At 68.0% G+C, this 92244-nt stretch carries 87 protein-coding genes, 2 tRNA genes and 1 pseudogene (1 of these 90 only partly in view); 50 read left to right on the forward strand and 40 right to left on the reverse strand.

All coding sequences use genetic code 11. The features are described 5' to 3' along the window. The 4 genes from ASF18_RS17300 to ASF18_RS17315 all read left to right on the forward strand — a co-directional run. Window positions 1–744 carry the final stretch of a magnesium chelatase subunit D gene (locus ASF18_RS17300; RefSeq protein ID WP_056353370.1) on the forward strand. 954 nt of this gene lie to the left of the window's left edge, so only the last 744 of its 1698 coding nucleotides appear in the window; its start codon lies beyond the left edge, outside the window; it ends in the stop codon at window positions 742–744. A 10-nt stretch (window positions 745–754) separates the two neighbouring features. After that, window positions 755–1663, forward strand: a complete 909-nt coding sequence (gene bchO / locus ASF18_RS17305) for an alpha/beta fold hydrolase BchO (RefSeq protein ID WP_056353373.1) — start codon at window positions 755–757, stop codon at window positions 1661–1663. Window positions 1664–1777: 114 nt separating this feature from the next. Further along, window positions 1778–2368, forward strand: a complete 591-nt coding sequence (locus tag ASF18_RS17310; RefSeq protein WP_056353376.1) for a GNAT family protein — start codon at window positions 1778–1780, stop codon at window positions 2366–2368. 303 nt (window positions 2369–2671) lie between these two features. Continuing rightward, window positions 2672–3304: a LysE family translocator gene (locus tag ASF18_RS17315; protein ID WP_056353379.1), complete on the forward strand. Its 633-nt coding sequence runs from the start codon at window positions 2672–2674 to the stop codon at window positions 3302–3304. 67 nt (window positions 3305–3371) lie between these two features. Here the strand turns inward: ASF18_RS17315 and ASF18_RS17320 are convergent, their stop codons facing one another. Next, window positions 3372–3860 carry a hypothetical protein gene (locus tag ASF18_RS17320; RefSeq protein WP_156649913.1) on the reverse strand — a complete coding sequence of 163 codons (489 nt, stop codon included), beginning with the start codon at window positions 3858–3860 and terminating at the stop codon, window positions 3372–3374. A 286-nt stretch (window positions 3861–4146) separates the two neighbouring features. Between ASF18_RS17320 and ASF18_RS17325 the strand changes: the two genes are divergently transcribed. Genes ASF18_RS17325 through ASF18_RS23815 form a run of 3 tightly spaced genes read left to right on the forward strand, consistent with a single transcriptional unit; the run spans window position 4147 to window position 6948 of the window. Further along, window positions 4147–5673 (forward strand): phytoene desaturase, encoded by a 1527-nt coding sequence (locus ASF18_RS17325; protein ID WP_056353385.1) that lies wholly within the window; start codon window positions 4147–4149, stop codon window positions 5671–5673. Beyond that, window positions 5654–6790, forward strand: a complete 1137-nt coding sequence (locus tag ASF18_RS17330) for a phytoene/squalene synthase family protein (RefSeq protein WP_056353390.1) — start codon at window positions 5654–5656, stop codon at window positions 6788–6790. Before ASF18_RS17325 ends, ASF18_RS17330 begins: the two co-directional genes overlap by 20 nt. Further along, complete coding sequence (locus tag ASF18_RS23815; protein ID WP_156394230.1) at window positions 6787–6948, forward strand: hypothetical protein; 162 nt, start codon at window positions 6787–6789, stop codon at window positions 6946–6948. Before ASF18_RS17330 ends, ASF18_RS23815 begins: the two co-directional genes overlap by 4 nt. Before the next feature lie 6 nt (window positions 6949–6954). Here the strand turns inward: ASF18_RS23815 and ASF18_RS17335 are convergent, their stop codons facing one another. Together ASF18_RS17335 and crtD are read right to left on the reverse strand one after the other, a co-directional pair. Beyond that, on the reverse strand, window positions 6955–7854 hold the full coding sequence (locus ASF18_RS17335) for a carotenoid 1,2-hydratase (RefSeq protein WP_200917628.1): 900 nt from the start codon (window positions 7852–7854) through the stop codon (window positions 6955–6957). Continuing rightward, the gene (gene crtD, locus ASF18_RS17340) at window positions 7812–9335 is read right to left on the reverse strand and encodes a 1-hydroxycarotenoid 3,4-desaturase CrtD (RefSeq protein ID WP_244472740.1); all 1524 of its coding nucleotides are present in this window, start codon (window positions 9333–9335) and stop codon (window positions 7812–7814) included. Before crtD ends, ASF18_RS17335 begins: the two co-directional genes overlap by 43 nt. A 96-nt stretch (window positions 9336–9431) precedes the next feature. Here crtD and ASF18_RS17345 point away from each other — a divergent pair, with 96 nt between their 5' ends. From ASF18_RS17345 to pufC, 12 genes are all read left to right on the forward strand, one after another. Next, complete coding sequence (locus ASF18_RS17345) at window positions 9432–10301, forward strand: polyprenyl synthetase family protein (RefSeq protein WP_056353397.1); 870 nt, start codon at window positions 9432–9434, stop codon at window positions 10299–10301. 1 nt (window position 10302) lies between these two features. After that, the gene (locus ASF18_RS17350; RefSeq protein WP_056353401.1) at window positions 10303–11454 is read left to right on the forward strand and encodes a methyltransferase; all 1152 of its coding nucleotides are present in this window, start codon (window positions 10303–10305) and stop codon (window positions 11452–11454) included. 109 nt (window positions 11455–11563) lie between these two features. Further along, window positions 11564–12499 (forward strand): chlorophyll synthesis pathway protein BchC, encoded by a 936-nt coding sequence (gene bchC, locus ASF18_RS17355; protein ID WP_056353403.1) that lies wholly within the window; start codon window positions 11564–11566, stop codon window positions 12497–12499. Then, complete coding sequence (locus tag ASF18_RS17360; RefSeq protein WP_056353406.1) at window positions 12496–13512, forward strand: chlorophyllide a reductase iron protein subunit X; 1017 nt, start codon at window positions 12496–12498, stop codon at window positions 13510–13512. The genes bchC and ASF18_RS17360 overlap by 4 nt, the downstream gene beginning before the upstream one ends. Before the next feature lie 6 nt (window positions 13513–13518). After that, on the forward strand, window positions 13519–15129 hold the full coding sequence (bchY, locus tag ASF18_RS17365; RefSeq protein WP_056353408.1) for a chlorophyllide a reductase subunit Y: 1611 nt from the start codon (window positions 13519–13521) through the stop codon (window positions 15127–15129). Continuing rightward, window positions 15129–16595, forward strand: a complete 1467-nt coding sequence (gene bchZ, locus ASF18_RS17370) for a chlorophyllide a reductase subunit Z (RefSeq protein ID WP_056353411.1) — start codon at window positions 15129–15131, stop codon at window positions 16593–16595. The genes bchY and bchZ overlap by 1 nt, the downstream gene beginning before the upstream one ends. A gap of 134 nt (window positions 16596–16729) precedes the next feature. Further along, entirely contained in the window at window positions 16730–16945 is a 216-nt protein-coding gene (locus ASF18_RS17375; RefSeq protein WP_055956535.1) for a hypothetical protein, read from the forward strand. Between the two features lie 152 nt (window positions 16946–17097). Beyond that, entirely contained in the window at window positions 17098–17319 is a 222-nt protein-coding gene (gene pufB, locus ASF18_RS17380; protein WP_056273133.1) for a light-harvesting antenna LH1, beta subunit, read from the forward strand. A gap of 14 nt (window positions 17320–17333) precedes the next feature. After that, entirely contained in the window at window positions 17334–17522 is a 189-nt protein-coding gene (gene pufA, locus ASF18_RS17385; RefSeq protein WP_018043293.1) for a light-harvesting antenna LH1, alpha subunit, read from the forward strand. A 108-nt stretch (window positions 17523–17630) separates the two neighbouring features. Continuing rightward, complete coding sequence (pufL, locus tag ASF18_RS17390; protein WP_055956014.1) at window positions 17631–18455, forward strand: photosynthetic reaction center subunit L; 825 nt, start codon at window positions 17631–17633, stop codon at window positions 18453–18455. 27 nt (window positions 18456–18482) lie between these two features. Then, the gene (gene pufM, locus ASF18_RS17395) at window positions 18483–19475 is read left to right on the forward strand and encodes a photosynthetic reaction center subunit M (protein WP_056353415.1); all 993 of its coding nucleotides are present in this window, start codon (window positions 18483–18485) and stop codon (window positions 19473–19475) included. Continuing rightward, window positions 19472–20593, forward strand: a complete 1122-nt coding sequence (gene pufC, locus ASF18_RS17400) for a photosynthetic reaction center cytochrome PufC (protein WP_056353418.1) — start codon at window positions 19472–19474, stop codon at window positions 20591–20593. Before pufM ends, pufC begins: the two co-directional genes overlap by 4 nt. A 106-nt stretch (window positions 20594–20699) precedes the next feature. Here pufC and ASF18_RS17405 read toward each other — a convergent pair whose 3' ends face one another. Next, the gene (locus ASF18_RS17405; protein ID WP_056219179.1) at window positions 20700–21059 is read right to left on the reverse strand and encodes a cytochrome c family protein; all 360 of its coding nucleotides are present in this window, start codon (window positions 21057–21059) and stop codon (window positions 20700–20702) included. A 192-nt stretch (window positions 21060–21251) separates the two neighbouring features. On the opposite strand from ASF18_RS17405, the gene ASF18_RS17410 reads away from it, so the two are divergent. After that, window positions 21252–21488 (forward strand): helix-turn-helix transcriptional regulator, encoded by a 237-nt coding sequence (locus ASF18_RS17410; RefSeq protein ID WP_056353421.1) that lies wholly within the window; start codon window positions 21252–21254, stop codon window positions 21486–21488. Between the two features lie 297 nt (window positions 21489–21785). On the opposite strand, the gene ASF18_RS17415 is transcribed toward ASF18_RS17410, so the two are convergent. From ASF18_RS17415 to ASF18_RS17475, 13 genes are all read right to left on the reverse strand, one after another. After that, on the reverse strand, window positions 21786–22640 hold the full coding sequence (locus tag ASF18_RS17415) for a shikimate 5-dehydrogenase (protein ID WP_280138945.1): 855 nt from the start codon (window positions 22638–22640) through the stop codon (window positions 21786–21788). A gap of 2 nt (window positions 22641–22642) precedes the next feature. After that, entirely contained in the window at window positions 22643–23230 is a 588-nt protein-coding gene (locus tag ASF18_RS17420; RefSeq protein ID WP_056353424.1) for a hypothetical protein, read from the reverse strand. A gap of 54 nt (window positions 23231–23284) precedes the next feature. After that, on the reverse strand, window positions 23285–23524 hold the full coding sequence (locus ASF18_RS17425; protein ID WP_056219187.1) for a hypothetical protein: 240 nt from the start codon (window positions 23522–23524) through the stop codon (window positions 23285–23287). A 39-nt stretch (window positions 23525–23563) separates the two neighbouring features. Beyond that, entirely contained in the window at window positions 23564–24604 is a 1041-nt protein-coding gene (locus ASF18_RS17430) for a formate dehydrogenase subunit gamma (RefSeq protein ID WP_056273121.1), read from the reverse strand. 71 nt (window positions 24605–24675) lie between these two features. Next, window positions 24676–25272 (reverse strand): formate dehydrogenase FDH3 subunit beta, encoded by a 597-nt coding sequence (fdh3B, locus tag ASF18_RS17435; RefSeq protein ID WP_055955987.1) that lies wholly within the window; start codon window positions 25270–25272, stop codon window positions 24676–24678. A 16-nt stretch (window positions 25273–25288) separates the two neighbouring features. Then, the gene (locus ASF18_RS17440; RefSeq protein ID WP_056353427.1) at window positions 25289–28231 is read right to left on the reverse strand and encodes a formate dehydrogenase subunit alpha; all 2943 of its coding nucleotides are present in this window, start codon (window positions 28229–28231) and stop codon (window positions 25289–25291) included. 7 nt (window positions 28232–28238) lie between these two features. Next, on the reverse strand, window positions 28239–28478 hold the full coding sequence (locus ASF18_RS17445; protein ID WP_056219196.1) for a formate dehydrogenase: 240 nt from the start codon (window positions 28476–28478) through the stop codon (window positions 28239–28241). Between the two features lie 68 nt (window positions 28479–28546). After that, entirely contained in the window at window positions 28547–29149 is a 603-nt protein-coding gene (locus ASF18_RS17450) for a molecular chaperone TorD family protein (protein WP_244472741.1), read from the reverse strand. Window positions 29150–29317: 168 nt separating this feature from the next. Then, on the reverse strand, window positions 29318–29992 hold the full coding sequence (locus tag ASF18_RS17455) for a DUF3306 domain-containing protein (RefSeq protein WP_056353433.1): 675 nt from the start codon (window positions 29990–29992) through the stop codon (window positions 29318–29320). Next, window positions 29989–30564 carry a DUF3305 domain-containing protein gene (locus ASF18_RS17460; protein ID WP_082487784.1) on the reverse strand — a complete coding sequence of 192 codons (576 nt, stop codon included), beginning with the start codon at window positions 30562–30564 and terminating at the stop codon, window positions 29989–29991. Before ASF18_RS17460 ends, ASF18_RS17455 begins: the two co-directional genes overlap by 4 nt. Then, the gene (locus tag ASF18_RS17465) at window positions 30564–31574 is read right to left on the reverse strand and encodes a DUF6352 family protein (RefSeq protein ID WP_056353437.1); all 1011 of its coding nucleotides are present in this window, start codon (window positions 31572–31574) and stop codon (window positions 30564–30566) included. Before ASF18_RS17465 ends, ASF18_RS17460 begins: the two co-directional genes overlap by 1 nt. Window positions 31575–31609: 35 nt before the next feature. Further along, a complete protein-coding gene (locus ASF18_RS17470) occupies window positions 31610–32185 on the reverse strand; it encodes a DUF6505 family protein (RefSeq protein ID WP_056353441.1) in 576 nt (191 codons plus the stop codon). Beyond that, window positions 32182–32928, reverse strand: a complete 747-nt coding sequence (locus ASF18_RS17475; RefSeq protein ID WP_056353445.1) for a biotin/lipoate--protein ligase family protein — start codon at window positions 32926–32928, stop codon at window positions 32182–32184. The genes ASF18_RS17470 and ASF18_RS17475 overlap by 4 nt, the downstream gene beginning before the upstream one ends. A gap of 282 nt (window positions 32929–33210) precedes the next feature. Here ASF18_RS17475 and ASF18_RS17480 point away from each other — a divergent pair, with 282 nt between their 5' ends. Beyond that, window positions 33211–35208 carry a 4Fe-4S binding protein gene (locus tag ASF18_RS17480; RefSeq protein ID WP_056353447.1) on the forward strand — a complete coding sequence of 666 codons (1998 nt, stop codon included), beginning with the start codon at window positions 33211–33213 and terminating at the stop codon, window positions 35206–35208. Between the two features lie 17 nt (window positions 35209–35225). Then, on the forward strand, window positions 35226–35729 hold the full coding sequence (locus ASF18_RS17485) for a GNAT family N-acetyltransferase (RefSeq protein ID WP_082487678.1): 504 nt from the start codon (window positions 35226–35228) through the stop codon (window positions 35727–35729). 7 nt (window positions 35730–35736) lie between these two features. Here ASF18_RS17485 and ASF18_RS17490 read toward each other — a convergent pair whose 3' ends face one another. Next, entirely contained in the window at window positions 35737–37044 is a 1308-nt protein-coding gene (locus tag ASF18_RS17490; RefSeq protein WP_056354518.1) for a c-type cytochrome, read from the reverse strand. A gap of 175 nt (window positions 37045–37219) precedes the next feature. On the opposite strand from ASF18_RS17490, the gene ASF18_RS17495 reads away from it, so the two are divergent. The 4 genes from ASF18_RS17495 to glp are packed head-to-tail and all read left to right on the forward strand — an operon-like array spanning window position 37220 to window position 42148. Continuing rightward, a complete protein-coding gene (locus tag ASF18_RS17495) occupies window positions 37220–38377 on the forward strand; it encodes a molybdopterin-binding protein (protein ID WP_082487682.1) in 1158 nt (385 codons plus the stop codon). 8 nt (window positions 38378–38385) lie between these two features. Continuing rightward, entirely contained in the window at window positions 38386–40365 is a 1980-nt protein-coding gene (locus ASF18_RS17500) for a molybdopterin biosynthesis protein (RefSeq protein WP_056354524.1), read from the forward strand. Next, complete coding sequence (gene mobB / locus ASF18_RS17505; RefSeq protein WP_056353450.1) at window positions 40362–40907, forward strand: molybdopterin-guanine dinucleotide biosynthesis protein B; 546 nt, start codon at window positions 40362–40364, stop codon at window positions 40905–40907. Before ASF18_RS17500 ends, mobB begins: the two co-directional genes overlap by 4 nt. Next, complete coding sequence (gene glp, locus ASF18_RS17510; RefSeq protein ID WP_056353455.1) at window positions 40895–42148, forward strand: gephyrin-like molybdotransferase Glp; 1254 nt, start codon at window positions 40895–40897, stop codon at window positions 42146–42148. The genes mobB and glp overlap by 13 nt, the downstream gene beginning before the upstream one ends. Here glp and ASF18_RS17515 read toward each other — a convergent pair. After that, the gene (locus tag ASF18_RS17515) at window positions 42124–43116 is read right to left on the reverse strand and encodes a substrate-binding domain-containing protein (protein ID WP_056353458.1); all 993 of its coding nucleotides are present in this window, start codon (window positions 43114–43116) and stop codon (window positions 42124–42126) included. The genes glp and ASF18_RS17515 overlap by 25 nt on opposite strands. A 73-nt stretch (window positions 43117–43189) precedes the next feature. Here ASF18_RS17515 and ASF18_RS17520 point away from each other — a divergent pair, with 73 nt between their 5' ends. From ASF18_RS17520 to ASF18_RS17540, 5 genes are all read left to right on the forward strand, one after another. Further along, window positions 43190–43885 carry an ABC transporter permease gene (locus ASF18_RS17520; RefSeq protein WP_056353461.1) on the forward strand — a complete coding sequence of 232 codons (696 nt, stop codon included), beginning with the start codon at window positions 43190–43192 and terminating at the stop codon, window positions 43883–43885. Between the two features lie 4 nt (window positions 43886–43889). Then, the gene (locus ASF18_RS17525) at window positions 43890–44606 is read left to right on the forward strand and encodes a phosphate ABC transporter ATP-binding protein (protein ID WP_056273084.1); all 717 of its coding nucleotides are present in this window, start codon (window positions 43890–43892) and stop codon (window positions 44604–44606) included. After that, on the forward strand, window positions 44579–45403 hold the full coding sequence (locus ASF18_RS17530) for an extracellular solute-binding protein (RefSeq protein WP_056353467.1): 825 nt from the start codon (window positions 44579–44581) through the stop codon (window positions 45401–45403). The genes ASF18_RS17525 and ASF18_RS17530 overlap by 28 nt, the downstream gene beginning before the upstream one ends. A gap of 264 nt (window positions 45404–45667) precedes the next feature. Beyond that, complete coding sequence (locus tag ASF18_RS17535; RefSeq protein ID WP_056353470.1) at window positions 45668–46438, forward strand: heparin lyase I family protein; 771 nt, start codon at window positions 45668–45670, stop codon at window positions 46436–46438. Between the two features lie 142 nt (window positions 46439–46580). Continuing rightward, on the forward strand, window positions 46581–46928 hold the full coding sequence (locus ASF18_RS17540; RefSeq protein WP_056353473.1) for a hypothetical protein: 348 nt from the start codon (window positions 46581–46583) through the stop codon (window positions 46926–46928). Between the two features lie 201 nt (window positions 46929–47129). Here the strand turns inward: ASF18_RS17540 and ASF18_RS17545 are convergent, their stop codons facing one another. Both ASF18_RS17545 and ASF18_RS17550 read right to left on the reverse strand, forming a co-directional pair. Next, window positions 47130–47375 (reverse strand): hypothetical protein, encoded by a 246-nt coding sequence (locus ASF18_RS17545; RefSeq protein ID WP_244472742.1) that lies wholly within the window; start codon window positions 47373–47375, stop codon window positions 47130–47132. Between the two features lie 14 nt (window positions 47376–47389). After that, window positions 47390–48037 carry a PRC-barrel domain-containing protein gene (locus ASF18_RS17550; protein WP_056353476.1) on the reverse strand — a complete coding sequence of 216 codons (648 nt, stop codon included), beginning with the start codon at window positions 48035–48037 and terminating at the stop codon, window positions 47390–47392. A 152-nt stretch (window positions 48038–48189) separates the two neighbouring features. On the opposite strand from ASF18_RS17550, the gene ASF18_RS17555 reads away from it, so the two are divergent. The 3 genes from ASF18_RS17555 to ASF18_RS17565 all read left to right on the forward strand — a co-directional run bounded on the left by ASF18_RS17555 (window position 48190) and on the right by ASF18_RS17565 (window position 50815). Next, the gene (locus ASF18_RS17555) at window positions 48190–49578 is read left to right on the forward strand and encodes a Wadjet anti-phage system protein JetA family protein (protein ID WP_056353479.1); all 1389 of its coding nucleotides are present in this window, start codon (window positions 48190–48192) and stop codon (window positions 49576–49578) included. Between the two features lie 204 nt (window positions 49579–49782). Beyond that, complete coding sequence (locus ASF18_RS17560) at window positions 49783–50052, forward strand: hypothetical protein (protein ID WP_056219253.1); 270 nt, start codon at window positions 49783–49785, stop codon at window positions 50050–50052. A gap of 127 nt (window positions 50053–50179) precedes the next feature. Continuing rightward, window positions 50180–50815 (forward strand): DUF4194 domain-containing protein, encoded by a 636-nt coding sequence (locus ASF18_RS17565; protein WP_056219257.1) that lies wholly within the window; start codon window positions 50180–50182, stop codon window positions 50813–50815. Between the two features lie 4 nt (window positions 50816–50819). Here ASF18_RS17565 and ASF18_RS25095 read toward each other — a convergent pair whose 3' ends face one another. Continuing rightward, window positions 50820–50948 carry a hypothetical protein gene (locus ASF18_RS25095; RefSeq protein ID WP_280138946.1) on the reverse strand — a complete coding sequence of 43 codons (129 nt, stop codon included), beginning with the start codon at window positions 50946–50948 and terminating at the stop codon, window positions 50820–50822. Window positions 50949–51327: 379 nt separating this feature from the next. Between ASF18_RS25095 and ASF18_RS17570 the strand changes: the two genes are divergently transcribed. Next, a complete protein-coding gene (locus ASF18_RS17570) occupies window positions 51328–54783 on the forward strand; it encodes an SbcC/MukB-like Walker B domain-containing protein (protein WP_056353482.1) in 3456 nt (1151 codons plus the stop codon). A gap of 14 nt (window positions 54784–54797) precedes the next feature. Here ASF18_RS17570 and ASF18_RS17575 read toward each other — a convergent pair whose 3' ends face one another. Continuing rightward, complete coding sequence (locus ASF18_RS17575) at window positions 54798–55271, reverse strand: cupin domain-containing protein (protein WP_056353484.1); 474 nt, start codon at window positions 55269–55271, stop codon at window positions 54798–54800. A 480-nt stretch (window positions 55272–55751) separates the two neighbouring features. Here ASF18_RS17575 and ASF18_RS17580 point away from each other — a divergent pair, with 480 nt between their 5' ends. Together ASF18_RS17580 and ASF18_RS17585 are read left to right on the forward strand one after the other, a co-directional pair. Then, window positions 55752–56123: a hypothetical protein gene (locus ASF18_RS17580; protein ID WP_056353488.1), complete on the forward strand. Its 372-nt coding sequence runs from the start codon at window positions 55752–55754 to the stop codon at window positions 56121–56123. A gap of 1 nt (window position 56124) precedes the next feature. After that, on the forward strand, window positions 56125–56913 hold the full coding sequence (locus ASF18_RS17585) for a Crp/Fnr family transcriptional regulator (protein ID WP_244472743.1): 789 nt from the start codon (window positions 56125–56127) through the stop codon (window positions 56911–56913). A gap of 84 nt (window positions 56914–56997) precedes the next feature. On the opposite strand, the gene ASF18_RS17590 is transcribed toward ASF18_RS17585, so the two are convergent. Then, window positions 56998–57201: a ribosome modulation factor gene (locus tag ASF18_RS17590; RefSeq protein ID WP_056219272.1), complete on the reverse strand. Its 204-nt coding sequence runs from the start codon at window positions 57199–57201 to the stop codon at window positions 56998–57000. Window positions 57202–57696: 495 nt separating this feature from the next. On the opposite strand from ASF18_RS17590, the gene ASF18_RS17595 reads away from it, so the two are divergent. The 6 genes from ASF18_RS17595 (at window position 57697) to ASF18_RS17620 (ending at window position 63310) form a co-directional block, all read left to right on the forward strand. Next, window positions 57697–58788, forward strand: coding sequence for an HWE histidine kinase domain-containing protein (locus ASF18_RS17595; RefSeq protein ID WP_056353490.1), 1092 nt, complete (start codon window positions 57697–57699; stop codon window positions 58786–58788). Further along, window positions 58785–59237, forward strand: coding sequence for a response regulator (locus ASF18_RS17600; RefSeq protein WP_056353494.1), 453 nt, complete (start codon window positions 58785–58787; stop codon window positions 59235–59237). The genes ASF18_RS17595 and ASF18_RS17600 overlap by 4 nt, the downstream gene beginning before the upstream one ends. A gap of 109 nt (window positions 59238–59346) precedes the next feature. After that, a complete protein-coding gene (locus tag ASF18_RS17605) occupies window positions 59347–60630 on the forward strand; it encodes a LarC family nickel insertion protein (protein ID WP_056353497.1) in 1284 nt (427 codons plus the stop codon). Beyond that, window positions 60627–61454 (forward strand): hypothetical protein, encoded by an 828-nt coding sequence (locus ASF18_RS17610; RefSeq protein WP_056353500.1) that lies wholly within the window; start codon window positions 60627–60629, stop codon window positions 61452–61454. The genes ASF18_RS17605 and ASF18_RS17610 overlap by 4 nt, the downstream gene beginning before the upstream one ends. Continuing rightward, window positions 61451–62152, forward strand: coding sequence for a nickel pincer cofactor biosynthesis protein LarB (gene larB, locus ASF18_RS17615; protein ID WP_056353501.1), 702 nt, complete (start codon window positions 61451–61453; stop codon window positions 62150–62152). Before ASF18_RS17610 ends, larB begins: the two co-directional genes overlap by 4 nt. A 48-nt stretch (window positions 62153–62200) precedes the next feature. Continuing rightward, the gene (locus tag ASF18_RS17620; RefSeq protein WP_056353504.1) at window positions 62201–63310 is read left to right on the forward strand and encodes an aldo/keto reductase; all 1110 of its coding nucleotides are present in this window, start codon (window positions 62201–62203) and stop codon (window positions 63308–63310) included. Between the two features lie 357 nt (window positions 63311–63667). Here the strand turns inward: ASF18_RS17620 and cynS are convergent, their stop codons facing one another. The 4 genes from cynS to ASF18_RS17640 are packed head-to-tail and all read right to left on the reverse strand — an operon-like array spanning window position 63668 to window position 67382. Next, a complete protein-coding gene (cynS, locus tag ASF18_RS17625) occupies window positions 63668–64156 on the reverse strand; it encodes a cyanase (RefSeq protein ID WP_056219292.1) in 489 nt (162 codons plus the stop codon). 35 nt (window positions 64157–64191) lie between these two features. Continuing rightward, window positions 64192–65172, reverse strand: a complete 981-nt coding sequence (locus ASF18_RS17630) for an ABC transporter ATP-binding protein (protein ID WP_056353508.1) — start codon at window positions 65170–65172, stop codon at window positions 64192–64194. A 5-nt stretch (window positions 65173–65177) separates the two neighbouring features. Continuing rightward, window positions 65178–66017, reverse strand: coding sequence for a nitrate ABC transporter permease (gene ntrB, locus ASF18_RS17635; protein ID WP_056353512.1), 840 nt, complete (start codon window positions 66015–66017; stop codon window positions 65178–65180). Window positions 66018–66020: 3 nt separating this feature from the next. Continuing rightward, window positions 66021–67382, reverse strand: coding sequence for a CmpA/NrtA family ABC transporter substrate-binding protein (locus ASF18_RS17640; protein ID WP_056353515.1), 1362 nt, complete (start codon window positions 67380–67382; stop codon window positions 66021–66023). A gap of 174 nt (window positions 67383–67556) precedes the next feature. Between ASF18_RS17640 and ASF18_RS17645 the strand changes: the two genes are divergently transcribed. From ASF18_RS17645 to ASF18_RS17665, 5 genes and pseudogenes are all read left to right on the forward strand, one after another. Then, window positions 67557–69467: a sigma 54-interacting transcriptional regulator gene (locus ASF18_RS17645; protein ID WP_056353518.1), complete on the forward strand. Its 1911-nt coding sequence runs from the start codon at window positions 67557–67559 to the stop codon at window positions 69465–69467. A 157-nt stretch (window positions 69468–69624) separates the two neighbouring features. Then, window positions 69625–70554 (forward strand): annotated as a pseudogene (locus ASF18_RS17650) (aldo/keto reductase). Further along, on the forward strand, window positions 70544–71278 hold the full coding sequence (locus ASF18_RS17655) for an NAD(P)-binding domain-containing protein (protein ID WP_056353521.1): 735 nt from the start codon (window positions 70544–70546) through the stop codon (window positions 71276–71278). The pseudogene ASF18_RS17650 and the gene ASF18_RS17655 overlap by 11 nt, the downstream one beginning before the upstream one ends. Window positions 71279–71358: 80 nt before the next feature. After that, window positions 71359–72642, forward strand: a complete 1284-nt coding sequence (locus tag ASF18_RS17660; protein ID WP_244472773.1) for an MFS transporter — start codon at window positions 71359–71361, stop codon at window positions 72640–72642. A gap of 322 nt (window positions 72643–72964) precedes the next feature. Continuing rightward, entirely contained in the window at window positions 72965–73438 is a 474-nt protein-coding gene (locus ASF18_RS17665) for a MucR family transcriptional regulator (RefSeq protein WP_056219319.1), read from the forward strand. Between the two features lie 98 nt (window positions 73439–73536). On the opposite strand, the gene ASF18_RS17670 is transcribed toward ASF18_RS17665, so the two are convergent. The 12 genes from ASF18_RS17670 to ASF18_RS17725 form a co-directional block, all read right to left on the reverse strand. Next, entirely contained in the window at window positions 73537–73770 is a 234-nt protein-coding gene (locus ASF18_RS17670; RefSeq protein ID WP_056353526.1) for a hypothetical protein, read from the reverse strand. Window positions 73771–73839: 69 nt separating this feature from the next. Then, a complete protein-coding gene (locus tag ASF18_RS17675) occupies window positions 73840–75009 on the reverse strand; it encodes a YncE family protein (protein WP_244472744.1) in 1170 nt (389 codons plus the stop codon). Window positions 75010–75972: 963 nt separating this feature from the next. Further along, window positions 75973–77391, reverse strand: a complete 1419-nt coding sequence (locus ASF18_RS17680) for a DUF882 domain-containing protein (protein ID WP_244472774.1) — start codon at window positions 77389–77391, stop codon at window positions 75973–75975. 627 nt (window positions 77392–78018) lie between these two features. Next, window positions 78019–78092, reverse strand: a tRNA-Gly gene (locus ASF18_RS17685). Window positions 78093–78163: 71 nt separating this feature from the next. Then, window positions 78164–78247, reverse strand: a tRNA-Tyr gene (locus ASF18_RS17690). 68 nt (window positions 78248–78315) lie between these two features. After that, window positions 78316–80124, reverse strand: a complete 1809-nt coding sequence (gene recJ / locus ASF18_RS17695) for a single-stranded-DNA-specific exonuclease RecJ (protein ID WP_056353531.1) — start codon at window positions 80122–80124, stop codon at window positions 78316–78318. A gap of 114 nt (window positions 80125–80238) precedes the next feature. Beyond that, window positions 80239–81639, reverse strand: coding sequence for an NAD(P)(+) transhydrogenase (Re/Si-specific) subunit beta (locus tag ASF18_RS17700; protein WP_056219333.1), 1401 nt, complete (start codon window positions 81637–81639; stop codon window positions 80239–80241). A 3-nt stretch (window positions 81640–81642) separates the two neighbouring features. Continuing rightward, a complete protein-coding gene (locus tag ASF18_RS17705; protein WP_056219337.1) occupies window positions 81643–82092 on the reverse strand; it encodes a proton-translocating transhydrogenase family protein in 450 nt (149 codons plus the stop codon). Window positions 82093–82109: 17 nt separating this feature from the next. After that, entirely contained in the window at window positions 82110–83249 is a 1140-nt protein-coding gene (locus ASF18_RS17710) for a Re/Si-specific NAD(P)(+) transhydrogenase subunit alpha (RefSeq protein ID WP_056219340.1), read from the reverse strand. Window positions 83250–83318: 69 nt separating this feature from the next. Continuing rightward, window positions 83319–83612: an aa3-type cytochrome c oxidase subunit IV gene (locus tag ASF18_RS17715; protein WP_056219345.1), complete on the reverse strand. Its 294-nt coding sequence runs from the start codon at window positions 83610–83612 to the stop codon at window positions 83319–83321. Between the two features lie 124 nt (window positions 83613–83736). Then, complete coding sequence (locus ASF18_RS17720; RefSeq protein ID WP_056353534.1) at window positions 83737–85101, reverse strand: AarF/ABC1/UbiB kinase family protein; 1365 nt, start codon at window positions 85099–85101, stop codon at window positions 83737–83739. A gap of 343 nt (window positions 85102–85444) precedes the next feature. Beyond that, a complete protein-coding gene (locus ASF18_RS17725; RefSeq protein ID WP_056353537.1) occupies window positions 85445–87322 on the reverse strand; it encodes a M3 family oligoendopeptidase in 1878 nt (625 codons plus the stop codon). A 296-nt stretch (window positions 87323–87618) separates the two neighbouring features. Between ASF18_RS17725 and ASF18_RS17730 the strand changes: the two genes are divergently transcribed. Both ASF18_RS17730 and ASF18_RS17735 read left to right on the forward strand, forming a co-directional pair. Next, a complete protein-coding gene (locus ASF18_RS17730; RefSeq protein ID WP_056353540.1) occupies window positions 87619–89112 on the forward strand; it encodes a sigma-54 dependent transcriptional regulator in 1494 nt (497 codons plus the stop codon). Between the two features lie 98 nt (window positions 89113–89210). Continuing rightward, window positions 89211–91313 (forward strand): L,D-transpeptidase family protein, encoded by a 2103-nt coding sequence (locus ASF18_RS17735; protein WP_056353542.1) that lies wholly within the window; start codon window positions 89211–89213, stop codon window positions 91311–91313. The last annotated feature ends 931 nt before the right edge of the window (window positions 91314–92244 follow it).

The following is a 92244-nucleotide window of genomic DNA, read 5'->3' on the forward strand; positions in this document are numbered from 1 at the left end:
ATGCAGGCCCCGCGCAGCGGCCGTCCGGCCGGCACCCGGCCCGGCTCGCCGCGCACGGCCCGGCTCGCCCTCCTGCCGACCCTGCGGGCCGCCGCGCCCTGGCAGCGCCTGCGCTCCGGGGCGGAGGGCGCCCCGCGCCTGATCCAGGTGCGCAGCGAGGATTTCCGCATCATGCGGTTCCGCCAGCGCAGCGAAACCACCACCATCTTCGCCGTGGATGCCTCCGGTTCGGCCGCCCTGGAGCGCCTGGCCGAGGCGAAGGGCGCCGTCGAGCTGCTCCTGGCCGAGGCCTATGTCCGGCGCGACAAGGTCGCCCTCGTCGCGTTCCGGGGCGCCGGGGCCGAGATCGTCCTGGCCCCGACCCGCGCCCTGGCGCGGGCCCGGCGCGGCCTCTCGGCCCTGCCCGGGGGCGGGGGCACGCCGCTGGCCTCGGGCCTCGACGCCGCCGGCACCCTCGCCCGCGCCGTCCGGCGCGGCGGCGGCACCCCCGTGGTGGTGGTGCTCACCGACGGGCGCGCCAACGTCGCCCGCTCCGGGGCGCCCGGCCGGGTCGCGGCCGGCGCCGAAGCCCTGAACGCCGCCGGCCTTCTGCGGGCCGACGCCATCCGGACGATCCTCATCGACACCGCGGCGCGGTCGCAGGAGACCGCGCGGCGCCTCGCCGAAGCGATGGGCGCGCGCTATGTCCCGCTTCCCTATGCCGATGCCGCGGCCATGAGCACCGCGATCCGCTCGGCCCGCTGAAGGATCTGCGATGCCTGCGCCGAGCGACCGGCCCCAGTGGGAGCGCGACGGCGCGGATTGGCCCAACCGCGCCGCGAGCCGGTTCGTCCGCGCCGGCGACCTGACCTGGCACGTGCAGGAGTTCGGGGCGCCGGAGGCCCCCGTCGTCCTGCTCCTGCACGGCACCGGCGCGGCCACCCATTCCTGGGCCGGCCTCGCGCCGCTGCTCGCCGAACACTTCCGGGTCGTGGCCCCGGACCTGCCGGGCCACGGCTTCACGGATCCGTTGCCCGCCGGGCGCCTGTCCCTGCCCGGCATGGCCGGAGCGATCCGCGACCTCTTGAGGACCCTCGACCTGTCGCCGGACCTCGTGGTCGGGCATTCCGCCGGCGCGGCGATCCTGGTGCGGCTCTGCCTGGACGGGCTGGCACCCCGGCTGCTGGTGGCCCTGAACGGCGCCCTGACGCCGTTTCCCGGCCTCGCCTCGGTGCTGTTCCCGGGGCTCGCCCGGATGCTGTTCCTGAACCCCGTCACCCCGAGGATCTTCGCCTGGACCGCCGACCGTCCGGCGGTGGAGCGCCTGATCCGCGGCACCGGCTCGCGCCTCGACGCCCGCGGCCTCGAACTCTACCGGCGCCTCTTCCGCTGCCCGGGCCACGTGGCCGGCGCCCTCGGCATGATGGCGAACTGGAACCTCGCCGCTCTCGACCGGGAGATCGGCCGGCTCGCGGTGCCGACGCTGCTGCTCGTCGGCGGCGACGACAAGGCGATCGCCCCCGAGACCGCCTTCGCCCTGAAGGACCGGCTGCCCGACGCCCGGGTCCGCCTCATCCGCAACCTCGGGCACCTCGCCCACGAGGAGGCGCCGGCGCGCGTCGCCGACGAGATCGTCGCGGCCTACCGGGAGCAGGTCGCCGTCCAACCGTCCGCCGGGACTTGACGCGGACGCAGCCCGGCCGCACCGACGGGCGAGAGGACGCCCGACTGGGGATGGTCCGATCTTGGATGTCCGACGACGGTGCCGGCTCGGCCCCCGTCCGGGAGGTTTCTGCCCATGGCGCTGACGCCCGTCACCCTCACCGGCCGGCACGTCGAACTCGTGCCGCTGGCGCACGACCACGCCGCGGCCCTGGCCGAGGCGGTGCAGGACGGCGAGCTCTGGCGCCTCTGGTACACGGCGATCCCCGCCCCGGAGACGATGGCGGCCGAGATCGAGCGCCGGCTCGGCCTGCGGGACCTCGGCACGATGCTGCCCTTCACCGTCCTCGACGGGCCCGGCGGGCGCCCCGTCGGGATGACCACCTACATGAACATCGACGCCGCCGGGCCGCGGGTGGAGATCGGCTCGACCTGGTACGCCGCGCGGGTCCAGCGCACCCATCTCAACACCGAGGCGAAGCGCCTGCTTCTGGGCCACGCCTTCGAGGCCCTCGGCTGCCTCGCCGTCGAGTTCCGCACCCATGTCCTGAACCAGGCGAGCCGGCGCGCCATCGAGCGCCTCGGGGCGCGCCTCGACGGCATCCTGCGCCACCACCAGCGCCTCGCGGACGGCTCCCTGCGGGACACCTGCGTCTACAGCATCGTCGCGCCGGACTGGCCCACCGTGCGGACCCACCTGACCTGGCAACTCGCGAAGCCGCGCTAGCGTGGCCGCCACGAGCAGCGTGACCGCGACGACGAGTTCCTCGAACATGCGGGCTTGACGGAGCCCCGGTTCGGACGAGCGCCGAGATCGAGGTGGCTTCGCGCGCCGATGGTCCGCAAGACGGGTCCGCGCCGAAATCGTCTCCGCCCGGTCCGAGGGAAATGGCTGGGGTTGGTCGGCTGTGTCCCGTAGCCATCGCGCGCCCGATGTCCGATGACGGGGGACCGGCGCGGATCGTGCGCCGGCCGCTCCAGCCGTCCGGGCTCGCCCGCCCGCAGGCTTCTCACGGAAGGGGACCCGACGATGTCCGGAACCACGAGCCTCCTCGCGTTCGCGGCGGTCGCCCTCGGCATGGCGCTGACGCCCGGGCCGAACATGGTCTACCTGATCTCGCGCTCGATCTGTCAGGGCCCGCGGGCGGGCCTGATTTCGCTCGGCGGCGTCGCCCTCGGGTTCGTGGTCTACATGCTGTGCGCCGCCTTCGGTCTCACCGCCCTGGTCCTGGCGGTGCCGTTTGCCTACGACGCGATCCGCATCGTCGGCGGCCTCTACCTGCTCTGGCTCGCCTGGCAGGCCGTGCGGCCCGGGGGACGCTCCCCCTTCGAAGTGAAGGCCCTGCCGCAGGACGGTCCCCGGAAGCTGTTCCTGATGGGCTTCCTGACGAACCTGCTCAACCCGAAGATCGCGGTGATGTACCTGTCGCTGCTGCCGCAGTTCATCGATCCGGCCCGGGGCAGCGTCTTTGCCCAGGCCCTCGGCCTCGGGGCGATCCAGATCGTCCTCAGCGTCTTGGTCAACGCTGCGATCGCGGTCTCGGCCGGGTCGATCGCCCTGTTCCTGACGCGCCGGCCCTCGTTCGCCATGGTCCAGCGCTGGATCATGGGAACGGTCCTGGCCGGCCTCGCCGTCCGGATGATGACCGAGGCGCGGCGCTGAAGCGGTTTTCCATCGCTGACCGACGACGGGGAAGGGGGTGTTTCGGCACCGTCTCCTGCGGGGCGACTCAGGAGCTTTTGTCGAGCCGCGCAGAAGGCATGCACAGTTCGATGATGATCGAGCAGAGTAGCGAGACGAAAGCTCCAAACAGAACCGAATAAAGCATCGAGCCACCGAAATAACCGATGAAGTATCTTGAGCTGCCATCAATCCAAGTAAACATCGCGACTGCGCCGATCGGCATCGAGATGATAATTCTCATGGCTTTCTTTTCGATCAGAAAGATTGGATACTGGTATAGTAGGCCGCTGATCACTGCCGGAATGATGCCAATACCATAGGCAAAAGTCATGACGACCAACATATCAAGGTTGAAGATTTTTAAATCCGACACAACGATTGACCGAATACAAAGCAACGTCAGCAGGCCAATGATCGGCCCTGCGATGACATAGATCACTAGCGATTTAAAGAACTTGTCCATTGTCAGTGTCCTGGGGCCGCGCACGGAAAGGATCGCAAGGTTCTCTGTCACCGGTCCTGGCGTGACAGTCATTCGAGGCGTCCCCATCCGAGAGCCGATTGTCCGCCCGTCGCATCTAATGGCGTGATAACTCAGGGTTGTATCGTCGGGTGCGGCGCGACCAGGCACATCTCTGCGAAGCGCCACGAACCGCTCTCCGGCGAAGGATGCGTCATCCTTGCCCGCTACAGCGGTCCTGCAAGAGGCGGCACCGGCTCCCTGCGAAGCCGGATCGCGATGCGCGGAATCGAAGGCCGATGGTCGACGGCCGATGAATCCGCCCTTGCGCCCGACGCCTGACCACGAATAGTGTCAGGTTATGTTGACACTCGCCGACTCGCCGAGCCTCGCGACGACCCGGTCTCCCCGCCCGCACGCGGTGGTGATCGGCAGCGGATTCGGGGGACTGGCGGCGGCGGTGCGTCTCGGCGCGCGCGGCTACCGGGTGACGGTGTTGGAGCGCCTGGACCAGCCCGGCGGGCGGGCCCGCGTCCACCGCCAGGACGGCTTCACCTTCGATGCTGGGCCGACCATCGTCACGGCGCCGTTCCTGTTCGAGGAACTCTGGACCCTGTGCGGGCGGCGCATGGCCGACGACGTCACCCTGGCGCCGATACTGCCCTTCTACCGTATCCGCTTCCCGGACGGCGCCACCTTCGACTACAGCGGCGACCCGGAGGCGATGCGGGCGGAGGTGGCGCGGTTCTCGCCCGAGGACGTTCCCGGTTACGAGCGCTTCATGGAGCGCAGCGCCGCGATCTGCCGGATCGGGTTCGAGGAGCTCGGGCACGTCGCCTTCTCCTCGGTCCGCGACATGCTGCGGATCACGCCGTCGCTGCTGCGGCTGGGCGGTCACCGCTCGGTCTACGACCTCGTGGCGCGCTACATCCGCGACGAGCGCCTGCGCACGATCTTCAGCTTCCATCCCCTGCTGATCGGCGGCTCGCCCTTCCGGGCCAGCGCCATCTACTGCCTGATCGCCCATCTGGAGCGCCGCTGGGGCGTGCATTTCGCCATGGGCGGCACCGGCCGTCTGGTCGACGGTCTCGTCAAGCTGATCGAGGGGCAGGGCGGCACCCTGCGCTGCCGGGCCGACGTGGCCCGCATCGACGTCACCGCCGGGGCGGCCACCGGCGTCACCCTCGCCGACGGCACCCGCATCGCCGCCGACATCGTCGTGTCGAACGCCGATTCCGCCGAGACCTACCTGTCGCTGCTCGGCGGGGAGGGCCGGTCCTGGCACCGGGCGAAGCTGAAGGCCTCGTCCTCCTCCATGGGCCTCTTCGTCTGGTACTTCGGCACCAACCGGCAGTTCCCCGACCTCGCCCACCACACCATCCTGATGGGGCCGCGCTATCGCGAACTGATCGAGGACATCTTCGTCCGGAAGGTGCTGGCGCCGGATTTCAGCCTGTACCTGCACCGCCCCACCGCCACCGATCCGCTCCTGGCGCCGCCGGGCTGCGACGCGTTCTACGTGCTGGCGCCGGTGCCGAACCTCGCCGGTGGGCAGGACTGGTCGGTGCTCGCGGAGCCCTACCGCAAGGCCATCGCCGACAGCCTGGAGCGTTCGGTGATGCCGGGCCTCGCGGGTTCGATAGTGACCTCCCGCGTCACCACCCCGGCGGATTTCGCCGGCGACTTCCTCAGCTTTCGCGGCTCCGGCTTCGGCCTGGAACCCGTGCTGACGCAGTCGGCCTGGTTCCGGCCGCACAACGCCTCGTCGGCGTTCCGCAATCTCTACCTCGTCGGCGCGGGCACCCATCCGGGTGCCGGGCTTCCCGGCGTCCTGTCCTCGGCCAAGGTTCTCGACACGGTGGTGCCGGATGCGCGTCTCTTCGCCTGAAATCGTTCGGCCCGCCCGCCCGTTCTTCGACGCCGTCCGGCGCGAACCGGAGCGGCCGCCGCTCTGGGCGATTCCCCATGCGGATGCCGCAGACCATGCCGCCTGCCGGGCCGCGATCCGGGACGGCTCGCGCAGCTTCTTTGCCGCCTCCGCCCTGCTGCCGGCCCGGGTTCGGCGGCCGGCCTACGGGCTCTACGCCTTCTGCCGCCTGTCCGACGACGCGGTGGACCATGCCCCGGCCCGCGACCGTCCGGCGGCCCTGGCGCGCCTCGCCACCCGCCTTGCCCGCATCTACGACGAAGCCCCTTCCGATTCCCCCGCCGACCGGGCCATGGCCGACCTCGTGGCCGGCCACACGCTGCCCCAGGCCCTGCCCGCCGCCCTCATCGAGGGGCTGGCCTGGGACGCGCAGGGGCGGCGCTACGAGACCCTGTCCGACCTCACCGCCTATGCGGCCCGGGTCGCCGGCAGCGTCGGCGCGATGATGACGGTGCTGATGGGCGTGCGCGACGCCGCCGTGCTCGCCCGGGCCTGCGACCTCGGCGTCGCCATGCAGTTCACCAACATCGCCCGCGACGTCGGCGAGGATGCCCGGGCCGGGCGCCTCTACCTGCCGCTCGCCTGGATGCGGGAGGCCGGCCTCGACCCGGACGCCTTCGTCGCCGATCCGGTTGCCGGCCCGGAACTGCGGGCGATCGTCGGTCGTCTGCTCGCTGTCGCCGATTCGCTCTACGCCCGGGCCGAGGCGGGCATCCCCGGGCTGCCCCTCGATTGCCGGCCCGCCATCCGTGCCGCCCGCCTGATCTACGCCGAGATCGGCCGCGACCTCGAGCGTGGCGGCCTCGACCCGGTCGCCACCCGCGCCCGCGTTCCCGGCCGGCGAAAGGCCGCCCTGATGGCCCGGGCCCTCCTGCCCCTGGCCGCCGCGCCGGGCCTGATCGGGCGAGACCTTGCCGAGCCGGCCCTGGCCGAGACCGCCTTCCTGGTGGAGGCCGTGGCCGCCCAGCCCATGCCGGTGCCGACGGCCTGGTGGAACGTCCCCGCCCAGGCGGCCCGGGTCCTCGACCTCGTCGAGACCCTTCGCGCGCGCGAGGCCGCGCTGCCGGCCGGCCCATGACGGACCCGCTCTTCGCCGCCTTCGACATCGGTCTCGTCTTCGCGCTCGCCCTCGGGCTGGCGACCTGGCAGCTCGTCGTCCTGAAGCGCGGCATCCGGCGCGACCGGGCGGCGGCCCAGCGCGCGGTGGCCGAGCGGGCGAAGGACCCGCCGGCCTGATCCGTTTCAGCGCGTCCGGCGCGGCATCCGGAACGGAAGCATCAGCCGGACCAGCGGGTGACGGAAACGCGCGAGCGACAGGCTCTCGTGAACCGGGCGCACCGCCTCGCCGCGCAGGGTCGAGCGTAACCACGAGCGCGCATAGAACGGCGTGTCCTCGAAGGTCCGCGCGACCTCGACACGCGCATCGTCGCTGCGCGTCTCGCGCGGCATGCGCCAGAACCGCGTCGGCGGCAGCGCGACACGCCGCGGCGGATCGATGTCCCGGGGCGTTCCGTCGGCGGCAAAGCACAGGGTGAGTTCCTGCCGGGTGCCGTCCGTCCGGTTCACGTCGTACAGGATCGCGGCCCCGTCGCGCAGGTCGGCACGGCACCAGGTCCAATCGCGAAATGCGGCCTCCAGCGACGTGTCGCCGTGGTTGGTGTCGAAGTAGGCGGTTCCGCGCCAGGCGATCCCGGGCTCCTCCAGCGCCACCTCCACCGGCGAGGAGGGCGCCATCGGCCACCAGCGGTGCTGGCCCCGCGCGTCGAGGGTGCAGGGGCCCGGCGTGAAGCCGCCCGGGCGCAGGCGCACCGTCCCCCGGACCCGCGAGGGGATCGGCGCCGTCACCTCGTCGAGGCGGATCGTCAGGGTTGTGCCGTCCCAGGACAGGCCGCTCGGGCCGATCCGGATGTGGTCCGCATCCCGGTAGAGGCTCGCACGGCCCCGCTCGGTCATGCAGAAGCGGTTGGCCCGCTCCCCGTAGAGCACGACGTTGACGGCGCAGTGATCGAAGGGGTCGCGGGCGGGGTCCCAGGCATAATAGGGCGAGAACACGCTGCCGATGAAGGCGATGATGGTCAGGCCCTGGCGGCCGTCCTCGCTCAGGGCATCGACGTACCACCAGACGTAGCCGTCGCGATCCACCCGCGTATCGAAGCGCGGGCGCCGCTCCGGTCCCGCAGCAGGCTGTCCGCCGCGATCCGCCCGGACTGCGCCGCCATCGGCACCCCCGGTCCCGGATGGACGCTCCCCCCCGCGAGGTAGAGGCCCGGAATCCGCGTGCGGGCGCCCGGGCGCTTGAACGAGGCCATCCAGCCGTGGGACGCCCGTCCGTAGAGGGCGCCCGCCGATCCCGGGAACAAGCGCGCGAACTCCGCCGGGCCCGTCGTCACCGAATCCGCCGTCTCCGAGAGGGTCAATCCGCTCGCGCTCAGGCGCCGCCGCATCGTGGTCACGCATGTCTTGATCTCCGAGGGGCTGAAGGTCCGGGCCGGGGCATTGACGAGGCAGAGCAGGCGCTCGAGCCGTCCTGACGGCACGTTCGCGTCGGTGCGATCCTGCGCGCAGACGTAGACGGTGGGATCGTCCGGCAGATGCCCGGCACGGATGCGCGCGAACTCCGCGGCGTAGTCGCCCGAGAAGAACACTGTGTGCCGCGAGAGCGGAAAGCCTTCGGCGCGGGCCTGCGCGCAGAGCGTGACCGCCGAGAGCGACCGCTCGAAGGCCGGGACGGTCTCGGCCGCCCAGGCGGCGTCGCGTCCGAGCAGGCCGTCGGCCAGGGCCGCCACATCGGCATTGCTGATGACGGCATCCGCGGTCAGCCGCTCGCCGTCGTCGAGATCGACGCCGACGACGCGGCCGCCCTGCACGGCGATGCCCCGCGCAGCCGTCCCGTAGCGGAATCCGGCGCCGCGCTCCGCCGCCAGATCGGCGACCGCGGCGGCAAGGCGGCTGAGGCCACCGGCCACGTGCCAGACGCCCTGGCTCTCCACATGGGCCACCAGCATCAGGGTCGCGGGGGCCGCGAAGGGCGACGAGCCGCAATAGGTCGCGTAGCGGCCGAAGAGCTGGCGCAGGCGCGGGTCTTCGAAGTAGTCGCCCAGCGCGCGCCACAGGGTCGTGAAGGGCTGGATTCGCCAGAGGTCGCCCAGTCCCGAGAGGCCGGCCCGGCGGGTCAGATCGATCGGGCTCGGGCGCTCGCCACGAATGAAGGGCCCCTCCAGGGTGGCGTAGACCTCGGCCGCCCGGGCGCGGAACCGGCGGTATCCGTCGCGCTCGCGTGCCCCGGCGAAGTCCGCGATGGCCGTCTCGGAGGCGTCCGGATCGGCGTGGAGGTCGAGCTGTTCGCCCGGTCCCCAGGCGTGGCGGGCCAGGATCGCGGCCGGCTCCAGCCCGACATGGGCGGCGAGATCCGCACCGCATTCGGCAAAGATCTCCTCGAAGACCCAGCGCATCGTGAACACGGTCGGACCGGCATCGACCGCCGCCTCGCCCACCGGCACGCGTCGCATCTTGCCGCCCGGCCGCTGCGCCCGCTCCAGCACCGTCACGTCGAGGCCCGCATGGGCGAGTCGCAGGGCCGCCACCAGACCTCCGATCCCCGCGCCGATGATGACGATCTTCACGTGGTTCCCTCCCGTCAAGTAAATCTGACTTGACGACTGTCAACAAATACTGACACTTTCGATGTCCAAGAACAAGCGGCATGGGAGTTACGGCCAATGGACGCCAACCGTCGCATCGAGCAGGCGCTCGACGCCGCCGTTTCCCACCTGGAAGCACCCGGAGCGCCGCCACGACTCGCGGAGTCGATCCGCTACGCCGTCTTCCCCGGCGGACACCGGATCCGCCCCCGCCTGTGCCTGTCGGTGGCGCGCGCCTGCGGTGACGACGATCCGGCAGCCTCGGACGCGGCTGCCGCCGCCATCGAACTTCTGCACTGTGCCTCCCTGGTCCACGACGATCTGCCGTGCTTCGACGACGCGCCCCTTCGGCGCGGCCAGCCGTCCGTCCATGCGGCCTTCGGCGAGCCCCTGGCGGTGCTGACGGGCGACGCCCTCATCGTGTCCGCCTTCGAGACGCTGGCGCGCGGCGCCGCCCGGAATCCGAAGCGGCTCGCCGCCCTGGTCGGCCTCGTTGCCCGGGCGGCCGGTTCGCCCTCCGGGATCGCCGCCGGCCAGGCCTGGGAGTCCGAGCCGACCGTGGCGTTGACCGAGTATCAACAGGCCAAGACCGGGGCCCTGTTCGCCGCCGCGACGGTCACGGGGGCCGCCGCGGCGGGCGTACCGTCGCTCCCGTGGCGTCTCCTCGGCGAATGCCTGGGCGAGGCCTACCAAGTGGCCGATGATCTGCGCGACGTCGCCTGCCGTCAGGAGGAGGTCGGCAAGCCCGTCGGCCGCGACTCGACCCTCGGTCGCCCGAACGCCGCCGCCCTCCTCGGGATGAGCGGGGCGCTCACGCGCCTGAAGCGCCTGGTGCGCGAGGCCGTCGACGTCATTCCGGATTGTCCGGGAGCCGAGACGCTCCGCGCCGAGATCGAGGCGCAGACGCGGCTCTTCCTGCCGGCGAGCCTGGCACGGGAGTTGGCGTAAGGTGGCGCGCGGCGCCACCCTCGATCCACCGGCCCGGGCCGGCGCCGGTGGCCTTCGGGCGCGCTGGTTCGCGTTACGGGCCCGCCTCGTCGCCGATCCGCGATTCCAGCGCTGGGCGGCCGGCTTTCCCCTGACGCGGCGGATCGCCCAGGCGCGGACGCGCGCCCTGTTCGATCTCTGCGCGGGCTTCACCTATTCGCAGACCCTGTTCGCCTGCGTTCGGCTCGATCTCTTCGGCATGCTGTCGGAGGGTCCGGTGCCGGAAGCGGCGCTCGCCCACCGGATGGGGCTCGCGCCCGAGGCCGGGACGCGTCTGCTCAAGGCCGCGGCCTCCCTCGGGTTGATCCGCCGGCTGCCGGACGGCCACTGCCTCCTGGCCGATCTCGGCGCCGCCCTGGTGGGGAACCCCGCGATCGGCCGGATGATCGAGCACCACGCGCTGCTCTATGAGGACCTGCGCGACCCCGTGGCCCTCCTGCGGGGCGAGGCGGGACCGACCCGTCTCGCCGGGTACTGGCCCTATGCGTCCGGAGACGGGCCCGATCTGCAGGGCGACGCGGTTGCGTCCTACAGCGGGCTGATGTCGGCCTCCCAGGCGCTGATCGCGGAGGATCTCCTCGAGGCCTACCCGATGCGGCGCCACCGCTGCCTCATGGATGTCGGCGGCGGCGAGGGCGCCTTCCTGGCGGCGGCCGGCCGCGTCGCGCCGGACCTTCAGCTCAGGCTCTTCGACCTGCCGGCGGTGGCCGATCGCGCCGAGGAGCGCATGATGCGCGACGGGCTCGCGGGCCGCTTCGAGGCCTTCGGCGGCAGCTTCCGGACGGACCCGCTACCGCCCGGCGCCGACGCGATCACCCTGGTGCGGGTGGTGCACGATCACGACGACGCAACCGTCCGCATCCTGCTCGCGGCGGTACGCGAAGCGCTTCCCCCCGGCGGGCGTCTCATCCTCGCCGAGCCCATGAGTGGCACGCCCGGCGGCGAGCCCATCACGGACGCCTATTTCGGCCTCTACCTTCTCGCGATGGGCAGCGGGCAGTGCCGCTCCGCGCAGGAACTCAGGGCGCTTCTCTCCGAAGCAGGCTTCCGGCGCACCGTCGAGGTCGCAACGCGCCGTCCCCTGCTGACGCGCCTGTTGGTGTCAACGCGATAAGCCACGTCTGGTGTAAGTTTGTCTTGACGTTTAAAAGTGTCTATCTAGGATGACATAAGGGTTCGGGGTTGAACGGACCGAGTCGTTGGATGGGGGGAGGGCAGGCGCGATGCAGACAGATGCCGTCGTCCTCCGCGATCCCGGTCGGATCAGCCTGGAATGCCTGGCTCTCGATGCTCCCACGGCGGCCGATGCCGTCGTGGCGATCCGCTGGAGCGGCATCAGCACAGGAACCGAGCGCCTGCTCTGGTCGGGCCGGATGCCGTCGTTTCCCGGCATGGGCTACCCGCTGGTGCCCGGCTACGAGTCCGTGGGCGAGGTCGTCGAGGCCGGGGTCGCGAGTGGCGTCCGGGTCGGGCAGACGGTGTTCGTCCCCGGCGCGCGATGCTTCGGTCCGGTCCGCGGATTGTTCGGCGGGGCCGCGTCCCACCTCGTCAGCGCCGGCGAGCGCCTCGTGCCCATCGACGGCGCGTGGGGCGAGCGCGGAACCCTGATCGCCCTGGCCGCTACCGCGCGGCACGCCCTGGCGGGGATCGACCTGCGCCAGCCGCTCCTCGTCATCGGCCACGGTGTCCTCGGCCGCCTCGTCGCGCGGATCGCCCAGGCCCTCGGGGGGACGCCGCAGGTTTGGGAGACCAACCCGGTGCGGCGCGCGAGCGAGGGTCCCTATCCCGTCCTCGCTCCGGACGACGATGCGCGGCGCGACTACGCCACGATCCTCGATGTCAGCGGCGATTCCACGATCCTCGATACGGGGATCGCGCGCCTCGCGCCCGGTGGCGAGGTCGTTCTCGCCGGGTTCTACGAAGACCGCCTCGGCTTCGCCTTCGCGCCGGCCTTTCTCCGGGAAGCCCGGATCCGCGTCGCCGCCCAGTGGCGGCCGGAGGATCTCGCCGCGACCCTCGCGCTCATCGCCGAGGAGCGCCTCTGCCTCGACGACCTCGTCACCCATCGGCGCCCGGCCGCGGACGCACCGGACGCCTATCGCACGGCCTTCGGCGACGCCGGATGCCTGAAGATGATCCTGGATTGGAGAGCCGCATGAACATCCAGCTGAAGGCCACGCAGCTGAACGGCGGCGCCCTGACGGCTTCCGAGACCCTTCGCGCCGAGGCCGGCATCGAGCCGGATCCCGTGCCGGTGGCCGCCTCCAAGGAGACGCAGATCATCGCGATCTACGGCAAGGGCGGCATCGGCAAGTCGTTCACCCTCGCCAATCTCAGCTACATGATGGCCCAGCAGGGCAAGAAGGTCCTGCTGATCGGCTGCGACCCGAAGAGCGACACGACCTCGCTGCTGTTCGGCGGACGCGCCTGCCCGACGATCATCGAGACGTCGACCAAGAAGAAGCTCGCCGGTGAGCAGGTCGCGATCGGCGACGTCTGCTTCAAGCGCGACGGCGTCTACGCCATGGAGCTCGGCGGCCCCGAGGTCGGGCGAGGCTGCGGCGGGCGCGGCATCATCCACGGCTTCGAATTGCTGGAGAAGCTCGGCTTCCACGAATGGGGCTTCGACTACGTCCTTCTCGACTTTCTCGGAGACGTGGTCTGCGGCGGCTTCGGCCTGCCGATCGCCCGCGACATGTGCCAGAAGGTCATCGTCGTCGGCTCGAACGATCTCCAGTCGCTCTACGTCGCCAACAACGTCTGCTCGGCAGTGGAATACTTCCGCAAGCTCGGCGGCAACGTCGGTGTCGGAGGCCTCGTCATCAACAAGGACGACGGCACCGGCGAGGCGCAGGCCTTCGCGGCCGCCGTCGGCATCCCGGTCCTGGCCTCGATCCCGGCCGACGACGACATCCGCAAGAAGAGCGCGAACTACGAGATCATCGGGCGGCCCGAGAGCCCCTGGGGCTCCCTGTTCGCCGATCTCGCCCAGAACGTCCACGACGCGGCGCCGAACCACCCGACGCCCCTCAGCCAGGACGGTCTCCTCGGCCTGTTCAAGGGCGAGGCCGTCGGCCGGGGCGTCACCCTGGTGCCCGCCACCTTCGCGGACATGTGCGGCACGACGCGGGTCGTGAAGCCGTCCCTCGAAGTCGTCTACGACGAGGTCTGACGCATCATGGCCGTCACCCTCGACATCGCCGACCTCCGCGCCCGCCAGACCCTTCGCGCCGGCCATGAGCGCCCGGCTTCGACCCTGGCCCCCGTCGCGGCCCCGGCCGAGGTGGTGAACCTCGCCGCCGCGAAGGCGGACGGCCTGGGCTGCCACTCGGGCAGAGCGACGATGCGGGCGGCGGCCGAGGCCGCCGGCATGTCCGAGACGCTCGAGCAGCTTCGGACGGATTACCCCGCCGGCCCGCACGACCAGCCCCAGAGCATGTGCCCGGCCTTCGGTTCGCTCCGGGTCGGCCTGCGGATGCGCCGCACGGCGACGATCCTCTCGGGCTCGGCCTGCTGCGTCTACGGCCTGACCTTCACGTCGCATTTCTACGGCGCCAGGCGGAGCGTGGGCTACGTGCCCTTCAACTCCGAGACCCTGGTCACCGGCAAGCTGTTCGAGGACATCCGCGAGGCGGTGTTCCAGGTGGCCAAGCCTGCCGACTACGACGCCGTCGTCGTCATCAATCTCTGCGTTCCCACCGCCTCGGGCGTGCCCCTGCGCCTCCTGCCGAAGGCGATCGACGGGGTCCGCATCATCGGCATCGACGTGCCGGGCTTCGGGGTGCCGACCCATGCCGAGGCCAAGGACGTGCTCGCCGGGGCGATGCTGAAGTTCGCCCGCTCGGAGGCCGAGCAGGGGCCCGTCCAGGCGCCCCGCACGGGGCGGGCCGAGCGCCCGACCGTGGCCCTCCTCGGCGAGATGTTTCCGGCCGACCCGGTCGTCATCGGCGGCCTGCTGGAGCCCCTCGGACTCAGCGCCGGACCGGTGGTGCCGACGCGGGAATGGCGCGAACTCTACGCGGCCCTCGACTGCACGGCGGTCGCGGCGATCCACCCGTTCTACACCGCTTCCATCCGGGAATTCGCCGCCGCCGGCCGCCCCGTCGTGGGTTCGGCCCCGGTCGGCCATGACGGCACCGCCGACTGGCTCGACCGGATCGGCGAAGCCTGCGCGGTGCCCCGTGCCACCGTCGAGGCCGCCAAGAACCGGCTCCTGCCGATGATCCGGGGCGCGCTCGCCGCCAACCCGATCCGGGGCCGGATTACGCTGTCGGGGTACGAGGGGTCCGAACTGCTGGTCGGGCGCCTCCTCGTCGAGAGCGGCGCGGACCTGGCCTATGTGGGCACCGCCTGTCCGCGCACGCCCTATTCGGAGGCCGACCAGGCCTGGCTCGAGGCGCGCGGCGTCACCGTGCGCTACCGCGCCTCCCTGGAGGACGACCTCGGCGCCATGCGGGACGCGCGGCCGGACCTCGCCATCGGCACCACGCCGGTGGTGCAGAAGGCCAAGGCCCTCGGCATCCCGGCCCTCTACTTCACCAACCTGATCTCGGCCCGCCCGCTGATGGGCGTCGCCGGCGCCGGGTCGCTGGCCAAGGTCATCAACGCGGCGCTCGGCAACCGCGGCCGCTTCGATGCCATGCGGGCGTTCTTCGACGGGGTCGGCGAGGGTCATGCCGCGGGCATCTGGGAGGATGTGCCCAAGCTCCGCCGGAACGTCGCCTCGGCCGTGCGGGCCAAGCCCGCGCCGGGACAGTTCGAACACGCGCCGATCGGGGAGATGGCCTGATGCTCGTCCTCGATCACGACCGGGCGGGCGGCTACTGGGGCGCCGTCTACGTCTTCACCGCCATCAAGGGTCTGCAGGTCGTCATCGACGGCCCGGTGGGCTGCGAGAACCTGCCGGTGACCTCGGTGCTGCACTACACCGACGCGCTGCCGCCGCACGAACTGCCCATCGTGGTGACGGGCCTGGCCGAGGAGGAACTCGGCCGGCACGGCACAGAGGCCGCGATGAAGCGGGCCCACGCCACCCTCGATCCCGCCCAGCCCAGCGTGGTCGTCACCGGCTCCATCGCCGAGATGATCGGCGGCGGCGTCACGCCGGAGGGCACCAACCTCCAGCGCTTCCTGCCGCGCACCATCGACGAGGATCAGTGGCAGGCCGCCGACCGGGCCATGGCCTGGCTCTGGAACGAGTACGGCGCCAAGCGCTTCGCCAAGAAGGGCATTCCGGCCCGGCCCGCCCGCAGCGAGGGCGTGAAACCGCGGGTGAACCTGATCGGGCCGGCCTACGGCACCTTCAACATGCCCTCGGACCTCGCCGAGATCCGGCGCCTCGTCGAGGGCATCGGCGCCGAGGTGAACCTCGTGTTTCCCCTCGGCTCGCACCTCGCCGACGTGCCCGCCCTGGTGAACGCGGATGCCAACATCTGCCTCTACCGCGAGTTCGGCCGCCTGCTCTGCGAGGCCCTGGAGCGCCCCTACTTCCAGGCGCCCATCGGCATCCATTCGACCACGCGGTTCCTGCGCGCGCTCGGCGAGGCCCTCGGCCTGGACCCCGAGCCGTTCATCGCCCGCGAGAAGCACACCACGATCAAGCCGGTCTGGGACCTGTGGCGCTCGGTGACGCAGGATTTCTTCGGCACGGCGAGCTTCGGGATCGTGGCCTCCGAGACCTACGCGCGCGGCGTCCGGCACTTCCTCGAGGACGAGATGGGGCTGCCCTGCCACTTCGCCGTGGCTCGCAAGGCGGGTGCGAAGACCGACAACGCCGAGATCCGCGACCTCATCGCGAAGACCCCGCCTCTGGTGCTGTTCGGCTCCTTCAACGAGCGGATGTATGCGGCCGAGTCCGGTGCCCGGGCGGTGTTCGTGCCGGCCTCGTTCCCCGGCGCGATCATCCGGCGCCACACCGGCACGCCCTTCATGGGATTCGCCGGCGCGACCTACCTCGTCCAGGAGGTCTGCAACGCCCTGTTCGACATGCTCTTCCACATCCTGCCGCTGGCCCGCGACATGGACAGGGTCGAGGCGACCCCAGCGCGGCTCCACCGGGAGCTGCCCTGGGACGAGGCGGCCCGGGCCCGTCTCGACGAACTCGTCGAGGCCCATCCCGTGCTGGTGCGGATCTCGGCGGCCAAGCGCCTGCGTGATGCCGCCGAGCGCGTCGCGCGCGGCGAGGGCGGAGGCCGGGTGATCGCCGATCACGTCGAGCGCGCCCGCGCCGAGGCCAGCCTGGGAGCCGCCGCATGAGCGCGCGTCCCGGCCTCGGCGCCCATTCCTTTTCCGATTGGAACGGCGCGGCGCCGTCCAAGCGGTCGATGCCGACCCCGCGCGTCCCGACCCGGACGCGTCCCGCCGCGGAACGCCGAGAGGAGACCCATCCCATGCAACGTTCGCTCAATCCGGTGTCGCGCCTGCATCAGGACGAGGTCCAGTTCCGGATCATCCTGGCCAGCACCTATCCGTTCTTCCTCATCGCGGCGCTGGTGCAGCGCGTGATCCCGCAGGCCCGGACGGCGCTGCCGCAGCGGCGGCGCTCGGTCTTCGCCGAGGCCCGGGCGATGGCCGTCTCGGCCATTCCCTTCGTGTTCATGGGCTGACTTCGCCCTCGGGTCGAGGCGTTCCGCCCGCCCCCGATCGACCTCCCGTCCGAACAGGCGGGAAGGACCGCCGAGGCCGCTCCGCGCGGTCCGGTGACACCCACCGTACCCGGACGTGCGGGCGCGGCTAGCCAAAGCGGAGGTTTGACCCAATGGCCAATGGCATTGTCGAGAAACCGAGCAGCCTGTCCGGGCTGACGGAACCGGAAGCCAAGGAGTTCCACGCGATCTTCTTGACCAGCTTCATCATCTTCACGGCGATCGCCGTGGTCGCCCACATCCTCGTGTGGCTGTGGCGCCCCTGGCTGCCCGGACCGAAGGGCTACGCCGCCCTCGAGACGGCCGCCCAGGGCGTCGCTTCCCTGCTCTCCTGAGAAGGACCCTCATCATGCACAAGGTCTGGCTTCTCTTCGATCCGCGCCGCACCCTGGTGGCGCTCTTCACCTTCCTCTTCATTCTGGCGCTGCTGATCCACTTCATCTTGCTCAGCACCGACCGGTTCAATTGGCTGGAAGGTCCCAAGGCGCCGCGCGCCGCCAACGCGCAGACGCTGGTTCTGCCCACGATGCCCGCCTGACCGGCGCGCACCGCAAGCACGGATGATCGGCGGGCGGGCCCCAAAAGCCCCCCGTCGGCCATCGCCGACAGACGTGGTCGAGAGACGTGGTGGAGCGGGGAGGTCGCGATGGCGATGCTGAGTTTCGAGCGAAAATACCGCATCCGCGGCGGCACCCTGGTCGGCGGCGACCTGTTCGATTTCTGGGTCGGGCCGTTCTACGTCGGCTTCTTCGGCGTCACGACGCTGTTCTTCTCGGTGCTTGGAACGGCGCTGATCATCTACGGTGCGGCGCTCGGACCGACCTGGAACATCTGGCAGATCAACATCGCGCCGCCCGATCTGAAGTACGGGCTCGCCCTGGCGCCGCTCCAGGAGGGCGGCCTCTGGCAGATCATCACCTTCTGCGCTGTCGGCGCCTTCTCGTCCTGGGCCCTGCGCGAGGTCGAGATCTGCCGCAAGCTCGGCATCGGCTACCACGTGCCCTTCGCCTTCGCGGTGGCGATCTTCGCCTACGTGACCCTGGTCGTGATCAGGCCGCTCCTGATGGGCGCCTGGGGGCACGGGTTCCCCTACGGCATCCTCAGCCACCTCGATTGGGTCTCGAACACCGGCTACCAGTACCTGCATTTCCACTACAATCCCGCGCACATGTTGGCGGTGACGTTCTTCTTCACCACGACGCTCGCGCTCTCGCTGCACGGTTCGCTGATCCTGTCCTCGACCAATCCGGGTAAGGGCGAGGTGGTGAAGACCCCCGAGCACGAGGACACCTTCTTCCGCGACACCATCGGCTACTCGATCGGCACGCTCGGCATCCACCGGCTCGGCCTGTTCCTGGCGCTGTCGGCCGGCTTCTGGAGCGCCGTCTGCATCGTCATCAGCGGCCCGTTCTGGACCCGCGGCTGGCCCGAATGGTGGGGCTGGTGGCTCAATCTCCCCGTCTGGCGCTGATCTCGGAATAGGGAGGCTCGCGACACCATGGCCTACTACCAGAACATCTTCTCCGAAGTGCAGGTCCGCCCGGTCCAGCCGGACCTCGGCATCCCGGTCGACTCCAACAAGCGCTGGGGCACGCCGTTCAACTCCTACCTGTTCGGCCTCATCGGCAATGCGCAGGTCGGCCCGATCTACATCGGCTATCTCGGGGCGCTCTCCTTCGCCTGTGGCCTGATCGCCTTCGAGATCATCGGCCTCAACATGTTGGCGAGCGTGAACTGGGATCCGATCCAGTTCGTGCGGCAGTTGCCCTGGCTCGCCCTCGAGCCGCCCCGTCCGCAATACGGCCTGAAAGTCCTGCCGCCGCTGGCCGAGGGCGGCTGGTGGCTGATCGCCGGCTTCTTCCTGACTGCCTCGATCCTGCTCTGGTGGCTGCGGCTGTTCCGTCGCGCCAAGGCGCTGGGCCTGGGCTACCACGTGCCCTGGGCCTTCGCCTCCGCGATCTGGCTGTTCCTCGTGCTCGGCTTCATCCGGCCGGTGCTGATGGGATCCTGGAGCGAGGCCGTCCCGTTCGGCATCTTCCCCCACCTCGACTGGACCGCCGCCTTCTCGCTGCGCTACGGCAACCTGTTCTACAACCCCTTCCACATGCTCTCGATCGTCTTCCTCTACGGGTCGACGCTGCTCTTCGCGATGCATGGCGGCACCATCCTGGCCGTGAGCCGCTTCGGCGGCGAGCGCGAGATCGACCAGATCGTCGACCGCGGCACCGCCACCGAGCGCGCCGCCCTGTTCTGGCGCTGGACTATGGGCTTCAACGCCACCATGGAATCGGTCCACCGCTGGGCCTGGTGGTTCGCGGTCCTGACGACGCTCACCGGCGGCATCGGAATCCTGCTCACCGGAACGGTCGTCGACAACTGGTACCTCTGGGCCGTCAAGCACGGCGTCGCCCCGTCCTACCCGCAGGTCTATCCGCCGGTCGTCGATCCGCTGAGTGTGTCGCCCACAACCCTGCCAGGGGGAGCTCCATGAAGACCTTCTTCGCCGTCCTCGGAGCTTCCATCGCCTTCTTCCTCACCGTGGCGATGGTCGGTCTGACCGACTGGGACCGACCGCCGCTGGCGGTTCAACAGAATGGCTTTCGCGGGACCGCGATGGCGCAGGTCCACACCCGCGAAGCCGTCGAGGACACCCGGGACGCCAACCTGGCGCCGGCGCCCGCCGATCCCGCCGAGCCCGGCGAGGAGCTCGCCGGTACGACCTACGAGAACGTCCAAGTCCTCAAGAACGTCAGCGTCAACGAGTTCAATCGCCTGATGGCGTCGATGACCGAGTGGGTCAGCCCCGAACAAGGCTGCACCTACTGCCACAATACCGAGAACATGGCCGACGACAGCCTCTATCAGAAGAAGGTCGCCCGGCGGATGCTGCAGATGACGCAGCACATCAACAGTTCCTGGAAGGAGAACCACGTCGGCGGTGCGGGCGTCACCTGCTACACCTGCCACCGGGGACAGCCGGTGCCGGCCAATATCTGGTTCACCCAGCCGGGTCCCAATCGCCCGGGCGGCTTCATCGCCCGCAACAACGGGCAGAACATGGCCGCGCCGTCGGTCGGCCTGGCCTCGCTCCCCTACGACACCCTCACCGAATACCTCGCCGACAAGACCATCGACAACAACGCGATCCGGGTGAACGCGACGACGGCGCTGCCGACGACCAAGGGCAAACCGATCCAGGATGCGGAGAAGACCTACGGGTTGATGATCCACATGTCGGAGGGACTGGGGGTCAACTGTACCTTCTGTCACAACACCCGGGCGATCTCGAACTGGTCGCAGAGCACGCCGCAACGGACCACCGCCTGGCACGGCATCCGGATGGTGCGGGACATCAACGGCAATTACCTCGAGCCGCTGCTCTCGACGTTCCCCCCGAACCGCCTCGGGGCTCTGGGTGACGTGCCGAAGGTCAATTGCACCACCTGCCACAACGGGGTCAGCAAGCCCCTGAACGGTGCGAACGTCATCGACGCCTATCCCGAGCTCGCCAAGTTGACCGAGACAGCGAGCGCCGCCGATCCCAATCCGCCGGTCACCCCATCGCCCGTTCCGGATCAGCCCGCGATGCCCGTTCCGACGCCGCAATAGGCCGGCCGTCTCCCGATCGGACACGAAACGCCGCTGGACAGGCCTCCGGCGGCGTTTCGACGATCGGAGACGGTCCGCGACGAGTGACGCGTCTCGTCGCGCGGGACTACTTCTTGGAGGCCAGGTAGGCGATCACATCGTCGATCTTCTTGTCGTCGGGATAGCCGGCGAACACCATCTTGGTTCCCGGGACCTTCGCCTTCGGGTTCTTCAGCCACTCGTGCAGGTTGGCCTCGTCCCAGGTGATCCCGGAGCCCTTGAGCGCGGCGGAATAGGTGTAGCCTTCCTCCGAGGCGGCCTTGCGGCCGACGACGCCGGTCAGGTTCGGTCCAACCCCATTCTTGCCGAAGGCGTGACAGGCCTTGCAGGGTGCGAACGCCTTCTCCCCCGCCGCGGCATCCCCCTCGGCATGCGCGGCCATCGGGAGCAGGGCGGCAAACAGAGCACCGTAGATCGTGTGTCGCATGGGGTTTCCTCGCAGATCGTTCTGGTGGTGAAACCTAGCTAAAGCGCCGCTTTCAAAAGTAATGCGAACCGCAACGATTATCACGGCAACGTGATTGTCCTGGAGGGATTAAGGGCGGCGATCGTCTGGTTTGGCCAGTCGGGGGGCCTACCCTTAGGCCCCTGCGCGAAATCCATCGCCCCAGGTGGAGCCATGCCGGTCCAACCCGCCGACGTCTGCCAGTTCTTCCATCGCACCGGCTGGAGCCAGGCGCGCCTCGCCTGGGAACTCGGGATCAACCAGCCGCGGATCTCGCGTTTCATCAACGGCATGAAGAAACCGAACCCGGACCTCGTGCGTGTCCTGGATGCCTTCTTCGCGGCGGAGGCGCCGGCCCGCGTCGCGGCGCGGACAGGCGGCGGGCATCGGCACGGCCCTCCGCGCGGGTAGACTGCCGCTCTCCCGACACCGGCGCTGCCGGCATCGGATCAAACCGTCTTCGCGTCGGACGCTCGCCCGAAGCGCGCCGTCGCCTTCACCCGGCGAACGGTCGCCGAAGGTCCCGTGAGGCTCGTTCGCGAATGACCGGTGTCCCCCGCGGCGAAGGCCGGATGGTCCGCGCCGAGGACGAAACGCCAAGGGTGCCGGTCCGGTCACGACCGCGGCGCCTCCTCGGCACGATGGCGTCGATCGCCGCCGTCATCGCCCGGGTGACCGCGGGCTGAACGCCCGCGCGCCCTCGTCCCGTCAGGTCCGGGCGTAGGCGGCTGCATCCGCCACCTGCGCGGAGGACGGCGTCACGCCGGTGTAGCGGATGAACTGTTCGAGGCCCTGCAGGACCAGGACCTCGTGCCCGGTGATGCACGGCTTCCCGAGGCGTTCCGCCGCCGCGAGGAACGGCGTCCGGGAGGGCAGGGCGACCACGTCGAAGGCGATGGCGCAGGCGGCGATGGCCGCCTCCGGAAAGGCCAGGGCCCCGGCATCCGGCCCTTCCATGCCGAGGGGCGTGACGTTGACGAGGAGCGGGGCCGTGCGGTCGCCGACCTCGGTCGCATGGGCGAAGCCGGACCGCTCCGCCAGGGCCGCACCCGCCGCCGCATTGCGCGCCACGATCGTCCCATGCCGAAAGCCCGAATCGCGCAGGGCCGCCACGACCGCCTTGGCCATCCCGCCGGACCCGCGCACGATGAACGGCGTCGCCGGATCGATCGCGTACCGGGCCAATAGGGCGCGCACGGCGAGATAGTCCGTGTTCGCGCCGGTCAGCGTGCCGCCGTCGTTGATGATGGTGTTGACGCTGTCGATCGCCCGCGCGGACGGATCGAGGGTGTCGAGGAGGGGGATCACCGCCTCCTTGAAGGGCATCGAGACCGCGCAGCCGCGGATGCCGAGGGCGCGGATGCCGCCGATCGCCCCGGGCAGGTCGGTGGTCGAGAACGCCTTGTAGACGTAGTCGAGACCGAGCAGCGCGTAGAGCCGGTTGTGGAACCGCGACCCGAAATGCCCCGGCCGGGCCGACAGGGACATGCAGAGCGTCGTGTCCCGTCCGATCGGGGGACGCGCGGGCAGACCCGCCTCCGCGTTCTCCGCCGTCCCGCCCACCCTCAGGGCTGCGATCCCGCGAAGAGCTTCGGGTTCAGGGCGGCGAGCGCCAGGAGGGGCGGGGGCATGATGACGCCGGCGACACGCATGGCGCGCGCGGCCGCGCGGCAGGCGGTCTGGTCGTTCGCTCCGGCGGCGGCCTCGAGCTGCGCCACGACGGCGGGATCCGGCTTCGGGCTCGGCGCCGGCGCACCGGGCGGCGGCGGAGACTTTGCGGCGGCATTGGCCTGCGCCAGGACGGTCTTGCCGTCGCTGACGGGGGCCCGCGTGTCGCTGGTGGGCGCCTTGGTGTCGGTGTTCGTGGGCCCGCTCAGCCCCGACTTCTGCTGCGGGTCACCGCCGGCCGTGGAGGGCTGCCCGTCGCTCTTGCCGGAGGCATTGGAGACGGCGGTGGCCTGCTTGGGCGGCGTGGCGGCCTCCTGCTTCTTCTCCTCCGGCTTCTGCACGAACGCGATCAGTTCCTGGCACAGGTTCGCCGGTCCCTTCGCGGGCGCCGCCGCCGGGGCGGGCGCCGCATCCTGCGCGAAGGCTGCGGGCGCCGCGAGGCAGCCCGACAGGAGCAGTGCGGCGAAGGGCAGGCGTCGGATCATCTTCGGTCCCCTGTGGTCCGGGCGCTTCGTTCGTATCGGCGATCGCAGGATGGATCAGGACCGCTTCGGATGGGAGGGCTCGCCGGTGGCCTTGCCGTGAGCCGATTCCCCGGTGTCGTTCGTCTGCGGATCCCCGTTCCACTTCTCCCCGACGAGATTGGTGCCCGGCTCCGACACGCGGGCGCCCGACGTCGCGAAGGCCTGATAGGCGAACGTCTGATTGCTCGTCAGGGCGTACATCGCCACGACGCCGAGCCCGATGGCCGCGATGATGGCGAGGATGAAGGCTTTCATGGTCGGGGTCCTCGCCGCGCGGGCGTGCAGGGTGTTCGGTTACTCGGCGGGGGCGGGGTGGCGACCGGAGAGCTGCGGGCCGCTCGCCGTCTTCGCCTGCTCCTGCTCCACCCAGAGATCGTGGTGGGCGCGCGCCCAGGCCAGGTCGACCTTGCCGCTGCCCATGGCGTCGTAGGCGCCCTTCATGCCGAGCGTGCCGATGTAGATATGGGCGAGGATGCCGGCGATGAAGGCGATGCCGATCAGCGAGTGGATCACCTGCATGACCTGCATGCCGTTGATGTCCAGTAGCGCGAACGGGAACAGCATCATCAGGCCGGTCATGCTCATGGCGGCGCCGAAGCCGGCGACCATCCAGAACACGCCCTTCTGGCCGGCGTTGAAGCGGGCCGCGTGCGGGTGCTTCTTGCCGATGAACCCGCCGCCGGCCTTGATCCAGTCCCAGTCGAGGCGGTTCGGGATGTTGTCCTTGATCCAGACTACGAACATCATCACCACGCCGAACATGAACGGCCAGGCGAGATAGACGTGGCTGTACTTGGCCCACTGCGCCAGGGCGCCGAAGGCCTCGGGGCCGATCAGCGGCATCAGCAGGCGCTTGCCGAAGATGTAGTTCAGGCCGGAGAGCGACAGGATGATGAAGCACACGGCCGTCATCCAGTGGGTGAAGCGCTCGAAGGTGTTGAAGCGCAGGATCTTCCGGCCCGATTCCTGGCTGTGCTCCGTGAGGATGCGCCCGCGCCAGAGAAAGAACGCCCCCAGCGCGCCGATCATGCCGAGAATGAGGGCGGCCCCGATCCACGGGAGGTAGTGCTCGCGGAACGACTGGTACTCGCGACCCTGCGGCTGGATCAGGTTCGCGGCCTTCCGATCGGGGATGCTGATCCGGCCGGTGATCTTGTCCGCGTTCTTGAAGAGAAACTCTTCGTTCACCGAATCCGCCGTGGGCCTGGCGCCCATGGGGTTCTGCCCATCCTGCGTGATCGGATTCTGGGCGCGTGCCGGTTCGAACGCGCCCGGCGCGGCCAGGAGCGTCGTCGCGACGACGAGGGTGCTGAGGAGCGTGACTGCCCGCCGCATCGGCGTTCCTTTCGATGGCATGTCGTCTTGGAGCCGCCGGACGGCCGCCGGCTCCAGGGGCGAGGGGGCGATCAGATCGCCACGGTCTCGCGGTAGGCCGTCTTCCAGCCCCAGGCGCCGGAGCCGTAGCCGCGCTTGATCACGCGCTGCTTGTAGATCTCGGCAATCATCTCGCCGTCGCCGGCGAGCAGGGCCTTGGTCGAGCACATCTCCGCGCAGAGGGGGAGTTTGCCCTCGGCGAGGCGGTTCGAGCCGTATTTCTCGTACTCGGCCACCGACAGGTCCGGCTCCGGGCCGCCCGAGCAGTAGGTGCACTTGTCCATCTTGCCGCGCGAGCCGAAGTTTCCGACGCGCGGATACTGGGGCGCGCCGAAGGGGCAGGCGTAGAAGCAGTAGCCGCAGCCGATGCAGATGTCCTTGGAGTGCAGCACCACCGCGTCGGCCGTGGTGTAGAAGCAGTTCACCGGGCACACGGCCGCGCAGGGCGCGTCCGTGCAGTGCATGCACGCCATCGAGACCGAGCGCTCGCCGGGCTTGCCGTCGTTGAGCGTCACGACGCGACGGCGGTTGATGCCCCAGGGCACCTCGTGCTCGTTTTTGCAGGCGGTGACGCAGGCGTTGCACTCGATGCAACGGTCGGCGTCACAGAGGAACTTCATACGGGCCATGGTCGATGCGCTCCTCTCACGCGGCCTTGATCTGGCATAGGGTACACTTCGTCTCCTGCATGCCCGTCACAGGATCGAAGCCGTAGGTGGTGACCGAGTTGACGCTCTCGCCGAGCACCACCGGGTCGGTGCCCTTCGGGTAGTAGTCGCGCATGTCCTTGCCCTCGTACCAACCCGAGAAGTGGAAGGGCATGAACGCGACGCCCTTGCCGACACGGTCGGTGACGAGCGCCTTGACCTTGGCCTTCGAGCTGTTCTCGGCGCCGGTGACCCAGACCCAGGACCCGTCCTTGATGCCGCGCTCGACGGCGTCGCCGGTGTTGATCTCGACGAACATGTCCTGCTGCAACTCGGCCAGCCACGGGTTCGACCGGGTCTCCTCGCCGCCGCCCTCGTATTCCACGAGGCGGCCCGAGGTGAGGATGATGGGGAAGTCGCGCGCCACGTTGCGCTCGACGGCCGCCTGCTGCACCGAGAAGCCGATGTTCGGCATGCGGAACTGCCGCTCGTCGGGGCGGGTCGGGTACTTCGCCACGAGGTCGGGGCGCGGCGAGTAGACCGGCTCACGGTGCACCGGCACCGGGTCGGGCAGGTTCCAGGCGTTCGCCCGGGCCTTGCCGTTACCGAACGGGATCACGCCGTGATCGAGGCAGACCCGCTGGATGCCGCCCGACAGGTCGGTGGCCCAGCTCACGGTGTCGGCCTTGTCGCCGCCGATCTTGAGGATCGTGGCGAGTTCGTCCGCCGTCAAGTCCTTGTCCCAGCCGAGCTTCTTGAACACCCCGAAGGTGAATTCCGGGTAGCCGTCGGTGAGGTCGGAATCCTTGGTGAAGCTGTCCTCGGCCAGCAGGGTCTGGCCGTTGCGCTCGGTGCCGAACCGGGCCCGGAAGGTGCTGCCGCCGTCCTTCACGTGGAGGGAGGTGTTGTAGAGGATGGCCGAACCCGGATGGCGCAGCTCGGGCTTGCCCCAGCACGGCCAGGGCAGGCCGTAATAGTCGCCGCCCACCTCCGGGTCGTCCTTGGGCGCCCGCAGGGTGATGAGGTCGAACTTGTGCTGGTTGCGCATATGCGCCTTCAGCCGCTCGGGGCTCTGGCCGCAATAGCCGGTCGACCAGCCGCCGCGGTTGATCTCCCGCAGCAGATCCTCGGCCGAAGGGACGTTGTTCTCGACCTTGATGTTCTTGAACAGCGTCTCGGCGAAGCCGAGCTTCTTGGCGAGGAGGTAGAGCACCTCGTAGTCGTTCTTCGACTCGAAGGCCGGCTTCACGATCTGCTCGCCCCACTGGAGCGAGCGGTTCGAGGCCGTGCGCGAGCCCTCCATCTCCAGCGAGGTGCAGATCGGCAGCAGGTAGGTGTTGTCCTGGCGGGCATCGAGGGCCGCGAAGGTGGTCGGATGCGGGTCGGCGACCACCAGGAGCTCGAGCTTGTTCATGCCCTCGATGGCCTCGGGCAGGCGGGTCACGGTGTTGCCGCCGTGGCCGAACACCATGAACGCCTTGATCGGGCTGCGCTGGTCGATCTGCTCCGGCGGCAGGTTCACGGCGTCGAACCAGCGCGTCGAGGTGATGCCGGGCGCTTCCATGTTCTCCTTGCGCGAGCGGGCCTTGCGGCCGGCCGCGGCGGGAACCTCGTCGAAGCGGGACTGCAGCCACTCGTAGGGCACGTCCCAGACGCGGGCCCAGTGGCGCCAGCCGCCCTCGACGAGACCGTAGTAGAGCGGCAGCGAGGTGACATCGAGACCGAGATCGGTGGCGCCCTGCACGTTGGTGTGGCCGCGGAAGATGTTCGCGCCGGTGCCGGGCTTGCCCACGTTGCCGGTGGCGAGACACAGGATGCAGAGGGCGCGCACGTTGGCGGTGCCCACCGTGTGCTGGGTCGCGCCCATACACCAGATCAGGGTCGCGGGCTTCTCCTTGGCGAACTTCTCCGCCACCCGGCGCAGCTGCTCGCCGGGCACGCCGGAGACGCGCTCGACCTCCTCGGGGGTCCACTTGGCGACTTCCTTGCGGACGTCGTCCATGGCGTAGACGCGCTGGCTGATGAACTCCTTGTCCTCCCAGCCATTCTGGAAGACGTGCCAGAGGATGCCCCAGACCACCGGAATGTCGGTGCCGGAGCGGATGCGCACGTACTCGGTGGCGTGGGCCGCCGTGCGGGTGAAGCGCGGATCGATGACGATCATGTTCGCGCGGTTGATCTCCTTGCCCGACAGCACGTGCTGCATGGAGATCGGGTGCGCCTCGGCGGGGTTGCCGCCGAGGATGATCATCGTCTTGGCGTTGCGGATGTCGTTGTAGGAATTGGTCTGGGCGCCGTAGCCCCAGGTGTTGGCGACGCCCGCCACCGTGGTCGAGTGGCAGATGCGTGCCTGGTGATCGACGGAGTTGGTGCCCCAGAAGGCGCCGAACTTGCGCATCAGGTAGGCGGCTTCGTTGGTGAACTTGGCCGAGCCGAGCCAGTAGACCGAGTCCGCGCCGTTCTTCTCGCGGATGGCGCCAAGCTTGTCGCCGATCTCCTCGATGGCCTGTTCCCAGGAGACGCGCTGCCACTGGCCGCCGACGAGCTTCATCGGGTACTTCAGGCGCCGGTCGGACGAGACCAGCTCGCGGATCGCCGCGCCCTTGGCGCAGTGCGTGCCACGGTTGATCGGGCTCGCATAGGACGGCTCCTGGCCGACCCAGACGCCGTTCACCACCTCGGCCGTCACCGTGCAGCCCACCGAGCAGTGGGTGCAGACGTTCTTCTTGATCTGGACGTCGGGGCCGACGGCCGAGGAGCCGGCGGCGCGGGCCTGCCGGACCGATCCGAGCTGGATCGTGCCGGCCGCCGCCAGGGCGCCGGCGGTCAGGCCCGACTTCTTCAGGAAGCCGCGACGGTCGAGCACGCCGGCCGCGAGGCCCGCGGCGACGGCCTGGTGCTTGGTGCGGCTCGCCTCGCCGCTCTTGCGCTTGGTCAGCATCGCAGGCTCACTTCTTTCCGGCGTTCGTGCTGTTCTGAAGGGTCTCGTAGCCATTCGTCCGGTAGAACGCCTTCACCTCGTCCGTGAGGCGGTAGCGCGACCGGGTCTCGTCCGTGCCGGGGTCATAGGCCTGCGCCTCGGTGACCGAGAGCGGCGACGCCATGCCGGCCGCGGCCGCCACCGTGCCGCCGCCGAGCGCGCGGAAGAACTGGCGACGGCCGAGCTGGTCCTTCTGATCCTGTCCCATCGCCCACACACTCCCTCCGGCGCTCTCCGACACGGGGTCGAGCGCCATGATCCAAAGAGACGGATGCCTCAGGCATCCATCGCGAAAGCCGCCGCCTCGATCTCGAGGAAGGCCCGTCCCAGGGCCCCGACCGGGCGATAGAAGCGCGCCGCCTTGGCCCGCTCCAGATCCGTGAAGAAACGTTCGCCCCACGGCGCGATGTGCCGGAGGAAGAACACGCGTGCGGCACCGGGCTCGGCCTCGAATCGTCCGGCCGTGAGCCCGGCCATCACGTCGAAGAGAATCGCGAGATGATCCTCGGGTTCGGTCGTCGCCGGGTCGCGCTCGATGCCCAGTCCCGAGAGATCCTCGCGAACCCGGGCAAGGGGCCGCTCGTTCAGGAACCCCGTCAGGTAGTAGGAGGCGTAGGGCAGAAGCTCTCCCCGCCCGACACCGACGAAGAGCGCGAAATATTCCCGCTCCACAGCATCCGCCGACGTCTCCCGGGCCAGGGCTGCGAGGGAAGCGACCTCGCGGCCCAGGACGCTGTCGCCGCCCGCGAGTCCCGCCAACGCACGAAGAAGATCCGCCGTGGGAGGACGGCCGAGGAGGACCGCGAGAAGGTCGTACTGCTGCGCGCGCAGGTGATCGACCTCGTCCAGGGCCAAGCTCACCGTCGTGGCCTCGTCCATCCGATCCATCACCCCAACGCCGACTTCCCCTGACGGCTCTGAAAACGGCGCACCGGAACGCATACCACTCCTCGACCCTTCCGGCCCCCGCCGCTCCACCTGAGGTGCGGTCTAGTTTGTATTGATAATAAAAAGGGTTTCACCGAACGGCAATCGCGTTTCTTCGGATTAGCTCGGCATCGCGCCGCCATGGCGTCGCAGGGGCGAAACAATCGGGGCCGATTGAAACGTGCGCTCGCCATTCTGCGATGGATGAAGGTCCTCCGCGCCGACGTGCGCGGTCGGCGTGTCCTGGATGGAGACCATCTGCGTTTCCGCGGCGGATTCATCCGCGACCGGGACGGTCGACGGCGCGACCTCGACGTCACCCTCTTGGATACCGACGGGCTCCTGCGGCGGCCTCGGGGCGTGGCCGGTCATGATCCGCTCGACCATTGCCGTGATGTCGTCCGTGGGGAGCATGGGTCCGAGCCCGGGCACCCCACCGGGCGTATTCCAGTCGTAGGCATATTCCCGGGCCTCGCTGACGAAATCACGGATCGCCGGATCGACGGACCACATCCGCCGAAGGGCGGCTTTTCGCAGCGCCGCCGGAATCCCCGCCCTGAGAAACGGAACGAGCTCGGTCTCCGCGGTCAGATCCTCGATCTTCGGCAACCGGGCGATCGCGTCCGCCAGGCTCTCGTCGTCGAGCGCTGGTTCCGAGGAAACCAGAGCTTCGTCAACGCCTTGCGGTTCGGGCGGGACCGCGAGCGCCGACGGTTCCGTGACCGCCTGCGCGCGCTCGTGCTGACGAACCTCCTGCTTGCGTCGCGCCCAGCGTGAGAGAAGGCTCTCGCTCATTCGCCGCGTCCCTTGCCCTGACCGCCCCGCGCCAGCGCTTCCGGATCGGCGCGGTCGCGCTTCCGCTTCTCGAACTTCCGCTCGACATGGAACGCCTCGAAGAACGCGAGCAGGATGCCCTGGCATTCCGTCGGCATCGGGACCGCCTCCACGATCTCGCCGATGCCTTCCGCCATGGCCTCGCCCTCGTAGGGGTCCGCCGTCACGGTCGCGATCTCGTAGGAATCCTCACCGAGCTTGCGCAACGAGACCCAGAGGGAAGGACGTCCGGACACGAGGTTGTCGCGATAATGCGAGGTCTCCGCGGGGTGGAGGAGAACCTCGTAGGATCCGGCGTAGAACGTTGATTCCTCTTCGGTTTCTGCGAGCTGGGTCCAGTTCGCGACGGGAGGCGCCGCCGGGAGTGCCGCGACCGGCAGCCAGGCATGGGTCGCCCAAGGGCCGCGCAGGCGCCGGCGGGCGACGAGGATACCGACCTCGAAATGATTCTGCGGCCTGGCGCGATCCTGCTCAGGGTCGTCCAGCGCTCGTCCGCCCGCATCTTCGTCGAGGATTGTCGGATCGTTCGGCATCAGCAAGGCGCCTGCGCTGTCTTAAGGGGAAGACCCGCGATCAGATTGTGCGGCTTCAGCGTCACGAGGTTCGCGCCCGTCGCCGCCAGCAGGAGGTAGACCGGACGGTCGCCGACCGAGTCTTCGAGGCGCGTCCGGTCGGTGAACGTCAGGCTGAAGAGCGCGATGACGCGTTCCTGGTCGGCGTTCGAGACCGGGTCTCCGCGCCAGAGAGCGTTGCCGATCCGCGTCGCTTCCGCATCCAGGCCGACGAACCAGCGCCAGTCGGAATCCTCGAGCTTGTCGAGAGGGTTGACCCGAACCTCGACGTTCAGGAGGTGCCCGACGAAGGCCTCGATCACCCGGGCGAGCGCCTCGCGGCTGCGCATGCTGGAGCCGAGGTTCAGCGCCATCGAGAATGCATCGGAGCGGCTCCAATAGCTCCAGGCATTGTCCTCGTTCAGGATGTCGAGTTCGTTCGCCGCGTCCTTGCCCAGCATGCTCACCAGCGGCGACAGGGGGGCGCTCCCTTCCCGCGCCTCGATTACCTCGGCGTCGGCCAGGAGAACGGCGTTGTCGAGGCGACTGATCCGTTGAGGCCGGAACAACAGCTCCGCCGCGCGCAGCACGAACGGGTCGTCGCAGCCGTCGAGGGCGTTGCGCAGGATCAGGTGGACCAGCTGGTTCAGGAACAGCGAGGGAATGCCCTGCAGGCCCTCCCGGATCATTCCGAGATAGGCTGCCTCGATCGAGCGCGCCGCCAACAGGCGGTCGCGGAAGGCAAGCAGCACCTCCCAGTTTTCCCGAGCATCCGGATCCGCGATGGCCCTCACGGCCTCCATCGATACGACGCGGCGTGGATGGGCGAGCAGGTCGGCATACAGGGCACGCTCCGCGGCGCAGGCGTCGTCGGGCGGCAATACCTCCGGGCGGGCCAGATAGGCGAGGATCAGTTCGTCGGTGACGGCCAATCCGCCACCCTCGGTGCGCTGCGTTAGGTGGTGGCCGCTGGAGACCCAGAATTCGGTCATGGCAGGGTCTGTCCCGGTACGAGGGCTGGCATCGATCAGTTTCCCGAGGACGCCGAAGCGCGCGCGAGCCCGATGAGATCGGCGCGTTCCTCGGGTTCCTCCTCATCGGTCTCCACGAAGCGAAAGGCGCGGGCATGGGCATGCAGACGGTCGGCTCCCGGCGTTCCGGCATCGCGCTGGTGCAACGTCCGGAAGGCTTCGGTGATCTCGCCGTCCGTCTGGGTCCGGTGCATCGCTACGACGCTCCCGACGGGAACGCCGCAGAGGGAGGCTGCGAAGTCGAGCTCTTCGCGGGCCGCCGCCCGTGCGGTCACCCGGTCCGGTGCACCGAGACGCTCGTGAAGATGTCGAGCCAAATCCTCGACCGCAGCATCGCGCTCGGTTTCGGACGCTTCGGTCACCACCACCAGGGTCGAGAAGCCGAGAGACGTCACTCCGACGAAACCGGACCGGAAGGCGGCGCGCGCTTTCCCCTCCAGGGCGGAAAGATCCTGGTCCCAGAAGAGAAACGACCCCGTCACCGCCCATTCACCCGGCTCGGCCGGATGCGCGAAGACGAAGGTATCAGAGGGGTCGAGCCGCAGTGTGCGCGGCAGCTTGAGCGCCGTCATAAACGGACCGTCCCGGTTTCAGGATCAAGCCATGCCGGTTCGCGCAGCAGCCGCGCCAGAGGCCAGCGCTCGGATTCACCCAGGATGACGTCGCCGGCCCGATCGATATGGACCGGCACGCCCAGCGGTGTCGGCAGGTGCGCAAGGTAGCGGGCGGCGATCCCGTCGAAGCCATCTTCCGCCCAGAGGGAGAACGTCCGGATCAGATTGCGGGCAAAGCTCTCCACCAGCGGAAACCGGATGTCCGCCGGAAAGCCCTCCTCGTCGAGGGCCGTCGAACCAGGAGTGAGCCCCGGATCGCCGGTGGCTCCTTTCGAGAGAAGAAGCATGGCCGAGAAGACGAGCCAGTCCGGCGTCGATTCCTCCGGGCAGTGGGCGGGCCAGCCCAACCGCCCACCCCCGAGCCGGGCGCCGTCGAAGACGAGCACGTCGGGCCAGCCGAAGGTCAGCGGCATCTCCGGTGGACCATGCGCGCCGACAGCGTCGGCCAGGGCCGTCATGGCAGCCAGGAATGCGCGGCGCGCCGAGACCAGCGGCTCTTCCGGCGCCAGAACCACTGCAAGGTCGAGCATGCCCGCGCGTTCGGTAAGCACGAGGGTGCCCGCCGCATCAGCCCCCTGATGCTCGGCCAGCGACCGGGCTTCCGTGAAGGCATCGCAGGCACCTCCCACCAGGCGGCCGGTGAATGCCGGTGGCAGAGCGAGTGCTGTCGATCGGAGATCGAGGTCTGGGGTTGTCGTCACGGAGAAGGCAGGACTCGCGAGGAACCGGTTGCGGGAGAAGCGCTGCCACCGAGATGTCGTCCCGGCGACCGAGGCACAAGGCGCAAGATGCGCGCGGGACGTGTCGTCGCTGCGCTCCGGTGTCGGATCGCAGTTTTGAACCATTTGAGTATATGAGATACGAACGACGACGCGAAGAGGCCATCGCTGTGCCGGCCCGTCGTCTGCTTCAGCTTCCTCAGATCCATCCAGGGTTCGTCCGTGTCCGACCGTATCGTATTCGCCTGCACCTGCGAGAAGACGATGTCGCTCGACGCCGAGGCGATCGGGCGTGGGTGCGGCGGGACGCTCAGGGTGGCCGATCAGCTCTGCGGCCACGAGCTCGACCGATTTCGGGGCGCCGTGCAGGCGGGCGGTGCGGTTACCGTGTCCTGCACCCTGCAGTCGCCCCTCTTCGACGAGGTCGCCTCCGAGCTCGGCGCCGAGGACCGGGTGGTCTACGCCAAAATTCGCGAGACGGCAGGCTGGTCGTCCCAGGGTGACGCGGCTGGCCCGAAGATGGCAGCTTTGCTCGCCGCCAGCGCCGAGCCGGTCCCGGATGCAGCCACCGTCGCGATCGTGAGCCAGGGCATCGCACTTGTCTATGGTCGCGATGCGACCGCCATCGAGATCGGCCGCCGTCTCGCGGAGCACCTCGACGTGACGGTGCTTCTAAGTCGGCCGGAAACGGTCGAGCCGCCTAAGCGCAATGACTTTCCGATCGTGCAGGGGACGATCGCCGGCGCCAAGGGACGGCTCGGGGCCTTCGAGCTGCGCATCGACGACTATGCCCTGCCGGCTCCGTCGTCCCGATCGCATCTCCTGTTCGGAGCGAGCCGCAACGGCGCCACTTCGACCTGCGACATCGTCCTCGACGTCACCGGCGGCACCGCCCTGTTTCCGGCGCACGAGGTCCGGCTCGGCTATCTCCGCGCAGATCCGAGAGATCCGGCGGCGGTCGAGCGCCTGATCACGGAGGCGTCACACCTTGTCGGCACCTTCGACAAGACGCGCTTCGTGGATTTCCACGCCGAGCTTTGCGCTCATTCACGCTCCCGCATCACCGGTTGTACCCGCTGTCTCGAGGTTTGCCCGACGGGGGCGATCGCGCCAGCGGGCGATACGGTGGCGATCGATCCCTATATCTGCGCCGGGTGCGGAAACTGCGCCTCGGTCTGCCCGACCGGGGCTGCCGCCTATGCGCTGCCGCCGGCCGATGCGCTGATGCGCCGGCTGCGGACCCTGATGGTCGCCTACCAGGCCGCTGGCGGTCGTGACGGCGTGATACTGTTTCACGATGGCGACCACGGCGAACCCCTGATCGACGCCCTCGCCCGTCATGGAGACGGCCTGCCGGCCCACGTGCTGCCCGTGCGGGTGAACGAGATCACGCAACTGGGCCCGGAGGCCTTCGCGGCACTCTTTGCGTACGGCGCCGCCGGGGTCCGCATTCTCGCCCGCGACCGACCCAAGCATGACCTCGACAGTCTGCGCCGGGCGGTGACCCTCGGCGACACCCTGGCGCGCGGGCTCGGTTTTGGCAGCGGAACCTCAGAGCCGGTCGTCTCCCTGATCGAAACCGACGACCCGGATGTTCTGGGCGCCACCCTGGCAGGACAGCGGGTCGGAAAAGCGGCCGGCGTTCCCTCTCGTTTCATGCCGATCGGCGGCAAGCGAGAAGTTCTACGCTTTGCCTTCAACGAGATGCATGCGGCAGCCCCCGAGCCGGTGGCGCGCATCGCGCTGGCCGGGGGGGCTCCATTCGGCGGCCTGGAGTTCCGCACCGAGGATTGCACGCTCTGCCTGGCCTGCGTCGGCGCCTGCCCGACCGATGCACTGTCGGACAGTGCCGACCGGCCGTTCCTCGCTTTCGAGGAGAGCCTCTGCGTGCAGTGCGGTCTCTGCGCCAATACCTGCCCGGAGAGTGTCATCACCCTGAAGCCGGGCGTCGATTTCGAGGCCTGGGCCGCGCCAAGGCGGGTGGTGAAGGAGGAGGAGCCCTTCGCGTGCATCGCCTGCGCCAAGCCCTTCGGCACGCGCAGCACCATCGCGCGCGTAGTGGAGAAGCTGCGCGACCGGCACTGGATGTTCCGGGGCGAAGCCGGCGAAGCGCGCGTGCAGGCCCTCATGATGTGCGAGGATTGTCGTGTCGAGGTCGCGGTGAATCAGGGCTTCGATCCCCATGCCGGCCCCGAGCGCGACCGCCCGCGCACCACGGAGGATTATCTCCGCGAGCGCGCCGCCCGCGGCGAGGCGATCTAGCCGGATCGGCCGCTGCCATGGGCGACTGGACGTGGCGGAGCATGGAGGAACGGGATCTCGTACAGGTCGTCGCCCTGGCCGACCGGCTGTTCCCGGACCATCCGGAGGATGCGGCGCATTTCGGCGAACGGCTCGTGTTGGGATCCCGCCTGTGTCTGGCTCTGAGCGACGCGCATGCAGGCGTCGCGGGGTATGCGGTTGCGTATCCCTGGCCGCTTGGACGAGTTCCGCCCTTGAACCGATCACTCGCGCCCGTGCCGTCGGCGGAGGGCGCTGCCTACCTGCATGACCTCGGCATCGACCCGGCGCTCGCCGGTGCAGGGCAGGCCAGAGCGGGTCTGGCGCTCCTGATCGGCCGGATGCGGGATGCCGGGCTGCACGACCTGGCCTTGGTGGCGGTCAACGGGACCGTGCGGTTCTGGGAGCGCCACGGCTTTCGAAGCTGCGCGCCGGGCGACGCGACGGCGAGGACGCTCGCCAGCTACGGCGGCGAGGCCCGTTACATGATCCGGACACTGTGAGCCGAATTCAGCGCGTCGCCGTCGCGCTCTCCAAGAACTTCACGAGTGCATCCCGGTCTTCCGCCCGGTTGATCGTCTGCTCCGGCATCCGCGTCCCCGGTGTGTAGCGGGTCGGGCCGACCTCGAAGAGCCGAGCGATGGTGCGCGCGTCCCAGACGATGTCCATGCCCCTCAGGGCGTCGGAATAGCGGTAGCCCGGCGCGGTGGCGATGCGCCGGCCGATGATGCCGGCGAGCGTGGGGCCGGCGCGGGGGCCGTCCTCCGGGGTGAGGGCGTGACACGCGACGCAGGCCTGGAACACCTCGGCGCCCCGGTCCCCGTGATACGCGGCCAGGGCATCTGACGGACGCGGCATCGCCAGGGGACCGATCGGCTCGCCGCTCAGGGCATCCCAGCGCCGGATCATTCGGTCGCTGCCGCCCGTGAGGAGTTCGCGTCCGTCCGGGCGCCACGCGATGGACCACACTGGCAGGCCCGGCCCGACGAGGCGGTGCAGGATCGTACCCGATTCCCGGTCGATCACCGCGACCGCGCCGCCGGCGGTGGCGGCGGCGATCTGGCGGCCATCGGGGGAGGGCGCGAGCGCGATGACCGGGTTCGGCCCGACATCGACCGAGGCGCGGACCGATCCGTCCGGGTGCAACAGGCGTACGACCGCGTCCCCGCCCGCGACTGCGATTTCGCCGTCCGGCGTCACTGCCAGCGCGTTCAGGATGGTGGGCAGCGTGACCACGATGGGCACGCCCGCGGGGTCGTCGGCCCGCGGCCAGATCCGCACGGTGGCGTCGTAGCCGGCGGTGACCGGCCGCCGATCCGGCAGGAAGCCGACAGCGTTCACGTTGCCCTGGTGCCCCGCGAGCACGCGGGCCGGGCCGCCGGCGATCGGGCGGATCCGGGCGGTTCCGTCCCAGGCGGCCGAGGCCAGCAGCGATCCGTCAGGCGAGACCGCCAGCGCCGCCACCGGCCCCGCATGTTCGGTGAAGACCCGCTCCGGCTCGGGTTGGCCGGCGCGCCAGAGCGCGATACGGCCGTCTTCCGAGGCCGTGACGAAGCCGCCCTCGGACAAGGCGGCGACCGCGTTTACGGCCCCGTCATGAAAGCGCAGGACGGTGAGCGCGCTGCCGCTGTCGATCGCCCACAGGATCGCGGCCTGATCGAAGCCGCCCGAGATCGCGAGAGCACCCCCCGGCGCGACCGCCAGGGCCCGAACCGGGCCGCCGTGGCCGCGCAACTGCGCGGCGGCGGGTGAGCCTGAGACAAGGGACGCGAGGAAGCAGAGTGCGAGTGCCCGCCGGGACGGGACACGATCGACCAAGGCTTTGCCGAATACCTGCACTGAATCCCCCGCGAGGAAACGCCGGGATACCGGCCCGGCGCGCGAATTTAGACGATCCGCCAGAGAGATGTCGCTGCATGGAGCCGGGACCCGGTGACGCGGGAGACCCGGGGGGCGCTTGATCATCGCTCGGCGATGGCGCATCGCTCGACGCATGATCGCATCCGACCGCAGCGCCCTCGAACCGGAGGCCGGCTCGCCCGCAGCGGCACCCGGTCCGCGCCGGACCGCATCCTCGGCCCTCATGCCACTGACGCAGGCCGTTCGTCTCTTGACGGAGCACCTTGTCCCGGTCGCACCGGAGGCGGTGCCGCTCGCCGAGGGCCTCGGCGGGACCGGCGCCGTCGACTGCCATGCGCCGCGGGCCATTCCGGAATTTGCGACGGCCCTGCGGGACGGTTGGGCCGTGCGCGGCGCGGACGTCGTCGGCGCCTCGCCCTTCGCGCCGATTCTCGTCGTGCGCCGCCCGCCCTGGGTCGAGGCCGGCGCGCGGTTGCCGGAGGATGCGGACACGATCCTGCCCCCCGAAGCCATCGAGGGATCGTCCATCGTGGCCGATGTCCCGATGGGGGAGGGCGTGCGTACGGCCGGTGCCGAAGCCTCGCCCGGCACCCTGCTCCTCGCCACCGGTCAGCGGGTGACGGCCCTGCACCGGCTGGCCCTACAGGCGGCCGGCTTCGCGAGTCTCGCCCTACGCCGTCCCCGCCTGACCCTGATCGTCGCGGGAGCGCCCGAAGCCGATACGCTCTCCCCCCTCCTGGCGCATTGGATCACCGCGGCGGGCGCGTTGGTGCTCAGCATCGTGGCCGCCAACACACCGGACGCGATCGCGGATGTGCTCAGAATACAGGACGGCGACGCCATTCTGACGATCGGCGGGACGGGCTTCGGACACAGCGACCACGCCTCCGCCGGACTGGCCCTGGCTGGAACGGTGCGGGCGCATGGCATCGCCCTCCAGCCGGGGGACACCGCGGGCTTCGGCGAGGTTGGAGGACGGCCCGTCATTCTGCTGCCGGGGCGGCCCGACGCGGCGCTCGGCGCCTTCGTCGCCCTCGCGCGCCCGCTGATCGCGAGCCTGTCCGGAGCTCGGGCTCCGGCGGGAAGCGGCGCACCGCTTCTGGGCAAGATCGCCTCCACCATCGGCATGAGCGAGATCGTCTTCGCCCGCCGGATGCCTGACGGCCTTCTGCCGCTGGGCGGCAGCGACCTTGCGCTGGCCAGCTTGATCCACGCCGATGCGGCGATCCTCGTCGGACCGGAATCGGAAGGATATCCGGCCGGCCGCGTCGTCCCGGGGCTCGCGCTGTGAGCGACGCCGTGCCCGCCGACACCGCCGCGGAAGACGCCTTCCTGGACCGGCTGGCGCAGGCCGCGCGCCAGGAGCAATTCCTCACGGTGGTCAGCCGGGAAGAGGCCCTCGCGCGCTTCCGCTCGGCGGTGCCGCACGCAGCCCTCGCGGCCGAGACCGTGTCCCTCGTCGACACACTCGGGCGCGTCCTGGCCCACGACGTCGCCTCGCCCATCGACGTGCCGCCCTTCGATCGCGCCCTCGTGGACGGATTCGCCCTGCGCGCTGCGGATACCGAGGGCGCGGACGAGGCGCGGCCGCGGCGCCTGATCCTGAACCGCGAGATCCTCGCCTGTGGGGTCGCGCCGGTCATGGCCGTGGCCCCCGGCACCGCGACGCCGATCGCCACCGGCGGAGTCGTCCCGCGCGGCGCCGATGCGGTCGTGATGGTCGAACAGACCGAGTTCCGCCCCGACAGCCTCGCGATCGACCTCGTCCGTCCGGCCCGGCCGGGCCAGTTCATCGGCTATGCCGGGGCCGACATGGCCTCGGGCGAGACGGTCCTGCGCAAGGGCATGCCGATCACCGCACGCGAGATCGGCATGCTGGCCGCCTGCGGCCTCGCCGCCATCGACGTCGTCCGCCGGCCCCGGGTCGCGATTCTCTCGACCGGCGACGAACTGGTGGCGCCGGGCCAGGCGATGAAGCCCGGGGCGATCTACGATTCCAACGGGCCGATCGTGGCCGCGACCGTCAGCGAGAACGGCGGCACCGTTTGGCCACTCGGTATCGTTCGCGACGACGAGGCCGCCCTGGACGCGGCCCTCCGCACCGCCATCGCCGACAGCGACATCGTCGTCCTGTCGGGGGGGACCTCGAAGGGGGCCGGCGACGTCTCGCACCGCATCCTTCAGCGCCTCGGCGAACCCGGCATCCTCGTGCACGGGGTCGCCCTGAAACCCGGGAAGCCCCTCTGCCTCGCGGTCGCGGGACAGACGCCCGTGGTCGTCCTGCCGGGCTTTCCGACGTCGGCGATGTTCACGTTCCACGACGTCGTGGTGCCGCTGGTGCGGGCGATGGCCGGCCTGGCGCCGCGGGAGGACACCTTTGTCACGGCGATCCTGCCTCAGCGCGTGCCCTCCGAGCGCGGGCGCACGGAATTCGTGATGACCGCCCTGGCCGAGACGGAGGGCGGCCTGCGCGCCCTGCCGCTGCCCAAGGGATCCGGCTCGGTGACGGCCTTCTCGCAGGCCGACGGCTTCTTCGCAGTTCCCGCTGCCCGGGCCGGCCTGGAGGCCGGGGAAACCGTGTCGGTCACCCGGCTCGGTGCCGGCGTCCGGCCGCCGGATCTGACTATCATCGGCAGTCACTGCGTCGGACTCGACCGGGTGATCGGGCGACTCTCGGAGCACGGACTTCGTGCACGGCCCATCTGGGTCGGCTCAGCCGGGGGGCTCGCCGCCCTGGGCCGGGGGGAGTGCGACCTCGCCGCGATGCATCTCCTCGACACCGAGACGGGCATCTACAACCGGCCGTTCCTCGGGCCCGGACTGGAGTTGGCCGAAGGCTGGGGACGCCTGCAGGGCGTTGTCTTCAAGCCCGGCCATCCCCTGTTCGAGGGCTGCTTGCCGGACGAGGCTGTCGCCGCGGCCTTGGCCGAACCCGAGATCGTGATGGTCAACCGGAATACCGGCTCGGGCACCCGCGCCCTGGTCGACGGCCTCCTGAAGGGCGCCCGTCCGCCCGGGTTCTGGAACCAGCCGCGCTCGCACAACGCCGTGGCGGCGGCAGTGGCCCAGGGGCGGGCCGATTGGGGCGTCGCCATCGCCACCGTGGCACGGGCCTACGGCCTCGGTTTCCTTCCGCTCGCCGATGAGCGCTACGATTTCGCCTACCGCGCCGAGCACCGCGAACGGCCGGCACTCGCCGCCTTCCTCGCCTGCCTGCGCGATCCCGAGACCCGCGCCCTCCTCAGCGAAGCCGGGTTCTCGCCCGCGGAGGCGCCGTGAATCCCGCCCGGGTCATCGGCCTCGCGGGCTGGAGCGGCGCGGGCAAGACCACGCTCCTGTCCCGGCTGATCCCGCTGCTGGCGGCGCGCGGCGTGAAGGTCGCGACGATCAAGCACGCGCACCACGCCTTCGACGTCGATCATCCCGGCAAGGATTCCTACGTCCATCGCGAGGCAGGGGCGTCCGAGGTCATCGTGTCGTCGTCGCGGCGCTGGGTCCAGATCCACGAGATCGGCGCCGAGCGGGAAGCGCGGCTTGGCGAGCTCCTGCGCCGGCTCTCGCCCTGCGATCTCGTCATCGTCGAGGGCTTCAAGCGCGACGTGCATGCCAAGCTCGAGGTCCACCGCGCCGCCAACGGCAAGCCGCCGATCTACCCCAACGATCCCCGGATCGTAGCGGTCGCGAGCGACCAGCCCTTCACGGATGCTCCGGTGCCAATCGTCGATCTCGACGCCATCGCGCGAATCGCCGACCTCGTCCTCGCCCTGTCGGAACCGCTGGAGACGGCGCTGGCGCACCTGGAGGGACCATGGCCCAGCTGACCGACGACTGCTTCGCGTTCGGCAGTGCCCTGATGCGCATCGAGGACGCCGTGGCGCTGATCGGCGAGCGCCTGCCGATCCTGGCCGGGACCGAGTGGCTGCCGCTCGGGCTGGCCGATGGACGCGTGGCGGCCGAGCCCGTCCTGGCGCTCCATGACGTGCCTCCATTCCCGAATTCCGCCGTCGACGGCTACGCGATCCGCCACGGTGACCTCAGCCTGGAGGGCGAGACGCGGCTCCCGGTCCGCGGTCGGCTCCCCGCGGGGACGGCCGCGGAGGGAATCTCGGGCGTTGGCGGCGCGATCCGGATCTTCACCGGGGCTCCGATGCCGCCCGGGGCCGACACGGTGTTCATGCAGGAGGACGTGCGCCGCGAGGGCGACGTCGTCGTACTGCCCCCCGGGCTGAAACGCGGCGCCAACGCTCGAGACGCCGGTGAGGACATCGCCCGCGGGGCCTGCGCGATCCCGGCTGGGCGGCGTCTGCGGCCACAGGATCTCGCCCTCGCGGCCGCTTCCGGCCATGACCGGATCGCCGTGCGCACGCGCCTGCGGGTCGCCCTGTTCTCCACCGGCGACGAACTTACAGAGCCGGGCGCGCCGCTTCCCTCCGGCGCGATCCACGATTCGAACCGCGTGATGCTCGCGACCCTGCTCGCCCGCCTCGGAGCCGAGGTCGCGGATCTCGGCATCCTGCGCGATGAACCCGATGCCCTCGCGGCGCGCCTGCGGCAAGCGGCCCGGGATCATGACCTGATCCTGACCTCGGGCGGTGTCTCCACCGGTGAGGAGGACCACGTGAAGGCCGCCGTCGAGGCGGTCGGCGCGCTGATGTTCTGGCGCCTTGCGATCAAGCCCGGCCGTCCGGTCGCGATGGGCGTTGTCGACGGTACGCCGTTCGTCGGGCTGCCGGGCAATCCCGGTGCCGTCTACGTCACGCTCCTGTTCGTGGTGCGCCCACTCCTCGCGCGCCTGGGCGGCGCAAACGACGTTGCACCCCTCGGCCAGCCCATCCGGGCCGCCTTCGCCTATCGCAAGAAGGCGGGCCGGCGCGAATTCGTCCGCGTCAGCGTCGCCCTCGGGCCCGATGCCGTCCTGGAGGCCGTGAAGTACCCCCGCGAAGGTGCCGGTGTGCTCTCGTCGCTGACGGAGAGCGACGGCCTCGTCGAACTCGACGAAACGGTGACGGCCGTGGCCGCGGGCGACATCCTCACCTTCTATCCGCACGCCGTGCTCTGGTAGCCGAGGGTGACGGACGCCGCTCGTCCGGCGGCCTCCGTCAATTGCGTTAACAACGCCTCGTCGACGGTGGTGCGGGCGGCCAGGAAGTAGGTTTCCCAGCCCAGGGACTGGAAAGCGAGGCCGAAGCGCTCGGCGATCGCGGGTGTCCCCATGCCGACATCCGCGGTGCCGGTGGCGATGAGCGCGGCGACGGCCTGATGGGTGAATTCCTCGGTCTGCGACCCCCGGATCGCGCGGCTCTCCAACCCGGCCTCGGCGCAGAGACGTTCGAACCAGATGCGCGTCCCGGCACCCCGCTGGCGGTTCACGAAGCGCAGGTCCAGGCGGGCGATGTCGCGGACGCCGGTGACCCCGTGCGGGTTGCCGGGCGGAAGCATCAGGCCTTGCTGACGCCGGAACAACGGTCGAACGTGAAGGTCCGGATCGCGGAACACGGCACCGAAGGGATCCGGGGCCGGACCTTCGGAGCCGTAGTGGAAGCCCGCCGCATCCGCGCTCCCGGTACGAAGATGCGACAGAGCGTCGAGGCTTCCGGCGATCGCGAGCTCGACGTCCGCCCGGGCTTCGACGACACCCAGAAGCAGCGGATCGTGGCTCGCCGCGAGCCTCAGGGGGGGCAATTGACGGGCCTCCAGCCTGCGCAAGGCATCCGTCATCCGGTCCGCCTCGGCGGCGAGAAGGGGGCCGAGCCGATCGTACATCCCTGACAGCGTCGCGTGGAGCGTACGGCCATACGGTGTGAGCACCGTGCCGTGCCCCTTGGTCTTGATCGCCACCGGTTGTCCGAGGGCAGCTTCGAGGTCCGAGACCCGGCTCCAGGCCGAACGATAGGAAACTCCGAGTCTTCGCGCGGCGACGAGCAGCGAGGTGGAGGTGGAAAGCGCGTGCAGCAGGGCGAAGGTCGGCCGCAGCGCGAGACCGTTCCAATCGCCATCGGCTTGCAGCGTGAGAGGCGTCGATACGCGCATCGGCAAAGTCTTTCCTATTGATCTTTCCCGCTCCCCCGTATCATCCCGCGAGGCCCCGTGCAGCCCGGTGACGATGCTTCAGACCTTTCAGGAGACGATCTCGCGTCTGGCGACCCTCGACCGCGATGTCCTCGTGATCGCGTGGCTTTCCCTGCGTGTCAGCCTCACCGCCGTGGGCATCGGGCTCGGCATCGGGATCCCGGTGGGGGCCCTTCTGGCGGTCGCCATGTTTCCGGGGCGATCGGTCCTGGTCGGGCTGCTGAACGCCTTCATGGGGCTCCCCCCGGTGATCGTCGGGTTGGTGCTCTACCTCGTGCTGTCGCGCTCCGGCCCGCTGGGGTCGCTCGGTCTCCTGTTTACCCCGGGCGCGATGGTGGCTGCCCAGGCCGTACTGGCGACGCCCCTTGTCGCGGCGCTCACTCGGCAGGTGGTCGCCGATGCTGAGGCGCATCTCGGTGAGCAACTGCGTTCGCTCGGACTGTCGGCCCCGCGCCGGGCGCTCGCGCTGATCCACGATACGCGCTTCTCCCTCGTGACGACGGCCCTGGCCGCCTTCGGGCGCGCGATCTCGGAGATCGGCGCCGTCCTCGTGGTCGGGGGCAACATCGATGGTCACACCCGCACGATGACCACGGCGATCTCTCTGGAGACCCAAAAGGGCGACCTCAGTCTGGCCCTCGCGCTCGGGCTGGTGCTGATCGGGCTCGTCATCCTGATCAACGCGTTGGCGGCGACCCTGCGCGCCCACGCCGCGCGCGCCTACGGCTGAGCCGATGCCCGCGATCGAACTCAGCGACCTCGCGCTCGCCCGGAACGGCACTACTATCCTGGATGGCCTAAGCGCCGGGATTTCCGCCGCCGGCATCACGGCGCTGATCGGGCCGAACGGCGCCGGCAAGAGCGCCACGCTGCGCGTCATCGACGGCCTGCTCGCACCCGATGCCGGGTCGGTGCGGATCGTCGGCGCCGGCCCTGTGCGGCGCGCCTTCGTCTTCCAGCGCCCGGCTCTCCTGCGGGCCAGCGCGCTCGCCAATGTCGCCCTCGCGCTGACGCCCCTCGGCCTGTCGCGGATCGAGCGGACACGGCGCGCCCACGCTGCCCTTGCGCGCGTCGGCCTCGGCGACCGGGCTTCGGCGCCGGCGACCCGCCTCTCCGGCGGCGAGCAGCAGCGCCTCGCCCTCGCGCGGGCCTGGGCGGTCGAACCCGATCTCCTCCTCGCCGACGAGCCGACAGCCAATCTCGATCCGGGCGCCACCGAACTCGTCGAGGGCCTGATCGCCGAGATCGCCCGGCAGGGCACGAAGGTGGTGCTCGTCTCCCACAATCTCGGACAGGTCACGCGGCTCGCCGCCGACGTCGTCGTGCTCGCCCGAGGGCGGGCCGTCGAGCAGGGTCCGACCCGCACGCTTCTCACCTCGCCCCGGGCCCCCGAAACGCGGGCCTACATCACCGGAGAACTTCCTTGGACATCCTTCGCCGCGGCCTCCTGACCTTCGGCCTCCTGTTCGCGCTCGGTGCCGCATCCGGTGTCCGAGCCGAACCGGCTTCTATCGTCGTTGCCTCCACCACGTCCACCGAGCAATCGGGCCTGTTCAAGCACCTGCTGCCGCTCTTCGAGGCGAAGTCCGGCATCGCCGTGAAGGTCGTGGCCCTCGGCACCGGACAGGCCCTCGACGCGGCCCGCCGGGGCGATGCCGACGTGGTTCTGGTGCACGATCGCCCGGCCGAGGAGAAGTTCCTGGCCGAGGGCTTCGCCACGAAGCGCTGGGACGTGATGTACAACGACTTCGTCCTGATCGGACCGAAATCCGACCCGGCCGGTGTCCGTGGGGGCGACGCGGTCGCGGCTTTCGGCAAGCTCGCGGTGGCCAAGGCTCCGTTCGTCTCGCGCGGCGACCGGTCCGGCACCCACAGTGCCGAGTTGCGGACCTGGAAGGAAGCCGGCGTCGATCTCGCGGACATCAAGGGCGACTGGTACCGCGACATCGGCCAGGGCATGGGACCGGCCCTCAATACCGCTTCGGCCCTGAACGCTTACCTCTTGGCCGACCGCGGGACCTGGCTCGCGTTCAAGAATCGCGGCGATCTCACCATTCTCGTCGAGGGCGACAAGCGCCTGTTCAATCCCTATGGGGTGATGCTGGTAAACCCGGCCAAGCATCCGAACGTGAAGGCGAAGGAGGGCCAAGCCTTCATCGACTGGCTGATCTCACAAGAGGGGCAGGCGGCGATCGCGAGCTACAAGATCGAGGGCAAGGAGCTGTTCTTCCCCAACGCGAGCAAGTAGGGCCGAAGCTTTCGTACGGGAAAGCCGGATCATCGGGGAAAGCGTCGGGTCGAGCTGCCCTCCGGGCGGGGCAATCGTTCATGGATCTTTGCTTCAAGACGGGTGACGTCGGCTCCCGCAAGCCTGCCGGCTGCGGCGATGCGCGACGAGAATGCGTCGCGCAGGGTGCGCGCCCTGACACCGATCGGGATGCGATGCGGGCATGCGGACGTCGCCACGTCGAGTGCCTTGCCGCCATCTCGCTCCAGGGCCTATCGGTGAATCATGACCGAGTTCATCGAGCACACCGACGGCGAGGAGATCCTGGAAGACGGTCACGGGGTCCGCTTCATCCTGCCGGCATGGCGGTTCGACCTCCCTGTCACCCGAGGGGCGTGCAGGGACGAGTTGTCTGATGGCCGAAGGGTGCGAACCTTCAGCATCCAGAAGGGCGACCTTTCCGCGAATGAGGCGCGTCATTACGCGGGCCGGCTGCGGGACGCGCCGGCCAGGGCGATGGCGGTCTTCGACGCAAGTCGACGCGATGTTCATCCACCCGGAAAAACAATGCGGGCCAGTTTCACGATCAACGTTCTCCCAGGCCTGCTGATGACGCACGATTGGTGCATCATCAGCCAATACAACGCACGCCCGAGCCCGGGCGAGCGCTGGCGAAATCCGCCCTTCTCGATCGGGGTCAGGCCGCAGGCCCCTCACGCTCGGGAGGAAGTCCTCTACGTCGATCTCGCCACCTTCCCCACGGCCGGATCTCAGGAACAAGGCCGCCACGTCGATCTGGGACCGGAGGCCGTCGTCCCGTTGCAGCGGGATCGCTCCTATGCGGTCGCCATTGACTTCGCGGACGGGGCCGGCGGCGAGGGCCTGCTGAAAGTGAGAGTCGATGACAAGCTCATCGTCGATTACGCCGGCCCGACGGGCTACGCCAACTTCGCCGGGTGCTTCTTCGCCTACGGCCTCTATCGCTCGCCGTGGTGCCCCGGGTGTGAGGGCCTGAGCGCGCGCTTCGTGAACGTCGTGGAAGGCGTCGCTGAGTAGTCGCTGGACCCGCCGCTCGTACGAACGACGAGTCCTCCGGGCCGCACCTCGTCACACCTGCGGTCCGAACGGTGCCGCAGGACGGTTTCCCGGATCGATCTGCCGGGCAATCCTGCGATTGCCCGGCGCTCTCATCTAATCAGTGCCGATCGCGACGGACGACGGCAGCGCCGTGATCGGCCCTGGCACGATCTCGGTTCACGGCACTCCGACCGACAGCCGCAGCGTGATTGTCTCTGCGCAGACCTGCCCCGTCCTGATTGACGGCCGCCTGATCCCGCGCGATGGCGGCTCGGTCTCCGCGCCGTTCGTCTCGGCGCAAGACTGCGCCATCATGGTATTCCCTGGCCCGGTCCGTCCCGACGGACCTGCGATCATCGGCGCTCGATTGCTCAGCGCGGTTCAGATCGCGGCGCTCCGCAGCCGCTCGCCCGTTGTCGCGGCGCTGAATCGCTGCGTCAGACTGCGCAAGGGCCGGCAGCACCGCTGAGGCTGAGAGAAAAAGTGATAAGGTGGCGAGGGTGAATTTGGATTGGGTCATGTGCTGAACCTCGTCCGATTTCTGAGCCCCTCGGGCCCGGTTGAATGGGCAGAGCATCTGCGTCGTGAGCTGTCGGTTCGATGAACGCCGTTGCCCTCTCGCGGAAACGGCATTCACGAATTGCCGATCGGATCGACGGGCGTTGTGCTCTCAGCGGATGTTTCCCGATTGCCGGCGCCGGGCGACGTACCAGACTGCCAGCGCGACGACCGCGATGGCGAGGCTCAGCCAGATCCAGTTGAAATCCGTCGCCGCCGCGTTGGCGGCGGCGGAATTCGAGCCGGCGGGTCCCGTCTCCGGGATCGGTGGGGCCGGATTGGTCTGCTGGGCAAGCGCACTTCCGAGCGTTGCCGTCCACAGGAAGGCACTCGTGGTGAGAGTTCGGGTCATCGTCATCGTGGTCTCCACGGCTACTTGTCGGCCTGGCGGGCCGCTCCGTACTGGAAGGCCGGCGCCGCGTTGAGCTGTGCCTTGGTCATGCGGATCTCGGCCTCGACGGGCACACCGCCGGCCAGCACCGTGGCGCGATCGGCGGGCGCCTTCCGGTTTTCGTCGACCGTGCCGGTGGTCGCCGTGACCTGATCGGTGTGCTTGTTCTGGACGGCGCCCAGGACCTCGCGCGTCGTGTCGGCCCCCGGCATGGTCTCGGGCTGCACGCGGGCTGCGGCCTCGGTGCTGGGCTTCGTCTCGGGCGTGACCACCGAGGTCGGCCCACGCGTGAGGGGAACGTCCTTCATGTTCCACGCGAGCGAGTCGTAGGGAATTGCCACCAGCTTCTCGCCGATTCCGAGGAAGCCGCCGACGCCGATCACCACCGCCTCGACCTTCCCGGCGTCGCCGATGAGAACGTCCTCGATCGATCCGACCCGCACATGGTCCATGCCCACCACCGGAAGGCCGATCATCTTGGATCCCCGCATCGCCCCCGGCTGCGGCTGGGCAAACCCGGCGCCGGTTCCGTCCGAGGCCGGTTGTGCATGGACCGGCCCCCCGGACGCCAGCGGCAGAGCGAGAACGGACAGGGCGAGGAGCAGGGTACTCCGGCGGCGGACAGACATCGCAAACTCCACGAAAACAACTGGCTTCGCAGAACGCGAACGACCGGTGGACAACGCGCGGTTCACGTCCTGAGTTCAGGGCGATCCGCGCGCCACCCCTCCGGCGATTTGACTCTCCGCGCCGGGCAGGGCTGATCTCTGCCGGCTTCGCCATGCTGTTCACACACCTCTCCGACGACCTGTTCAAGCCGCTCGCCTCGCCGAGCCGGGCCTTCAATGCGGCGCTCCTGCTGCACCTGCACGGTCGGGTCTTCGGGGACACCGCCGAACCCCTGCGCAAGAGCGAACTTCTGACGGCGATCGGTGACTTCGCCGCCGATTTCGTGGACCGGGAGATCGACGACGACGCCTCCGGCACGGTGGAACCGAGCGAGCGCCGCTCGGTCGTCTATCGCCGCCTTCTCGATGCCGGCTGGCTGGTGGAGCGGCGGGAGCGCTATGTTCCAGTGGTCGAGTTCGACCCCGAGGCCCGGATGGTCATCGAGGAACTGGCGCGGCTCGACAGGGGCGAGCGGCGCTCCTACGGCGGTGCCGTCCTCGACGTGCTGGGCAGTCTGGAAAGCGCGATCGCCAACCCAGCCGAGCGATCCGAGGCCCTGGTCAACGCGGCCAAGTCGGCCCGTACCTTCCTCAGTCATCTGCGCAGCCTGGCTGGATCGATGCGCAAGAGCGAGGAGCGCATCCTGCGCGAGGCGGATCAGGGCGTCGCCCTGCGCCTCTACTTCGAGGAGTTCGTCGCGCGGCACCTCGTCAGCGACTACCGGACGCTGCACACCCGCTTCAATCCTTTCCGCTTCCGGTCGGGAATCGTGCGCGAGGCCGGCCGTGCCCTGCGCGATCCCCTCACCCTGCGCGCCCTGACCGATGCGGGTCTCCGGGAGGGGCGGGCGCCCGACCGGGAGACGGCCGAGCGCGCCGTCCGCGGCGATCTGGCCGAGATCCTGGCGATCTTCGAGGGTCTCGATCGCCACCTCGACGTGGTCGCCGACATCGTCGCCCGGCTCGAGCGCCGGATCGCCGCCACGCTGCGCTACCTGGACCATCGGGATTCCGACCGGATCGAGCGCACGGCCGCGGCCCTGCGCGCGGTGGCTGGTGGCGATGACGACCTCGCCAGCCTGCCCGATCCCCAGGTCTCGCTGTTCCGTACCCCGATCGGCGAGCCGCATTGTTACGCACCGCGCCTGCGCCGGGCGGCGATCGAATCCGAGCCGTTGCCCGAGATCGAGATCGATCCCGTTATCGAAGCCTTCATCGCCGCCAAGGACGCGTTCCGGGAGCGCGTCGCGGTCACGCCCGAGCGGATCGTGGCCTTCATCGAGGCACGGCTCGGGCCGGAGCGCACCATCCGGGGCTCCCAGATCCGGATCGCCGACGTCGACGATTTCGTCGTGTTCCAGCGCCTGCGGGAGATCGACGTCCTGTTCGACGGGAGCCTGCGCGGCCGCTATCGGCTTTCGCGGATGGAGGGTCGGGTGTCGAATGGCTGGCTCGATTGCCCGGACTTCCTGCTGGAGCGGGCGCCGGCGCTGCGCCGCTAGATCCGGGGCCGTCCGAGTCCGGTCGCGGCTATGCTGCCTTCACGGCCGAATTCTCTGCGCGACGGCGTTCGTCGCGAACGGTTGAATTGATGATCCCGGTTTAATCCCGGGCCTTGGCAAAATACTGTGACGGGTTCATGCTCCGCTGGATTTCATTCGCGCGATGCGACACGAAATTCGAGAAGACTGCGGGAGCGTTCGTCCATGACCAGCGCCAAATGCCTGATCAAGTCCGCCTGGATTGCCGCGGAAGTCGGCCGGGAGCGCTGTGAGCGGGTCCTGGTGGTCGAGACCTACATTGCGGTCAGCCCGCTGGAGCCGAACTACGATCCGGCCCGCTACGAGGCGATCGTTTCCGAGGTCCAGCGCGTTCTCGCGGCGAATCCCTCGCTCGACCGCGCTTCGATCCTCAGCATGCACCGCGACACGGCCTGCCTCTCGCTCTTCCGTGCGACGCCGGCCGTCGCGGCCTGAACGACATCGCGGAACTGGCGTCGCACTCTCGCGGACCCGCTCGCGGCCACGACCGTTGGCGCGCGTCGCCGCGAGGCGCTAGAGAAACCGGCCGGTGCGGGTAGATCCCGCGACCGCGAGGCCAGCCATGCTCGAATCGTTTCGCGCCATCGTCGATGGTGAGGACTTGCCGCCGCCCGGAGCCCGCGCGCCTTCGGAAGAGGAGTTGACCCGGGCGCTTCAGGTCCTCCTGAAGAGCCAATGCGTCTACGCCGGAACACCGGGCATCGGGCGCTCCTATGAGCTCGCACGGCACTACGCGCCCTTCTTCCAAGCCTACTTCGCGTGCCTCGGCTACCAGTTCGACGTGATGCATCGCGATCAGATGGTGTGCCTGCGGGTTCCGCCCGAGGGCGTCCGTCACGATGCCCAGGCCGAGCGCCTGCGCAAGGACGAGACTCTGGTCTTGCTCGCCCTTCGTCTCGCCTACGAGGAAGGCCTGCGTGCCCACCGGGTGACCACCGAGGGTGTCGTGGAATGCACGACCGACGACATCGTCGAATCGATCCGCACCGCTACGCGTAGCGATCCGCCGGAAGAGGCTCGACTCACCGAGATCCTCCGTCTGTTCGCGCGCAAGGGGGCCCTGCGCCTGGGCGAACGCGACAAGGTCGAGAAGATCACACCCTTGATGGTGATGCCCGGGATCGCGGTGTTGTCGCCGGACGCCTGGATGGATCAGGTCCGAGCCTGGGGGGCTGCGCGCGGCGACGAGGAGGCGTGAGGTCTCAGGCGTCGATCCGCACGCGCTTGCCGAGGAAATCGAGGAGGCTGCGCATCCGCGGTGAGAGTCGATCGCCCACCGCGTCGAGGGCGTTCTTGTCCTCGCAATCCCCTGGCTTGCAGCCTTCGAGCATCGGTTCCGGTCGCCCGGCGGCGCGACCATCGCGGGATGCGGCCGGAACAGGCGCGATCGAGCGGTACCGACGATCCGCTCGGAGGACCCAACGGCGCCGGCCGATGTCCTGGACGCCGGGTTCTTCCGGGTCCACCGCCCCCTCTCGCTGAGTCAGCGCAACATCGCCTTGGAGGAGATTGCCGCATTAATCGCCTCCCTCGCCAGTCCCAACTCCGCAGCCACCCACGACGCGACGCGGCGCGGGGAGCGTGGGATCGTCCCGACTCTCGCCCAGCGGTGCCGCGTCCCCAGGCCGGCGGCCCCGCCGGCTTGCATCCCGGGCGCTCAGCGTTCATGCGAGGGGTGTCTTCTCGAACTCGGGATCGTCAGCGCCGGCCGTGTACCGCCTTACCGATATCGTCCTCTCGAACTGGTACCTGATCCGCCGCGAGCAGATTCGGATCCGGGGCGCGGCTGCGCTGGTGGGACCTACGGGGGCCGGCAAGTCGACCATCTTCGATGCGGTCGGCACGGTGCTGGCGGGCAACAATGCCAGCCGCCTCGCCCTCAACGCTTCGGCCTCGGGACGCAGCGCCCGGACCGTGCGAGATTACTGCCTCGGCTGGATCAGCGATCCGGCCGAGGGCGGACGCCCTACCCGTGAAGCCTGCGAGACACTGATCGTCCTGGTCTTCGAGAACGAGACCACGGGGCGCGTCGTCTCCGCCGGGCTCGCCCTGGCGGCCCGGGCAGAAGACAGCCGCGAGACGACCCTGTCCCGCTTCGTCCATGTCGGCCACCGCTTCGAGGTCGCCGACTACGTCCGTGAGGCGCCGGGCGGAAGCTTCGTCGCGCCCTGGGCCGAGATCGCCAAGGACCTGCGCACCCGCGGGAGCACCTTCGACGAGTACCGAGCGTCCGGCGAGCGCTTCACCGCCGAACTCCTCCGAAACCTTCGCGAGGGCGCGGCGGTGCCGGAGCCGCGCCACTTCCTGCGCACCTTCTCCAACGCCGTGGCGTTCAAGCCGATCTTCGATTCCTCGGCCTTCGTCCGGTCCTTCGTGCTCGAACCCGAGCCCCTGGACGTCGCCCGCATCCGGCAATCGGTGGAGACCTGGCGGCGCCTCCTCGAGACCATCGAGGAGTTGGAACGGCGCCTCGCCCACCTCGCCCGGATCGTCGGGCGCTACGAGACCTGGGCCGAGGCGAGCCTCGCCTCGGTTCTCGGAGACCTGCGCGCCGCTGATGCGGACCTGCGTCGGCGCATCATCGACACCGTGACCGCCCGCCAGACCCTCAAGGACGTCGCCGAGCGCCTGCGCATCGCGCGCGAGAGCGTCGCCACCAGCCAGGGCTTCGTGCGCGAAATCGACGGCGAGATCGCGGGTAAGAAGGCGCTGCTCGCCGGCACCGCCGCCGAGGGGCGCCTCGCCGCCTCGAACGCCGGCCTCGCCATGCTGGCCCGCGACCGACGGGACCTGGCCGCCCGGGTCGCCGAACTGGTCGGAATCGTCCTCGACACCGGCAAGCTCGCGGTGATCCTCGGCACGATTCGCACGGTCTCGCCCGAAGCCGCCCGCCTGGTGGAGGCCTGCGCCCGATCGGGTCTTCGACGCGAGGCCAATCCCGAGGAAACGCTGCGGTCCGACGGATCGCTCGCCGCGTTGCTCGCCGGACTGGCTGGAATGCCCCCGATCGCCGCACCCCTCGAGCGGGCGGCGGAGGACGCGGCGCTGCGCGCCCGCGCCCTGGAGAACGAGGCGCAGTCCCGCGCGCCGGCACCGAGCGCGGGGCGCGGGGCGGCGCCGCGTCTGTCCTCGGACGTGGCGGCGTTCCGCGAAGAGCTGTCCCGCCTCGGCATCGTGGCGACACCGATCTGCGAGCTGGCCGAGATCATCGATTCAAAATGGGGGCAGGCCCTCGAGGGCCTCCTCGGCGGCGCCCGCGAGGCGCTGGTCGTGCAACCAGACCGCCTCAACGATGCGTTCGCGCATCTCGAAGCACGCAAGAGCCAGTTCTACCGCTGTCTCCTCGTAAAGACGACCGATACGGCCCGGCGGCGCGGCGGGCGCGACGACGAGGGTCCGCTCGCCCTGATCGAGACGGCCGATCCCCACGCGCAGGCCTTCCTCGGCGCGCGCCTCGGCGGCTACGATCTCGCCCCGAACGACGCGGCCCTCACGCATATGAGCCGGGCCGTGGCCCCGAGCGGGCGCTCGACCTCGGGCATGGCTTATTCGGTGGTGCGCCCGGTCCAGCTCATGATGACCCGGGGCCACCGGGGTCCGACCGCAGAGAGCCGCCAGGATTGGGAGCAAGCGGTCGCCGAGGCGCGCCGAGCTCGGGCAGAGGCCGATGTCCTGCGGGAAGCGGCCCGGATCGGGACCGCCCTCGCGCGCCGCCTGTCCGAAACGAACCTGGATCTCGCTGAATTGCGCGCCGAGGCGGACGCGATCGAGGGCCGACGCCGCAGCCTGACCACGGAGCGGGAGAGCGTCGAGCGGGCCGAGACCGGCGTCCTGGAGGCCGAGCTCGCGGAGCTCGCCAAGGAGCGTTCGGCCTATCTCACCGAGCTTGTCCAGGTGCTGGAGCCGAAGCGAGACCTGCTGCTGGGCGAGGAGGCCGGCCTGAAGGCCAAGGTTGCGGCGAGCCGCGAGGCCGCCCGTGCTGCGCTCCAGGCGCGCCGGACCGCGTATCAGCGCTGGGCCGGCGGCGACAGCATGCGCATCCGGCTCGTGCGTCCGGACGCCTTCGACCCGAAGGCGCTCGCGACGCTGCGTGCCGAGCGTGCGGATCTCGACGCCAAGGCGCTGGCGAGCCATGCCAATACCGGGCGTGCGCGAGCCCGTGAAGCGGCGGAGACGGCGCGAACGCAGGGCAGGGCGGCCGAGCGCGACCTCGCCGAGTACTGCGTGCAGTGGCGGGTGGAAAATCCGCTGGGGGCGGGCGACGTGCCGGCCTCCTTCGGCTACGGCTGGGCGAAGCGGGCCCATGACGAGGTGGCGAGCCACGAACTGCGGCGCTACCGGGACCAGGCGCGGCGGGCGGAGAGCGAGATGCGCCGCCTGATGATCGAAGACCTGTTGACCCGGCTCGCGGACAAGTTCGAGCGCGTACGCGCCCGGCTCGAGGCCCTCAACGAGCGCCTGTCGAGCCAGACCTTCACGGGGCAGACCTATGCCTTCGAGGCCGAGGTGGATCGGCGCTACGCCGCCGTCCATGCCCTGGCGACAGAGGTCGCCCGCTCGCCGGATGCGGCCCAGGCGATCCTGCCGGACGAGGGCGGCGCGATTCCCGATGGCCCGCTCGCGGCGGCGATCGACGAGATCACCGCCCTGATCGCCGGTGAAGAGAGCGCCGCGCGTCTCGCGGACTACCGGAACTACTTCGTCTACGAGATCGGCATGCGCGATCGGGCGGGAAACCGCACCACGATGTCGAACCGCGCGCTGCGAGGGTCGGGCGGCGAAGCGCAGGCGCCCTTCTACGTCGCCATCGCGGCGTCGCTCGCCTCGGCGTATTATCCGGGCGACCGACCCGGCGACGAGAACCCCGGCCTCGGCCTCTGCCTTCTCGACGAGGCGTTCTCGAAGCTCGACGTGCGCAACAGTCAGGCCCTGGTCGATCTCTATCAGGCGTGGGGGCTGCAACTGCTGATCGCGGCCCCGGAAGACAAGCGGACGACCTTGACCGAGGTGATGGACACCATCGTTACCGTCTACAAGAGCCCGGATCTCTCCTCCGTGCGAATCGAGGCCGAACACCCCCTGGAAGCTGCCAAGCGCGCCCTGGCGGCGATCAATCCCGAGCGCCAGGGCATCGAAGGCTTCCGGATCACCGACGCCGCCGAGTAGGGCGCTAGGCCGCCCTACCAGACCGGCTCGGGACCGTACCAGGTGAAGTGCTTCTTGACCGGTTCGATCACATCCCAGGTGCCGGAGAAGCCCGCCGGCGTGACGAAGGCATCGCCGGCCCGGTAGGTCTTCGCGACGCCCTCCGCGTCCGTCACCGTCACCACGCCCGCGATCAGTTGGATGAACTCCGCCCGGCCGAAGTCGATGCGGAACTTGCCGGGCTGGCAGGTCCAGATGCCGGCGGCGAACAGGCCGTCGGGGCTTCTGTAGACGTAGGTCGCCGTCTGCTCCGGCTTGCCCAACAGGATGTGTGAGCGCTCAGGCCAATACGCGGATTCCCGCGGCTGAAGCGCCGGGAAGTCGTAGGTCCGCTCGACCGGTCCCTCCAGCACCGGGGGAGGTGCGGCGGGCCGCCGCCACGACGGCAGCGTGCCGACGAGGGCCATCACAGGACCCGCGAAAGTGTGAAGCAGGCGTGCAATTTCCATTCGAGATCCTCTGACCCTCTCCGACCGAAAGTCATGGGTCCGCATGCGAACCGCAATGCAATCATCGACTTTCGGCGCTTGATTTGAACAGAAGACTGAATGGATCCTTAAGTGCAGAATGCATAAACCAACATGTCGTTTTTCATCGATACTAGTGGATGATTTGTCGGTGAGCGCCATGGCGCGGAGCCATGGCGGCCGCTGGGTTTCCGGCCCGCGGAACACCCACGGTTTTGCATCTATCTTAAGTTGCATATCCGATGGCTGATCCATCACGTCAGCGCGACACATCTTCGTGTAATGGATTTTGGACAAATCTCTACGTCTAACAAATGATTGTTTCGTATCGCACACACAGTTGACGCATGGAATCTTGCGGATCGAAATCGGCAACTGCACTTGCATCGATAATGGATAAGGGGCTTACTTGTGTTCCGGGTCTGATGGGATCTGGCTCCGTCTCGAAAACAGGGTCGAGTGATGGAAGAAGCCGGAACATCACGGGGGCCGGTCGCCGAAAGCGACACGATTCTCCCCCTCGACTTGTACGAAATCCTCCGGAAGGCCGTTTCTCGCGTTGCCGGCCCGCTGACGACGGCGGCGGCGACCGAGGCGCTTCGGAGGCGCCAACGCGTCGATCCGCCCGTCATCGAGCCACGGCGCCAGGATGGCGACCGCTCAAAGCCCTTTCGGTGTTTCCCCAGGCACAGTGTGACCTTCGTTCTGCCAACGACCTGCCATCGCGAGGATCCGATCACGCGGGGCTTCGGCGACGCGGCTTGGCTCGCGAAGCCCACGATCCCCTGGGACGTCGTGAGGGCCCACGACGAATTTGCGATCGGGAGTGTGTGACATGGGACAGGCCCTCAGCAGTCAAACGTCCGGCGATCGCGTCCTCGTCCCCATGATGGAGTCGCCCGCGTCTGCGCTGATACAGAAGCTCGAAGCGTTCCAGGACTTGTCGACGGAGGATCGGAATGCACTGTCACGTCTGGCGACGACCGCGCGGGACTACCCCGCTCATACCGACATCCTGCGCGAGGGAGAGCCCGCCGACGGCGTTCTGATCGTGGTGAAGGGGTTCGCCTGTCGCAACCAGTTCCGTCAGAACGGTGCACGGCAGATCACCGCCTTCCTGGTCCCCGGTGACCATTGCAACCTGGAAGCCGGCCTCATCAATCGGATGGATCACGCCGTGAGCACGCTCTCACCCTGCCGTGTGGCGCGCGTGAACGCGGATGCCCTGCAGGCGATCCTGCGGCAACACCCGGCCATCCGGCAGGCCCTCCGGATGAGCATCCTCGTCAACGAGGCCACGCTCCGCGAGTGGATTGTCAACATCGGATGCCGGACGGCCGTCGAGCGCATCGCGCATCTGTTCTGCGAACTGCACCTGCGCCTTAACGCGGTGGGACTGACTCGGGGGATGACCTACGAACTACCGTTCACGCAGAGCGACATCGCTGTCACCGTCGGGTTGTCGAACGTGCACGTCAACCGTTCCCTGCAGGCCCTTCGCCGCCAGCGGCTCATCGCCTTGTCCGGCAAGCGGCTGACCATCCTAGACTGGGCCACCCTCAGCGAATTGGCCGAATTCAACCCGAGCTACCTGCAACTCGGTCGCCGGAGTCTGGATGGATGACTCGAACCGAGGCGTCGGTCTGCCTCGGTTCGAGGCTCGGGTGCCGAGCCGCCGGTTCTTAGAGCACCGGGTGATAGGCCCGGCTCAGGCTTTGACGGACGATTGGGGATCGATCGTACCGGTTTCGCTTTCCGGACGATCGTCGGAGGCCTCGTCGAACGCCTGCATCCAGGCGGCTCGGTCCTCGCTTCCCTCGGCATAGGGGCAACTTTCGCGCTGCCTGCCGTAGAGGCGGGCATTGCGGCCCTTGATGAAGGGGCTGTCGCTGGCGGTCGCACCGTCGCTCATTTTACGTATCCCGATGGTTCGGCCGCACGCCGGGGGGAGGACGTCCCATGGCGTTCGTCGGTCGCACGGCCCTGTTGCGCGTCAACCCGGAGCCGGCCGCTCCGGTTCATCCGCGTCCGATCACGAGCGCGCTCTCACCCATGGCGCCGATGATTCGCGGCATGCGCCACCGCGCGTCGGAGGTTCCGGAATAGATCCTCGACCGCGTAGGCGTTGCGAAACAGTTCGAAGCCGTGTCCATCGCGGGTTCTGCCGCGTCACGCCTCCCTATCCCACGCCCGTCGGCGCGTCGCTCACGCGCTGTCGAGCATGACGGCGAAGGCGTCGGAACCATTGCGCGGACCATGGATTGCGATAGGCGCTGACGTTAGACCTGTGCCTGCAGTGTGTCGGCCCTGGCCGATGGATGACCCTGCACCGCCTTTTCGTTGTTCACTGGCCAGCGGCATCGCTGTCCGTTCCGGGAAACGATCGTTCGTGCCGAGTTTTGGACCGATGCAGACGTTCGATACGACCACGACCACCCTGACGACCCTGCGGCGCGGTTCGCAGCTGTACGAAACGGAGCGGCGACTCAACGCGGTCCTGAACAATGCCTCGGTGGCCATCTTCCTGATGGATGACCGCCAGCACTGCGTCTACATGAACCGTGCCGCCGAACTGCTCACCGGTTTCAGCCTGACCGAGGTGCTCGCGCGGGATTGTCCGCTGCACGACATCGTCCATCACACCTACCCGGATGGCCGCCCGTTCCCGCTCGCGGAATGCGCCATCGACCGCGCCTTTCCGGAGAACAACCAGGAGCGCGGCGAGGAGGTGTTCGTTCATAAGGACGGACATTTCTACCCGGTCGGATTCACCGCCAGTCCCATCCGCGACGACGAAACCCGCATCATCGGCACGATCATCGAGGTGCGTGACATCACCGAGGAGAAGGCGGCCGCCGAGCGTCAGCGCCTGCTCACCAACGAGCTCAACCACCGGGTCAAGAATACGCTGGCGACCGTTCAGTCGATCGCCGCGCAGACTTTCAGGGGCAACACCGACGCCGCCGTGCGCCAGACCTTCGATGCGCGGATGGTCGCTCTGTCGAACACGCACAACGTGCTCACGGCCGAGAACTGGGAGAGCGCGAGCCTGCGCAGCGTCGTCGAGGGCGCCCTCGCACCGCACGCTCTGGCCGAGGTCGATACGGCGCGCTTCGACCTCGTCGGCCCGGACACCCGCCTGCATCCGAAGGTCGCCGTAACCCTCGCGATGGCGCTGCACGAGCTCATGACGAACGCGGCCAAGTACGGCGCGCTGTCCGTCCCGGAAGGCCGGGTCGGCGTATCCTGGACCCTGGAGCCGGGGGAGTCGGGCGAGCGCCTCGAACTCGTCTGGACCGAGACGGGCGGGCCGCCGGTCGCGGAGCCCACGCGGAAGGGATTTGGCAGCCGGCTCATCGAGCGCCAACTGCCGATGGAATTCGATGGCAGCGCGGACCTGACCTTCGCACCGACAGGCGTGACCTGCCGTCTCCGGATCCCGCTGACCGCCCTCGGGTGGCATGGGCAGGAACGGGTGACCGGACGGACCGCCCGATGAGCGGCCTTCAGGGACGGCGCGTTCTACTGGTGGAAGACGAGAGCCTTGTTGCCATGCTCGGCGAGGACATGCTCCTCGATCTGGGTTGTGAGGTCGAGGTCGCCATGCGCCTCGACAAGGCGATAGACTTGGCCCGCAGGGCGGACCTCGACATGGCGATCCTCGACGTGAATCTCGGGGAAACCTGCAGCTATCCCGTGGCCGACGCCCTGTTCGAACGCGGCATCCCCTTCATCTTCGCGACGGGCTACGGTCTCTCCGGCATTGAGCCCGCCTACCAGGCCATCCCGGTGATGCAGAAGCCCTATCAGGTGGCTCAGATGGAGCGGCTGCTCCGGCACCTGCTCACCTGCGAAACCCCGTCCTCCGTAAGGACCGTGCAGCCGCTGCCGTGCGGGTGCTCGTTCTGGGCGAAGATCGTCGGCCCGCTCCAGATCCGGGCTGACTGAGCACCGTCGCTGCGGCCTTCGGTCTCCAGGCCGAGGCGCTTGCCGCCGGACCTTTCCGAACGATGTCGCGTTCGCTCCTCGCGGTGACGGGACAACGAACACGACGCGCATGCAGATTCATCTGGACGCCCTTGGCGGCGTCGCCGGCGACATGTTCGCCGCCGCCCTTCTCGATCTCTTTCCCGACCGGGAAGCTGGCGTGCTGGGGAGCATCCGAGCCGCCTTGCCGGGGGTCTCGTGCGAACTCGTCGGTCACAACGACGGTATCCTCGCCGGGCGCCGCTTCGTCGTCGCGCGCAGTGCGGAGCATCGGGACGGCGTCGCTCCCGGTCACACGCATCGCCATCACGCGCACGAGCATTTCCACCGACACGATCCCGCCGGCGGAGCCGGTCACGGGCATCGCCACTGGTCGCAGATTCGCGCGGACCTGCAGGCCTGTCCGCTCGAGTCCACCGTCAGCGCCCACGCGATCGGTATCTTCACCCGTCTGGCCGAGGCCGAGGCGCGGGTCCATGGCATCGCCGTCGAGGCGGTGGCGTTCCACGAGGTCGGCGCCTGGGATTCGATCGCCGATATCGTGGCGGCCGCCCACCTGATCGCGGCCCTGGATGCGGAGGCCTGGAGCGTGTCGGCCCTGCCCCTCGGCTCGGGCCGGGTCCAGACCCAGCACGGGCCGCTGCCCGTGCCGGCCCCGGCCACGAGTCTCCTTGTCGAGGGCTTCGAGACCCTGGACGACGGTGTGCCGGGCGAGCGCGTCACCCCGACGGGGGCCGCGATCCTGCGCTACCTGCGGAACATCGCACCGCCGCTTCCTGCGGCGCCGCGGATCCTGAAGGGGTCGGGCGTCGGCTTCGGCACGAAGGTCCTCCCGGGCCTGAGCAACTGCCTGCGCGCGGTGGCGTACGAGGCGGCGACGTCGAACGGGAGCGGCGAGCACCGCGACCTCGGCGTGATCGAGTTCGAGGTGGACGATCAATCGGCGGAGGACCTCGGCATGGGCCTCGATCGCCTGCGCAGGCACCCCGACATCTTCGACGTCGTCCAGATGCCGGTCTTCGGCAAGAAGGGACGGATGATGACCCATGTGCGGGCGCTCGCCCGAGCCAGCGCGCTGGACGAGGCGATCGCGGCCTGCTTCCGCGAAACCACCACGATCGGCCTGCGACATCGCATCGTCTACGGCGCAGCCCTGCCGCGGCGGATGCACACGGTCACGGTGGAGGGTCAGACCGTGCGGGTGAAGGTGGTCGACCGGCCGAGTGGACGCACCGCCAAGGCGGAGGCCGACGACGCGGTCGCGCAGGAGACCCACGCCACCCGTGCCGGCCTGCGCCGCGCCGCCGAGGCCCTGGCGCTCCGGGCGGATGACGAGGCGGGAGGCGCGGCATGAGCCCCGAGGTCTTGCAACGTCTGAACGACCTCCTGCTCGCGATCGGACCCCTCGCGGTCGCGGTCAGCGGCGGTGTCGACAGCCTGACCCTCGCCGAGACCGCTCACCGCCTGCTCGGGGCCGACCGGGCGCTGATGGTCCATGCGGCCTCGCCGGCGGTTCCCGTCGAGGCGACGCAGCGGGTCCGGGACGAGGCGGCGCGGGCGGGCTGGTCCCTGCGCGTGGTCGAGGCCGGCGAGTTCGCCGACCCGAACTACCGGGCCAATCCGGTCAATCGCTGCTTCTTCTGCAAGACCAACCTCTACGGCACGATTCGTCAGGTCACCGACCGGATTATGGTGTCGGGCGCCAACCTCGACGATCTCGGCGAGTACCGCCCGGGCCTCGACGCGGCGCGCGAGCACGGCGTCCGCCATCCCTACGTCGAGGCCGGCTTGGACAAGGCCACGGTGCGATCGCTCGCCCGAGCGCTCGGTCTCGGATCGGTGGCGGAGCTTCCGGCGGCGCCTTGCCTGTCGAGCCGCGTCGAGACCGGGATCCGAATCGAGCCCGAGACCCTCGCCTTCATCCACGCCGTCGAGGGCCTGGTGAGTCGCAGCCTCGAGGCGGGGATCGGACCACGCCGTGCCGTGCGCTGCCGCGTCCGGGCCGCCGGGATCGTGGTGGAGCTCGACCCCGTCAGCCTCGCTGCCCTGGACGGCACTCGCCAGACCGCGCTGGCGGCGCAGATCCGCGCGGGTGCCCCGGCAAACCTGCCGGAGACTCCGGTGCGGTTCACGGCCTACCGCACCGGCAGTGCCTTTCTGACGGGAGCGGCACGATGAGCGTCTCCGACGAGTTCGTCCTCGATTTCGCCCGACCCGAGCGGATCGGCCTCGAGGAGGCGATCTACGCGGCCGGCAAGTCCCCGGTGCAGATCGACGCGATCCTGGACGCCGCCACGGCGCGCGGCGCGCCACTGCTGCTGACGCGCCTCGACGCCGACAAGCACGCGGCCCTTGCCGGGCATCACCGAGACCGGATCGATTACTGCGCAGTGTCGCGCACGGCGATCTTCGGGCGAGCTCGGCCGCTCACCGGGCCGGCCCGGATCGGCATCGTCGCCGCCGGGACCTCCGACGTTCCGGTCGCTCGGGAGGCCGTGCGGACCTTGGCCTATCAAGGGCATGCCACGACCCTCTTCGCCGATGTCGGGGTCGCCGGGCTCTGGCGCTTGACCACCCGGCTCGACGAGATCCGCGCTCATCCGATTCTCATCGTGGCCGCCGGCATGGACGCGGCCCTGCCGAGCGTCGTCGGCGGCCTCGTCGCCAGCGCCCTGATCGCGGTGCCGACCTCCGTCGGATACGGGGTTGCCGAGGGCGGCCGTACGGCCCTCGACGCCATCCTGGCGAGCTGCGCCCCCGGCATCACCGTCGTCAACATCGACAACGGCTACGGGGCCGCCTGCGCGGCGATGCGCCTGCTCCAGGCCGCCCGCACCCTCTCGGAAGCCAATCGCGTCGAGGGGACGGCAGCCTGACATGCCGCGCGCATCCCGCAACACCCCCCTTCACACCGGAGAGCAGACATGGAACGCCGCAGCTTTCTCCAGGGCGCCGCAGCCGGCGCCGGACTCGCCGCCACCAGCAGCGCCAGCGCGGCCGTGACCGCCCCCGGCCTGCCCAACACCCGGCCGAAGGACCCGGCCGACCTGCCTCTTCTCAGCGATCCCGGCGAGCGCCGGGGCGAGATGCTGTACCGGTCCTTTGGTCGCCACGACGAGAAGATCTCGGCGATCGGGATGGGCGGCTTCCACCTCGGCAAGAACGCGGTCTCCGACGACGAGGCGACCCGCCTCATCCATGCCGGCATCGAACGCGGCATCACGTTCATGGACAATTGCTGGGACTACAACGGCGGCCGTTCGGAACTGCGCATGGGGGTCGCCCTCTCAAAGGGCGGCTACCGCGACAAGGTCTTCCTGATGTCCAAGATGGACGGTCGCACGAAGCAGGAGGCGATGCGTCAGATCGACGAATCCCTCAAGCGCCTGCGCACCGATCGCATCGACCTCGTGCAGCACCATGAAATCCTGCGCTTCGACGATCCGGACCGGGTCTTCGCCGAGGGCGGCGCCATGGAGGCCTTCGTGGAGGCCAAGAAGGCCGGCAAGCTGCGCTACATCGGGTTCACCGGCCACAAGGACCCGCGCATCCATCTTAAGATGCTCGAAGTCGCCGAGGAGCGCGGATTCCAGTTCGATTCCGTGCAGATGCCGCTCAACGTGATGGACGCGCATTTCCGCTCGTTCGGGCATCTCGTGCTGCCCTACCTGGTCCAGCACGGAATTGCGGCCCTCGGCATGAAAACCTTCGGCGACGGCGTCATCCTAAAGAGCGACGCGCCGATCAAGCCGCTGGAATACCTGCACTTCTCCCTGAACCTGCCGACCACCGTGGTGATCACCGGCATCGAGAGCCAGCGCGACCTCGACCAGGCCTTCGAGGCGGTGAAGACCTTCAAGCCCATGGACAAGGCGACCGTCGCCGAGCTTCTTGAGCGCAGCAAGCCCTACGCGCTCCAGGGCAAGTACGAGCTGTTCAAGACTTCCGCCACCTTCGACGGCACGGCCAAGAACGCGGCCTGGCTCGGCGAGGACGTGGAAAGCGTCAAGAAGCTCGCGCCCACGATGGAATGAGACCAGACGGCACCCGGGCGTTGTGGGACCGTCCCGGTGCGAGACTTCCAACCAGGTTGCCTGCAGCACCACGTCATCCCGGGTCCGCGCTGCGGAGCCCGGGATCCAGACATGCAGGAGGCGCAGACCTTCCACGCGTCGGCGGTTCTGGATTGCACGCCTCCGGTCGCGCCCCTTCGGGTCCGGGCGCGCCTGCGGCGCCCCGGAATGAAGAAGCTGTCAGGCTTGCGATCGCCTGCCTTTCACGGATGGCCGTGCCGTCACGCCCCACGGGGATCCGCGATGGCTTGATGAAAGCCGAAGTACAGAACGATGCGTCGAGGCCGCTCACGCGCAGGCCGAGCGGCCTCGCTTCAATCAGCCTTCCTTGAAGCCGTAATCCGGGACCCCTTCCTCGTTGCCGTAGTACTTGTACGGTAGGAACTTGCCCGAGAGATTCATCTTGACCCGGTCGCCCTTGTTGTTGGGCTCACGTTCCATGGTCATGTTGAAATCGATGGCCGACATGATGCCGTCGCCGAACTCTTCCTGGATCAGTTCCTTCCAGGTGGTGCCGTAGACCATCACCAGCTCGTAGAAGCGGTAGATCAGCGGGTCCGTGGGCGGCATCTGCGCGATCGAGCCGCGGAACGGCGCCTCGTTCAGCATGCGCTCCTCTGACTGGCTGAGGCCGAACAAGGCAGCGGCCTTGGCGGCCTGGGCCTTGGGCAGCTTCATCTGGCCCATGCAGGCGGCGGTGATGAGGATCGGCGAGATGCCGCCGATCTCATCCTGGATGTACTTCCAGGTCCAGCCCTTCTCGCGCTTGATGTCGAGCAGCTTCTCGGTGAGGTCTTCGCGCTTCATGGCTTGGGTCTCCGTGGCGAGTGGGTGAGGGAAGGTCAGGCGCGCCGGGCGGGGGGCGCGTCCGCCGACAGGGCGGTGGCATCGGCCTCGCTGAGGCTCGGGCGGATCACGGGCGGGTGGCGCTGGTCGTAACCGGCCGGCATCGCGTCCCGTAGCGTCTTCGAGCGGCTGACGAGGAAGTCCATCAGGTGATTGCGCAGCGCGTAGTAGCCGGGCGCATGATGCAACTGCGTGCGGTCGCGGACCTTCGGCAGCGGATTCTCGACGATCTCCGCCACCTTGGCCTGGGGGCCGTTGGTCATCAGCACGATGCGGTCGGCCAAGTAGATCGACTCGTCGACGTCGTGGGTGATCATGAACACGGTCTGTCCGGTCTCGACGCAGATCCGCCGGACCTCGTCCTGCAACGTGCCCCGGGTGAGCGCGTCGAGGGCCGAGAAGGGCTCGTCCATGAGCAGGATCTTGGGCTCGATGGCCAAAGCGCGCGCGATGCCGACCCGCTGCTTCATCCCCCCCGACAGTTCCGACGGCCGCTTGTGCTCGGACCCGGCGAGCCCCACCGTCGAGATGGCCTTGCGGGCCCTGGCCTCGACCTCGGCCCGGGGCGCCTGGCGCCAGCGCGACGCGACCGCGTAGGCGACATTGCCCAGCACCGTACGCCAGGGCAGGAGCGCGTGGCCCTGGAAGATCACCGCCCGATCGAGGCTGGTCCCCTCGATGGCCTGCCCGTCGGCAATGACGACGCCCTCGCTCGGCGCCTCCAGCCCGGCCAGAATGTTCAGGACCGTGGTCTTGCCGCAGCCGGAATGGCCGATCATGCAGACGAACTCGCCCCGGCGCATGGGCAGCCACAGGTTCTCGAACACGGTGGTGTTCTTGCCGCCCGGCGCCGGATAGCGCCGGGCGATGCCCTCGATCGAGATGAATTTTTCCGAGGACGGCATGGTCTGGGACGACATGCGGGCGTCTCCGGTCTTGTCCGAGGATTTGGAGCGGAACGGGAGGAGGGCGGTCATGGCGCTCACTCCGGGAAGGTGACGAGGCTTTGTGCCTGCGCCAGCAACTGGTCGAGGATCATGCCAACGAGGCCGATCACCAGGATCGAGGTGATCACGTTGGTGATCGAGAGGTTGTTCCACTCGTTCCAGACGAAGTAACCGATGCCGGTGCCGCCCACGAGCATCTCGGCCGCCACGATGACGAGCCAAGCAATGCCGATGGAGATGCGCATGCCGGTGAGGATGGTGGGGGCGGCTGCCGGGAGGATCACCGTGACCGCCCGGCGGAAGGGTCCGACCTCAAGGGTGCGGGCGACGTTCAGCCATTCCCGGCGGGTCCCGGCGACGCCGAAGGCGGTGTTGATCAGCATGGGCCAGAGCGAGCAGATGAAGATCACGAAGATCGCCGAGAGCCCGGAATCCTTGATCGTGTAGAGGGCGAGCGGCATCCAGGCCAAAGGCGAAACCGGCTTCAGGAGCTGGATGAAGGGATCGAGGGCCCGGCCCATCAGGGGCGACATGCCGATGAGGAAGCCGATCGGGATCGCCACGATCACGGCGAGCCCGTAGCCCAGCGCCACACGGCCGATCGAGTAGGCGAGCTGGATGCCCAGCCCCTTGTCATTCGGCCCCCGGTCGTAGAACGGGTCCTTGAGGTGCTTCCACATCGTCGCCCCGACATCGAGGGGCCCCGGCATCGCCGACTTGCCGGTGGTGGCGCTGGTGCCCATCAGGGCGGCGTATTCCGGGTCCATCGCCTCGGTCTTGCCCGTGCCGCTGACCGCGATCTGCCATGTGAGCAGGAACGCCAGCAGCAGGCCCAGCGAGACGAGGCCGGCGCGGAGGGACAGGCTGATGGCCATGGCTCAACCCGCCCGCTTGATCTTGAAGGACGCGAGATATTCCTTCGGCTTGGCCGGATCGAAGGTCTTGCCCATGACCGCGAAGGTCTTGCTGGTGGTCTCGGGCGGGGTAAGCCCGTTCTGCTTCATCAGCCGGGCGGCATCGGTGGCGAGATAGACCTTGGCGGCTACCGCCGCGTAGTCGACATCGCCCTTGATCTGACCCCAGCGCTGCATCTGCGTCAGGATCCAGACGGCGAAGGACTGCCACGGGAAGGCATCGAAATCGACGCGGTCGGGCACCTTGCGCACGTTGCCGAGGCCGTCCGCGAAGGTGCCGGTGAGAACCTGCTCCACCACCGTGACGGGCTGGTTCAGATAATTCGCCGGGGCGATCTGAGCGGCGATCTCCTTCCGGTTTTCCGGCTTGGAGGCGTAGGTGGTGGCCTCGATGATGGCCCGCAGCAGGGCCGCGTAGGTGTTGGGCGTCTGGGTGATGAAGTCCTGCGAGGCGGCGAAGGCGCAGCAGGGGTGCCGGTCCCAGATCTCCTTCGACAGGATGTGGATGAAGCCGACGCCGTCATAGACCGCGCGCTGGTTCACGGGATCGGGGGCCAGGAACCCGTCGATGTTGTCGGCCCGCAGGTTCGCGACCATGTCGGGCGGCGGCACGGCGCGGATCTGCACGTCCGTGTCGGGATCGATGCCGGCCTCCGCGAGGTAGTAGCGCAGCAGGTAGTTGTGCATCGAATAGTCGAACGGCACCGCGAGCTTGAAGCCCTTCCAGTCCTTCGGGTCGCGCCGGTCCTTGTGCTTCATGGCGAGCGTGATCGCCTGGCCGTTCACGTTCTCCACCGCCGGCATCGTGTAGGGTTGCGGGTTCGAACCGACGCCCAGCGAGATCGCGATCGGCATCGGCGCCAGCATGTGGGCGGCGTCGTATTCGCGGTTCAGGGTCTTGTCGCGGATCACCGCCCAGCCGGCCGTCTTCACCACGTCGACGTTCAGGCCCTGCTTCTCGTAGAAGCCCATGGGTTTCGCCATGATGATCGGCGTGGCGCAGGTGATCGGGATGAAGCCGATCTTCAGGTCCGTCTTTTCGGGCTTGGCGCCCTCGGCAAAGGCCTCGGCGATCAGGCGGGTGGGCAGGAACTGGCTGACGGCCGCCAAGGCTGTCGCGGCTCCGACGCTGCGCAGGAACGCCCGCCGCTCCGCATCGTGGGGAAACAGAGCCCGCATCACCGTCCCGTCGATCACCCGCTGCAGGGCCGCGTCGCCGGTCGGCTGGGCCGCATCGTGTTCACCCTGCGAACGGTGAGCGCCGCAGGAGCAGCCGCCTCGGCCAAGGCGTCGGGCGGCATCGAAGGGATTGTCGAACAGGGCCATGGTCGCCTCGCCACTGAAAACTGCACACTTATGAGCAACCCCCATGCCAGGATCGAAAACGACTGTTTGTTGAGTGAAAGCAAGTGCTTGACCGCGTAGGGCCTGAACACGAAATTTCGTGGTTTACGAAAAATCGTGGTTGCGCAACGAGATCTCGTAACAACATAAGTGCAGATGACGATTCCGCCCGCTCCGCCGGCTCCGCTCGATCTTGGCATCGCGTTTCGCGAAAGCCGCGAGGCGATGCTGGTCCTCGACCCGGATCGAGATTGCGTCGTGGATGCCAACCCGGCGGCCGCCGATCTGCTCGGATATCCCGCCACCGTGCTGCGCGGCCTGCCGGCCAGCGTCCTGCATCCGGGCCAACTCCCGACGCTGATCGTGTTCACGCAGGCGGTCCAGGCCAAGGGCCATTGGTGGACCCACGCCCTGACGCCGCGGCATGGTGCGGACAAGGCCCTGCGCCTCGAATATGCCGGTTCGCTCCTCCTCGGCCACCCACCGCTGATGCTGGTGACCCTGGCCGACCTCGACGCGCGCCGTCGGCGCCAGGTGGATGCGCAGGCCGATGCCCATATGCGGGCCGGCCTCTCCGAGTGGCAGCGGATGGAGCGGGTCTTCCGCGATCTCGAACGCGAGAACCAGCTCATCCTGCGGGCGGCCGGGGAGGGCATCTACGGCGTCAACGCGGAGGGGGTGACGACCTTCGTCAACCCAGCCGCCGAGCGCATGCTGGGCTGGACCGCCGCCGACCTCGTCGGGCGGGACATGCACGCCACGGTGCATCACACGCATCCGGACGGGGCGCACTATCACCACCACGATTGCCCGATCTACGCGGCGTTTCGCGACGGTGTCGTGCATCAGGTCGACACCGAGGTGTTCTGGCGGCGTGACGGACGCGCGTTCCCCGTGGAATACACATCGACGCCGATCCGCGATCGAGGCCAACTCCTCGGCGCCGTCATCGTCTTCCGCGACGTCGGCCCCCGGCGCGAGGCCGACGAGCGGCTGCGTCAGGCGCTCGCCGAGGTGGATTCCCTGCGTGAGCGCCTGGAACTCGAGAACGCCTACCTTAAGGAAGAAATTCGCCTCGAAAGCCATCACCAGGGCATCATCGGCCGCTCACCCGCCATCGAAGCGACCCTTCGCCAGATCGACGTGGTGGCGGGCACCGACGCGACCGTGCTGGTCACCGGTGAATCCGGCACCGGCAAGGAGCTGATCGCGCGAGCGATCCACGAGGCCAGCCGCCGCTCCGATCGCCCCCTGATCCGGGTGAACTGCGCCGCCGTGCCCCGAGAGCTGTTCGAAAGCGAGTTCTTCGGCCACGCGAAGGGCGCCTTCACCGGGGCCGTCCGCGACCGGGTCGGGCGCTTCGAACTCGCCGATGGCGGCACGCTGTTCCTCGACGAGGTCGGTGAAATTCCCCTGGACCTCCAGGGCAAGCTGCTGCGGGTGTTGCAGGAGCGCTCCTTCGAGCGGGTGGGAGAGGAGCGCACCCGCGCGGTCGACGTCCGGCTGATCGCGGCCACCAATCGCGACCTGCGGGAGGAGGTGCGGCGCGGTCGCTTCCGCGAGGACCTGTATTTCCGCCTTAACGTTTTTCCGATCGCCGCGAGTCCCTTGCGCGAGCGGCCCGAGGACATTCCGTTGATCGCCCAGCACTTCCTCAAGGGCGCGGCGCGGCGGCTCAACATCGCCGAGCCGCGGCTCACGGAAGGCGACGCGCGCCGACTCAGCCGCTATCCGTGGCCGGGAAACGTCCGCGAACTGGAGAACGTGATCGAGCGGGGGGCGATCCTCGCGGTGCGTGGGCGGCTCCATCTCGACTTACCGGAAGTCGATTTACCGCCGCGCGGCCGTGACGCCGTCGCCATGGCCTTGCCGATCCTGAACCCGTTGACGGAGCTTGAGCGGCGCGCCCGCGACCGCTCCGAGATCGAGGGAGCCCTGACCCTGGCCGGCGGCAAGGTTTTCGGCCCGGGGGGCGCCGCCGAACTGCTCGGCCTGCGGCCGACCACCCTGGCCTCGCGGATGAAGGCGCTGGAGGTCGATGCACGGACCTTCCGTGCGCGACGTTGACGCCGCCCTGCATCGCCCGCTGCTCCGGCCCGTGACGGATACGCCGTCCTTCGCCACCGGCCGTCGCGGGCACGATCCGTGCGCCAGTGGATATGTCGAAGTCCGGCACCGGGCCCTAGATGGTCCGGACGCTCGCCTCGCTGGAGTTCGTGCCCCGATGCATCCCAATCGACGCGCCGTCATCGCCGGCGCCGCTCTTCTGCCTCTGTCGGCAGGTCCGCTGAAGCGCAGGGCGATGGCCGAGACGGCGCAATCCTCCGGATTACTCCTCCGCCCAATTCCTTCATCCGGCGAAACCCTGCCGGTGATCGGCATCGGTACGTCGCGTCGCTACGAGGTCGAACCAACGCCGGAGAAGATCGCGCCGTTGCGCGAGACGGTCCAGCGGTTCGTTGCGCTCGGTGGAACGGTCATCGATACCGCGCCGAGCTACGGCACCGCCGAGGACGTGCTTGGACTGATCCTCAGCCAGGATGGCCTACGCGAGAAGGTGTTCCTGTGCAGCAAGGTCGGGACGCCGGGCCGGGAGGCCGGCGCGGCGGAGATCGCGCGATCCTTTCAGCGCATGAAGACATCGGTGATCGACCTCATCGCGGTCCACAACCTCATCGATCCGGATGCAAATCTCGCGACCCTTCGCGATCTGAAGGCGCAGGAGAAGATCCGGTATCTCGGCGCAACGGTCTGGCGCGACAGTTAGCTTGCGGATCTCGAAGCGCTGATGACGCGCGAGACCCTGGACTTCATCCAGGTGAATTACGCCCTCGACGATCGCAGCGCTGCCGCGCGCATCCTGCCCCTGGCAAAGGAGCGCGGGACCGCCGTGATGGTCAACGTTCCCTTCGGGCGCGATCGCCTGTTCAAGGCCGTGCAGGGGCGCGCGCTGCCACCCTGGGCTGCGGAGTTCGATTGCGCGAGTTGGCCCCAATTCTTCCTGAAATACGTCCTCGCGCACCAAGCGGTGACTTGCCCGATCCCCGGCATGGCCAAGGTGGCCTATGTCGAGGACAACCTCGGCGCCGCACGGGGCCGTCTGCCCGATGCCGCGCAACGCACCCGCATGGAGGCCCTCGTCGATGCACTTTGAGTTCGTGACACGCCGCTCGATCCTCGCGCACGTCTCCGGCGCTGCCGTCGCCTTCGCTCTAGTCGGCTCCGCCTGGGCGCAGACCGAATCGGAGCCGATGCGCATCGGGATCATCGGTGCCGGCAATATCGGCGGCACACTCGGCGGCATGTGGGCTAGGGCCGGCCATCCGGTAATGCTGTCGTCTCGGCACCCAGAAGACCTGAAGGGCCTCGTCGACGGGCTGGGACCCAAGGCCCGCGCCGGAACTCCGGCCGAAGCGATCGCCTTCGGCGACGTCGTGCTGGTGGCGGTTCCCTATAAGGCGTATCCACAGATCGCGCAGGATCACGGTGCCGCCCTGAAGGGCAAGATCGTCATCGATGCCGGTAACGCCACCCAAGCCCGCGACGGCGAGGTCTACGGCGAGGTCCAGGCGAGCGGCATCGCAGCCGTTTCGGCGAAGTACCTGATTGGCGCCCACATCGTTCGTGCCTTCAACGCGGCGAATTACAAGGTGTTCGCTAAGAACGCTCACCGCGAAGGGGGCCGGATGGCGATCCCCCTCGCAGGTGACGACCCCCAGTCCGTCGCGGAAGTGTCGAAGCTCGTCACCGATGCGGGCTTCGATCCGGTGGTCGTCGGACCTCTCAGGACGGCGGACAGCTTCGCCATGGGCTCGCCCGGCTTCGGGCTCGAACTTACCGCTACGGACCTGCGCACGCGCCTGGGTGTCACACCTTGAGTGGTGAAACGTCCGCCGGCGCATCACCCAAAGTGCCGGCGGGTCAGCAGGCCGCTGCTTGGCTTGGGCGCCTCGTCGATATGCGGCCGGGCGAGGCACCGGCGCTTGCCTGGTCGTGGGCGTACATCTTCTCGATCCTGGCGGCTTATTACGTGCTACGTCCCATCCGCGACCAGATGGGCTTGGCGGGCGGCATCGAGAATCTGCCCTGGCTCTTCACGGGCACTTTGGTGGGGATGCTGGCTCTTAACCTGCCCTTCGCCTGGCTCGTGAAAACGCTGCCGCGGGCGCGGTTCGTACCGCTCACCTATCGGTTCTTCGCGGCCAACATTCTCGTCTTCGCCGCTACTCTGTACCTCGCGGGTCCGGAAGGGAATATCTGGATCGGCCGTGCGTTCTTCATATGGTTGTCGATCTTCAACCTGTTCGTCGTCTCGGTCTTTTGGGCTACCATCGTCGATGTCTTCTCGACGGAGCAGGGTAAGCGGCTGTTCGGTTTCATCGCAGCCGGGGCGACCCTGGGGGCCATCGCGGGCTCGGCGACCACCGCCATCCTCGCTCGCGACGTGCCGACCTGGGCCCTCCTGATCGGCGCGGCAGTCCTTCTCGAGGCGGCGGTCTTCAGCATGCGCGGACTCGCCCGTTTGTCGGACCGCCTGCGTCAGGCACCGACCGCCGGTGATGCACCGGCCGCCGAGGCCATCGGTGGCAGCGCCTTCGCGGGTATCACGCGGACGCTCCGGTCACCCTACCTTCTAAATATCAGTCTGTTCCTGTTGCTGTTCTCGACCACATCGACGTTCCTGTATTTCGAACAAGCCGGCATCGCGAAGCGCAGCTTTCCCGATCGAGGTGCGCAGACGGCCTTCTTCGCAAGCGTGGATCTGCTGGTGAACGCGCTCACTCTTGGCGTGCAATTCTTCCTGACCGGACGGATCGTGCGCCGGATCGGTGTGGGGCCGGCCCTGGCCGTCCTGCCAGCGGCCAGCATCCTGGGTTTCGCGGTCCTGGCCGTTTCGCCAACGATCACCGCCATTGTGCTCTTCCAGGTTCTGCGACGCGCCGGAAACTTCGCCATTGCACGGCCTATCCGTGAGGTGCTGTTCACGGTCGTACCGCGAGAGGATCGCTATAAGGCGAAGAACTTCATCGACACGGTGGTGTATCGCGTCGGTGATCAGGTCGGGGCCTGGTCATTCGCCGGGATCGCCGCTCTGGGGCTAGGTTCGACCGCTGTCGCCGTGACGGCGGTCCCGCTGTCCGTGGCATGGCTTCTGAACAGTCTCTGGCTCGGGCGTCGGCAAGGGGAGCGTCAGGCGCGTCAGGACAGCATCGTGCAGGATCAGACCGCAACCGGCCGGTAGCAAGCCCCGATGCCAAGGAGTTCTGGGCGTGGCGGCGTCACGCGACAAACCGGAAATCGCTGCGATTCCACATCGGATCGGGCAGTATGGACAACGCTCGACCTATCCACCGCGGCCCGATGGTTGTGCCGGCGGACGTGGCCGAGCACACAAGCAATAATCGCGAGTACGCTTCCGCATGCAGCGTCTCTGTTGTGGACATCTCTTATCTGTGATGCGCATGTCAGGCATGTTCATCGCCGAATTTGGCCTCGGGCGCTTGATAAATGTCTACGAATGGGCGATCTGCTGCCTTGGGGGCACAGGGAAAAGAAAATTACGCATGTCCGAAAGCACCGAAATTCAAACGACCGACTTCGTCGATCTCGCCGCCGACATCGTCGCGGCGTATGTATCGAACAATCCAGTCCGGACCACCGATCTACCGGATCTGATCCGCAATGTGCACGCCGCGCTCAACGGCCTCGTCACCGGTGCCGCCCAGACCGCCGAGGAGGTTGCGCCCGAGAAGCCGACGCCCGCCCAGATCCGCAAATCCGTGATGCCGGACGGCATCATCAGCTTTCTCGACGGCAAGAGCTACAAGACGCTGAAGCGTCACCTCAGCAGCCACGGCCTTGATCCCCACAGCTACCGGCAGCGTTACGGCCTCCCGGCCGATTACCCGATGGTCGCCCCGTCCTACGCCGCCATGCGTTCGGAACTCGCAAAGTCAATCGGCCTCGGTCAGGTTGCGAACCGCAACGAAGACGAAGAAGTCCCGCCGAAGACCAAGGGCCGCAAACAGGCTGCTTAAGTCACCGCCTCGCGCCTTGTCGAGGTTACGCTCCCCCTTGACGGCGCGTGACCTCGGCGGTCGTTGCATCAACCGCGTGGCTGGGTATTCGACGGGTTCTAGAGCCAACGTTCATCGAGGTCCGTCGCGTTCCGATCGGTGATCGGCTGGGTGTCGTCACCTTGCGCGAAGATTACGATATCGTTGGGACCGACGTCGCGCGTGGCGTAGAAGTCCCAGCGCCGGTGGATGATCCGGGGACCGCCGAAGAGACGGTACGCGTTCCAATAGCGATCATCGCGAAACCCCACATAGTGAACGCTTCGAGCGGCCTGTGCCGGTTCGTCAGGCATGGCTTTGTCTCGGGCGATGGAGAAGCGGCTGAGGTGAGGTTTTGCGTAAATCCCTCGGCATCGACGATCCTATCGTCCGGCCAGAAACGCGGGTTGGCCGGGAAGCGATAGGCGATTGCCCGTATCGATCAGGGTATCGCCCGAGATGCGGTAGATGCCCAAGTTCCGGTCGACGTAATTACAGACATAAACGTAATCGCTGGAGGAACTGAATGCGATACCCTGCGTGACGACGCCCGTTTCCGCCTGGGACGTCATCTGCACGCTCTGTGACGAGAGGGTCAGCAACGCGACAGCGCCAGTCGGCGTATAGCCCGGGCTTCCACGTGCTGCGCTCGACCCCCGGACGATCGAGACGGCGGCATGTCGGCCGTCCGGCGCGATCACCAGTGCTTCCGGCGTGTCGCCGATTCCCAGGTGATCGAGGACGACCGGGCGTCGACCATCGGCGCGAATGACACTGATGGTATCGGCGTGCCCGTCGCTTGGCTCCTGTCCGGTGTTCCCAGTGAGCGCGAGCGTTCCGTCGGGCGTCACATCGAGCCCGTAGAACCCTGCGCCAACGGGCATATCGTACTCCGGCTCATAGCGCACCGAAGTGCCATTGATCGACAGGACGCCAATACGCGCCGCTTTGTTCTTTGCGACGAAGGCGCGCCGTCCATTCGCAGCGAAGGCGACCGCCGCAGCTTCATCGCCCACATCGATCGTTGCGAGCGGCCGAACCTTTGAGCCGAGGATTGAGAGAATGGTGACACTGCGTCCCTCGCGATTGGCGATGAGCGCGAGATCGCCGGTCCTCGAAATGCTGATACCGGAGGGTTGCTGTCCAACCTCGACTGTCTCAATGAGGCGCGGTGGCGTTGCGGTCAGATCGATGACATGCAGGCGATTGTCCGCGTGAGCGTACCAAGCGGTACCGTCCTGGTGCATCAGCACCGAACTTGCGACCAAACCGAGACGCCCGTCCGGCGTGACCCGTAGGTTCGTCGGCGGTCCGTACACCGAGTTGTCGAGGAGGGTATGGATCAAGCGAGGATGTGCCTCATCACTGGCGTCGATGATCCCAACGGCATCACTCCCGTTCGGTCCGTTGCGGCTGCCATCCGGCGCGAAGAACGTTTTGCCATCGAGGCCGACAAGCAGGAAGGCCGGTGCGTCTCCCGAGGCCAAAGCGCGTATCGGGCTAAGGGCGATCAGGAGTGCCATCCCGAGCGTGCGGATGTGGATGCGTGTCATGTCCTGCACATAGGGCAGCCGGATCGGGAGTCCCGTTCGGTACATCCCGGAGCGATCGGCTTACCGGGCCCGCCGACCGGCACGTTATCGGAACAAACGGAGTCCTGCGCCGAGAAGACCAAGGCCTGCAATGAGCAGCGTACCCCCAGCCCATTCCAAGGCACTCTGACGCCGCGGCGAGGCCTGGGCAGCGGCGGCCAGAGCAATGCCCGCCAGCAGGAAGCTTGCACTTACCGTGAACATCAAGAACCGCCTTCCTTGAGTGTTTGAGCTATTGCGGTCCTCATCGAAAGGTTGCCTGATCCTTCCAACGCCGCAGACGCCTCCTTGTCTTTGGAATGAATTCGGAATGGCATACCCCATTTGGCGGATCGGCGAGGCTTTTGCACACAATAGAAATCTTGGCGAAAGCCGGCTGCCGCTTGAAATTGAAATTTGTAATTGCAGAATGTTCTGCCAATTTTTGAAAACTATTTTTTGCAAATTATGCGTTTAAGCATCGTCCTACGAAAGCACTCAGATTATCCAGTTTGATAGGCCGACATCAGATTCGCCTTTCATTTTGGACTATGGGTTCGATGATAACTTAATTTACCTCCAGGCTGTTCGGTGAAGATTTGTTCGGTTGATCGTCTATCGCGATGCTTCTGATTGGTGGGACGTTTTATAAATTTTTGGCATCGGCAAGGAAAATGCCGGCCCAGCCACAGGTTGTGTTCGGGGCAGATATTTCAGGGGCGGACGACATGGTCCGTGGCAGCGAACTACCCTCTTGGTTCTCGTGATGCGAACGCCCGTCGCGCTTCTGGTGGACGACCTCCACGGTCAGTCCCGAGCCTCACTCCACCGCGCCGCGGCCTACCATTTCGTGCGCTCGCGTCCGAGGACCGTCGGCGGTTCCTCCCACCTCGAGCGGGATGCAAAATTAATCTGTTGTGTTACGGGCAAGTGACCGCGTTGCGATCAGCGTGTGCCGGGTACGACGCGTGTGGCCGAGCCAGTAAATCGTGAGGCCGCAAGGTCGTCGCCGGGGCTTCGGGCCGAAAAGCGGGTGGCGACGCCGGCTTGCGGCAAGACAATCGCGGTTGGCGCTCCGTCGAGCTTTGCCTTCGCGTTGGCAAGCCTCACCGGCGCCGCACGACTCGCGGGCTCGACATTCGCGGCAGCCGCCACGAAGAGAGCATGGAGCTGCGTTCGCGGATCGGCATTAGCTGGCACGAGGGCTGCACGGGGGGGCATCGACGGGGAGAGATTGGCCATGCCGGCATTGCCGAGGCCGGCAAGCTGTACGACGGGCCGTGGGGGCGGTAGAGGCATCGTCAGGGCGGCGGTCACCGCTGCAAATTCCGCCGGACGACGGGGCGGCAGCGGCAGGGCCACAGAAGCGACCGTATCCGAGGCTGACGTTGCAGATGTGGGCGTTTCGCTGGTCAGGAGGCTCTGAGCGTCACGGCCGTCGCGACGAAGGAAATTGCTTTTGAGGGCCTCATCCGCGGCGGGTGCCGCGTAGGCGAGCGCCGTGCGCGCACCGACCGGGTTCTCGGGATCGGCGCTGGCGACCACCACGGCTGCCGTCCTCGTGCGGGCTCGCTCCGACGCTTTCGTCGCTGCCTGCACGGGCGGTGCGGTATCTTGCGCGCGGCCGCCGCCGAAGAGGCTGGCAAAGAACCCCTTGATGCTCGGCCCGTCGTCCTCGTCCATTTGCGCCACCTCGGTGACCCCAAGAACGGTTCCGCCGCGCGAGAGGATTTCGGAACGGGCCATTTCGTAGCCGGGCAGGGGGCGATTGTCCGAGGGCAGGTGAACGGTCTTTCCATCCGGAAATAGACGGGCCAACTGATCGTGCGTCATACGCGGCCATGAGCGGACCGAGCCAACGTCGAGGTGCACGAAGGGGGAGCCTGAGCGGGGATACCAACCGACGCCGCCCCTCTGCATTCGCATGCCGATGGCCCGGATTTGGTCGATCGACACATCCGGCAGGTAGAAATCCATCGCCTTGCCGAGCATGTGCTGACTGTACTCGGCGACCATCTTGGATCGCCGGCGCAGCATCGCGTTGGTGCCGGGCGAGCGATAGGCAGAGACGACGTTGATCGGTTCCTGCGAACCTACCGAACGGTAGGCTTCCCAGACCGTGTCGAACAGGCGAGGGTCCATCTTGATCGGCTCATCGGATCGCCAGTCGCGCAAGAGCCAATTCAATTGCTCCAGAGCTGCCCTGTCGTAACGTCCGTCGCGCTTGAAGGTGACCGTCAGGCTTTCCTTTGTATGGGTGTGATAAATCGAAAGAGTCCGCGTATCACCGTTGGCGACGGCGTCCTGGGTGCCGCGGGTTCCACCCGCCAGAGCCAGACCGAAACTAACACCGAAGACGGTCAGACGTCCGGCCCGCTTCCAAGAGCCGGGGCGATGGGTCGTCCGGCCGTTCCGCAGAAGCTTACCCACCGTGGTCTCACCCTCTACCCATTCGCGCGCGGGGCACGGATCATGGTGAACGCAAGGTTGCCGAAAACCGTAAACGTCCGGTTTACCGGGGCCTCGACACTTCGCCGCTCTACATTCAACGGCTAAGTCTGAACCGTGGCGAAATCGTGCCAGGGTGTGCGCGGGCGCACAGGGCAGATTTTGTTCCTAACGCCTCTGGGGCAAAGGTAGGCGCTCCCGCTGCACGAAGCGATTCCTCCACGCCCGCCCGTGTCCAAGGTGTACCAAAGCCTAGGTGCGGCGAACGCGATTTGGGCAGGAACGTGGACGAAGGGCTGATCGATGCGACGGCCGCGCGCCGATGTGTCGAGATCGTCACGGAGGGTTCGCCGCTTCGCCCCCTCGGTTCGCCAGGAGAGGACATCCCCATCCGTCGATATCAACCGCTGGAACGCCAACGCAAAACGTCCTCGCGCGAGCCAACCCACACCAAGCAACCGATTAATCGGCCTCGTTCGGACCCTCGGCAAACCATGGAGAAGTTTTTATGCCGCTTCAGCAGCGTCGGATTCAGAAATCCGATGGAGCGGGTACCGGGAATCGAACCCGGGTATTCAGCTTGGAAGGCTGCTGCTCTACCATTGAGCTACACCCGCATCGCCGACCTTTGTAATAGGTCATCGAGGCTAGAGACATCCCGGAGAGTTTCGGGATCTCGGTAAAGATTTGGTGGGGGAAGTAGGACTCGAACCTACGAAGCTTACGCAGCGGATTTACAGTCCGCCCCCTTTGCCGCTCGGGACATTCCCCCAAACCGACCGTCTTTCGACGGCGCGCCGTCCTTATGATGACCGCCAGGGCGGGAGTCAACCGCATCGCTCAATCGAAATATGCGAGATCGCAGATGCGCATTTGGGCACGCTCAGCGCCACGCCAGGTATCCACGGACAGCGTCCCAGCGACATGCACCTCTCGGCCGACGCTGGATAGGATTGCCTGTCCGAGAGGACCCTGTGCCGAACGGAATGCGATGGCTCCGATGGCCTGGCCATCCCGACTTCGCAGACGGGCTCGAACGTGCCCATGACCGACGACCGCGGCGTCCACGATGCGGTGTCGCGGCAGGACGAAGGTCGGCTCCGGGGCCGCGGATCCGAATGGGCCGGCCCGGTGAATCGTGCGCACGAGTTCGGCGGTGACACCGGCTGCGCTCATTGCGCCATCCACCAGAAGCGCTTCGACAGCCCGTGCCTTGGCAACGGTCTCGGATAGAACAGCCGTGAGGTGATCGCGAAAACCCGTGACGTTCGGACCAGGCAGCGTGACGCCCGCCGCCATAGCGTGGCCTCCACCCTTCAGGGCAACCCCTGCCTCGACCGCCGTGCGGACCGCGTGCCCTAAATCCGCACCCACGATCGATCGACCCGAACCGGTTGCAGTGCCGTCCGGCCGAAGGGCGAAAGCGAAGGCCGGGCGGCCGAAGCGCTCCTTCAAGCGCGCCGCGATGAGCCCGACGACGCCGGGATGCCAGTCGGTGGACGCGGCCACCAGCACCGGTTGCTCGGGATCGAGACTGAGCGCGTGGTCCATCTCGGACTCGGCGGCGGCGACCGCTGTCGCCTCGATGACCTGACGTTCGCGATTGAGCCGATCGAGTTCCGCCGCAATCCGTGCAGCCTCGGCCGGGTCGGCCGTGGTGAGGAGGGTTGCCCCAAGAGCCGCATTCCCGATGCGTCCCCCGGCATTGATGCGCGGGCCGACAAGGTAGCCGAGGTGCCAGGCCTCTGGCGGCTCAGTCAGAGACGCAGCATCCAGAAGCGCTGCGAGACCAATGCGGCCGCGGGCGCGCATCACCTTAAGGCCTTGCACGACGAAGGCGCGATTCAGGCCAACCAGCGGGACGACATCCGCGACGGTGGCCAGGCCAACGAGGTCGAGCGACTCGGCGAGGTCAGGCAGCCGATCGACGAATTCCGGTTCTCGCCGAAGGCGCCGGTTTAGCGCAACGAGCGTAAGGAAGACGACCCCAGCGGCGCAGAGATGGCCGAGCCCCGACAAGTCGTCGAGGCGATTCGGGTTCACGAGCGCACGGGCCGGGGGCAGGTGCTCTGGGGCGCCATGATGGTCGAGGACGACGACATCGAGGCCGACTGCCGCTGCGGCCTCCAAGGGCGCGTGTCCGCTCGTGCCGCAATCGACGGTGATCAGCAGTGTAGCGCCGGCCTCCCGCAGAGCCTCGACGGCGGCGACGTTGGGGCCATAGCCTTCGGTGATTCGGTCAGGAATGTGGATTTGGACGATCAGGCCGAGGCTACGCAGGTAGCCGGCCAGGAGCGAGGCGCTGGCTGCACCGTCGACATCGTAATCGCCGAATACCGCCACTCGCTCGCCGGTCAGAACAGCGCGCGCGAGCCGCTCGGTAGCCGTCGCCATATCGACCAAGCAGTTCGGGTCCGGCATCAGGTCGCGCATTCGCGGCTGCAGATACGCCTCCGCTTCGGCCGGTCGGATGCCGCGCCCGGCCAGGACCCGGGCCAGCAACTCGGGCAGGGCATGCGCCTGCACCATCGTCGCCGCGTAAGCCTGGAGGGCCGGATCGGCGCAGCGGTCGCGCCAGGGCCGGCCGAGAACCGAGTGGGAGACGTCGAGGAACGCGCGAGGCGCGTCGAGGGCGAGGGCGGCTGACACGGGGGGATCATAGCGCCATCTGGGACGCAGGACTGCATCCGAAACGACAAAGGGGCCGGCGAACATGCGCCGGCCCCTCGAGGAAGGTCCCGCGGGCCATCGCCCGCGGTCGCATCAAAGATTCTTGAGGATGTTGTCGACCACCTTCTTGGCGTCACCGAACAGCATCATGGTGTTGTCGCGGAAGAACACCTCGTTCTCGACGCCGGCGTAACCTGAGCCCATGCCGCGCTTGATGAACAGGACGGTCTTGGCCTTCTCGACGTCCAGGATCGGCATGCCGTAGATCGGCGAGGCTTTGTCGGTCTTGGCCGCCGGGTTGGTGACGTCGTTGGCGCCAATCACGAAGGCCACGTCGGCTTGCGGGAACTCGCCGTTGATGTCCTCCAACTCGAAGACCTCGTCGTAGGGCACGTTCGCCTCGGCGAGCAGCACGTTCATGTGACCGGGCATGCGGCCGGCGACCGGATGGATCGCGTACTTCACGTCCACACCTTCCTTCTTGAGCATATCGACCATCTCGCGAAGGCTGTGCTGGGCCTGGGCTACAGCCATGCCGTAGCCCGGCACGATGATGACGCGCTCGGCGTTCTTCATGATATAGGCCGCGTCGTCGGCCGAGCCCTGCTTGACCGGACGGGTCTCGACAGCGCCACCGGCGCCGGTTGCTGCGGCGTCACCGCCGAAGCCACCGAGGATGACGGAGACGAACGAGCGGTTCATCGCCTTGCACATAATGTAGGACAGGATCGCACCGGACGATCCGACCAGCGCACCCGTGATGATGAGCGCGAGGTTGCCCAGGGTGAAGCCGATACCAGCCGCGGCCCAGCCCGAGTAGGAGTTCAGCATCGAGACGACGACGGGCATGTCCGCGCCGCCGATCGGAATGATGAGGAGGCCGCCGAGTACGAAGGACAGCAGCACGATCAGCCAAAAGATCGCCTTGCTCTCGTTGCCGATGAAGATTGCGATCAGCACCACCAGGGCGACGCCGAGGCCGATGTTGATCAGGTGCCGCTGCGGCAGCATGATCGGCTTGCCGGACATACGGCCATCGAGCTTCAGGAACGCGATGACCGAGCCCGTGAAGGTGATGGCGCCGATGGCGACGCCGAGCGCCATTTCGAACAGCGATTCCTTATGAATGTGGCCGTTCTCGAGGATTCCGACCGCCTGCGGCGCGTAGAGCGTTGCCGCCGCGCCCATTACGGCCGCAAGGCCGACGAGGGAGTGGAAGGCGGCCACGAGCTGCGGCATCGCCGTCATCGGCACACGCTTGGCGATGACTGCGCCGGCACCGCCGCCGATGGCGAGGCCCAAGATGACAATGACCCAGGCGCCGAGCCCGGCTGGCGGATGGCCGACCAGGGTGGTGAGCATGGCGAGGCCCATGCCGATCATGCCGTACAGGTTGCCCTGTCGCGAAGTGGTCGGGTGCGAAAGCCCCCGCAGCGCCATGATGAACAGGACGCCGGAGACGATGTAGAGAAGGGATGAGACGTTCTGGGACATGTCTCAGGCCTTCTTCTTGTACATGCCGAGCATGCGCTGAGTGACGAGGAACCCGCCGAAGATATTCACGCTGGCGAGGATGATACCGACGAAGCCGAAGAAGCGGGCCCAGCCGGTGCCGTGCTCGACGTAAGGCACGCCGGCGGCGAGCAGGGCGCCGACGATGATGACCGACGAGATCGCGTTGGTGACGGACATCAGCGGCGTGTGCAGGGCAGGGGTGACTGACCAGACAACATAGTAGCCCACGAAGATTGCCAGGACGAAGATCGCGAGCTGGAAGACCGTCGGGTCGACGGCTCCGTGAGTCACGGCGCTGAGGCCGTGACCGAGGCCGTCGGCGTATTTCTGCGCCTGGAGCGCGTGCTGCTGCGCGATGTCAGCGGCAGTTCGGGCCGCGGCAGCGGCGGCGCGCGCCTGCTCGGCGGCCTGATCGGGGGGAAGCATAGCCATCGTATCCTCCGGCGGGATCAGGATTGGGGCTGGAACGAGGGGTGCGAGACCTGACCGTCGCGGGTCAGGTTGGTCGCCTTGACGAGTTCGTCGTCCCACTTCACCGCCAGGGCCTTGGACTCCTTGTCGACCAGGGTCTCGACGAAGGCGTAGAGGTTGCGGGCGTAGAGGCTGGAGGCCGTCGCCGCGAGGCGGCCGGCCACGTTGAGATGGCCGACGATCTTCACCCCCTTATCGGTCACCACGACTTCGCCGGGCTTGGCGCCCTCGACGTTGCCGCCGCGCTCGACTGCGAGGTCGACCAGGACCGAGCCGGGCTTCATGGAGGCGACCATCGCCTCCGAGACAAGCTTCGGCGCCGGCCGGCCCGGAATCAGCGCCGTGGTAATGACGATGTCCTGTTTGGCGATGTGGGTGGTGACGAGGTCGGCCTGCTTCTTCTTGTACTCGGTCGACATCTCCTTGGCGTATCCGCCGGAAGTCTCGGCCTGCTTGAACTCCTCATCTTCGACCGCGACGAACTTCGCGCCGAGGGATTCGACCTGCTCCTTGGTGGCCGGGCGCACGTCGGTGGCGGTGACCACCGCGCCCATCCGGCGGGCCGTTGCGATAGCCTGGAGGCCGGCAACGCCGACACCCATGACGAAGACGCGGGCGGCCGGTACGGTTCCGGCGGCGGTCATCATCATGGGCATGGCACGACCGTATTCGGACGCGCCGTCGACCACGGCGCGGTAACCCGCAAGGTTGGCCTGGGACGACAGCACGTCCATCACCTGCGCGCGGGTGATGCGGGGCATCAGCTCCATAGCGAAGGCGTCGAGACCGGCCTCCGCCATGGCGCCGAGTTCGGCCTCGTGGCCGTACGGATCCATGATGGCGATGACCGTGGCGCCGCGCGGCAAGAGGGCGATCTCCTCGGCCGAGGGACGCCGGACCTTCAGAACAAGGTCTGCGGACCCGGCGGCCTCGGAGGCCGATCCGGCGATGGAAGCCCCGGCGGCCTCGTAATCGGCATCCGGAACGCCGGCCTTCAGACCGGCACCAGACTGGACGGTGACGTCGGCCCCGAGGCCGATGAACTTTTTGACCGTCTCTGGCACCGCCGCGACCCGCGGCTCCGCGGGATCGGTTTCCGATAATACAGCGATGCGCATGCAGGAATGCTCCTTAAAGGACGGCCCGAAGGCGACCCGCAAATCAGTCAAGTTGTGGTTGGAGAGGGATCAGGCGAAAGCGAGGTACAGCGCCAGCAGGATGCCGACCGCCAGGGGGGCCTTCCAGCCGATCGCGGGGGCGAGAGCACCCACCGCACCGGCGATACCGGAGAGGATCACACCGAAGATCGCCGTCAGCCAGGCCTCGCGGATACCGCCGACCGCCAGGGCCAGAACCCAACACAGCACGACACCGGTGCCGATCTCTACGAACCGAACGAAGCCGCGATAGGTCTGCTCGTGGGTCTTCTCATCCATCGCCGGGCTGTAATGCGCGCCGGACACGGTCTTGGTATCAGCCATCTTGTGGGCGTCCCCTTGGGCATCATCTTGATTTGTTCCAAGGGGATTTAGCGCAAGCCAAGGTCGCTCGCAATCGACATGCGCGCCGGGCAATCGCCTCGAACGGCTTTTTGTGGCCACGCTTTCAAGCCGGAGAAGCCAGTCCTGCCTTTGCTAATGCCTCGCCCTGTCGCCCTTCGAGATCCGCGAGGGAGAAACGGTCGATCTCGGCCTCGAACAACTGGTGATAGTTTAGCTCCGACCGGAGATGCAGGAAGACGGCGCCGAGGCCGACCGCCGCCCGGTCCATAAAGACGAATTCCTGCGGGATCGTAACCGGACCGCGTGCCTTCAGGGCCTGATGAACCTCGAAGGCTTGTCGGCGCCCATACTCGCCGGGCTTGACCCCGTCGGCCACGGTTCGCGTGCGATCTTCCAGGATCGGCCCATAGATAAAGCGCGCCCAGATATTCAGGATTTCGACGAGTTCCTTGTTGAGATTCTTGAACCCCCAGGTCTCGTAGGCATGGACGATGCGTGCGTTGTCGTTGGTGAGCAGGCCCCGATACAGGTCGACGACACCGCCGACGAAGCGTGGATGGAAGATGCGGACGCAGCCGTAGTCGAGCAGGTTGATCCCCCGCGCCTCGCCCCCTTCTGAGAAGACCGTGTAATTGCCAAGGTGTGGGTCGCCGTGAATGACGGCGGCACGGCTGAACGGATGCCACCAGGCCTTGAACATCGACCGGGCCAGACGATTGCGGACGTCTACTGGACTCTCCGCAAAATCGAGGATGCGTTGCCCGTCGAGCCAGCCGAGCGTCAGGAGGCGCTTCGTCGAGAGATCCTTGTGGATGGCGGGCACGCGGACCGCATCGACGTCGCGAAGGACGTCGCCGTAGAGGACGGCATGCTTGGCCTCGCGCTCGTAGTCGAGTTCCTCGCGGACACGGGCACCGATTTCTTTTGCGATCTCACGGGTATCGAGCCACGTGGACATCCGCCGATGCAGGGCAAATGCGACTTCAAGCTGTTTAAGGTCGGCCTCTACGGCCGATTGCATATCCGGGTATTGAAGCTTGCAAGCGAGGTGCGTGCCGTCGAGGGCCGTGGCGCGGTGGACCTGACCGAGGGAGGCAGCTGCCGCCGGTTTGAGGTCGAAGGTCCGGAATCGGGTCTGCCAATTGGCCCCCAGTTCGGCGATCATGCGTCGCTTGACGAAAGCGGCGCCCATCGGAGGCGCATCGGCCTGAAGCTTCTGCAGTTCGGTGGCGTAATCGGGCGGCAACAGGTCCGGCACCGTCGCCAAAAGCTGCGCTACCTTCATGATCGGGCCCTTCAAACCGCCAAGGGCTTGCGCGAGGGCTGCCGCATTGGTCGGAGCCTCCTTTCCGCCGAACAGCTTCGCGCCGGCCATGCGCGCCGCCACCCCTCCGACATTGGCGCCGACGCGGGCATAGCGACTTGCGCGGGCGGAGAAGCGGTTGGCTTCACGATCGGTGTCGGCCATCGGGATCAATCAACTCGTCGGGAGAAACTTTCTTCGGAGATAAGCGCAGTGATCGATCACGCCAGGGCAGCGGGCTCATGGGTCGCGGCTCGACAGTCCAGTGCCGGGCCGATCGTCGAGAATTGGGCGTGTCAGTCAGCCGACGTCACTCTCACCGGTGGCGAGCTCGCGAATTACCCTTACAGCTCCGGCATGTTTCACTTGGATCGCCCTTCGCGATGCCACGGGACGAGTTGGTCAGCCCAGGACGAGCGGGGCGCCGGGTCCACCGACGAACCACCCCCCGTTGTCCGGGACGAACAACGAGAGGCATCCTTCTTCCATCGCTCATATCGCTGAGCGCTTACGCAGCCTCCATCCCCTCCAGTTCAGCGATCATGCCCTCGATCATCGACAGTCCAATCTGCCAGAAGCCAGGGTCGCGGGCGTCAAGGCCGAAGGGGCCCAGGAGTTCTCCGTAGGGTTTGGCACCGCCAGCCGACAGGAGGGCGAAGTAGCGCTCCACGAACCCGTCTTCGGCCTTGGAGTAGACGCCGTAGAGCGAGTTCACAAGGCAATCGCCGAAAGCATAGGCATAGACGTAGAACGGCGAATGGATGAAGTGAGGAATGTAGGCCCAGAACGGCTCGTAGCTCGCATCAAGCGCGATCGCCGGACCGAGGCTCTCGGCCTGCACCGACATCCAGAGGCCGTTGATTTGCTCGGCGGTCAGCTCGCCCTGTACCCGGGCGAGGTGGACCTTCCGCTCGAAGGCGTAGAACGCGATCTGGCGCACGACCGTGTTGATCATGTCCTCCACCTTCGCCGCCAGCATGGCGCGGCGCTGGCTCGTGTTCGTGGTGGCGGCCAGGAGGCGGCGGAAGGTCAGCATCTCACCGAAGACGCTGGCAGTCTCGGCCAGGGTCAGAGGCGTAGGCGCCATCAGGGCGCCGTTCGGGCCGGCGAGGACCTGATGCACGCCGTGGCCAAGCTCGTGCGCCAGGGTCATCACGTCCCGCGGCTTGCCCTGGTAGTTGACCAAGACGTAGGGGTGGGCCGAGGGCACGGTCGGGTGCGCGAAGGCGCCGGGCGCCTTTCCGGGTCGAGTCGGAGCGTCGATCCAGTTGCGGTCGAAGAACGTCCGGGCGATGTCGGCCATCTGCGGAGAGAACGCCTGATAGGCGTCGAGGACAGTTTCACGCGCCTCGATCCACGGAATGGTGCGCTGATCGACCTTGGGGAGAGGAGCGTTTCGGTCCCAATAGGGCAGAGCCTCGACGCCGAACCACTTGGCCTTCTGGCGATAATAGCGGTGCGACAGCCGCGGATACGCGGCCTGGACGGCCTCCACCATCGCGGCGACCACCTCGGGCTCGACGCGATTCGAGAGATGACGCGCATCCGCGACGTCCTTGAAGCCACGCCAGCGGTCGGAAATTTCCTTGTCCTTGGCGAGAGTGTTGGTGATCAGCGTAAAGGTGCGCAGGTTCGCACGGAAGACTTCGCTGAGAGCGCCCGCAGCGTCCTGTCGAATGGCGCCATCCGGATCCTGAAGCTTGTTGAGGGTCGGCTCCAAGGTAAGCTGCTCACCCTGCACGGGGAAGCGGAGTGCCGCGATCGTACCGTCGAAGAGCCGATTCCAGGCCGAGCGCCCGGTGACGGACTTTTCAAGGAAAAGTTTCTCGGTGCGATCGTCGAGTTGGAACGGTTTCTCGCGCCGCAGGTCTTCCAGCCAAGGCGCGTAATGGTTGAGCGGCCCATCCGCCATGGCCCGATCCATCGCCTCGTCTGAGATGCGGTTCAGTTCGAGGGCAAAGAACAACAGATGGCTGGAGGCCGCCGTCAGCCGCTCCTGCGTGTCTCCGTAGAATTTTTCCCTGAGCTCATCGGTGGTGTCGCCGGAATAGACCAAGCCCGCGAAAGACATCAGGCGTCCGAGCAGATCTTCGATGCCTTCGTATGTCGCGACCGCCTCGGCTAGCTGGGCCGAGGCATCCGACGCGGCCGCCATCTCGGCGAGGCGACCGGCGTAGCGCTCGTAGAACCGGGCACAATCCGCTTCGGCTCGGACCAGGTCAGCCGAGAAATCGGGAGAATCGATCCCAGCATACAGGTCGGTAAGGTCCCATTCCGGCAAAGCCCCCAGATCGGCCGCATGCGCGGCGGCTCTGGCAGCGCTGGCCCCTTCCGCATTCGCGACGATGCCCGAACGACTGGCAGTGGCGACGGCTCGGCTCGGCATGATGATCTGGTTCCCTCTCGGACCGGTCAGGTCCGTGCGCGGTGATATCGAGTGCAAAGGCCGTCCGATCAATCCGAGTCGATCAGAATCCTGCGGGTCGGGACGGTTTGTCAGCGGGTGTGAAGTGGGGGGCGTGCCGAACGCTCTACGCTCCGCAAAAGTCGGATCGTCGTTAAGCACGGCTTTACGCTCTTGGGGCACCCTGCGGTTCGAAACGAAACACGCCAGCGACGATGACGCCCGGAGGACCCTCGTGTCGCCGGATGCCGTCCGCTTGCGAACAGCGAGGCTGCCCCATGTCGACAACGGTCCTGATCGTCGACGATGATCCCGTGCAGCGCCGCCTCGCCGAAACGATGGTTCGGCGCCTCGGCTTCGAGGCGCGGGTGGCCGAGAGTGGCGAGCAGGGCCTCGAGGCGTTGCGCGCCGGCGATGCGATCGATGTGGTGCTTCTCGACCTCGTCATGCCCGGTGGCCTCGATGGACTGGGCGTCATGTCCGAGATGCGCAGAACCGGCCTCGACGTGCCGGTGATCGTTCAGACCTCGAACGGCTCGATCGATGCCGTTGTCACGGCGATGCGTGCGGGCGCCACGGATTTCGTGGTCAAGCCAGCCGGTGCCGAGCGTCTGCAGGTCTCGATCAAGAACGCTCTGAAGGTCGATCAGCTCGAGGAAGAGGTCCGCCGCATGCGCCGGCGCGCCTCAGGCGCGCTGAGCTTCAAGGATCTGACATCGCGGAGCCCGGATATGGAGCGCGTGATCCGCCTCGCCGAGCGCTCGGCCAAATCGAACATCCCGGTGCTGATCGAAGGGGAGTCCGGCGTCGGCAAGGAGGTGCTGGCACGGGCGATCCAGGGGTCCGGCGATCGACGCGGCAAGGCCTTTGTCACCGTCAACTGTGGCGCGATCCCCGACAACCTCGTCGAGTCCACCCTGTTCGGCCACGAGAAGGGCGCCTTCACGGGCGCTACCGAGCGTCATGTCGGCAAGTTCGTCGAAGCCTCGGGTGGAACGCTTTTCCTCGACGAGATAGGCGAACTGCCCCTCGATGCACAGGTGAAGCTCCTGCGCGCTCTCCAGGAAGGTGAGGTCGATCCGGTGGGCGGAAAGCGCAGCGTACGGGTGGACATCCGTCTGATCTCGGCGACGAATCGCTCGCTCCTCGACTTGGTCAAGCAGGGCCGATTCCGCGAGGATCTGTATTATCGCCTGAACGTCTTCCCCATGACGCTGCCGCCGTTACGGGCTCGCCGCGAGGACATTCCTGATCTGGTGCGCTCCTTTTGCGCGCGCTTCGCGGCCGAAGAAGGCAAGAAGGTCAGAGCCATCACACCCGAGGCGATGGCGCTCGTAACCCGGTACGGCTGGCCGGGTAACGTCCGCCAACTGGAAAACGCTCTGTTCCGCGCGGTGGTGCTGGCGGATGGCGACGAACTCACGGTGTCCGAATTCCCGCAGATCGCCGCCCAGGTAGAAGGCTTCGACGTCCGGATTCCCGCCGCACCGATCCAGCCGATGGTGCAGGGCGGCGCGCCGCAGCCTGTGAGGGAGATCGTCCGGGTGGAAGTGCGCGATCCGCATGCCATGAGTCTGGTCGCCGAAGAGACCGGCGAGATGAAGACGATGGACGGCTTGGAAGCAGAGATCATTCGCTTCGCACTCCAATTCTATCGCGGCCGAATGTCCGAGGTCTCACGCCGCCTCGGAATTGGCCGATCTACCCTTTACCGGAAACTCAAGGATCTTGGTCTCGCGGAAGAGGACAAGGTCGACGAGGCTGCTGCCTGAGACCTCTCATCGGCGATCGTGCGATTGCGCACGCGGCCGCCTGGTCCGATTATCCTAATGCTATCGGCCGGTATGGTCGGTCCCGAGGAGTTGCCATCATGGGCGTTTTGCGCTCTGCCTCCGTCGCGCTGTCCGCACTGCTGGCGGGCTGCTCAGCCTATGGGGCCCAGGCCCAGGTTTCCGACATGCGGCAGCAAGAGGGTCGCGCCTCCGCCGCTCAGAACTCGCAGGCCCAGCCTTCAGACGCACAGGCTCCGGATGCAGCCTCCGCGACCCTGGTTACGCGGAACGCCTCGGTCGATCCGGGCGCGCCCGAGGCAGCCAGGCCCGATCCGTCTGCCGATAGCGCGGGTCCGATTGCGGCGAGGGGACCGGACGCGAACGCGTCCATTCCGGGAACGCCTTCTGCGAGCGAAGCAACGGCACCGCCGCCCCTGCCGACCGACCCGCAGGCCGCTGCCATCGCCACCCGGCTTGCAGATCCGACACCGCTCCTCTCCCGGCTCTCGACGAAGGATCGCGAGGCCATTCAGGCGTTCTATGCGTTGGGTGCCTTCAAGCCGGTCTGGATCGTCGATGGAGCACTCACGCCTGCGGCAAAATCCGCGGCCGCTCGTCTGGCCTCCGCCGGGGAGGACGGTCTCGCGGCGTCCACCTATCCCGTGCCGGTTCGTGGAACGCAGGGCGCCACCGAAGCGCAGATCGCGGATGCGGACCTGAAGCTCTCGGCCGCCGTCGTGCTCTATGCACGGGATGCGCGCGGTGGTCGCATCCATCTTGCCAACTTGTCTCGCTTGATCACGCCGGTCCTCGATTTGCCGGCACCGGATGCCGTCCTCGCCCGCATCGCATCCGGGGGCGCGTCGGCCGGTTCGCTGCTGCAGGGCTACAATCCGGCTCAGTCGGGCTACCTCTCCCTGAAGGCGCGCCTCGCGGTGTTGCGAGGTAACGGCCAGACTCCGTCCGCGGCCGGTGTGCATCTGCCGCCGGGGCCAGTGCTCAAGCTCGGCATGACGGACCCGCGCGTTCCGGCCCTGCGTAGGCGATTTGGACTCGAAACCCGGACGGCCGGCACCCTCGATGCCGGACCAGGCAATCCAGAATTCTACGATGCCGGCGTGGTCGCGGCCGTGACGGCGTTCCAGCGCGCGCGAGGTCTAGTCCCGAATGGTACATTGACCCTGCAAACCGTGTCCGCTCTTTCCCGGCCCGAGCCCGCAGCCCGCACCGACGACGCGGAGGCCGCGCTCATCGTGAACATGGAGCGCTGGCGCTGGTTGCCCTCCGACCTCGGCCGCGACTACGTCATGGTCAACATCCCGGAGTTCCGCCTGCGGGTCGTCCGGGATGGGCGTCAGCGCGACGAAGCACGCGTGATCGTCGGCAAAACGGAATCGCCCACACCGATCTTCTCGGGGATGATGGAGTACGCCGTCGTCAATCCCTCTTGGAACGTCCCGCCTTCGATCCTGAAGAACGAGTTCCTGCCGGGTCTCGCCCGCGACCCGAACTACGCGGCCCGTCGGGGCTACGAAGTGGTCTACCGCAACGGCAACGTCTCGGTGCGTCAGCCGCCCGGGGAGCGCAACGCTCTTGGCTTCATCAAGTTTATGTTCCCGAACAACCACGCCGTCTATCTGCACGATACGCCGAACCGAACCCTCTTTTCCTCCGCTCACCGTGCCCTAAGCCATGGCTGTGTGCGCGTGGAGGATCCCTTCCGGTTCGCCGACGCAGTTTTGCCTGAAGCCTGGTCGAGTGAACGCTTGAAGAAGCTGATCGGGAAGGGCGAGCGCCAGATCCGCCTGAGTGAAAAGCTGCCGGTACACCTCGCCTATTTCACGATGTCGGTGGATGAGGCCGGCACGGTGCGGACCCTACCCGACCTCTACGGGTACGACTCCCGTATGAAAATCGCCCTCGGCCTGAGCCCAGGAAACCTATTGGTTGCGCGCAGGGCGGACGGCAAAACCCCGGAAGCCCGGCGGTCGGCGCAGAAGAAGCCCGCGGTGACGGCGCAAACTGGGCCCGCCCTGACGGCGGCACCCAAACCCCTGGACGAAGGGCGGCGGTCGCGGATCCGGGAGGTGAATTCCGAAGGTCCCGCCTTGCGCGCCACGGCCGAACGCCCGCCCGCCGGTTTTGGCGAACCCGACCTATGGACCCCTCGACCCGGCCGGCCCCTGAACGGTTGGTGGTAGCACTGGACCTTGGCGCGACTGAGCGACCCAACTGAACGGATCGTCGGCGGAGGCTTCTTTCCCGCAAGTTTCGTGGATGGGAGCAAGAAGGTTCGGAAAGCGAGCAACGCTCGGCCTAACTTCAGCATGGGCTGAGCGTACTTCTCCCTGCCCGAAAGTATCCGTTCGCTGCCGGCTCAGGACTGCCGGCAGGCTCGAAAACGTGTTGAGGGTTGCATTCAGATGTGCCCAATTAAGGGCGCAGGATCCGATTGCGCAACGACCTGCAGAATCAGCGGCGCAGCAACGTACCGGATTGCAAATGTCGACGTGTGTGCCGTAATGGCACGCCAGGATTTCGGAAAGGTCAGACCGATCCTGCGGATGTCGTCCATCACATGAGATGACGAGCATCGACCTGTCCCCCCGCGCCAATCCCGAAGGAACACGACACTCGAAAGTTGCGGTCGAGTCGGCCTGGTGGGTAAGCCTGAGAGATGAGTAGGCGCCCATAGACCCGTGGGGGGGGGCACCGACCACGCATGACGTCGGGCTCTGCATGGCATGTGCAACCATCGGCTTTGCCACCCTGATGGGTCAAGCATTTGGCGGATCATCGACGTCAACATGCACTTCCTTAGTGCAGTACAGGGGTCGGGGAGCACAAATTCGAAAATGAATAGATACTTCAGATAGTACCGTTTTGGATAATTGAAATATGTTTCAATATGCCGGCAAATATACTGCCAAACCTGTATTTTCATGCATACCGCTGCCTTCGGTTTGTCGTAATTCAAGGGTATGGTTTACAAGGAATTTGGCTTAATTCCTGCTATTGACGCTCTCCGTAGTCATTGTTCGCTGCAGGACGGGGTGGACTTGGCCTTTATCGCTTCAGCGCCACGGGCTGATGGGAATCGATGTCTGCTTATTCTGAGGGCACTGCCACGAT

Origin of the sequence: Methylobacterium sp. Leaf89, from assembly GCF_001422215.1 — a bacterium.
In the GTDB taxonomy this organism is placed as follows: domain Bacteria; phylum Pseudomonadota; class Alphaproteobacteria; order Rhizobiales; family Beijerinckiaceae; genus Methylobacterium.

What these genes read in the sequence shown, in the direction of transcription:
- ASF18_RS17545 (WP_244472742.1), bottom strand. Translation starts at nt 47,375, where the DNA reads ATGACGATGACCCGAACTCTCACCACGAGTGCCTTCCTGTGGACGGCA.
- ASF18_RS17450 (WP_244472741.1), bottom strand. Translation starts at nt 29,149, where the DNA reads ATGGACGAGGCCACGACGGTGAGCTTGGCCCTGGACGAGGTCGATCAC.
- ASF18_RS17330 (WP_056353390.1), top strand. Translation starts at nt 5,654, where the DNA reads ATGCGCGTCTCTTCGCCTGAAATCGTTCGGCCCGCCCGCCCGTTCTTC.
- ASF18_RS17640 (WP_056353515.1), bottom strand. Translation starts at nt 67,382, where the DNA reads ATGGCCCTGTTCGACAATCCCTTCGATGCCGCCCGACGCCTTGGCCGA.
- ASF18_RS17320 (WP_156649913.1), bottom strand. Translation starts at nt 3,860, where the DNA reads ATGACTGTCACGCCAGGACCGGTGACAGAGAACCTTGCGATCCTTTCC.
- ASF18_RS17665 (WP_056219319.1), top strand. Translation starts at nt 72,965, where the DNA reads ATGTCCGAAAGCACCGAAATTCAAACGACCGACTTCGTCGATCTCGCC.
- ASF18_RS17460 (WP_082487784.1), bottom strand. Translation starts at nt 30,564, where the DNA reads ATGCCGAACGATCCGACAATCCTCGACGAAGATGCGGGCGGACGAGCG.
- ASF18_RS17705 (WP_056219337.1), bottom strand. Translation starts at nt 82,092, where the DNA reads ATGGCTATGCTTCCCCCCGATCAGGCCGCCGAGCAGGCGCGCGCCGCC.
- ASF18_RS17580 (WP_056353488.1), top strand. Translation starts at nt 55,752, where the DNA reads ATGGAAGAAGCCGGAACATCACGGGGGCCGGTCGCCGAAAGCGACACG.
- larB (WP_056353501.1), top strand. Translation starts at nt 61,451, where the DNA reads ATGAGCGTCTCCGACGAGTTCGTCCTCGATTTCGCCCGACCCGAGCGG.
- pufL (WP_055956014.1), top strand. Translation starts at nt 17,631, where the DNA reads ATGGCGATGCTGAGTTTCGAGCGAAAATACCGCATCCGCGGCGGCACC.
- bchC (WP_056353403.1), top strand. Translation starts at nt 11,564, where the DNA reads ATGCAGACAGATGCCGTCGTCCTCCGCGATCCCGGTCGGATCAGCCTG.
- ASF18_RS17550 (WP_056353476.1), bottom strand. Translation starts at nt 48,037, where the DNA reads ATGTCTGTCCGCCGCCGGAGTACCCTGCTCCTCGCCCTGTCCGTTCTC.
- ASF18_RS17310 (WP_056353376.1), top strand. Translation starts at nt 1,778, where the DNA reads ATGGCGCTGACGCCCGTCACCCTCACCGGCCGGCACGTCGAACTCGTG.
- ASF18_RS17375 (WP_055956535.1), top strand. Translation starts at nt 16,730, where the DNA reads ATGCAACGTTCGCTCAATCCGGTGTCGCGCCTGCATCAGGACGAGGTC.
- ASF18_RS17565 (WP_056219257.1), top strand. Translation starts at nt 50,180, where the DNA reads ATGCTCGAATCGTTTCGCGCCATCGTCGATGGTGAGGACTTGCCGCCG.
- ASF18_RS17535 (WP_056353470.1), top strand. Translation starts at nt 45,668, where the DNA reads ATGACCGAGTTCATCGAGCACACCGACGGCGAGGAGATCCTGGAAGAC.
- ASF18_RS17585 (WP_244472743.1), top strand. Translation starts at nt 56,125, where the DNA reads ATGGGACAGGCCCTCAGCAGTCAAACGTCCGGCGATCGCGTCCTCGTC.
- bchY (WP_056353408.1), top strand. Translation starts at nt 13,519, where the DNA reads ATGGCCGTCACCCTCGACATCGCCGACCTCCGCGCCCGCCAGACCCTT.
- ASF18_RS17600 (WP_056353494.1), top strand. Translation starts at nt 58,785, where the DNA reads ATGAGCGGCCTTCAGGGACGGCGCGTTCTACTGGTGGAAGACGAGAGC.
- ASF18_RS17495 (WP_082487682.1), top strand. Translation starts at nt 37,220, where the DNA reads ATGATCGCATCCGACCGCAGCGCCCTCGAACCGGAGGCCGGCTCGCCC.
- ASF18_RS17730 (WP_056353540.1), top strand. Translation starts at nt 87,619, where the DNA reads ATGTCGACAACGGTCCTGATCGTCGACGATGATCCCGTGCAGCGCCGC.
- ntrB (WP_056353512.1), bottom strand. Translation starts at nt 66,017, where the DNA reads ATGGCCATCAGCCTGTCCCTCCGCGCCGGCCTCGTCTCGCTGGGCCTG.
- ASF18_RS17575 (WP_056353484.1), bottom strand. Translation starts at nt 55,271, where the DNA reads ATGGAAATTGCACGCCTGCTTCACACTTTCGCGGGTCCTGTGATGGCC.
- ASF18_RS17605 (WP_056353497.1), top strand. Translation starts at nt 59,347, where the DNA reads ATGCAGATTCATCTGGACGCCCTTGGCGGCGTCGCCGGCGACATGTTC.
- ASF18_RS17480 (WP_056353447.1), top strand. Translation starts at nt 33,211, where the DNA reads ATGTCGCTCGACGCCGAGGCGATCGGGCGTGGGTGCGGCGGGACGCTC.
- bchZ (WP_056353411.1), top strand. Translation starts at nt 15,129, where the DNA reads ATGCTCGTCCTCGATCACGACCGGGCGGGCGGCTACTGGGGCGCCGTC.
- ASF18_RS17525 (WP_056273084.1), top strand. Translation starts at nt 43,890, where the DNA reads ATGCCCGCGATCGAACTCAGCGACCTCGCGCTCGCCCGGAACGGCACT.
- ASF18_RS17735 (WP_056353542.1), top strand. Translation starts at nt 89,211, where the DNA reads ATGGGCGTTTTGCGCTCTGCCTCCGTCGCGCTGTCCGCACTGCTGGCG.
- ASF18_RS17560 (WP_056219253.1), top strand. Translation starts at nt 49,783, where the DNA reads ATGACCAGCGCCAAATGCCTGATCAAGTCCGCCTGGATTGCCGCGGAA.
- ASF18_RS17590 (WP_056219272.1), bottom strand. Translation starts at nt 57,201, where the DNA reads ATGAGCGACGGTGCGACCGCCAGCGACAGCCCCTTCATCAAGGGCCGC.
- ASF18_RS17325 (WP_056353385.1), top strand. Translation starts at nt 4,147, where the DNA reads ATGTTGACACTCGCCGACTCGCCGAGCCTCGCGACGACCCGGTCTCCC.
- ASF18_RS17315 (WP_056353379.1), top strand. Translation starts at nt 2,672, where the DNA reads ATGTCCGGAACCACGAGCCTCCTCGCGTTCGCGGCGGTCGCCCTCGGC.
- ASF18_RS17470 (WP_056353441.1), bottom strand. Translation starts at nt 32,185, where the DNA reads ATGACGGCGCTCAAGCTGCCGCGCACACTGCGGCTCGACCCCTCTGAT.
- pufA (WP_018043293.1), top strand. Translation starts at nt 17,334, where the DNA reads ATGCACAAGGTCTGGCTTCTCTTCGATCCGCGCCGCACCCTGGTGGCG.
- ASF18_RS17440 (WP_056353427.1), bottom strand. Translation starts at nt 28,231, where the DNA reads ATGCTGACCAAGCGCAAGAGCGGCGAGGCGAGCCGCACCAAGCACCAG.
- ASF18_RS17360 (WP_056353406.1), top strand. Translation starts at nt 12,496, where the DNA reads ATGAACATCCAGCTGAAGGCCACGCAGCTGAACGGCGGCGCCCTGACG.
- ASF18_RS17700 (WP_056219333.1), bottom strand. Translation starts at nt 81,639, where the DNA reads ATGTCCCAGAACGTCTCATCCCTTCTCTACATCGTCTCCGGCGTCCTG.
- ASF18_RS17675 (WP_244472744.1), bottom strand. Translation starts at nt 75,009, where the DNA reads ATGACACGCATCCACATCCGCACGCTCGGGATGGCACTCCTGATCGCC.
- ASF18_RS17430 (WP_056273121.1), bottom strand. Translation starts at nt 24,604, where the DNA reads ATGCGGCGGGCAGTCACGCTCCTCAGCACCCTCGTCGTCGCGACGACG.
- ASF18_RS17595 (WP_056353490.1), top strand. Translation starts at nt 57,697, where the DNA reads ATGCAGACGTTCGATACGACCACGACCACCCTGACGACCCTGCGGCGC.
- ASF18_RS25095 (WP_280138946.1), bottom strand. Translation starts at nt 50,948, where the DNA reads ATGCTCGAAGGCTGCAAGCCAGGGGATTGCGAGGACAAGAACGCCCTC.
- ASF18_RS17455 (WP_056353433.1), bottom strand. Translation starts at nt 29,992, where the DNA reads ATGAGCGAGAGCCTTCTCTCACGCTGGGCGCGACGCAAGCAGGAGGTT.
- bchO (WP_056353373.1), top strand. Translation starts at nt 755, where the DNA reads ATGCCTGCGCCGAGCGACCGGCCCCAGTGGGAGCGCGACGGCGCGGAT.
- ASF18_RS17670 (WP_056353526.1), bottom strand. Translation starts at nt 73,770, where the DNA reads ATGCCTGACGAACCGGCACAGGCCGCTCGAAGCGTTCACTATGTGGGG.
- ASF18_RS17630 (WP_056353508.1), bottom strand. Translation starts at nt 65,172, where the DNA reads ATGACCGCCCTCCTCCCGTTCCGCTCCAAATCCTCGGACAAGACCGGA.
- ASF18_RS17655 (WP_056353521.1), top strand. Translation starts at nt 70,544, where the DNA reads ATGCACTTTGAGTTCGTGACACGCCGCTCGATCCTCGCGCACGTCTCC.
- glp (WP_056353455.1), top strand. Translation starts at nt 40,895, where the DNA reads ATGGCCCAGCTGACCGACGACTGCTTCGCGTTCGGCAGTGCCCTGATG.
- ASF18_RS17425 (WP_056219187.1), bottom strand. Translation starts at nt 23,524, where the DNA reads ATGAAAGCCTTCATCCTCGCCATCATCGCGGCCATCGGGCTCGGCGTC.
- ASF18_RS17405 (WP_056219179.1), bottom strand. Translation starts at nt 21,059, where the DNA reads ATGCGACACACGATCTACGGTGCTCTGTTTGCCGCCCTGCTCCCGATG.
- ASF18_RS17520 (WP_056353461.1), top strand. Translation starts at nt 43,190, where the DNA reads ATGCTTCAGACCTTTCAGGAGACGATCTCGCGTCTGGCGACCCTCGAC.
- cynS (WP_056219292.1), bottom strand. Translation starts at nt 64,156, where the DNA reads ATGAAGCGCGAAGACCTCACCGAGAAGCTGCTCGACATCAAGCGCGAG.
- ASF18_RS23815 (WP_156394230.1), top strand. Translation starts at nt 6,787, where the DNA reads ATGACGGACCCGCTCTTCGCCGCCTTCGACATCGGTCTCGTCTTCGCG.
- fdh3B (WP_055955987.1), bottom strand. Translation starts at nt 25,272, where the DNA reads ATGGCCCGTATGAAGTTCCTCTGTGACGCCGACCGTTGCATCGAGTGC.
- ASF18_RS17445 (WP_056219196.1), bottom strand. Translation starts at nt 28,478, where the DNA reads ATGGGACAGGATCAGAAGGACCAGCTCGGCCGTCGCCAGTTCTTCCGC.
- ASF18_RS17610 (WP_056353500.1), top strand. Translation starts at nt 60,627, where the DNA reads ATGAGCCCCGAGGTCTTGCAACGTCTGAACGACCTCCTGCTCGCGATC.
- ASF18_RS17345 (WP_056353397.1), top strand. Translation starts at nt 9,432, where the DNA reads ATGGACGCCAACCGTCGCATCGAGCAGGCGCTCGACGCCGCCGTTTCC.
- pufC (WP_056353418.1), top strand. Translation starts at nt 19,472, where the DNA reads ATGAAGACCTTCTTCGCCGTCCTCGGAGCTTCCATCGCCTTCTTCCTC.
- ASF18_RS17465 (WP_056353437.1), bottom strand. Translation starts at nt 31,574, where the DNA reads ATGACCGAATTCTGGGTCTCCAGCGGCCACCACCTAACGCAGCGCACC.
- ASF18_RS17420 (WP_056353424.1), bottom strand. Translation starts at nt 23,230, where the DNA reads ATGATCCGACGCCTGCCCTTCGCCGCACTGCTCCTGTCGGGCTGCCTC.
- ASF18_RS17515 (WP_056353458.1), bottom strand. Translation starts at nt 43,116, where the DNA reads ATGCGCGTATCGACGCCTCTCACGCTGCAAGCCGATGGCGATTGGAAC.
- ASF18_RS17620 (WP_056353504.1), top strand. Translation starts at nt 62,201, where the DNA reads ATGGAACGCCGCAGCTTTCTCCAGGGCGCCGCAGCCGGCGCCGGACTC.
- ASF18_RS17660 (WP_244472773.1), top strand. Translation starts at nt 71,359, where the DNA reads ATGCGGCCGGGCGAGGCACCGGCGCTTGCCTGGTCGTGGGCGTACATC.
- ASF18_RS17645 (WP_056353518.1), top strand. Translation starts at nt 67,557, where the DNA reads ATGACGATTCCGCCCGCTCCGCCGGCTCCGCTCGATCTTGGCATCGCG.
- ASF18_RS17710 (WP_056219340.1), bottom strand. Translation starts at nt 83,249, where the DNA reads ATGCGCATCGCTGTATTATCGGAAACCGATCCCGCGGAGCCGCGGGTC.
- ASF18_RS17485 (WP_082487678.1), top strand. Translation starts at nt 35,226, where the DNA reads ATGGGCGACTGGACGTGGCGGAGCATGGAGGAACGGGATCTCGTACAG.
- ASF18_RS17725 (WP_056353537.1), bottom strand. Translation starts at nt 87,322, where the DNA reads ATGCCGAGCCGAGCCGTCGCCACTGCCAGTCGTTCGGGCATCGTCGCG.
- ASF18_RS17555 (WP_056353479.1), top strand. Translation starts at nt 48,190, where the DNA reads ATGCTGTTCACACACCTCTCCGACGACCTGTTCAAGCCGCTCGCCTCG.
- ASF18_RS17410 (WP_056353421.1), top strand. Translation starts at nt 21,252, where the DNA reads ATGCCGGTCCAACCCGCCGACGTCTGCCAGTTCTTCCATCGCACCGGC.
- ASF18_RS17720 (WP_056353534.1), bottom strand. Translation starts at nt 85,101, where the DNA reads ATGGCCGACACCGATCGTGAAGCCAACCGCTTCTCCGCCCGCGCAAGT.
- pufB (WP_056273133.1), top strand. Translation starts at nt 17,098, where the DNA reads ATGGCCAATGGCATTGTCGAGAAACCGAGCAGCCTGTCCGGGCTGACG.
- pufM (WP_056353415.1), top strand. Translation starts at nt 18,483, where the DNA reads ATGGCCTACTACCAGAACATCTTCTCCGAAGTGCAGGTCCGCCCGGTC.
- ASF18_RS17715 (WP_056219345.1), bottom strand. Translation starts at nt 83,612, where the DNA reads ATGGCTGATACCAAGACCGTGTCCGGCGCGCATTACAGCCCGGCGATG.